The 112,485-nt window shown below is 73.2% G+C and carries 102 protein-coding genes, 2 pseudogenes and 2 riboswitches (1 of these 106 running past the window's edge); of the genes and pseudogenes, 37 read left to right on the forward strand and 67 right to left on the reverse strand.

Going from position 1 to position 112,485, the window contains the following annotated elements:
• Positions 1-384: the 3' end of a PQQ-dependent sugar dehydrogenase gene (locus tag ACIBF8_RS09170; protein WP_396781850.1), read on the forward strand. It extends 1,716 nt beyond the left edge of the window; the window shows 384 of its 2,100 coding nt (coding positions 1,717-2,100); the start codon falls outside the window, past its left edge; it ends in the stop codon at positions 382-384.
• A gap of 79 nt (positions 385-463) precedes the next feature.
• On the opposite strand, the gene ACIBF8_RS09175 is transcribed toward ACIBF8_RS09170, so the two are convergent.
• The 4 genes from ACIBF8_RS09175 to pdhA form a co-directional block, all read right to left on the reverse strand.
• Positions 464-2,143 carry a right-handed parallel beta-helix repeat-containing protein gene (locus ACIBF8_RS09175; RefSeq protein ID WP_396781851.1) on the reverse strand — a complete coding sequence of 560 codons (1,680 nt, stop codon included), beginning with the start codon at positions 2,141-2,143 and terminating at the stop codon, positions 464-466.
• A 128-nt stretch (positions 2,144-2,271) separates the two neighbouring features.
• On the reverse strand, positions 2,272-3,660 hold the full coding sequence (locus ACIBF8_RS09180) for a dihydrolipoamide acetyltransferase family protein (RefSeq protein WP_396781853.1): 1,389 nt from the start codon (positions 3,658-3,660) through the stop codon (positions 2,272-2,274).
• Positions 3,645-4,649, reverse strand: coding sequence for an alpha-ketoacid dehydrogenase subunit beta (locus tag ACIBF8_RS09185; protein WP_396782459.1), 1,005 nt, complete (start codon positions 4,647-4,649; stop codon positions 3,645-3,647). The genes ACIBF8_RS09180 and ACIBF8_RS09185 overlap by 16 nt, the downstream gene beginning before the upstream one ends.
• Positions 4,646-5,812, reverse strand: coding sequence for a pyruvate dehydrogenase (acetyl-transferring) E1 component subunit alpha (gene pdhA / locus ACIBF8_RS09190; protein ID WP_396781855.1), 1,167 nt, complete (start codon positions 5,810-5,812; stop codon positions 4,646-4,648). The genes ACIBF8_RS09185 and pdhA overlap by 4 nt, the downstream gene beginning before the upstream one ends.
• 177 nt (positions 5,813-5,989) lie before the next feature.
• On the opposite strand from pdhA, the gene ACIBF8_RS09195 reads away from it, so the two are divergent.
• Positions 5,990-6,424, forward strand: coding sequence for an Lrp/AsnC family transcriptional regulator (locus ACIBF8_RS09195; protein ID WP_396782461.1), 435 nt, complete (start codon positions 5,990-5,992; stop codon positions 6,422-6,424).
• A 10-nt stretch (positions 6,425-6,434) separates the two neighbouring features.
• Here the strand turns inward: ACIBF8_RS09195 and ACIBF8_RS09200 are convergent, their stop codons facing one another.
• The 3 genes from ACIBF8_RS09200 to ACIBF8_RS09210 all read right to left on the reverse strand — a co-directional run bounded on the left by ACIBF8_RS09200 (position 6,435) and on the right by ACIBF8_RS09210 (position 8,086).
• Positions 6,435-7,406, reverse strand: a complete 972-nt coding sequence (locus ACIBF8_RS09200; RefSeq protein ID WP_396781856.1) for a DNA polymerase domain-containing protein — start codon at positions 7,404-7,406, stop codon at positions 6,435-6,437.
• 105 nt (positions 7,407-7,511) lie between these two features.
• Positions 7,512-7,673, reverse strand: coding sequence for a hypothetical protein (locus ACIBF8_RS09205; RefSeq protein ID WP_396781858.1), 162 nt, complete (start codon positions 7,671-7,673; stop codon positions 7,512-7,514).
• 173 nt (positions 7,674-7,846) lie between these two features.
• Positions 7,847-8,086, reverse strand: a complete 240-nt coding sequence (locus ACIBF8_RS09210; RefSeq protein ID WP_396781859.1) for a hypothetical protein — start codon at positions 8,084-8,086, stop codon at positions 7,847-7,849.
• 124 nt (positions 8,087-8,210) lie between these two features.
• Here ACIBF8_RS09210 and ACIBF8_RS09215 point away from each other — a divergent pair, with 124 nt between their 5' ends.
• From ACIBF8_RS09215 to ACIBF8_RS09225, 3 genes are all read left to right on the forward strand, one after another.
• Complete coding sequence (locus tag ACIBF8_RS09215) at positions 8,211-8,942, forward strand: histidine phosphatase family protein (protein ID WP_396781860.1); 732 nt, start codon at positions 8,211-8,213, stop codon at positions 8,940-8,942.
• Positions 8,926-9,795 carry an NAD(P)H-hydrate dehydratase gene (locus ACIBF8_RS09220; RefSeq protein WP_396781861.1) on the forward strand — a complete coding sequence of 290 codons (870 nt, stop codon included), beginning with the start codon at positions 8,926-8,928 and terminating at the stop codon, positions 9,793-9,795. The genes ACIBF8_RS09215 and ACIBF8_RS09220 overlap by 17 nt, the downstream gene beginning before the upstream one ends.
• Positions 9,796-9,874: 79 nt before the next feature.
• On the forward strand, positions 9,875-10,375 hold the full coding sequence (locus tag ACIBF8_RS09225; protein ID WP_396781862.1) for a hemerythrin domain-containing protein: 501 nt from the start codon (positions 9,875-9,877) through the stop codon (positions 10,373-10,375).
• Between the two features lie 118 nt (positions 10,376-10,493).
• Here the strand turns inward: ACIBF8_RS09225 and ACIBF8_RS09230 are convergent, their stop codons facing one another.
• The gene (locus tag ACIBF8_RS09230) at positions 10,494-10,628 is read right to left on the reverse strand and encodes a hypothetical protein (RefSeq protein ID WP_396781864.1); all 135 of its coding nucleotides are present in this window, start codon (positions 10,626-10,628) and stop codon (positions 10,494-10,496) included.
• Positions 10,625-10,933, reverse strand: coding sequence for an SDR family NAD(P)-dependent oxidoreductase (locus ACIBF8_RS09235; RefSeq protein WP_396781866.1), 309 nt, complete (start codon positions 10,931-10,933; stop codon positions 10,625-10,627). The genes ACIBF8_RS09230 and ACIBF8_RS09235 overlap by 4 nt, the downstream gene beginning before the upstream one ends.
• 149 nt (positions 10,934-11,082) lie before the next feature.
• Positions 11,083-11,172: riboswitch (ZMP/ZTP riboswitch) on the forward strand.
• A 19-nt stretch (positions 11,173-11,191) separates the two neighbouring features.
• Between ACIBF8_RS09235 and ACIBF8_RS09240 the strand changes: the two genes are divergently transcribed.
• Entirely contained in the window at positions 11,192-12,628 is a 1,437-nt protein-coding gene (locus ACIBF8_RS09240; RefSeq protein ID WP_396781868.1) for a glycine hydroxymethyltransferase, read from the forward strand.
• 162 nt (positions 12,629-12,790) lie between these two features.
• Here the strand turns inward: ACIBF8_RS09240 and ACIBF8_RS09245 are convergent, their stop codons facing one another.
• From ACIBF8_RS09245 to ACIBF8_RS09270, 6 genes are all read right to left on the reverse strand, one after another.
• A complete protein-coding gene (locus ACIBF8_RS09245) occupies positions 12,791-13,051 on the reverse strand; it encodes a hypothetical protein (protein ID WP_091397680.1) in 261 nt (86 codons plus the stop codon).
• Between the two features lie 67 nt (positions 13,052-13,118).
• Complete coding sequence (locus tag ACIBF8_RS09250) at positions 13,119-14,456, reverse strand: aminotransferase class I/II-fold pyridoxal phosphate-dependent enzyme (protein ID WP_396781870.1); 1,338 nt, start codon at positions 14,454-14,456, stop codon at positions 13,119-13,121.
• Between the two features lie 3 nt (positions 14,457-14,459).
• On the reverse strand, positions 14,460-15,563 hold the full coding sequence (locus ACIBF8_RS09255) for an alpha-hydroxy acid oxidase (RefSeq protein ID WP_396781872.1): 1,104 nt from the start codon (positions 15,561-15,563) through the stop codon (positions 14,460-14,462).
• Positions 15,556-16,587 carry an alpha/beta hydrolase gene (locus ACIBF8_RS09260; RefSeq protein WP_396781874.1) on the reverse strand — a complete coding sequence of 344 codons (1,032 nt, stop codon included), beginning with the start codon at positions 16,585-16,587 and terminating at the stop codon, positions 15,556-15,558. The genes ACIBF8_RS09255 and ACIBF8_RS09260 overlap by 8 nt, the downstream gene beginning before the upstream one ends.
• Positions 16,588-16,594: 7 nt before the next feature.
• Positions 16,595-17,806, reverse strand: coding sequence for a cytochrome P450 (locus ACIBF8_RS09265; protein ID WP_396781876.1), 1,212 nt, complete (start codon positions 17,804-17,806; stop codon positions 16,595-16,597).
• Positions 17,807-17,874: 68 nt separating this feature from the next.
• Positions 17,875-19,152 carry an SGNH/GDSL hydrolase family protein gene (locus ACIBF8_RS09270; protein WP_396782463.1) on the reverse strand — a complete coding sequence of 426 codons (1,278 nt, stop codon included), beginning with the start codon at positions 19,150-19,152 and terminating at the stop codon, positions 17,875-17,877.
• Positions 19,153-19,466: 314 nt separating this feature from the next.
• Here ACIBF8_RS09270 and ACIBF8_RS09275 point away from each other — a divergent pair, with 314 nt between their 5' ends.
• Complete coding sequence (locus ACIBF8_RS09275; protein WP_396781877.1) at positions 19,467-21,023, forward strand: AMP-binding protein; 1,557 nt, start codon at positions 19,467-19,469, stop codon at positions 21,021-21,023.
• Positions 21,020-22,243 carry an MFS transporter gene (locus ACIBF8_RS09280; protein ID WP_396781878.1) on the forward strand — a complete coding sequence of 408 codons (1,224 nt, stop codon included), beginning with the start codon at positions 21,020-21,022 and terminating at the stop codon, positions 22,241-22,243. The genes ACIBF8_RS09275 and ACIBF8_RS09280 overlap by 4 nt, the downstream gene beginning before the upstream one ends.
• 73 nt (positions 22,244-22,316) lie before the next feature.
• On the opposite strand, the gene ACIBF8_RS09285 is transcribed toward ACIBF8_RS09280, so the two are convergent.
• Positions 22,317-22,826: a pyridoxamine 5'-phosphate oxidase family protein gene (locus ACIBF8_RS09285; protein ID WP_396781879.1), complete on the reverse strand. Its 510-nt coding sequence runs from the start codon at positions 22,824-22,826 to the stop codon at positions 22,317-22,319.
• A 106-nt stretch (positions 22,827-22,932) separates the two neighbouring features.
• On the opposite strand from ACIBF8_RS09285, the gene ACIBF8_RS09290 reads away from it, so the two are divergent.
• The 3 genes from ACIBF8_RS09290 (at position 22,933) to ACIBF8_RS09300 (ending at position 25,734) form a co-directional block, all read left to right on the forward strand.
• Positions 22,933-23,856: an aminoglycoside phosphotransferase family protein gene (locus ACIBF8_RS09290; RefSeq protein WP_396781881.1), complete on the forward strand. Its 924-nt coding sequence runs from the start codon at positions 22,933-22,935 to the stop codon at positions 23,854-23,856.
• 207 nt (positions 23,857-24,063) lie between these two features.
• Entirely contained in the window at positions 24,064-25,002 is a 939-nt protein-coding gene (locus tag ACIBF8_RS09295) for an exo-alpha-sialidase (RefSeq protein WP_396781882.1), read from the forward strand.
• A gap of 39 nt (positions 25,003-25,041) precedes the next feature.
• The gene (locus ACIBF8_RS09300) at positions 25,042-25,734 is read left to right on the forward strand and encodes an SGNH/GDSL hydrolase family protein (protein WP_396781883.1); all 693 of its coding nucleotides are present in this window, start codon (positions 25,042-25,044) and stop codon (positions 25,732-25,734) included.
• Positions 25,735-25,806: 72 nt separating this feature from the next.
• Here the strand turns inward: ACIBF8_RS09300 and ACIBF8_RS09305 are convergent, their stop codons facing one another.
• The 12 genes from ACIBF8_RS09305 to ACIBF8_RS09360 form a co-directional block, all read right to left on the reverse strand.
• Positions 25,807-27,168, reverse strand: a complete 1,362-nt coding sequence (locus ACIBF8_RS09305; protein ID WP_396781884.1) for a hypothetical protein — start codon at positions 27,166-27,168, stop codon at positions 25,807-25,809.
• Positions 27,165-28,133, reverse strand: a complete 969-nt coding sequence (locus ACIBF8_RS09310; RefSeq protein ID WP_396781885.1) for an alpha-ketoacid dehydrogenase subunit beta — start codon at positions 28,131-28,133, stop codon at positions 27,165-27,167. Before ACIBF8_RS09310 ends, ACIBF8_RS09305 begins: the two co-directional genes overlap by 4 nt.
• Before the next feature lie 28 nt (positions 28,134-28,161).
• On the reverse strand, positions 28,162-29,133 hold the full coding sequence (locus ACIBF8_RS09315; protein ID WP_396781887.1) for a thiamine pyrophosphate-dependent dehydrogenase E1 component subunit alpha: 972 nt from the start codon (positions 29,131-29,133) through the stop codon (positions 28,162-28,164).
• The gene (locus tag ACIBF8_RS09320) at positions 29,130-29,921 is read right to left on the reverse strand and encodes a DUF3050 domain-containing protein (RefSeq protein ID WP_396781889.1); all 792 of its coding nucleotides are present in this window, start codon (positions 29,919-29,921) and stop codon (positions 29,130-29,132) included. The genes ACIBF8_RS09315 and ACIBF8_RS09320 overlap by 4 nt, the downstream gene beginning before the upstream one ends.
• A 1-nt stretch (position 29,922) precedes the next feature.
• Positions 29,923-30,831 (reverse strand): phytanoyl-CoA dioxygenase family protein, encoded by a 909-nt coding sequence (locus ACIBF8_RS09325; protein WP_396781890.1) that lies wholly within the window; start codon positions 30,829-30,831, stop codon positions 29,923-29,925.
• On the reverse strand, positions 30,828-31,919 hold the full coding sequence (gene hppD / locus ACIBF8_RS09330) for a 4-hydroxyphenylpyruvate dioxygenase (protein WP_396781891.1): 1,092 nt from the start codon (positions 31,917-31,919) through the stop codon (positions 30,828-30,830). The genes ACIBF8_RS09325 and hppD overlap by 4 nt, the downstream gene beginning before the upstream one ends.
• Before the next feature lie 73 nt (positions 31,920-31,992).
• Entirely contained in the window at positions 31,993-33,231 is a 1,239-nt protein-coding gene (locus ACIBF8_RS09335; protein WP_396781893.1) for a beta-ketoacyl-[acyl-carrier-protein] synthase family protein, read from the reverse strand.
• A gap of 22 nt (positions 33,232-33,253) precedes the next feature.
• Positions 33,254-34,873 (reverse strand): class I adenylate-forming enzyme family protein, encoded by a 1,620-nt coding sequence (locus ACIBF8_RS09340; protein ID WP_396781895.1) that lies wholly within the window; start codon positions 34,871-34,873, stop codon positions 33,254-33,256.
• Positions 34,870-35,358, reverse strand: a complete 489-nt coding sequence (locus ACIBF8_RS09345; RefSeq protein ID WP_396781896.1) for a beta-ketoacyl synthase chain length factor — start codon at positions 35,356-35,358, stop codon at positions 34,870-34,872. Before ACIBF8_RS09345 ends, ACIBF8_RS09340 begins: the two co-directional genes overlap by 4 nt.
• A 110-nt stretch (positions 35,359-35,468) precedes the next feature.
• A complete protein-coding gene (locus ACIBF8_RS09350; RefSeq protein ID WP_396781898.1) occupies positions 35,469-36,578 on the reverse strand; it encodes a beta-ketoacyl synthase N-terminal-like domain-containing protein in 1,110 nt (369 codons plus the stop codon).
• Positions 36,571-36,816, reverse strand: coding sequence for an acyl carrier protein (locus tag ACIBF8_RS09355; RefSeq protein ID WP_396781899.1), 246 nt, complete (start codon positions 36,814-36,816; stop codon positions 36,571-36,573). The genes ACIBF8_RS09350 and ACIBF8_RS09355 overlap by 8 nt, the downstream gene beginning before the upstream one ends.
• Positions 36,816-37,082, reverse strand: a complete 267-nt coding sequence (locus ACIBF8_RS09360) for an acyl carrier protein (RefSeq protein WP_396781901.1) — start codon at positions 37,080-37,082, stop codon at positions 36,816-36,818. Before ACIBF8_RS09360 ends, ACIBF8_RS09355 begins: the two co-directional genes overlap by 1 nt.
• 30 nt (positions 37,083-37,112) lie before the next feature.
• Between ACIBF8_RS09360 and ACIBF8_RS09365 the strand changes: the two genes are divergently transcribed.
• The gene (locus ACIBF8_RS09365; protein WP_396782465.1) at positions 37,113-37,805 is read left to right on the forward strand and encodes a 4'-phosphopantetheinyl transferase family protein; all 693 of its coding nucleotides are present in this window, start codon (positions 37,113-37,115) and stop codon (positions 37,803-37,805) included.
• On the opposite strand, the gene ACIBF8_RS09370 is transcribed toward ACIBF8_RS09365, so the two are convergent.
• Both ACIBF8_RS09370 and ACIBF8_RS09375 read right to left on the reverse strand, forming a co-directional pair.
• Positions 37,700-39,049: a class I adenylate-forming enzyme family protein gene (locus tag ACIBF8_RS09370; RefSeq protein WP_396781902.1), complete on the reverse strand. Its 1,350-nt coding sequence runs from the start codon at positions 39,047-39,049 to the stop codon at positions 37,700-37,702. The genes ACIBF8_RS09365 and ACIBF8_RS09370 overlap by 106 nt on opposite strands.
• Before the next feature lie 296 nt (positions 39,050-39,345).
• Complete coding sequence (locus tag ACIBF8_RS09375) at positions 39,346-40,488, reverse strand: helix-turn-helix domain-containing protein (RefSeq protein WP_396781904.1); 1,143 nt, start codon at positions 40,486-40,488, stop codon at positions 39,346-39,348.
• Between the two features lie 334 nt (positions 40,489-40,822).
• On the opposite strand from ACIBF8_RS09375, the gene ACIBF8_RS09380 reads away from it, so the two are divergent.
• Positions 40,823-42,190: a hypothetical protein gene (locus ACIBF8_RS09380; protein WP_396781906.1), complete on the forward strand. Its 1,368-nt coding sequence runs from the start codon at positions 40,823-40,825 to the stop codon at positions 42,188-42,190.
• A gap of 42 nt (positions 42,191-42,232) precedes the next feature.
• Here ACIBF8_RS09380 and ACIBF8_RS09385 read toward each other — a convergent pair whose 3' ends face one another.
• The 10 genes from ACIBF8_RS09385 to ACIBF8_RS09430 form a co-directional block, all read right to left on the reverse strand.
• On the reverse strand, positions 42,233-43,060 hold the full coding sequence (locus tag ACIBF8_RS09385; RefSeq protein ID WP_396781908.1) for a M55 family metallopeptidase: 828 nt from the start codon (positions 43,058-43,060) through the stop codon (positions 42,233-42,235).
• Between the two features lie 261 nt (positions 43,061-43,321).
• Complete coding sequence (locus ACIBF8_RS09390) at positions 43,322-43,639, reverse strand: antibiotic biosynthesis monooxygenase family protein (RefSeq protein WP_396781909.1); 318 nt, start codon at positions 43,637-43,639, stop codon at positions 43,322-43,324.
• Positions 43,636-44,892, reverse strand: a complete 1,257-nt coding sequence (locus tag ACIBF8_RS09395) for a beta-ketoacyl synthase N-terminal-like domain-containing protein (protein ID WP_396781911.1) — start codon at positions 44,890-44,892, stop codon at positions 43,636-43,638. Before ACIBF8_RS09395 ends, ACIBF8_RS09390 begins: the two co-directional genes overlap by 4 nt.
• 76 nt (positions 44,893-44,968) lie before the next feature.
• Positions 44,969-46,243, reverse strand: coding sequence for a beta-ketoacyl-[acyl-carrier-protein] synthase family protein (locus ACIBF8_RS09400; protein ID WP_396781912.1), 1,275 nt, complete (start codon positions 46,241-46,243; stop codon positions 44,969-44,971).
• 55 nt (positions 46,244-46,298) lie between these two features.
• Complete coding sequence (locus ACIBF8_RS09405) at positions 46,299-46,703, reverse strand: cupin domain-containing protein (protein ID WP_396781913.1); 405 nt, start codon at positions 46,701-46,703, stop codon at positions 46,299-46,301.
• On the reverse strand, positions 46,696-47,451 hold the full coding sequence (locus ACIBF8_RS09410; protein WP_396781914.1) for an SRPBCC family protein: 756 nt from the start codon (positions 47,449-47,451) through the stop codon (positions 46,696-46,698). The genes ACIBF8_RS09405 and ACIBF8_RS09410 overlap by 8 nt, the downstream gene beginning before the upstream one ends.
• Complete coding sequence (locus ACIBF8_RS09415; RefSeq protein WP_396781916.1) at positions 47,448-48,878, reverse strand: acetyl/propionyl/methylcrotonyl-CoA carboxylase subunit alpha; 1,431 nt, start codon at positions 48,876-48,878, stop codon at positions 47,448-47,450. The genes ACIBF8_RS09410 and ACIBF8_RS09415 overlap by 4 nt, the downstream gene beginning before the upstream one ends.
• Positions 48,879-48,897: 19 nt before the next feature.
• Positions 48,898-49,416, reverse strand: a complete 519-nt coding sequence (gene accB, locus ACIBF8_RS09420) for an acetyl-CoA carboxylase biotin carboxyl carrier protein (protein WP_396781917.1) — start codon at positions 49,414-49,416, stop codon at positions 48,898-48,900.
• Positions 49,413-51,245, reverse strand: a complete 1,833-nt coding sequence (locus tag ACIBF8_RS09425; RefSeq protein WP_396781919.1) for an acetyl-CoA carboxylase carboxyltransferase subunit alpha — start codon at positions 51,243-51,245, stop codon at positions 49,413-49,415. Before ACIBF8_RS09425 ends, accB begins: the two co-directional genes overlap by 4 nt.
• Positions 51,242-51,580: a TcmI family type II polyketide cyclase gene (locus ACIBF8_RS09430; RefSeq protein ID WP_396781920.1), complete on the reverse strand. Its 339-nt coding sequence runs from the start codon at positions 51,578-51,580 to the stop codon at positions 51,242-51,244. The genes ACIBF8_RS09425 and ACIBF8_RS09430 overlap by 4 nt, the downstream gene beginning before the upstream one ends.
• Before the next feature lie 425 nt (positions 51,581-52,005).
• On the opposite strand from ACIBF8_RS09430, the gene ACIBF8_RS09435 reads away from it, so the two are divergent.
• The 5 genes and pseudogenes from ACIBF8_RS09435 (at position 52,006) to ACIBF8_RS09455 (ending at position 57,513) form a co-directional block, all read left to right on the forward strand.
• Positions 52,006-52,803 (forward strand): BTAD domain-containing putative transcriptional regulator, encoded by a 798-nt coding sequence (locus tag ACIBF8_RS09435; protein WP_396781921.1) that lies wholly within the window; start codon positions 52,006-52,008, stop codon positions 52,801-52,803.
• A gap of 92 nt (positions 52,804-52,895) precedes the next feature.
• Positions 52,896-53,219 (forward strand): annotated as a pseudogene (locus tag ACIBF8_RS09440) (TcmI family type II polyketide cyclase); the annotation flags it as partial.
• A gap of 142 nt (positions 53,220-53,361) precedes the next feature.
• Positions 53,362-54,711, forward strand: coding sequence for an FAD-dependent oxidoreductase (locus ACIBF8_RS09445; protein WP_396781922.1), 1,350 nt, complete (start codon positions 53,362-53,364; stop codon positions 54,709-54,711).
• A gap of 263 nt (positions 54,712-54,974) precedes the next feature.
• On the forward strand, positions 54,975-56,054 hold the full coding sequence (locus ACIBF8_RS09450) for a hypothetical protein (RefSeq protein WP_396781923.1): 1,080 nt from the start codon (positions 54,975-54,977) through the stop codon (positions 56,052-56,054).
• Positions 56,055-56,304: 250 nt separating this feature from the next.
• On the forward strand, positions 56,305-57,513 hold the full coding sequence (locus ACIBF8_RS09455) for a low temperature requirement protein A (RefSeq protein WP_396781924.1): 1,209 nt from the start codon (positions 56,305-56,307) through the stop codon (positions 57,511-57,513).
• An 8-nt stretch (positions 57,514-57,521) separates the two neighbouring features.
• Here ACIBF8_RS09455 and ACIBF8_RS09460 read toward each other — a convergent pair whose 3' ends face one another.
• Positions 57,522-58,349 (reverse strand): hypothetical protein, encoded by an 828-nt coding sequence (locus ACIBF8_RS09460; protein ID WP_396781926.1) that lies wholly within the window; start codon positions 58,347-58,349, stop codon positions 57,522-57,524.
• A 252-nt stretch (positions 58,350-58,601) separates the two neighbouring features.
• Between ACIBF8_RS09460 and ACIBF8_RS09465 the strand changes: the two genes are divergently transcribed.
• Together ACIBF8_RS09465 and ACIBF8_RS09470 are read left to right on the forward strand one after the other, a co-directional pair.
• Positions 58,602-58,808 carry a hypothetical protein gene (locus ACIBF8_RS09465; protein WP_007460667.1) on the forward strand — a complete coding sequence of 69 codons (207 nt, stop codon included), beginning with the start codon at positions 58,602-58,604 and terminating at the stop codon, positions 58,806-58,808.
• Between the two features lie 255 nt (positions 58,809-59,063).
• The gene (locus ACIBF8_RS09470) at positions 59,064-60,023 is read left to right on the forward strand and encodes a TIGR03557 family F420-dependent LLM class oxidoreductase (RefSeq protein WP_396781927.1); all 960 of its coding nucleotides are present in this window, start codon (positions 59,064-59,066) and stop codon (positions 60,021-60,023) included.
• Between the two features lie 202 nt (positions 60,024-60,225).
• Here ACIBF8_RS09470 and ACIBF8_RS09475 read toward each other — a convergent pair whose 3' ends face one another.
• The 5 genes from ACIBF8_RS09475 to ACIBF8_RS09495 form a co-directional block, all read right to left on the reverse strand.
• Positions 60,226-61,584 (reverse strand): hypothetical protein, encoded by a 1,359-nt coding sequence (locus ACIBF8_RS09475; RefSeq protein ID WP_396782467.1) that lies wholly within the window; start codon positions 61,582-61,584, stop codon positions 60,226-60,228.
• A 261-nt stretch (positions 61,585-61,845) separates the two neighbouring features.
• Positions 61,846-63,942 (reverse strand): amino acid transporter, encoded by a 2,097-nt coding sequence (locus tag ACIBF8_RS09480; RefSeq protein ID WP_396781929.1) that lies wholly within the window; start codon positions 63,940-63,942, stop codon positions 61,846-61,848.
• Between the two features lie 87 nt (positions 63,943-64,029).
• Positions 64,030-64,431, reverse strand: coding sequence for a hypothetical protein (locus tag ACIBF8_RS09485; protein ID WP_396781930.1), 402 nt, complete (start codon positions 64,429-64,431; stop codon positions 64,030-64,032).
• Positions 64,432-64,804: 373 nt separating this feature from the next.
• Positions 64,805-65,575 (reverse strand): DUF5995 family protein, encoded by a 771-nt coding sequence (locus ACIBF8_RS09490; RefSeq protein WP_396781931.1) that lies wholly within the window; start codon positions 65,573-65,575, stop codon positions 64,805-64,807.
• Positions 65,576-65,714: 139 nt separating this feature from the next.
• Positions 65,715-68,615, reverse strand: a complete 2,901-nt coding sequence (locus ACIBF8_RS09495; RefSeq protein ID WP_396781933.1) for an AAA family ATPase — start codon at positions 68,613-68,615, stop codon at positions 65,715-65,717.
• Positions 68,616-68,809: 194 nt separating this feature from the next.
• Here ACIBF8_RS09495 and ACIBF8_RS09500 point away from each other — a divergent pair, with 194 nt between their 5' ends.
• The gene (locus tag ACIBF8_RS09500) at positions 68,810-71,050 is read left to right on the forward strand and encodes an adenylate/guanylate cyclase domain-containing protein (protein ID WP_396781935.1); all 2,241 of its coding nucleotides are present in this window, start codon (positions 68,810-68,812) and stop codon (positions 71,048-71,050) included.
• 29 nt (positions 71,051-71,079) lie between these two features.
• Here ACIBF8_RS09500 and ACIBF8_RS09505 read toward each other — a convergent pair whose 3' ends face one another.
• The gene (locus ACIBF8_RS09505) at positions 71,080-71,625 is read right to left on the reverse strand and encodes a YciI family protein (protein ID WP_396781936.1); all 546 of its coding nucleotides are present in this window, start codon (positions 71,623-71,625) and stop codon (positions 71,080-71,082) included.
• Between the two features lie 292 nt (positions 71,626-71,917).
• On the opposite strand from ACIBF8_RS09505, the gene ACIBF8_RS09510 reads away from it, so the two are divergent.
• A complete protein-coding gene (locus ACIBF8_RS09510; protein WP_396781937.1) occupies positions 71,918-75,202 on the forward strand; it encodes an ATP-binding protein in 3,285 nt (1,094 codons plus the stop codon).
• 90 nt (positions 75,203-75,292) lie between these two features.
• Positions 75,293-75,985 carry a hemerythrin domain-containing protein gene (locus tag ACIBF8_RS09515; RefSeq protein WP_396781939.1) on the forward strand — a complete coding sequence of 231 codons (693 nt, stop codon included), beginning with the start codon at positions 75,293-75,295 and terminating at the stop codon, positions 75,983-75,985.
• Between the two features lie 36 nt (positions 75,986-76,021).
• Here ACIBF8_RS09515 and ACIBF8_RS09520 read toward each other — a convergent pair whose 3' ends face one another.
• The 4 genes from ACIBF8_RS09520 to ACIBF8_RS09535 form a co-directional block, all read right to left on the reverse strand.
• On the reverse strand, positions 76,022-76,588 hold the full coding sequence (locus tag ACIBF8_RS09520; RefSeq protein ID WP_396781940.1) for a dienelactone hydrolase family protein: 567 nt from the start codon (positions 76,586-76,588) through the stop codon (positions 76,022-76,024).
• Between the two features lie 55 nt (positions 76,589-76,643).
• Positions 76,644-77,750, reverse strand: coding sequence for a nucleotide disphospho-sugar-binding domain-containing protein (locus ACIBF8_RS09525; protein WP_396781941.1), 1,107 nt, complete (start codon positions 77,748-77,750; stop codon positions 76,644-76,646).
• Between the two features lie 10 nt (positions 77,751-77,760).
• A complete protein-coding gene (gene paaK, locus ACIBF8_RS09530) occupies positions 77,761-79,083 on the reverse strand; it encodes a phenylacetate--CoA ligase PaaK (protein WP_396781942.1) in 1,323 nt (440 codons plus the stop codon).
• A gap of 67 nt (positions 79,084-79,150) precedes the next feature.
• Positions 79,151-79,600, reverse strand: coding sequence for a MarR family winged helix-turn-helix transcriptional regulator (locus ACIBF8_RS09535; RefSeq protein WP_396781944.1), 450 nt, complete (start codon positions 79,598-79,600; stop codon positions 79,151-79,153).
• Between the two features lie 135 nt (positions 79,601-79,735).
• Here ACIBF8_RS09535 and ACIBF8_RS09540 point away from each other — a divergent pair, with 135 nt between their 5' ends.
• The 6 genes from ACIBF8_RS09540 (at position 79,736) to ACIBF8_RS09565 (ending at position 85,435) form a co-directional block, all read left to right on the forward strand.
• Positions 79,736-80,956, forward strand: a complete 1,221-nt coding sequence (locus ACIBF8_RS09540; protein WP_396781945.1) for an MFS transporter — start codon at positions 79,736-79,738, stop codon at positions 80,954-80,956.
• 141 nt (positions 80,957-81,097) lie between these two features.
• Positions 81,098-81,856, forward strand: a complete 759-nt coding sequence (locus tag ACIBF8_RS09545) for a class I SAM-dependent methyltransferase (protein WP_396781946.1) — start codon at positions 81,098-81,100, stop codon at positions 81,854-81,856.
• Between the two features lie 32 nt (positions 81,857-81,888).
• Positions 81,889-82,074: a hypothetical protein gene (locus tag ACIBF8_RS09550; RefSeq protein WP_396781947.1), complete on the forward strand. Its 186-nt coding sequence runs from the start codon at positions 81,889-81,891 to the stop codon at positions 82,072-82,074.
• A 9-nt stretch (positions 82,075-82,083) separates the two neighbouring features.
• A complete protein-coding gene (locus tag ACIBF8_RS09555) occupies positions 82,084-82,608 on the forward strand; it encodes a PadR family transcriptional regulator (RefSeq protein WP_396781948.1) in 525 nt (174 codons plus the stop codon).
• Positions 82,605-83,285 (forward strand): ABC transporter ATP-binding protein, encoded by a 681-nt coding sequence (locus ACIBF8_RS09560; RefSeq protein WP_396781949.1) that lies wholly within the window; start codon positions 82,605-82,607, stop codon positions 83,283-83,285. Before ACIBF8_RS09555 ends, ACIBF8_RS09560 begins: the two co-directional genes overlap by 4 nt.
• The gene (locus ACIBF8_RS09565) at positions 83,282-85,435 is read left to right on the forward strand and encodes an FtsX-like permease family protein (RefSeq protein WP_396781950.1); all 2,154 of its coding nucleotides are present in this window, start codon (positions 83,282-83,284) and stop codon (positions 85,433-85,435) included. Before ACIBF8_RS09560 ends, ACIBF8_RS09565 begins: the two co-directional genes overlap by 4 nt.
• A 3-nt stretch (positions 85,436-85,438) precedes the next feature.
• On the opposite strand, the gene cobA is transcribed toward ACIBF8_RS09565, so the two are convergent.
• From cobA to cobN, 12 genes and pseudogenes are all read right to left on the reverse strand, one after another.
• Complete coding sequence (gene cobA, locus ACIBF8_RS09570) at positions 85,439-87,175, reverse strand: uroporphyrinogen-III C-methyltransferase (RefSeq protein WP_396781951.1); 1,737 nt, start codon at positions 87,173-87,175, stop codon at positions 85,439-85,441.
• Positions 87,172-87,768 (reverse strand): precorrin-8X methylmutase, encoded by a 597-nt coding sequence (locus ACIBF8_RS09575; RefSeq protein WP_396781953.1) that lies wholly within the window; start codon positions 87,766-87,768, stop codon positions 87,172-87,174. The genes cobA and ACIBF8_RS09575 overlap by 4 nt, the downstream gene beginning before the upstream one ends.
• Positions 87,765-87,962: a DUF362 domain-containing protein gene (locus ACIBF8_RS09580; protein WP_396781954.1), complete on the reverse strand. Its 198-nt coding sequence runs from the start codon at positions 87,960-87,962 to the stop codon at positions 87,765-87,767. Before ACIBF8_RS09580 ends, ACIBF8_RS09575 begins: the two co-directional genes overlap by 4 nt.
• On the reverse strand, positions 87,950-89,707 hold the full coding sequence (gene cobJ, locus ACIBF8_RS09585; RefSeq protein WP_396781955.1) for a precorrin-3B C(17)-methyltransferase: 1,758 nt from the start codon (positions 89,705-89,707) through the stop codon (positions 87,950-87,952). Before cobJ ends, ACIBF8_RS09580 begins: the two co-directional genes overlap by 13 nt.
• Entirely contained in the window at positions 89,704-90,996 is a 1,293-nt protein-coding gene (gene cbiE, locus ACIBF8_RS09590; protein ID WP_396781957.1) for a precorrin-6y C5,15-methyltransferase (decarboxylating) subunit CbiE, read from the reverse strand. Before cbiE ends, cobJ begins: the two co-directional genes overlap by 4 nt.
• Positions 90,993-92,144 (reverse strand): cobalt-precorrin-5B (C(1))-methyltransferase, encoded by a 1,152-nt coding sequence (locus ACIBF8_RS09595; RefSeq protein ID WP_396781958.1) that lies wholly within the window; start codon positions 92,142-92,144, stop codon positions 90,993-90,995. The genes cbiE and ACIBF8_RS09595 overlap by 4 nt, the downstream gene beginning before the upstream one ends.
• Entirely contained in the window at positions 92,141-92,986 is an 846-nt protein-coding gene (gene cobM / locus ACIBF8_RS09600; protein ID WP_396781960.1) for a precorrin-4 C(11)-methyltransferase, read from the reverse strand. Before cobM ends, ACIBF8_RS09595 begins: the two co-directional genes overlap by 4 nt.
• The gene (cobI, locus tag ACIBF8_RS09605; protein WP_396781961.1) at positions 92,983-93,762 is read right to left on the reverse strand and encodes a precorrin-2 C(20)-methyltransferase; all 780 of its coding nucleotides are present in this window, start codon (positions 93,760-93,762) and stop codon (positions 92,983-92,985) included. The genes cobM and cobI overlap by 4 nt, the downstream gene beginning before the upstream one ends.
• Positions 93,759-95,114, reverse strand: coding sequence for a cobyrinate a,c-diamide synthase (locus ACIBF8_RS09610; protein WP_396781963.1), 1,356 nt, complete (start codon positions 95,112-95,114; stop codon positions 93,759-93,761). The genes cobI and ACIBF8_RS09610 overlap by 4 nt, the downstream gene beginning before the upstream one ends.
• On the reverse strand, positions 95,108-95,719 hold the full coding sequence (cobO, locus tag ACIBF8_RS09615) for a cob(I)yrinic acid a,c-diamide adenosyltransferase (protein ID WP_396781965.1): 612 nt from the start codon (positions 95,717-95,719) through the stop codon (positions 95,108-95,110). The genes ACIBF8_RS09610 and cobO overlap by 7 nt, the downstream gene beginning before the upstream one ends.
• A 76-nt stretch (positions 95,720-95,795) precedes the next feature.
• Positions 95,796-98,024, reverse strand: a pseudogene (locus ACIBF8_RS09620) (VWA domain-containing protein); the annotation flags it as partial.
• A gap of 11 nt (positions 98,025-98,035) precedes the next feature.
• Positions 98,036-101,704 (reverse strand): cobaltochelatase subunit CobN, encoded by a 3,669-nt coding sequence (cobN, locus tag ACIBF8_RS09625; RefSeq protein ID WP_396781967.1) that lies wholly within the window; start codon positions 101,702-101,704, stop codon positions 98,036-98,038.
• Between the two features lie 280 nt (positions 101,705-101,984).
• Positions 101,985-102,114, reverse strand: a riboswitch (cobalamin riboswitch).
• A gap of 341 nt (positions 102,115-102,455) precedes the next feature.
• On the opposite strand from cobN, the gene ACIBF8_RS09630 reads away from it, so the two are divergent.
• Positions 102,456-102,911, forward strand: a complete 456-nt coding sequence (locus ACIBF8_RS09630; RefSeq protein WP_396781968.1) for an MBL fold metallo-hydrolase — start codon at positions 102,456-102,458, stop codon at positions 102,909-102,911.
• Between the two features lie 49 nt (positions 102,912-102,960).
• Here ACIBF8_RS09630 and ACIBF8_RS09635 read toward each other — a convergent pair whose 3' ends face one another.
• Positions 102,961-103,296, reverse strand: coding sequence for a hypothetical protein (locus ACIBF8_RS09635; RefSeq protein ID WP_396781969.1), 336 nt, complete (start codon positions 103,294-103,296; stop codon positions 102,961-102,963).
• A gap of 245 nt (positions 103,297-103,541) precedes the next feature.
• On the opposite strand from ACIBF8_RS09635, the gene ACIBF8_RS09640 reads away from it, so the two are divergent.
• The 4 genes from ACIBF8_RS09640 (at position 103,542) to ACIBF8_RS09655 (ending at position 106,043) form a co-directional block, all read left to right on the forward strand.
• On the forward strand, positions 103,542-103,997 hold the full coding sequence (locus tag ACIBF8_RS09640; RefSeq protein WP_396781971.1) for an RNA polymerase sigma factor: 456 nt from the start codon (positions 103,542-103,544) through the stop codon (positions 103,995-103,997).
• Complete coding sequence (locus ACIBF8_RS09645) at positions 103,990-104,700, forward strand: hypothetical protein (protein WP_396781973.1); 711 nt, start codon at positions 103,990-103,992, stop codon at positions 104,698-104,700. The genes ACIBF8_RS09640 and ACIBF8_RS09645 overlap by 8 nt, the downstream gene beginning before the upstream one ends.
• 122 nt (positions 104,701-104,822) lie before the next feature.
• Positions 104,823-105,344, forward strand: a complete 522-nt coding sequence (locus ACIBF8_RS09650) for a hypothetical protein (RefSeq protein ID WP_396781974.1) — start codon at positions 104,823-104,825, stop codon at positions 105,342-105,344.
• Between the two features lie 243 nt (positions 105,345-105,587).
• A complete protein-coding gene (locus tag ACIBF8_RS09655) occupies positions 105,588-106,043 on the forward strand; it encodes a hypothetical protein (RefSeq protein ID WP_396781975.1) in 456 nt (151 codons plus the stop codon).
• 106 nt (positions 106,044-106,149) lie between these two features.
• On the opposite strand, the gene ACIBF8_RS09660 is transcribed toward ACIBF8_RS09655, so the two are convergent.
• The gene (locus ACIBF8_RS09660) at positions 106,150-107,061 is read right to left on the reverse strand and encodes an aldo/keto reductase (RefSeq protein WP_396781977.1); all 912 of its coding nucleotides are present in this window, start codon (positions 107,059-107,061) and stop codon (positions 106,150-106,152) included.
• 73 nt (positions 107,062-107,134) lie between these two features.
• Positions 107,135-108,397, reverse strand: coding sequence for an MFS transporter (locus ACIBF8_RS09665; RefSeq protein ID WP_396781979.1), 1,263 nt, complete (start codon positions 108,395-108,397; stop codon positions 107,135-107,137).
• A gap of 161 nt (positions 108,398-108,558) precedes the next feature.
• On the opposite strand from ACIBF8_RS09665, the gene ACIBF8_RS09670 reads away from it, so the two are divergent.
• Positions 108,559-109,548 carry a LacI family DNA-binding transcriptional regulator gene (locus tag ACIBF8_RS09670; protein ID WP_396781981.1) on the forward strand — a complete coding sequence of 330 codons (990 nt, stop codon included), beginning with the start codon at positions 108,559-108,561 and terminating at the stop codon, positions 109,546-109,548.
• An 89-nt stretch (positions 109,549-109,637) separates the two neighbouring features.
• Entirely contained in the window at positions 109,638-110,339 is a 702-nt protein-coding gene (locus ACIBF8_RS09675; RefSeq protein WP_396781982.1) for an alpha/beta hydrolase, read from the forward strand.
• A 143-nt stretch (positions 110,340-110,482) separates the two neighbouring features.
• Here the strand turns inward: ACIBF8_RS09675 and ACIBF8_RS09680 are convergent, their stop codons facing one another.
• Entirely contained in the window at positions 110,483-111,610 is a 1,128-nt protein-coding gene (locus ACIBF8_RS09680; protein ID WP_396781984.1) for an aromatic acid exporter family protein, read from the reverse strand.
• A 148-nt stretch (positions 111,611-111,758) separates the two neighbouring features.
• Between ACIBF8_RS09680 and ACIBF8_RS09685 the strand changes: the two genes are divergently transcribed.
• Positions 111,759-112,328, forward strand: coding sequence for an FAD-dependent monooxygenase (locus tag ACIBF8_RS09685; RefSeq protein ID WP_396781986.1), 570 nt, complete (start codon positions 111,759-111,761; stop codon positions 112,326-112,328).
• The last annotated feature ends 157 nt before the right edge of the window (positions 112,329-112,485 follow it).

Raw genomic sequence — 112,485 nt, forward strand, 5'->3', positions numbered from 1 at the left:
GCCGCGGCCTCGCTGCCGCTGGTGGTCGGGCCGACCGCACCGCTCGTCGAGTTCGTCGCTCCGGTGGCCGGGCAGCCGTTCCAGTTCGGGCAGACGGTCGCGTACGAGGTGAAGGTCACCGACGATCTGCCGGTGGACTGCTCCCGGGTGAAGGTCACCTACGTGCTCGGGCACGATGAGCACGGGCACCCGCTCTCCACGGCGACGGGTTGCTCCGGCACCATTCCCACCTTCGTGGACGGTGGGCACAGCGGCGCGGACAACCTGACCGCGGTGTTCGTGGCGGAGTACACCGACGCGCCGACCGACCCGGGCGTACCCCCGCAGTCCGGCTCGGCGACGGTCGTGCTGGACCCGACCCCGGTGGCCGGTCTGGCCGGCTGACCAGCTCAACCCCAGACAGTGGCGGCGGCCGGAGCACTCCGGCCGCCGCCGCTCGTCGTTGCGCTACCCCGGGGGGCGGTCAGCTCCAGTCGCTGTCCACGTGGTTGTCCCGCCAGCGGCCACCGACCGGCGGGGTGTCCAGTCGCATCCCCTCGACGGCGTTGCCGGCCAGGTCGTTGTCCTCGACCCGGCAGTCCACGCAACTGCCCCGTCCGGTGATCCACAGTCCGTGCGTCTGGGTCTGGTCGTCGTGGTTGTCCCAGATCCGGTTACCGCGGATGGTGGCCGAGTCGAACGGCGCGTCGATGGTGATGCCGGCCCGCCGTTGGGGTGCGGCGGCCAGCTCGTAGGCGCGTCCCGGCGACGGCACGTCCCCGCTCCAGGCGCTGAACGCGTCCGGGCGGACCGGGGCGAGGGTGAGTTCGTCGCCGGTGTTGGAGGCCACCATGGCAACGGTTCGGCCGACCCGCAGGACCTTGCCCCGGTGCCCGTCGTGCGGCCAGTTGGCCGACCGGTCCACCAGGCACCGCTCGCTGTAGCGGACGGCGTCGCCCGCGCCGCCGGCGGCCTCGCCGTACTGCCGTCCGTTGTTGCGGATCCGGTTGTTGAGCAGCACCGCGTCGGTCATCTGGTGGTCGATGCGGATCGCGTCCAGCCCGTTGCCCCAGAGCTCGTTGCTCTCGATCACCACGTCCCGGATCGCGCCCCGGTACCCGCGCCCGAGGTCGTGCGCGTGGTAGCCGTGCCGACCGTTGTCGCTGATCCGGTTGCCCCGCACGGTGTACGGGCCGGGGCTGTTGCCGATGCTGACCCCGTCGCACATGTTGCCGTCGATGACGCAGTCGGTGAGCAGCCCACCCCGACCGGCCACCGACGAGGTGCCCTGCGCCGACACGTCGAACCCGGTCTCCAGGTTGCCGGTGATCGTGCAGGCGGAGACGATCAGGCCGTCGGCGCCCCAGTCGGAAATACCGAACCGGTTGCCCTGACTGTGGCAGCCGACGATGCGGTAGCCGCGCGGTGGCGGCCAGTAGTCCTTCTGCAACTCCAGGAAGATCCCGTTGGTGCCGTTGGCCAGGGCGGTGCAGTTGGCGATGGTCAGCCGCTCCATCGCTCCCCAGCCGCCGATGCCGATCCCGATGCCGGCGCCGCCCATCTGCTCGCCGTTGTCCAGTCGGCCACAGCCGACCACCACCACGCCGTCGATCAGCGAGTCCTGCAGGAAGTCGCAGCCCAGCCCGGTGGCGGCGGTGTGGTGGATGTAGAGGTTGCGGAAGACGCCCCGCACCACGTACTGGAGGCCGAGGCCCTTGGCCAGGTAGTTGTACTCGGCCATCGCGACGCCGGAGCCGTCGATCTGGAAGTCGGCGAAGGTGCAGTCGGCGATGTGCCGGTCCCGGTCGGCGCCGTGCTGCACGGTGGTCCAGAAGGCCAGCGGGGTCGGGTCGGCCCGGTTGCCCTCGTTGCTGAGCATGAACCGGGTCGCCGCCGGGCCGGCCCCGATCAACGACACGCCGCTGCGCCACACCGTGCCCGCGTCCCGGATCGAGTAGATCCCGGGCGGGCAGTAGATGACCCGGGCCCGCCCGTCCGAGGCGTACCCGGCGCCGAGGCGGTCCACGAGGGCGGCCAGCGCCGGCTGGTCGTTGGTCGAGCCGTCACCGGTCAGCCCGTACTCCAGCGCGTCGCAGTAGAGCGGCGCGCCGGCCGAGGCGGGCCGTCGTACCCGGACGGAATTCAACAGCAGCTCGCTCGCCACGGGCCGGCTCCCTTCGACGCGGCCGGTGCGCTCCGGCGGGGCCGACTTCCCGATCACACCGCCGGGAAACCCCGGGCGTGCGTCGGCCCCGGCGCCGCGGGGGCAGCGCCGGGGCCGGGGGGTACGCGTCAGACGGCGGCGATCAGCAGCGCCGGGCGCTCCACGCAGTCGGCGACGTGCCGCAGGAAGCCGCCGGCCACCCCGCCGTCGCAGACCCGGTGGTCGAAGGTGAGGCTGAGCTGGGTCACCTTGCGGACGGCGAGCTGCCCGTCGACCACCCACGGCTTGTCCACGATCCGGCCGACCCCGAGCAGGGCCGCCTCGGGGTGGTTGATGATCGGGGTGGAGCCGTCGACGCCGAACACCCCGTAGTTGTTCAGCGTGAAGGTGCCGCCGGTCAGCCGGGCCGGCGGCAGGCTGCCGGCCCGCGCGGCGGCGGTGGTCGCCGCCAGCTCGGCGGCCAGCTCCGCGGTGGTGAGCCGCTGGGCGTCGCGCAGCACCGGGACCAGCAGACCCCGGTCGGTCTGCGCGGCGATGCCCAGGTGCACACCGGCGGACTGGACGATCCGCTGCGCCTCGGTGTCGACCCGGGCGTTGAGCTGCGGGAACCGGCGCAGTCCGCTGAGGCAGATCCGGGCCAACAGGGCCAGGATGCTCACCGGCGCGTCGGGCGTCGCCGCGTTGATCGCGGCCCGGGTCTCCAGCAGCCCGGTGGCGTCCACGTCGACCCAGATGGTCACCTCCGGGATCTCCCGCCGGCTGCGGGAGAGCTTGTCAGCGATCACCTTGCGCACACCGGTGAGCGGGACGATCACGTCGCCGTCCCCGACCGGGCTCGGCGTGACCTGCGGGTCCGGCACGGCCGCGAGCCGGGCGGCGGGCACGGTCGGCGCGCCCTCCACGTCGGCGCGGCGGATCACGCCGCCGGGCCCGGTGCCCTGCACCGTGCCGAGGTCGACGCCGCGCTCGCGGGCCAGTCGCCGCACGATCGGCGAGATGACCAGGGCGGTCGGGGTGGCCGCGCCGCCAGCCGGGCCACCGCCTGCGGTCGCGGCGGCGCCGGCGGCCACGCGAGTCGGGCCCGCGCCGGCGCGCGGAGCATCGGCCGGCTCGGGGGCCAGGGCCAGGCGCGTTCGGCGTCGACGGCGGGTGCCGCCGCCGTGCCCGGTGCCGTAGCCGATCAACACGTTGCCGGAGCCGGCCCGCTCCTCCTCGCGGTAGGTGGCGTGCCCGGCGGGCTCGTCGCCGCCGTCCAGCGGCGCGATGGTGATCAATGGCTGGCCGACCGGACGTACCTCACCGGCCGCGCCGTGCAGGGTGACCACCCGGCCGGCGTACGGGCAGGGCACGTCGACGACGGCCTTGGCGGTCTCCACCTCCACCACGCTCTGGTCGACCGTGACGATGTCGCCCACGGCGACCCGCCACTCGACGATCTCGGCCTCGCTCAGCCCCTCGCCCAGGTCGGGCAGGAGGAAGACCTGCGTCCGTTCGACGGTGGTCATGCCGCCGCCCAACGCGCGTCCGGCTGGTCATCCCACTGCAGGCGGGCCACCGCGTCGAGCACCCGGTCCACGCCGGGCAGGTGGGTGTGCTCCAGCATCGGCGCCGGGTACGGGATGTCCAGCCCGGCGACCCGCAGCACCGGAGCGTGCAGCGCGTGGAAGCAGCGCTCCTGCACCCGGGCGGCGATCTCCGCGCCGACCCCGGCGAAGCCGGGGGCCTCCTGGATCACCACGCACCGGCCGGTACGCCGGACCGAGGCGGTGATGGTGGCGTCGTCGAACGGCACGATGGTGCGCACGTCGACGACCTCCAGGTCCCACCCCTCCTCGCGGGCGGCCTCGGCGGCCTCCAGCGCGACCGGCACCGCCGGCCCGTACGCCACCAGGGTGGCGTCGCGTCCCGGCCGGCGCACGACGGCCCGGCCGAACGGCGCGGTGCGGGTGGGCAGCGACGCGTCGGCGCTGGCGAAGTAGAGCTTCTTGGGCTCCATGAAGACCACCGGGTCGGGGTCGTCAATCGCCTCCCGCAGCAGCGAGTACGCGTCGTCGACGGTCGCCGGCGTGACCACCTTCAGACCCGGGGTGTGCGCGTAGTACGCCTCGGACGAGTCGCAGTGGTGCTCGACCCCGCCGATCCCGCCGGCGTAGGGCACGCGGATGACGATCGGCACGCTCAGCGCGCCCCGGGTGCGGTTGCGCAGCTTCGCCACGTGCGAGGCGATCTGCTCGAACGCCGGGTAGGCGAACGCGTCGAACTGCATCTCGACCACCGGCCGCAGACCGGACATGGCCAGGCCGACGGCGAAGCCGACGATGCCGGCCTCGGCGAGGGGGGTGTCGAAGCAGCGGGTCTCGCCGAAGCGGGCCTGCAGGCCGTCGGTGATCCGGAAGACGCCGCCGAGCGCGCCGACGTCCTCACCGAAGACGACGACGCGGTCGTCGGCGGCGAGCGCGTCGGCCAGCGCGGTGTTGAGCGCCTTCGCCATGGTGGTGGCCATCAGGCGTCACCCTCCTCGTCGCGGGCAGCGGCCAGCTCGGCGCGGACCTGCTCGCGCTGTTCGATCAGCTGCGGGGTGGGCTCGGCGTAGACGTGGTCGAAGAGGCTCAGCGGGTCGACCGTCGGCTGCTCGTTCATCCGGGTCCGCAGGTCCGCCGCGTACGCCTCGGCCTGCTCGGCGATCTCGGCGACCGCCGCGTCGTCGAGCACTCCACGGGCCCGCAGGTAGGTCTCCAGCCGGGCGACCGGGTCCCGGTCCCGCCAGGCGTCGACCTCGGCGCCGTCGCGGTAGCGACTGGCGTCGTCGGCGTTGGTGTGCGGCTCCATCCGGTAGGTGTGCGCCTCCACCAGGAACGGCCCCTTGCCCGCACGGGCGTGCGCGACCGCGCGGGTGAGCACGGCGAGCACCGCGACCGGGTCGTTGCCGTCGACCTGCTCGCTGGGTACGCCGTAGCCGACGCCCTTGTAGGCCAGCGACGGCGCGGCGGTCTGCCGCGAGAGCGGGACGCTGATCGCGTACCGGTTGTTCTGCACGAAGTAGACCACCGGCGCCTTGAACACGGCGGCGAAGTTGATCCCCTCGTGGAAGTCGCCCTCGCTGGTGGCGCCGTCGCCGATGAAGGCCAGCGCCACGGTGTCTCGGCCCTGGTACGCCTCGCCGTGCGCCAGCCCGGCGGCGTGCACGCACTGGGTGGCGAGCGGGGTGCACTGCGGCGCGGTGCGTACCTGGTTCGGGTCGTAGCCGCAGTGCCAGTCTCCGCGCAGCAGGGTGAGCACCTCGACCGGATCGATGCCCCGGGCAACCAGCGCCGTCGACTCACGGTAGGTGGGGAAGACCCAGTCGGTGTCGCGGACCGCGAGCACCGCGCCGACCTGGCACGCCTCCTGGCCCCGCGAGGATGGGTAGACGGCGAGCCGGCCCTGCTTGGTCAGGGCGGTCGCCTGGGTGTCGAAGCGGCGGCCGAGCACCATCCGGCGGTACAGCTCGCGCAGCACCTCGACGGGGGGCTCGGGATAGTCGGTGCGGGCGGGCAGCGGCGTGCCGTTCTCGGCGAGCAGGCGGACCGGCTCGGCGTCCGGTAGCAACGAGCGCGCCGGGTCGGGCGGGGTGACCGCTCGACGGGTGCGCGGGGATGCCCTGCGGACCGCCTGGGGAGTGGTCGTCACGGCGGAACCTCCTGGGACGTGTGGTGAGCCTATGCTTCCGCTTGTGGATGATTGACTCAAGATCGACACGGAAGGCGGGACGGTTGGCATGCGGAGGGCACATCGGTGAGCCAGGAGACCGCCGACGAAGCGCACCGGGGCGCGGGATCGGGACGATCGGCCCGAGGCCTGGACGAGGTGGACCGGCGGATCCTCGACGAGCTGGTCCGCGACGGTCGGACGTCGGTGCGCACCCTCGCCGAACGCATCCACATCTCCCGCACCAACGCGTACGCGCGGGTGGAGCGACTGATCCGCGACGGGGTGATCACCGGGTTCCACGCCCAGGTGGCGCCCGAGGCTGCCGGGCTGGGCACCTCGGCGTACATCGCGCTGACCATCGAGCAGAACACCTGGCGGGAGGTGTCGGCCGAGCTGGCCCAGGTGCGCTACATCGAACACGCCGCGCTGCTCGGTGGCGACCACGACGTCCTCGCGCTGGTGCGCGCGCCGGACAACGCCGCGCTGCGCGACGTGGTGCTGGGCCGGGTGCAGAGCATTCCCGGGGTGCTGTCCACCCGCACCTGGCTGGTCTTCGAGGAGTTCGACGGGGCCGGCAGCCCCTGGGCGTGACCGCAGCGGCTCAGCGCTCCGGCGGGGCCTCCAGCCCGTCGCGATCGGCCAGCTCCAGTAGCGGTTCCAGCGAGTGCCGGTCGCCGTCCAGGCCGGCGTGCGGGTCGCCGCGCTCGGCGAAGCGGGCCGGCATGCTGAGCACGTCGAAGTCCTCCGGGCGGACCTGGTCCAGCTCCGACCAGTCCAGCGGCGCGGAGACCAGCGCGGCCGGCGTCGGCCGGATCGAGTACGCCGAGGTCACCGTGTGGTCCCGGGCCATCTGGTTGTAGTCGACGAAGACCGGCCGGTCCCGCTGCTCGCGCCACCAGGTCGTGGTGACCAGGTCCGGCAGCCGGCGCTGCATCTCCCGGCCCAGCGCGAGCACCGCCCGACGGCACTCACCGAAGCTCCACCGCGGCTCGATCGACAGGTAGACGTGCAGGCCCCGACCGCCGGTGGTCTTCGGGTAACCGGTCATGCCCAGCTCGGCGAGGAACGCCCGCACCTCGTGCGCCACCGGCACCACCTGCTCGAAACCAACGCCGGGCATCGGGTCCAGGTCGATACGCAACTGATCGGGGCGCTCCACGTCGGCGGCGGTGACCGGCCACGGGTGGAAACGCAGGGTGCCCAGGTTGGCCGCCCAGATGACGACGGCCAGCTCGCTCGGCGCGACCTCGTCGGCGGTACGGCCACTCGGGAAGGTGATGTGCGCGGTCCGTACCCACTCGGGCGCGCCGGCCGGCAGCCGCTTCTGGTAGAACGCATCACCCCGGTTGGTCTGCCGGGTCGCGATCGTGGCGCCCTCGAAGACGCCGCGCGGCCAGCGCTCCAGCATCGTCGGCCGGTCCCGCAGCGCGCGCAGGATGCCGTCGCCCACCGCGAGGAAGTAGCGGACCACGTCCAGCTTGGTCAGCCCGCGTTCCGGGAAGTACGGCTTGTCGGGGCTGGAGACGCGGACCAGCCGCTTCCCCACCTGGATCTCCTCCGCCGCGGTGGCCACGCCCCCGAGGGTACGACGCCGGCGGGCGTCTGGCGGCCACCGGCCGCAGACCAGCGGGGCGCGGCGCGCGGAGCGGGCTGGCCGGCGGTCGACGCCGTCGCCGGGTCAGGTGATCAGCAGGACGCCGGCCAGGATCAGCGAGATGCCCAGGCGGTCCGTGTAGTCGCCGCCGTCGACCGCCACCCACACCGCCGTGGCGACCGCGACCAGGACGGCGGCGATCAGGAACAGCAGCAGCGCTTCCCGCAGACCCCGGACGACCGTCATCGTCGACCCACCCCTCCGTCTCGGGGCGGCCGGCCGCCCCGGACGGACGTTGTTCACCATCGACCTGTCGCGGCGCTGTCCCGAACCGGACCGGCCGTGCGGGTTGCGGTACGCGCCGGCGGATGCCGGTCACCGACCGGCATCCGCCTCCGCCCGGGCGGGGTCCTCCGCAGTCAGCGCTTCTCCTGCTGCATCCGTGACATCAACATTTGCTTGCCCTGATCACCCGCCTTCCGGCTGCCGTCCTGGATCATGCGGAACCAGTTGGCCAGCTCACTGTCGCCACGCTGCTCGGCGTCGGCGATGTACGTGTCCATGCGGTACACGTTCTCCAGCGACATCTGCAGCGCGCGGATCAGGTCGTAGTTCTTGTCCTTCACCGGGCTGATCTGCTCCTTGGCCATGGTCGCCATGGCGCACCTCCCCTGTCGGCTCTCGACGAAGCCCGCGCTTACCCGGCTGGCCGGTGTTCACGCCCGCGCCCGCGCGCGCCGGTGCCGCGGTTACCGGCCGGCCGGGCCGGGTAGGGGGTGGCGCATGGCCGAACTGGCAACCTTGTGGATCATCCGGCATGGGGAGAGCACGGCGAACGTCGCGGCGACCGAGGCGGAGGCGTCCGGCGCCGACCTGATCGGGCTCAACCACCGTGACGCCGACGTGCCCCTCTCCCCCACCGGCGAAGAGCAGGCCCGCGCCACCGGCCGCTGGCTGGCCGGGCTTCCCGCGGACCGACGTCCCGACGTGGCGGTGGTCTCGCCGTACCTGCGGGCGGTCTCCACCGCCGAGCTGGCCCTGCACGGCACCGGGGTGCCGGTGAGCCGGGACGAGCGGCTGCGCGACCGGGAGCTGGGCATCCTCGACGGCCTCACCGGGCACGGCGTGCAGCGGCGCTTCCCGGAGGAGGCGGAGCGCCGTACCCGGCTGGGCAAGTTCTACTACCGGCCGCCGGGCGGCGAGTCCTGGACCGACGTGGCGCTGCGGCTGCGCACGCTCCTCGGCGACCTCCGCCGGGACCACCAGGGCCAGCGGGTGCTGCTGTTCGGCCACGACGCGCTGGTCCTTCTGCTGCGCTACCTGGTGGAGGGGCTGACCGAGCCGGACCTGATGGCGCTGACCCGCCACCACGTCATCGCCAACTGCTCGATCACCCACTGGTCCGCCGATGCGCAGGGCCGGCTCACGCTGGGCGGGTTCAACGAGGTCGGCCACCTGCGCCAGGAGGGCGCCAAGCCGACCAGGGAGGACGAGATCCATGCCGAGCCGGTCTGAGGTGAAGGTGATCACGCCGGGGCTGCTGCGGGACTGGGCGCTGCCGGTGCCGGTCGGCGGAAAGGAGAGCCGGGGCACCGTGTTGGTGGTCGGCGGCTCCCGCTTCACGCCGGGCGCGGTGCTGCTCGCCGGGGTGGCCGCGTTGCGCGCCGGCGCCGGGGTGCTCCAGCTCGCCGCCGCCGAGTCCACCGCCGCCGCGCTGAGCATCCAGGTGCCCGAGGCGCTGGTGGTCGGTCTGCCGGAGACCGCCGACGGCGCGGTGGCCGCCGACCGGGACGGCCAACTCGGCGACCTGGTCGGGCAGGCCGACGTGGTGGCGATCGGGCCGGGCCTGAAGGCGATCGACGAGACCAACCGTCTGCTGGGCCTGGTCCTGGAGGCGGCCCGGCCGGACACCTCGCTGGTGCTCGACGCGTACGCCCTCGGTGCGCTCAGCCACGCGCCGGACCTGCTGGTCGGCTCGGGCCGGCCCGTCGTGCTCACCCCCAACGTCACCGAGGCCGGTCACCTGCTCGGCCGGGACCCGGGCGACGACCTGGACGCCGAGGCCGCCGAGTTGGCCACCAGGTACGAGGCGGTGGTCTCGCTGTACGGGCACGTGGCCGCCCCGGACGGGCGGGGTTGGCGGGAGGAGAGCGGCGACGCCGGGCTGGGCACCTCCGGCAGCGGAGACGTGCTCGCCGGATTGCTGGCCGGGTTGCTGTCCCGGGGCGCCGACCCGGCGCAGGCCGCCTGTTGGGGTTCGTTCGCGCATTCGGTGAGCGGCCAACGGCTGGTCCCCCGCTACGGCCGGATCGGTTTTCTGGCTCGGGAGTTGCTCGACGAGATCCCCCGCACCCTGGCCATGGTCTGAGCCGGTTTCACCTGTTTCCGCATGCGGCCTCGGGGTACCGGAACCACACCAGCCGAGACTTTTCAGGGAGGTCATGCCGGTGTCGACCGATGCCATCGTCCTGCTCAAAGAGGACCACAAAGAAATGCGCCGCCTGTTCAAGGCCTTCCAGGACGCCGAGGAGGGGCCGGCGAGCCAGCGGCAGAAGCTGGTGGACCAGATCCTGGAGGCGCTGACGGTGCACACCTATCTGGAGAACGAGGTGATGTACCCGGAGGTCCGCCGGCTGTTGCCCGACCTGGAGGACGACATCCTCGAGTCGTACGAGGAACACCACGTCGCCGACGTGCTCTGCGCCGAACTGGCCAGCATGGACGCCGAGGACGAGCGCTTCAACGCCAAGACGACCGTGCTGATCGAGAACGTCACGCACCACGTCGAGGAGGAGGAGCAGGAGTGGTTCCCCAAGGTCCGCGACGCGCTGGGCCGCAAGCAGCTCCAGGAGATCGGCGAGAAGATGATCGCACTGCGCGCGGACGCGCCGCGTACCCCCACCGCGCCGAAGGCGATTAAGAAGGCGCTCGACGCAGTAACGGCCTAACCCCCGCCCCGCCCTCCCCCGCGATCTTGCACTTTCTGTTGTTGGTTAGCGATATTGCGTGACGTTCTGTCCCGACAGAAAGTGCAAGATCGCGAGGGGGTGGGGCGAGGGCGAGGGGTCAGTTTCCTGATCCGGGCTCGGCCATCCGGCGGTGCTGCTCGGACTTGAGCTGGTCCGGGATGATCTTGCCGGCGGCGGTCTGCACCTTGTTCAGCAGCGAACCGGCGGTGACCGTCTGATCACCCTTCATCATCGCGGCGAAGCCCTGGGCGGCGACCTGCGCCGGGTCGTCCTTCTTGCCGCAACCCACCCGGGTGCCCTCCATGTCGGCGCGGTCGAAGTCACGCCCTGCTCGCGGGCCAGGTCGACGCGGACCGACCAGATCTGCGGGCCGCCGTCGCGGCGCAGCTTCTGTGCCGCCAGCTCGATGCCGTCGTCCTCGGCGGCGATGACCAGGTCGAAGCCGTGCTCGAGGAACTGCGCCGCCAGCTCGTACCCGATCCCGCTGGAGGCCCCGGTCACCAGGGCGAGCGGGCGGTCGGAGGTGGGTATGGTCATGTTCTCGACTCCTTCTGTGCGAACCCTGGCCGCACCCTCGACGGAGCGGTGGTCACCTACCGTGTGCCCCGCGACGCACCGCCCAATCACGTCGGCGGGGTCGCCTCCCGGAGGGCGGCCCGAACGGCCGGTTCCGGCCCGGTAGGATCGGCCCGGGCCGTTACTGGCGCGTGGGGATGGAGAACCATCGGGGAGCGGCCTCGTCACGTGGACGTTTGCCGAGCGCCTGGGCCTTCCCGCTTGTCTGTTGGAGGTCGCATGTCCCGCAACGCCGAGTCCACCGCATTCCGGAGTGCCCTCGAGGTGATCCGGGCTGTCGAGCCGCGGGTCGCCGACGCCATCGGCGCCGAGCTGACCGACCAACGGGAGTCGCTCAAGCTGATCGCCAGTGAGAACTACGCCTCCCCGGCGACCCTGCTGGCGATGGGCAACTGGTTCAGTGACAAGTACGCCGAGGGCACCGTCGGCCGTCGCTTCTACGCCGGCTGCCAGAACGTCGACACCGTCGAGGCGCTCGCCGCCGAGCACGCCCGGGAGCTGTTCGGCGCCGCGCACGCGTACGTGCAGCCGCACTCGGGCATCGACGCCAACCTGGTGGCGTTCTGGGCGGTGCTGGCCGACCGGGTGGAGTCCCCCGCCCTGAAGAAGGCCCAGGTCCGTCAGGTCAACGACCTCACCGAGGCCGACTGGTTCGCGCTGCGGCGTGAGCTGGGCAACCAGCGGATGCTCGGCATGTCGCTGGACGCCGGTGGCCACCTCACCCACGGCTTCCGGCCGAACATCTCCGGCAAGATGTTCGACCAGCGCAGCTACGGCACCGACCCGGCGACCGGCCTGATCGACTACGACCGGGTGGCCGAGGCGGCCCGCGAGTTCAAGCCGTTGATCCTGGTGGGCGGCTACTCGGCGTACCCCCGGAAGGTGAACTTCCGGATCCTGCGCGAGATCGCCGACTCGGTCGGCGCCACCTTCATGGTCGACATGGCGCACTTCGCGGGCCTGGTGGCCGGCAAGGTGTTCACCGGCGACTTCGACCCGGTGCCGCACGCGCACATCGTCACGACCACCACGCACAAGTCGTTGCGCGGCCCGCGTGGCGGCATGGTGCTCTGCCAGCCGGAGCTGGCCGACCAGGTGGACCGGGGCTGCCCGATGGTGCTTGGCGGTCCGCTGCCGCACGTGATGGCCGCCAAGGCGGTCGCGCTCGCGGAGGCCCGCCGCCCCGACTTCGCCGACTACGCGCAGCGGATCGTGGACAACGCGCAGGCGCTCGCCGAGGGGCTGCTGCGCCGGGGCGCGAAGCTGGTCACCGGCGGCACCGACAACCACCTGGTGCTGATCGACGTGTCCGGCTACGGGCTCACCGGCCGGCAGGCCGAGCAGGCTCTCCTGGACTCGGGCATCGTCACCAACCGCAACTCGGTCCCGCAGGACCCGAACGGCGCCTGGTACACGTCCGGCATCCGGATCGGCACCCCGGCGCTGACCACCCGGGGCCTGGGCACCGCCGAGATGGACCAGACCGCGGAGCTCATCCACACCGTGCTGGCCCAGACCACCGCCGGCGCCAATGCCGACGGCACCCCGTCGAAGGCGAAGTACACCCTCGACCCCGACCTGGCCGACAAGGTCGCCCGCCAGGCCACCGACCTGTTGGCCGCCCACCCCCTCTACCCCGGCATCGACCTGAGCTGAACGCCCCACCCGCCCCACCCGCCCCGCCAGACCGCCCTCGTCGATCATGGAGTTGTGGTGCCCGATAAGGGCTGGTGCACGACTTTCGTCCACCACCACAACTCCATGATCGACCAGGCGGGGTGAGGGCCGGGCGGCAGGGGCCGGCCCAGGGCGGCGGGCTCAGGCCATGGGGCGCTTCAGGTGGTAGCGGTGGACCTCGGTGCTGCCCTGGACGTTGTTCACGTCCTCGGCGGCGGAGACCAGCTCCCACCCCTCCCGGCCGGCGCGGTTGAGGTGCGCGATGGCGGTGTCGCCGTAGGCGGTGATGTCCTTGCGGGACCCGTCCGGCGCGTACCAGACGAACGAGACGTGAAAATTGCGGCCCTGTCCCTGATAGCGGCGGACGAGCAGGGCGTACTCCCAGGCAACCATGCGGCTTATTATGACCGTCCAACCAGGACGGCGGCAGGCGGGTCGTCGCGCATTGCCATCCGATGAACGCGGTGTGTCAACCCGCCCGGCGGGCCAACTCGTCGGTGATCAGCGCCGCGAGGCGATCCAGCCCGACGTCGATCTGCTCCGGCGTCACCGCGCTGACCGACAGCCGCAACGCGCAGACCGGCGCGGTGTCGTCGTAGAAGTGCGCCATCGGCGTCCACAGCACTCCGTAGTCACGCGCCGAGCGGCCCAGCAATGCGTCGTCGACCGGGAACGGCACGGTCACCACCACGAAGAACCCGCCGGCCGGCACCGTCCAGCGCACCGGGGCCAGCCGGTCGGGCTGGTCCGGCACGGCCGGAAAGCGCCGGGTCAGACCAGCCACCAGGTGGCGCATGTTCCGGGTGTACGCGGCGCGCTCCCGGTCGTTCGTGGCCACCAGGCTGCATCCGTGCTCCAGCAGCCGGCCGCCGATCACCGCCTGCGCGATCGGCGACGTGTTCACCGTGACCATGCTCTTGATCATGGCGAGTTGGTCCGCGAGCGGGCCGACCTGACCGTCCGCACCGGCCACCCGCTGGTCGGCGACCACGTACCCGACCCGTGCGCCGGGGAGCACGGTCTTGGCGAACGAGCCGAGGTAGACCACCCGCCGCTCGGTGTCCAACGCCTTGAGGGTGGGCGGGCGCGGCCCGTCGTCGCTGTGGAACAGGCCGTACGGGTTGTCCTCCAGCAGCAGCAGATCCTCCTCGGCGGCCAATTCCAGCAGCCGTCGTCGGTGGGCGGTGTCGATGCTGACGCCGGAGGGGTTCGCGAAGTCGGGCATCAGGTAGCAGCCGCGCGGCCGTAGCCCCGCCGCCCGCGCCCGGCGCACCTGGGTCACCAGGTCGGCCAGGTCGATTCCGGCCGACCCACCGGCGACCGGCCACACCGGCAGATCCACCAGCCGGGCGGCCCCGGTCAGCCCGACGTAGGTCGGGGCCACCGTGAGCAGCACATCCGTCGGCCCGGCCCGCAACGCCCGCAGCACCAGGAACATCGCCTCCTGGCACCCGACCGTCACCACCACGGCCTCCGGGTCGACGGTGATCTGCTCGTCCACGGCCAGGTTGCGGGCGATCAGGTGGTGCACGATGCCCTTGGTCCGGCCGTATTGCAGCAGGAGCCGCCGGGCCTGCTCGGGTGAGTGCCCCAGGTCGTCGACGAGGTGCCGGTGGAAGGTGTCCAGGTGCCGGTGCACCGCCGCGAGGTCGAAGAACTCCTCGTACGGCCGGCCGGCCGCGAGGGACACCGCCGCCGGATAGCGCTCGGACACCTCGTTGAGGAAGTTCATCGAGGTCAGCGCCGGGTCCCCCAGCGCGGGGTGCAGGTCGGCGACGGTCAGGTCGACCGGTTCGGCGGCGGTCACCACTCAACCCACCCGGACCGTGCGCAGGTCGCCGGCCGCGGCCGTGTCCGCGCAGCCGGCCAGGGTGAGCGCGTCGGTCAGTTCGGCGGCGAGCAGCCCCAACGCGTCGCGGGCGGCCGGCTCGCCGCCGACGGCGAGGGCCCAGAGCAGCGGCCGGCCGACGAGCACCCCGGCCGCCCCCAATGCCAGCGCCCGCAGCACGTCGGTGCCGCCCCGGATGCCGCTGTCCAGTAGCACCTGGCACCCGTCCCCGACTGCGTCGACGACCTCCGGCAGCATGGTGACGCTCGCCGGGGAGCCGTCCAGCTGCCGTCCGCCGTGGTTGGAGACGACCACCGCGTTCGCGCCGACCCGTACCGCCTCGGCCGCGTCGCGCGGGTCCAGCAGTCCCTTGACCACCAGCGGCAGGTCGATCTGCGCACGCAGCCACGCCAGGTCCGCCCAGCGCAGCGCTGGCGCGAACGACGCGGCGGTGTGCGCGGCGATCGCGGACACCCCGGGAGCACCGGAGTGCGCCAACGCGTCGCGACCGTCGGGCAGGTTCGCGGCGACCACCTCGGCCGGCAACCGGAACGCGTTGCGCAGGTCCCGGGGCCGTCGACCGAGCACCGGAACGTCCACGGTCACCACCAACGCCCGGCACCCGGCCGCGACGACCCGGTGCAGCAGGTCGCGGACGAGACCCCGGTCGCGTAGCCAGTAGAGCTGGAACCAGACGTCCGCGCCCGCGCCGGCCACCTGCTCGATGGGGGTGCTGCCCAGCGTGCTTGCCAGGTACGGGATTCCGGCCGCACCGGCCGCTGCGGCCAGACCCCGCTCACCGTCCGGGTGCACCAGCCGCTGGTACGCCATCGGTGCCACCCCGACCGGCAGGGCGTACCGGCGGCCGAGCAGTTGGGTGCCGAGGTCGACGGTGTCCACCCCGCGCAGCACCCGGGGCAGCACCGCGATCTGGTCCAGCGCGCGGCGGTTGGCGGCGAGGGTCACCTCGGATGCGCTGCCGCCGGCCAGGTAGTCCCACACGTCCGGTGGCAGCACTGCTCGGGCCCGCTCGGCGTAGTCGGCGAGCGACACGGCCGGCGGGTCGGTCAGCACACGCTCACCCATCGCCCGCCGCCGTGCCCGTCGCGGCCGCCGGCTCGGCCGGCTCATCCACCTGGCCCGGCCGGGCGGCTTCGACAGGCTCGCCCGGCCCGGCCGGCAGCCCGAAGCGTTCCCGGAGGAACGCCGCCGCGCTCCCCTGCGCCCGCCGCCCGTCGGTGAAGGCCCCCGGCATGGCGAAGAACCCGTGGATCATGCCCGGGTAGTGCTCCAGCCGGGTGGGCACACCAGCGTCGCGCAGCCGCTCGGCGTACCGCTGCCCCTCGGCGCACAGGGGGTCCAGCTCGGCGGTGACCACCAGCGCCGGCGGCAGTCCGGACAGGTCGTCGGCGAGCAGTGGCGAGGCCAGCGGATCCCGGGCGTGCGCCGGGTCGGCCAGGTAGTGCGTCCGGTACCAGGCGACCGAGCGGCGGTTGAACAGCGCCGGGTCGTCGTCCCCGCTCGGGCCATCCGACTCGCCGCTCTGGTCGGTGTTCGGGTAGACCAGCAGCTGCGCGGTGAGTGCTGGCCCGTCCGTGCGGCAGAGCAGGGTGACCGCCGCGGCCAGGTTTCCGCCGGCACTGTCGCCACCCACCGCCAGCCGGGTCGGGTCGACGCCCAGCCGGTCGGCGTGCCGGGCGATCCACGAGGCGGCGGCGTGACAGTCGTGCACCGCGGCCGGGAAGGGGTGCTCCGGGGCGAGCCGGTAGCCGACGGTGATCACCTGGCAGGGCACGGCGTTGGCCAGCCGCCGGCAGATGCCGTCGGCGGTCTCGATGCTGCCGAGCGTCCAGCCGCCGCCGAAGAAGTACAGCAGGGTGGGCAGCGGACCCGACCCGGCCGGCCGGTACACCCGCAGCGGCAGTTCCCCGCCGGGGCCGGGGATCCGCTCGTCGCGTACCTCGGTCACCGGCTCGACCGCGCCGCTGCCGGCGCGGATCGCGGCCAGGTCCGCGGCGCGCGCCTGGCCGAGGGTCTGCGCGTACAGCGGTGGGGTGCCGGCCGCCGCACGGGCCGCCCGGTACGCCGCCACCTCCGGGTGCAGGGCCATGTCGCTCCTATCCACCAGCGCTGACCAGCAGCTTGTCGATGCCGCGCAGGAACAGGCTGCCGCTGTACGTCGGCGTCTCGGTGACCGTCAGCGCGGGGAACCGGGCAAACAGCCGGGGCAGTGCGAGGCGCCCCTCCAACCGCGACACCGCCGCGCCGAGGCAGAAGTGCAGGCCCACCCCGAAGGCCAGCGACGGAGGGCCGGGACGGGTCGGATCGAAGGCGTCCGGGGCCGGGAAGCGGGCCGGATCCCGGTTGGCCGCCCCGATCATGATCAGCACGTTGGCGTCCTTGGCGACCGGCACCCCGTCCAGCACGGTGTCGGCCGGCGCGGCGCGGGCCAGGAAGTGCACCGGGCTCGCCAGGCGCAGCACCTCGTCGACGCAACCCTGGGCCAGTGTCGCGTCGGTGGGCAGCGCCGCGACCGTCTGCGGGTGGGCCAGCAGCAGCGGCAGCCCGTTGCTGAACATGTAGACGGTGGTGACGAAGCTGGCGTTGAACAGCACGATCAGGTTGCTGATCAACTCCTCCTCGGTCAGCTCCACCTCCCCGGAGTCGAGCGCCTCGACCAATCCGCTGAGCAGGTCGTCGCCGGGCGCCCGGCGGCGGTGCCCCAGCAGCTCCCGGTAGAAGACCCGCAACTCCTGCGCGGCGGTGTTGGCCGCGGCGAGCCGCTGTGGGGTCTTCCCGGCCACGTCCAGGAACTCGTCGATCCGTTCCACGCACTCGCGGTACCACTGCAGGTCTTCGGCCGGAATGCCGATGAACTCGGCCATCACCAGGGCGGGAATCGGGTACGCGAAGTCGGCCACGAAGTCGACCACGCCGGCCCCGGCGTCGGCCATCCGGTCCAGCAACTCGTCGACCACCCGCAGGATCACCGGTTCCAGCGAGTTGAGGCGGCGCGGCGTGAAGGTGCGGGAGAAGACGTGCCGCATCCGGGTGTGATCGGGCGGGTTGACGAACATCATCGAGGTCTGGAAGGTCCGCAGGATCTCCTGCTCCTCCCACCCCGGCGGCGGCTGCTTCGTCCACTCCGGATCGCGCAGCAAGCCGTCGATGAGGTCGTAGCCGACCGCGACCGCGGCCACCGTCCGGTGCTCGGGGCGCGCCGGCATCGCGCTGATCGGGCCGAGCCGGTGCAGCTCGGCGTACCACGGGTACGGGTCCTGCCTGCCCTGTTCGCTGTACAGGCCGGTGAGTATCTCCTCCACGTCCACGGTCAACTCCTCCCCGCCGATGTCGGTGGCCGGGGACGACGGGGATCACCCGTCGCCCCCGACCGATGTCACAGGTCGAGCAGCCGCAGCGGCACCGCGTTGGCCAGTGCCTGGTTGCCGGCGTCGTTCGGGTGGATGTGGTCCCCCGAGTCGTACGCGGGCAGCAGTTGGCTGGGCCGGGCCGGGTCGCGCAGCACCCGGTCGAAGTCGAGCAGCCCGTCGAACTCCCGGCTGCCGCGCAGGTACGCGTTCACCGACTGGCGGGTGGCCTCCTTCTGCGGCGTCCACACGCCCGGCGCGCCATGGCCCTCGTACGGCGTCAGCGTGGCCACGAGGCTGGTCAGCCCACGCTGCTGGAGTTGCTGGTTGATCTGCCGCAGGGTGGCGATGATCGCGTCGGGTGAGTCGTTCGACATCCAGATGTCGTTGATGCCCAGGTGGGTGACGACGGTGCGCACCCCCGTCTGGCCGAACACGTCCTCGTTGAGCCGGGCCGCCGCGTTCGGGCCGAGCTGGTAGTAGCCGGGGTAGTTGCCGTCGCCCGGCTCGGTGCCCTCGTGGTTGAGCCGGTTGCCGGCCAGGCTCAGGTTGAGCACGCCCGGGGTGCGCTTGTCCGGCCGGTCGGCGAGCAACCGGTCGGAGAGCAGGTCGGGCCAGCGCCGGTTGGCGTTGACGGTGCTGCCGTTGCCGTCCCCGATGGAGTCGCTGAGCACGACCAGCGCGCCGGGGCTGCCCTTGCGCTGCACGTCGACGCCGGAGAGGAAGAACCAGCAGCAGGTGGGACGGGTGGTGAACCCGGTGCCCTCGGCCGCCCCGGTGAGATCCCCCGCGCCGATGAAGTTGGCCTGCTGGGACTGCCCGTGGAAGGTGGTCGGGCCGGTCGGCGTCGGGAAGTGCAGGGTGACCACCAGGTCACTGTCGTCCGCGACCGGGAAGGCCAACGCGTCGCTGAGAAGTTCCGCACCCCGGTTCATGGTCGCCGAGGCGGCTCCGGTGAAGGTCAACGGGCGCACCGACGTCGCGTCGATGTCGGAGAGGTCGTCGGGGGTGGCGGTGTTCGGCCGGGCGACGGTGGCGCGGCCGACCGTGACCGCCTGCTCGCCGTACAGGTTGCTCAGACGTACCCGCAACGCCGGGCCGCCCACCGAGACGTGCACGATCATCCGGACGCTCTGGTTGTTGAGGCCGGTGTTGGTCAACCCGACCGAGTTGCCCCGGGTGACCGCGGTGGCCCAACTGCCCGCCCACTCGGTGCGGTCCGGCCGACCGGCGGTGGTCCCGGACGGACCGGCGCTGGCGACGACGGCGGGTGCGCCGACGACCAACAGCGCGGCCGCGGCGGCGATGACATGCCATCTCTTCGGGGTTGCCGTTGCCATGGAACCTCCATCGTGTGGCAGCCCAGGGCCGTCCGCTGACGGCGCCCGCCTGGACGATGGTCCAGAAACCTAGCCGCCGCCACTGATGGGCGTCAATCAACCTGATCGACGCGATCAAATGTCCGGCGGGCCGCTCGGATCGCCCGTCCGGCACGGTTCCTACCAGCCGTTTCCGGCCTAGGCTTCCAGTCGGCGGCGGTGCGGTCGCCCGAGCGCGCCACCCGTCGCGTCGTTCCCGGGAGGTGCCCGGGGACTGCCGCTTCTCGGATGGGGGCTGCCGGATGACTGACGGACCCGGGCACACGACCTACGTGGACAGGGTGTTGGACCTCTTCGCCGAATTCGGCGACCGGGAGGCGTTGGTCGGTGCCGGTCGCCGACTCAGCTACACCGAGGCCGCCGCTCTGGTCCGGGCGATGGCCGCGACGCTGACCCGGCACGGCGTACGGCCCGGGTCGGCGGTGCTGGTGACCGTCGCGAACGCGGTGGAGGGCCCGCTGCTCCAGCTCGCCCTGCATCTGCTCGGCTGCCGGACGATGTGGGTGGCCCCGGTCACCGCACGCCGGGAGGTCGACGAGTTCATCCGGTTGGCCCGCCCCGACGCCCTCGTCTACGACGCCCGCGACCCGGCCAGCCTGGGTCCGGAGTTGGCCGCCGCGCTGCCCGGCACCCCGGTGTGCTGCCTGGGCGCGGGGGGCGCCGGCCCCGACCTCACCGCCGCCGCCCCGGCGACGCAACTGCCGCCGCTCGTGCCGGCGCCCGAGTCGTTCCTGCAGACCAGCGGCACCACCGGCAGCCCCAAGCTGGTGCACCACCGGGAGAGTTTCTACGCCCAGGTCCTCACCCTGGCCGCCGACTTCCGCGCCGCCGGGTTCCCGCTGCTGCGGCACCTGTCGCATTCACCGATGTGGTTGGCCAGCGGTCAGATCACCACCCTGTTCAACCTGTTCACCGGCGGGGTGCTGTTCCTGCGCGACGACTGGGACCCGGTGGCCTTCGTGGACACCGTGCAGCGGGAGCGGATCAACTCGACCTTCGTCACGCCGCCGATGCTCTACGAGGTGTTGGACCACCCGGCGCTGGTCGGCGCGGACTTCTCCGCCATGTTCATGTTCAACGTGGGCGCCGGGCCCGCCGCGCCCGCCCGGCTGCGCCAGGCCATCGCGCGGTTCGGTCCGGTGCTGCGCATCGTGTACGGCCTCAGCGAGGCGGTCGTGATCACCGCGCTGCCCGGCTTGACCGACGACCCGGAGCACCCGGAGCGGCTGCGCTCCTGCGGGCGGCCCTACGGCGACGTCCGCATCGAGATCCGCGACGACGACGGCGTGGTGTTGCCGACGGGCCGCGACGGCGAGGTGTGGGTGCACACCCGACTGAGCTTCGCCGGCTACCACGGTCAGCCGGAGCTGACCGCGCAGACCCTCGTCGACGGTTGGGTGCGGACCCGCGACATCGGCCACCTCGACGACGACGGCTACCTCTACCTGGTCGACCGGGCACACGACATGATCGTCACGCACCGGCGGAACTGGGCGATCTTCTGCCGGCCCGTCGAGGACGTGCTGATCGGGCACCCCCAGGTACGCGCCGCCGCCGTGATCGGCGTACCGGACGAGACGGTCGGCGAGGTGCCGTACGCGTACGTGGTGCCGGCCCCGGGCGCGACCGTCACCGGGGCGGAGCTGATCGACCTGGTGACCGCCGACCTCAACGAGATGTGGGCGCCCGCCGGGGTGGAGTTTGTCGACCGGCTTCCGGTGAACCGGTCGATGAAGGTGGACAAGCGGGCACTGCGCGAGCGGTACGCGGCCCGTCGGGCGGCGGCGGTCGGGGCGTGACCCCCCGCCGGCAACTGGTTGTCCTGGTCAGCGCCGACCTGATCTCCAACCTGGGCACCCGCATCTCGGTGGTGACCATTCCGTGGCTGGTGCTGGTCACCACCGGCAGCCCCACCAAGATGGGCCTGGTGGCGTTCGCCGAGACCCTGCCGTACCTGTTGTCCAGCGCGTTGGGCACGCCCTGGGCGGACCGGATCGGCCTGCGCCGGACGTCGATCCTCTGCGACGGCGGCAGCGCGGTGGCGATGGTCGTCGTCGCGCTGACCCCGTGGCTGGGTTTCGGGGCGCTGGTGGCGCTGGTCGCGCTGGCGGGCGCGCTGCGGGGCATCGGGGACCGGGTGAAGCACGTGATGTTCCGACCGGTCGCGGAGGCCGCCGGAGTGCCGCTGATCCGGCTGACCTCCGCGTACGACGGGTTGAGCCGGGTGGTGACCCTGTTCGGCGCCGCCGTGGGCGGCGTGTTGATCGCCGCGTTCGGGGTGACCGAGGCGATCCTCATCGACGCGGCCAGCTTCGGCGTCTGCGCGCTGCTGATCGGCGTCCTGGTCCGCCCGCCGGCCGCCCCCACGCAACCCGCCCAGCCGGAGAGCTACCTGCGCGCGCTGCGCGGCGGGTTCAGCTACCTGGGTGGGGACCGTCCGCTGCTCGGCATGCTGGTCGTCATCTCGGCGCTGAACATGGTGGCCAACGCCAGCGTGGCCGTCTACATCCCGGTCTGGGTCGCCCGGGAACTGCCCGGCCCGAGTGGGCTGGGTCTGGTGCTCGCGGCGTTCTCGGCGGGCGCGCTGCTGGGCAACCTGGTGTTCACCGCGCTCGGACCCCGGCTGCCCCGACGGTTGACGTTCCTGCTCGGCGCGCTGGTCGCCGGTACGCCCCGGCTGGTGGCGCTGGCGATCAGCGACGAACTGCCGGTGGTGCTGGTGGTGACGTTCCTGTCCGGAATCGGCATCGCGGCGGTCAACCCGCTGCTCGGGGTGGCGCTCTACGAGCGGGTGCCGCCGGAGTTGCAGACCCGGGTGATCGGCATCGCCGGTTCGTTGGCCTTCGTCGGGTTGCCGGTCGGCGCACTGCTCGGCGGCTGGTCGGTGGACGCGCTGGGGCTCACCCCGGCCCTGCTGACCATGGCGGCGGCGTGCCTGCTGGTCACCGCGTACCCGCTGGTGGCCAGGACGTCCGCCCCGACGACGCCGGCGAACGCCACTCCCGTCACCACACCCTGACCCCGCAGCCTGACTCGCGGGTTCCGTCCGCGACGCCGCCCGGCGGGTCCGGCACTCGGGGTCGTCAGCGTCCTCAGCGACGCCAGAACTGCCGTGGCGCGAACCCGTCCCGTCGTAGCCAGTGCTCGGTGTAGACAATCCGCTCCGCCTCAACGACCACGAGTGTGTCTCCAGGCGGCTCGGACAGCGGTCGCCCGCGCTCGGCGTGCTCGTTCTCCCATCGGACCGCCGCCCAGTAGTGCGCACGGTCCGGATGCTCCGGGTCAAGCACCTTGGCCGTTCCGAACAGTTGGGCACCACGGCTGCTGGCCAGACCGACCAACGGTGCGAAGATGCCGACCGACACGCGCGGGTCGGCGGCGATGTTGCGCATCTTCGGCGAACGTGGCGCGGCGGTGAAGAGCACCGCGAAGCCGAGCGGGTAGTAGCGCACCGGGGTGGCCAGCGGTCCGTCCGGACCCGTGGTCGCGAGCACACACATGTTCTGCGACGACAGGAGGTTGAGCAGGCGCTCTTCGAGCCGTTCACGATCGAGCCGCTTCGTCGGCGTGGGCCCGGTCAACCACGGATTCGTCAACGGCACCTGGTGTCCTCGATCATGGCGAGCACCCTACCCGCTGGGCCGACCCAGCCGCTGTGCCCGGACAAACCGGTTGCGCTGCGAGCCCGGCTGCCACAGGCTCGGACCGATGAACGCGCAGCCGCCACCCGGCGTACCGGTGGCCAACGACGACGTGGCCGACCGGATCGATGCGGCCCTGGTCCGCCGCCTGGTGGCCGAACAGTTCCCGCAGTGGGCGCACCTGCCGGTCCGCCCGGTCGAGGTCGACGGCTGGGACAACCGCACCTTCCACCTGGGCGCGGAGATGACCGCACGGCTGCCCAGCGGCACGGGGTACGCCCTCCAGGTCGCCAAGGAGCAACGCTGGCTGCCGATGCTCGGGCGACAACTGCCGGTGCCGATCCCCGCGCCGCTGGGGCACGGCCGGCCCGGCGCCGGTTACCCGTACCCGTGGTCGGTCTACCGGTGGATCGACGGGCAGACCGCCCGAGCCGAGCGGATCGACGACCTGACCCGGTTCGCCACCGACCTCGCCGGCTTCCTGCGCGCCCTGCGCGGCATCGACGCCACCAATGGCCCGGCTGCCGGCCCGCACAGCGCCTGGCGGGGCGGCCCGCTGTCCACGTACGACGCGGAGACCCGGGCGGCGATCGAGACGCACCGCGACCGGCTCCCCGCTGACGTGGTCACCGGCATCTGGCAGGCCGCCCTCGACGCCACCTGGGCCGGGCCGACGGTCTGGTTCCACGGCGACGTCGCGGAGAGCAACCTGCTGGTCCGCGACGGCCGGCTGGCCGCCGTCATCGACTTCGGCTGCTGCGGCGTGGGCGACCCCGCCTGCGACACCGTCATCGCCTGGACCCTGCTGTACGGCCCCAGCCGGGCCGCCTTCCGCTCGGCACTCGGTCTGGACGACGCCACCTGGGCACGAGGACGGGGCTGGGCGCTGTGGAAGGCACTGATCACCCTGGACGATCGGGACCCGGCCAAGGCCGGCCAGGCCCGGCACGTGCTCGGTGAAATCCTCGCCGAGCACAGCGTGGCCCACTGAACCCGTACCGGCTGAGGCCGGTCAGCGGCCGGCCGGAGCCGGAGTGACAAGTTCGGCACGGCAGCGCGGGCAGCGCAGCCATCGTGCCGAGACGCCAACCCGACAGCGCCCGCGCGGTGTTCGTCGGACGTTCGACTGCTGGCCGCGTGGGCGTCGGCGGGGGCGTCTAGCGTCGGCCGTCGTCACCGCACCTGGAGGTCGCCGCGTATGACGTCGTCACCCGCCCGTCACCTCACCGCCGAGCTCACCGCCGTGCGCCGGATCGGCGACAGCGCGCCGCACAGCGCGTTCACCGACCTCATCCGGCACGCCGGGCAGTGGTTCTGTGCCTTCCGGGAGGCCCGGACCCACCTCAGCGACGACGGCGTGCTCCGGGTGCTGACGTCGACCGACGGCCGGTCGTGGACCCCGGCTGCCGTTCTCCGGCAGGCCGGCGTCGACCTGCGCGACCCGCGTTTCGTCGCGCGACCCGACGGGCGACTGCAACTGCTCGCCGCGGCCGCCGTCGGCGAGGCCACCAAGACGTTCCAGACGGTGACCTGGCTCTCCACCGACGGGCACGCCTGGGGCGATCCGACCCCGGTCGGTGAGGCGGGCGTCTGGGTGTGGCGGGCGGCCTGGCACGACGGCGCGATGTACGGCGTCGGCTACGCCACCCGGGAGCCGAGGTTCGCCCGGCTCTACCGCAGCACCGACGGGATCGACCTTCAGCCGTGGGTGCCCGCGTTGTTCGAGGACGGGTACCCCAACGAGTCCGGGTTGGTCTTCGACCCGGACGGCACCGCCCGCTGCCTGCTGCGGCGCGACACGGCCACCGCGAGCGCGCAACTCGGCACGGCCCTGCCGCCGTACCGGGAGTGGACCTGGACCGACCTGGGTGTCCAGGTGGGCGGGCCGACGCTGCTCCGGTTGCCCGACGGGCGGCTGCTGGCCGGGGTGCGCCTGCACGACGGCGCGGTCCGCACCGCGATCTGCGTCGTCGACCCGGACCGGGGCGAGGTGACCGAGCTGGTGGCGCTGCCCTCCGGCGGCGACACCAGCTACCCCGGCCTGGTCTGGCACGACGACCTGCTGTGGGTGAGCTACTACTCGTCACACGAGGGACAGACCTGTGTCTACCTGGCCGAGGTCAGCCTGACCGGCTGAGCGTGGCCGGGCAGCCCGCCGGTCGGTTAGCGTGCCGGGATGCCATCGACGCTCACCGAATCGACGGACCCGTACTGTCTGCGCCCCGGGGAGGCCGCCGAACTGCTGCGCGAGCACCCGTGGCGGCGGTTCGTGGCACTCGGCGACAGTGTCGTGGAGGGCATGTGCGAGCCGACACCGGGCTACCCCGACGTGCAGTGGGCCGACCGGATCGCCGCCGAGCTGACCGCCGTCCGCCCCGAGCTGGCGTACTCGAATCTGGGTCGGCGTGGGCTGCGTGCGCACCAGGTGCGGGCCACCCAGCTCGCGCCGGCGCTGGCCTTCGAGCCGGAGCTGGCGCTGGTGGTCTGCGGCGGCAACGACGCCTTCCACCCGGCGTACGACGCGGACGCGGTGGACGCCGAGCTGACCGCGATGATCACGGCGCTGCGCGACGCGGGCGCCGACGTCATCACCGTGGGCATGTTCGACGTCTCGCACAGCCCGGCCGTCCCCGAGGCGCTGCGCCCCGGCCTCGGCGAGCGCATGCGCCGCCTCTCCGCCCACACGGCAACCCTGGCCGAACGCCTGAACACGATCCACGTGCACCTGACCGACCATCCCCTAACGGCCGACCCCACCCTGTACAGCACCGACGGCCGCCACGGCAGCGCCCGCAGCGACGCCATCGCAACGGCGGAAACCCTCCGCGCCCTCGCCCCCCGGACCCACCTCCCTCCTCCACCCCGGTGATCAAGAGGTTTGCGTCATCAGGCCCGGCGTGTCGTGACCGAAACCTCTTGATCACCGCGGCAGGGCGGGGGGTCAGTCGTGCAGGAGGATTCCGGTTAGGAGGACTCCGTGGGCCAGGTTGAGGATTCCGTCGCAGCCCGGGTAGCCGACCCTCGCCAGGCCACCGGAGGCGTGGCGGCCGAACAGGTACGGGGCCAGGGAGTACGGGACGTCGGCCGTCACCGTCTCACCGGTCTCGATCTGGACGAAGTCCATCGACACCCGGTCGGTCGGCAGGTACTCCTGCAGGATCGCGCCGCCCTGCTCGACGGCGGCCCGCAGACCGTCGGCCCAGTCCGCCGCGCTCAACTCCGGGCCGAGCATCACGCCGTGCCCGGCCGAACCGTCGGCCGGCTTCGCCACCAGCGTGGCCTGCTCGGCGAGGGCCCGGTCGAGCACCGCGGCGGTCAACGGCACCGTGTACGGCACGTGCCGGCGGATCAGCGCCTGGTCGTCGGCGGCGAGACCGTCCACGTCCTCCCACAGCCAGGCGAACGTGGTCTTGTTGCCGAGCAGCCACGCCGCCGCCGACACGAACATCGGCAGGGTGCCGGCCGCGAGGGCCAGGGCCACCGCGTCCAGGCCGGCGGTCGGGGTGACCCGGTTGGGCACGAAGAGCCGGAACAGCGCGTCCACCGGCGCACCGGCGACGACCAGGCGGTTGTCGGCGTCCAGGGTGGCGGTGGACACCGGGGCGATGACCAGGTCGATGCCGAAGTCCCGGGCCCGTACGGCGAGGGGGTCGAGGATCCGGATGAACGTCTGCGGGTCGTCGAGGCCCGGGTAGTCGGCGTCGAAGTCCATCAGCAGCGCCACCCGGGCCCCCTCGGGTAGCCGCAGCTCCTCGCGGATCGCCACGAACCGTTGGTCGAGCAGGGACGGCGCGGCCCGCACCGGCAGGGCGTCGAGGATGCCCTGCTCCTGGTAGAGGCGCGCGAACCGTTGGATGACGGTGTCGGCGTCGAACCCGCCGCCGAGGCTGCTGTCGATGTTGTACTCGACGAACTTCGGCACCCCCTCCGAGAAGATCACATCGGGCCGGTACGCGGCGGCCAGCAGCGCCTCGGTCAGCGGCTCCGACTCGTCCAGCAGGCGGGTCTCCCCCGCCGGTACGTCGAGCAGCCGGCGCAGCTCACCGGCGGTACCGGCCCGACGACGGCAGGCGTCGAGGATGAGTTGGGCGAGCCGGTCGCAGACCTCGTTGAGCTCCCGCCAGGCGTCGGCGGTGAGCACCGGGGGTCGGGCCAGTCGCCACTGCTTGTTGTAGGTGGCTCGACCGTGGAAGACCTGCTCCCAGGCCGCCGCCCCACTGGCCACCAGGGCCGAACGGGCCGGCTCCGGCAGGTCGGCCCAGGCCCGGTCGGCCGCCGGCCACGGATAGTTCGGGTCGATCATGATGAGTCCTTCATGGTCAGGTGGATGGCGGTGGCGAGCTGGTCCCGGCCGGGCTGGACGGCCCGGTCCAGTGCCGGGGCGAACGGCAGCACCGCCCCGTCCGGTCGGGTGACCCGGCGCGGCGGGGCGAGCAGCCGCACCCGTTCCACCACCGAGGCGATGATCTCGGCGGCCATTCCGCAGGAGCGGTTGGCGTCGTCGAGCACCACGAGGCGTCCCGTGCGGGCCACCGACTCGGTGAGACCGTCGATGTCGAACGGGTACAGTGTGCGCGGGTCGAACACCTCGACCGAGACCTGGTCGGCCAGCTCCTCGGCGACCGCGAGCGCGTCGTGCACCAGGTGCCCGATCGCCACCACTGTCACGTCGTCGCCGAAACGGCGTATCCGGCCCCGGCCCAACGGCACCGGCACCAGGTCGTCGACGTCGTCGCGCACGTCCATCGCAGCGGCCGGGGCGAACACCACCACCGGGTCGTCGTGCCGGATCGCGGTGACCAGCAGCCCGTACGCGTCGGCCGGGGTGGCCGGCACGACGGTGACCACGCCGACGTGGGCGAAGAGGCTGTACGGGTGGTCGGAGTGCTGTCCGGCCCAGCCGGTCCGCGAGCCGGAGCCCGGCACCAGGTAGGTGACGGGAACGCTGCACTGGCCGCCGGTCATCAGCGGGAACTTGTGCGCGTGGTTGACGATCTGCTCGAAGACCAGGAACAGCAGCGACGGGATCTGGAACTCGATCACCGGCCGCAGCCCGGCCAACGCCGCGCCGGTGGCGAAGCTGGTGAACGCCTGCTCCGACAGCGGGGTGTCCCGGACCCGTTCGGTCCCGAACCGCTTGGCCAGCCCGGTGGTCACCAGCGACGCCCCGACCTGGATGTCCTCGCCGAGCAGGAACACCGCCTCGTCGCGGGCCAACTCGTCGGCGAGGGCCCGGGTCAGCGCGCGGCGGTACGACAGTCGGGGCACCTCAGCCACCTCCGGTGGGCACGGTCATTCAGCCACCTCCGGTGCGGGCGGTCAGACCGCTGGCGTACAGGTAGGTCAACGCGTCGGCGGGGTCGGGTTCCGGGCTGTCCAGGGCGAACCGCACCGCCGCGTCGAGGGTCGCCTCGACCTCGGCGTCCACGGCGGAGCGGTCGGCGGCGGACAGGCGCTCGCCCTGGATCCGGACCGGGTCCCGGGCCCGGGCCCGGGTCACCTCGTCGGGTGGTCGGTAGTCGAGGCGTACCGCGTGTTCGAAGGTGTGGTGGGCGTCGAAGCGGTAGGTCCGGGCCTCGATCAGCTCGGGGCCGCCGCCGGCGCGCATCCGGTCGACGGCGGTGGCCGCGGCGACGCGTACCGCCTCGGCGTCCTGGCCGTCGACTCCGACGGCCGGGATGTCGAACGCGGCGGCCCGGCCGGCGACGCTGCCGGCCACCGCGCCGGCGACCGGCATGGTGGTGGCGTAGCCGTTGTTCTCGCAGACGAACAGCACCGGCACCCGCCAGAGCGCGGCCAGGTTGAACGCCTCCAGCAGCATCCCCTCGTTGACCGCGCCGTCACCGAAGAAGCTCACCCCGACGGTGTCGCGGCCCCGGCGGCGGTGGGCCCAGACCGCCCCGGTGATGATCGCCCCGGAGGCGCCGACGATCGCGTTGGCGCCGAGCACGCCGAGGCTCAGGTCGGCGGCGTGCATCGAGCCGCCCCGGCCGGCGTTGAGGCCGGTGACCCGGCCGCACAGCTCGGCGAGCATCCGGGCCGGGTCGGCCCCGCGGGCCAGCACGTGCCCGTGGCCACGGTGGGTGCCGGCGAGCACGTCGTCGGGACCCAGTGCCGCGCAGACGCCGGCGGCGATCCCCTCCTGACCGAGGTACGGGTGAATGCCGCCGACGATCTGCCCACCGTGGACCAGCTCCACCGCCCGTTCTTCGAACCGGCGGATCAGCCGGACCGTGCGGTAGAGCCGGACCGGGTCGGCGTCGCTCATGCGGGGCCCTTGATGGCGGCGAGGATGTCGTCCCAGAGCCGGCCCCGAGCGGCGAGGGCGGTGTTGACCGTGTCGGCGCACTCCTGCCACTTGGTGTCGTCGTCGCCGCACAGGTCGGCGAGCATCTGCATGGCCATCGGGGTGTGTTGTTCGCCGTCGACCTCGATGTGCCGCTCCAGGTAGTCGACGAAGGTGTGCAGCCGGTTGCTGTGCTCGTTGACCGCGACGACCTGGGTGAACATGTCCGGGATCAGGTCCTCCCGGCCGAACGCGAAGGCCGCCGCCTGACAGTGCACCGGGGTCGACTCGATGATCTGCCAGGTGGTTGCGGCGAACGCGGCGGACGGCGCCGGCACCCCCGCCTCGGCGAGGGCGTCGCGCACCGGTCGGCCGGTGCGCAGCAGGTCGATGAGGGCGTTCACCGCCGTGGTGTCCGCGCCGGCCTCGCCCATGCCCCGCACGTACAGCTCGAAGTGACTGATGTAGCCGCCGCCCAGCTCGTCGCTCTCCTCCACCATGACGATGTCGTTGATGAGGCGGCGGCTGCCGGTCGGACCGGTCGGGATCCACGGCACGGTGACGCAGGTCAGCTGCCGCTGCAACGACTTCAACAGGGACATGAAGTCCCAGACCGCGAAGACGTGGTGCTCCATGAAGGTGACAAGCGCCTCGTGGCTGTCCAGGTTGGCGTAGAGCGGGTGCTTGACCACGGCGTCGCGCCGCTCGGTCACCGCCTCTTCCAGCCGCTCGATGCCCGGGTGCGTCTTACCCCAGTCGTACCGTGACATGTCAGCCTCCCTGCTGGGCGCGGTGGCGCCAGATGACCGGGCAGTAGTCGGGGTCCGCGTAGTCCGGCCGCCCGTCGTGGGTGCGGCGGACCAGCACGTCGTGGTTGTACGCGGCGAGCGTCCCGTCGGAGAGCGGGTACTCCCGCCAGGCGTTGTCGCCGTCCTGCAGGTGCAGGGAGATCGCCTGTCGGGGCCGACCGCTGACGTTGGGGCCACTGCCGTGGTAGGTGCGGCAGTGGTGGAAACTCACGTGTCCCTTCGGGATCACCATCGGGATCTTGCGGATCTCCGCGCCGTTGTACGCGGCGTTCTCGGCCAGCATCTCCTCCAGCTGGCTGCGGTCCCGGTCGGCGAAGTGCCGCACCACGGTGTCGTCCGCGCCGATCTCCTTCCACCGGTGCGAGCCGTCGACCATGGTGATGGTGCCCATCTCCTCCCCGCAGTCGTGGAAGGGGATGAACGCGGTGAGCATCTTCTCCGACGACGAGGACGCCCAGTAGTGCTTGTCGAAGTGCCAGGGCACGATGTTGCTCGGCTCGCCGGAGATCGGCGGCTTGTAGATCAGCGTGGACTGGAAGACCCGGATCTCGTCGGCCTGGGCCAGCCGGGCGGCGACCGCGCCGATCAGCGGTTTGCGCAGGATCGCGCCGAGCCCGTCATGTTCGTGGTGGACGTAGTCGTTGTGCCGCTGCACCGGCCCCTTCGACGGGTCCCAGTAGGCCAGCTTCGGTGGTCGCACCGGCAGCCGACGGTCCCGCTCCCCGTCGTAGTAGCGCTGCGCGGCGGCGGCGAGGGCGTCCACCTCGTCGTCAGTGAACACCTTCTTGGACAGGTACCAGCCGTGCTCGGCGTAGTGCCGCACGTCGTCGTCGGACGGCAGCAGCGCCTGCTCCGCAACCGTCAAGCTCACGCCCCCACCCCCTGTGGGGTGGCCGCCACGGCGGCCAGTTCCCGCTCCTTGGCCTCGTAGAGCGCCTTGATGTTGCCGCTGCCGAAACCCCGCGCCCCGCGCCGCTCGATCAGCTCCAGGAAGAGCGTGCGGCGCACGTGCATCGACTCGGCGAAGATCTGCAACAGCTGACCGTCGTGGTCGGAGTCGACCAGCACACCCAGCTCGCGCAGCCGGTCCAGCGGGGCGTCCACCCGACCGACCCGCGCCTCCAGGGCGTCGTAGTAACTGGCGGGGGTGCCGGCGAAGCGCACCCCACGCCGGCCCAACGCCTCCACGGCGGCCACGATGTCGTCGGTGCGCAGCCCCAGGTGCTGCACACCCCCACCGGCGTGCTGGTCGAGGAACGCGTCGATCTGCCCCGGCCGCCGGGTGTGATCCGGTTCCAACAGCACCACGGTGACCCGCCCGGACGGGCTCTGCACCACCTTGGAGTTCATCCCCTGCCCGTCGACCTCGATGTGCTCCTCGAAGATCTGCGCGAAGTCGAACAGGGCCTCGAAATGCCGGACCGTCTCGTCGAGCTGACCGGGCGGTACGCAGACCGCCAGGTGGTCGATCTCGGCGAGCACCGGCCGATGGTCGTCCTGGGTGGATGCCGCCGGGGTGATGGCGCCGGGCAGGAACTCGCCCCGGTCACCCCGGCGCTGCACCAGCCGGTGCCGCACGTCGGCGAAGCCGTCCACCTCGGCGAACACCACCTCGGCGTCCGCGCCGGTGCGGGTGGTCGGCGGCGTCACGCCGGTCGCGCCCCGGCCCACCAGCTCGGCGTACGCGGCCGACACGTCGTCGACCTCGACCGCGACGACCGCGATGCCGTCACCGTGGCGCTGCACGTACCGCGCGGCCGGATGCTCGGCGCTCAACCCGGAGGTGAGCAGCAACCGGATGTCGCCGTGGCACAGCAACAACGAGCGCTGCCCCGCCAGCCCGGTCTCCGGGCCGCCCTGGCCACAGACCTCGAAACCGACGGCGGTACTGAAATAGAAGGCCGCCTGTCGGGCGTCCCCCACGTAGAGTTCGATGTGGTCGATACCACGGATGTCCATGTCCCCTGAAACCCTTCCCACCCGGTTCCCCCCGTAATGCCGTCCGGACACCCCGTCCGGATTGCCGCGTCGATCACCTCCTCGACTCGGCGACGCGCGCCAGCAGCAAGCTCACGTTCTGGCCGCCGAATCCGAACGAGTTGGTCACCGCGTACTCCGGGTCGGCCGTGCGGGGCGTGCCACGGATGTGGTCCGCCGGGCAGGCCGGATCCGGATCGTCGAGGTGGTACGTCGGCGGCAGCAGCCCCCGACCGAGCGCCAACGCGGTGGCCGCCGCCTCCAGCACCCCGGAGGCGCCGAGCAGGTGACCGGTGAGCGCCTTGGTGGAGCTGACCGGCACCCCTCCGACGCCGAAGACGTCCGCGAGGGCGGTGGTCTCCGCGATGTCACCGAGCTTCGTGGCGGTGCCGTGCGCGTTGACGTAGCCGACCGCCGCCGCCGGCACACCGGCGCTGCGCAGGGCACGGCGGATGCAGGCCGCCGCGCCGGCGCCGTCCGGGCGGGGCGCGGTCGGATGGTACGCGTCGGTCGTCACCCCGTGGCCGGCCACTTCGGCGTACCCGACGACGCCGCGTGCCGCGGCGTGCTCGGCGCGTTCGAGCACCAGCAGCGCGGCGCCCTCGGACAGCACGAACCCGCTGCGGGAGGTGTCGAACGGCCGGCTCGCCCGCCCGGGGTCGGTACCGGCACGGGCCAACGCCCGCGCGTTGCCGAAGGTGTCGGCGAAGGTCGGGAAGAGCGGCGCCTCGCTGGCCCCGCAGAGCACCACGTCGGCCTCCCCGGTCGCGATGAGCCGGACCCCGTCGGCGATCGCCTGGGCCCCGGAGGCGCAGGCGGTGCCGACCGCCGAGCTGTAGCCCCGGATGCCGTGCGCGATGGCGATGCGCGCCGCCGGCATGTTCGGCAGGATCCCGGTGAGCAGGTACGGGCTGACCGCCGCCCGGCCCCGGGCCGCCCGTGCCAGCACCTGTGACTCCAGGGTGGCCATCCCTCCGACACCCCCGACGATCACGCCGATCCGGTCGGGTGCGACATCGCGGCCCACCTCGATGCCGGCGTCGGCGAGCGCGTCGGCGGCGGCGAGCAGCGCCAGCACGACGATCCGGTCCAGCACCCGGGTCTCCGGGCCGGACGCGACGGTCCGCGGGTCGATGTCGGGCAGCAGCCCGGCGGCGTCCAGCGACTCCCGCGCCGGGTGCCCCTCGGGTGGGCTGGTCAGCCCGGACCGGCCGGTGGTCAGCGCGTCGAAGGTTTCCTCGACGCCCCGCCCGACCGGAGTGAACAGACCCATCCCGGTGATCAGGGCGGTCATGACGGCGCTCCGCTTCGCTGCCTCACGACGACGCCTCGCTGAGGTGGCGCTCGCGCAGGACCACCTTGCGGACCTTGCCGGTCACGGTGACCGGGATGTCGGCGGAGCGCACCGGCACGACCCGGCGCAGCGTGGCGCCGACGTCCGGGCCGAGCGCGGCCCGGACCCGCTCGGTGCGGTCCTCGGCCTCGTCGGCGCCGGCGGTCAACTCCAGCAGCACGTCGGTGACCACCGCGTCGGCCTCGGCGACGATCACCACCGTGCAGTCGGTGACGTCCGGGCACGCGGCGAGGATCCGCTCCTCGGACAGCGCCGTGTAGAAGCGCCGCCCGTCACCGGCGTCGACCGAGTCCACCGCCCGGTCCAGGTGGTAGTAGCGGCCGTCGGCGTCGGCGCGGACCAGGTCGCCGGTGAGGTACCAGCCACGCTGGCGGAAACGGTAGGTGGTGACCGAGTCGTTCCAGTAGCCCCGGAACAGCGATGGCGAGTCGATGCCCAGGAAACCCACCTCGCCGACCGGCACCGGCTCGCCGTCGGCGTCGAGTACCGCGACCTTGGTGAACCGGTACGGGCGGCCGATGCAACGGCCGTACCGGTCGGTGTCGGCGCGATGGGTGATGTGAAACATCGAGTGCCCCATCTCGCTGGAACCCAACCCGTCGATGAAGACCGAGCCGGGCACCTTCGCCACCCCGTCCCGGGTGACGGTGTCGTGCCAACCCACCGCGACGAGGCGACGGATGTGTGGCTCGTGCGAGGCGTCGCCGGTGTTGAACCACAACCGCACCGAGTCCAGGTCGTACCCGGACAGGTCGAAGCGGGCCAGCTCCGCCCAGGTGACCGAGAAACCGAACACACCATCGGGGCGCCAGCGTTGGATCGCGTCCAGCACCCGCTCGCCGCCCTGCTCGGACAGCAGGAGCATCTGCGCGCGGTTGCCCAGCGCCTGGTTGACCATCAGCACGGTGGCGGTGTGCGGGGCGGGCAGCGCGTTGAGGATCCGGCTGGTGCCCTGCGCCTGCGGCATGGTGAGCAGGTGCCGGGTGGCGGCGAAGAGGCTGGCGTGTGAGTGCAGCACCGCCTTGGGCACCCCGGTCGTCCCGGAGGTGTGGGTGATCACGATTGGGTCATCCGGGTGGTGCCGGTAGTGCGCCGGGGCCGCGGTCGGATCGCCCGTGCCGGCCTGCACGGGGGTGCCGAGCAGCGGTACGCCCAGCTCGTGGTCCGCCAGCAACGCGGTGTGCTCGTCGTCGGCGAGCACACCGACGCCCCGCAGACGGCGGATGTACTCGGCGGCGATCTCCGGGCGGAGTTTGCCGTTCATCAGCGCCGGGATCGCCCCGAGCCGCACCAGCGCCAGGAAGCTGAGCACCATGTCGGCGGCGGCGGTGGCCCAGACGGCAACCGGGTCGCGGGGGCGTACCCCGCGCTCGCGCAGCCAGGCGGCGCGGGCGGCGACCCGCTCGTCGAGCCGCCCCAGCGTCAGTGGCGTCTCGGCGGGGTGCCCGTCGACGGTGGTATCGAAGGTCAACCCGGGCCCGTCCGGGTCGGCGCCGTGCGCCAACACCCGGGCCAGCACGTTTCCCGCACCCAGCTCGGTGTCGGCGGCCAGGGCGCCGCGCCATCCCTTTGTCGTCCTCATGGTCGTGCTCCTCCCCCCAGCAGCACCGCGACCGCCTCGGTCGGCCCGTCGGGTGCCTGTTCGATCAGGATCAGCAACACCTCGTCGGCGTCGCCGTCGTCGCGCAGCAGGTCGGCCTCGGCAACGCCGTCGGCGTACGGGTCGCCGGTCGGGCTGAGGCAGACCACCGGTCCGCGCAGCCCCCAGCGGGCCGCCACGTACCCGGCGACGCTGTTGGGCACGGACTGGAAGAAGAACAGCGGGCCGATCCGCCCGCCGGCCTCCACGGTCGCCCGTACGTGCTGGGCGCTGGCGAGATCACCACTGGCACTGACCAGCACGATTCCCGTCCGCGCGCCGGCGGGCACGCCCACCGACCCGTACCCCCGCCGCAGACACCGGTCGGCGACGGCAACCACCACCGGCGCAAAGTCCGAGTGCACGAACCCGGCCACCCCCGCCGCCGCGCCGCCCGCGTCCCCACCCTCAGGCCACACAGCCCTCACCCTCTCCGTTGCCCTCTCCCCCGGCGATCTTGCAGTTTCGGTCGTCGTTTCGGGTGCTTGGTCGGATTCGTCGGGACAGAAGGTGCAAGATCGCGGGGGGTTGAGGGCGGTCATTCGACGCCGACCAGGAGAGCGGTGTTGGCACCGCCGAAGGCGGCGTTGAGGGTCAGGGCGTGGGTCGCTGTCGTCCTTTGGGGACGGTTGATCACCACGTTCAGTGGGCAGGTCTCGTCCTGGGCCAGCCAGCCGGCGTTGACCGGCAGCTCGCCGTGGCGCAGCGCGAGCGCGGTGATCACCAGTTCGAGCAGACCGGACGCCTCCAGCGCGTGCCCGTGCACGGATTTCGTGGAGCTGACCGGGACCCGGGTGGCGTGCGGGCCGAGGGCACGGCCCAGGGCGGCGGCCTCGGCGGCGTCGCTCTGCGCGGTGCCGGTGGCGTTGGCGTTGACGTAGCCGACGGCCTGTGGTGGCAGCCCGGCCCGGCGCAGCGCGGCGTCGACGGCGCGGGCCAGCCCGGTGCCGCCGGGTTCCGGCTGGCAGGGATGGAACGCGTCGCCGGCCCGTCCCCACCCGGCCACGGTGGCCACCGGATCGGCGCCGCCCCGTCGGCCGGTGCTCGATTCCAGCACCACCGCGGCCACGCCGTCGCCCAGCAGCAACCCCCGGCGGCCGGCGCTGAACGGGCGGACCGCCCCGTCGACCGCGAGGGCGCGACCGGCGTCGAAGAGCGCGAACTGGTCCGGCTCCACCAGGTACCCGGCCGCGACCACCACCCGCTCGACCTCACCGCGGATGATCCGAGCCGCGGCGTCGGCCACCGCCGTGCTCGCCGACACGCAGGCGCTGGTGTAGACCCGGGTGTGACCCGACAGTCCACATCGGGCGGCGAGCTGACCGGCGAGCGCGGCCGGGGCCGGGCCCGCACCGGGGGCCGGGCCGCCGTGCACGGCGAGCAGCAGCGCGCACTCCGCGCGCCGCGCGCGGTCCAGGCCAGCCGCCCGGCAGGCCGCGTCGATCGCGTCGGTCAGCTCGTCGGTGAGCGTGCCGACGTCGGGCAGGGTGGCCGCCACGGTGACCCGGCGGGCGGCGGTGTCGAACCGGCCTACCGGGCCGAACGCCGGCACACCGGCCAGCACGCCGGATAGCTGCGCGTCGGCACCCCGCCCCAGGGCGCTGACGGCATGCACGCCGGTGAGCTGGGCAACGCGCGCCTCAACCATCTGCGGAGGCGGTCAGCGACGCCCGGAACACCAGCAGAGCGTCGTCGACGGTACGGATGCGTGCCAGTTCGTCGTCGGTGAGGTCGAGCCGGCGCTCGTAGCGCTGCTCGACGAGATGCACCAGCCAGGCCAGCTCCATCGAGCCGATCCGGTCGGGCACCTCGGCTGCCGGTTTCGCGGTGAGTTCGGCGAGCATGGTCAGCAGGTCAGCTCGCCCCAGATCGGGCTGACCGCTCATCAGGACTTGTCGCTTGTCGCCTCGGCGACGCGGTTGGCGACCATGGTGGTGAACTCGCCGACCGTCATCAGGGCCAGCTGCTCCGACTCGTCGTCGGCGAACGTCAGACCGTAGCGGTCCTCGACCCGGACGGACAGGTCGGCCAGGGCCAGCGACTCCAGGTCGACGCCGGAGGGGCCCAGCGTGGTGTCGTCGTCAAGCCCCTCGACGTCGTAGTTCATGTCGGCGAGCTGCTCGACGACGAAGGCGCGGACCTCGGCTCTCATGGATACCCTCTCTGCGTGGGTCAGCTGACGGTGTCCGGTCGGGACACCGTCTACGTGTGGGTCGGCCGGGACACCGGCGGTCAGCCGGATGCGGCCGGGGGGCTGCTGCGCCGGGCGGGCGCGCTGCTGCTCGGGCGCGCGGAGACCGAGCTGGTGCTGACGCACGACCGCGACGGACGGCCGACCGTCCGGGTCGACGAGGTCGAGGTGGCGGTCAGCGTCAGCCGCACCGCCGGGCTGGTGGCGGTCGCCGCCCGTCGGGCCGGCGCGGTCGGGGTGGACGTGGAACGCATCCGAGCCCTGCCGGCGCTCGCGCTGGCCCGCCGCTGGTTCCCACCCGCCGAGCTGGCCTGGTTGGCCGATCGGCCCGAGGCGGCCCGGGTGGTGGACTTCCTGCGGCTGTGGACCGCGAAGGAGTCGGTCGGCAAGGCGCTCGGGCTGGGGCTGCGCGGCGGCGGGCTGCGCCGGCCGATGCCCCCGCCGGGGCTGCCGGTGCGACCGGTGCCCGGTGCCGAGACCCTGCGGGTCGGCCACCCACCGCTGGGCGGCGACCTCGTTCTGGCGGTCGCCGCGCAGGCCAGCGCCCAGGTCGACGTCGCGGTGGTGCAGTGGCCCGGTCACGAGGCGACCGCCGAGCGCAGCGCGTCGGTCGAGCGGACCAGCTTGCCGGTGGTGGTGCGGGGCAACTGGTCGAGCAGGTGCAGCACCCGGGGCCGTTTGTAGCCGGCCAGCCGCTCGGCGAGGAGCTTGTCCAGCGTCTCCTCCGACAGCGGGCCGTCGGGTTGGACGTACGCGGTGATGCCGTCGTCCCAGACCACCACCGCCGCGGCCACCCCGGTCAGGTCGGCGACGGTGGCCTCGACCTCGGTCAGGTCGACCTTCATCCCGCCCACGGAGACCTGCGAGTCGAGTCGACCGCGCACCGTGACCAGGCCGGTGTCCTCGTCGACGGTGCCGGCGTCGCGGGTGTGCAACCAGCCGTCCGACCAGCGGGTCGGGTCGCTCAGTCCGACGTACGGCGACGCCGGGCAGGACACCCACAGCTCACCGCCGGACTCGCGGACCTCGATGCCGGGTGCCGGGGCGATCGACGGTCGGTGGGCCCCGTGCAGGTCGGTGCCGATCACCCCGACCTCGGTCATCCCGTACATGTTGCCCAGCGGCACCCCGTACCGGTCGGTGAACGCTCGGGCGACGGCGGCCGGCACGAGTTCGCCACCGGTGGTCATCCGCCGCAGTTGGGGCAACGGACCGGCCGGACGGGTGGAGGCGAGCAGTCCGATGTGGAACGGCACACCCAGCACGGTGGCCGGCGTGGTGTCGGCGCTGATCGCGGCCAGTACGGCGTCGCCGCTGAGCCGCTGCGGGGGGACCAGCTCCACCCCGGCGTGCAGCCCGTAGAGCAGACCACCGACCAGGCCGAGCACGTGCACCATCGAGGGCAGCAGGATGATCCGCTCGCCGGGCAGCGCCACCCCGTCGATCCGGGTGTAGCGGTGCACCTCGGCCACCAGGTCGACGGCCGTGCGGCCGATCACCTTGGACGGGCCGGTGGAGCCGGAACTGAGCTGGATCACGGCGTGACCGCTGACCGCCGGGCGGTCGGCGTACCGGGTGACGCCCTCGGTGACGTCGACGAAGACCTTCAACGCGCCGCCACCGGTACGCATCGGCGCGACGACCACCTGCGGGGTCAACCGGAGCAGCGCCCGGTCCACCTCGTGGTCGGTGAGCCGGTGGTCGAGCAGGATCGCCTGCGCCCCGGCACGCCAGGTGGCCAACAGGTTCACCACGTACGCCAGCGACGGCGGCAGCCGCAGCGCGACGGCCCCACCGGGGCGCAGTCCGGCGGCGGTGAGGCGGTCCTGCGCGGCGGTGACCAGCCGGTGCAGGGTGGCCCGGTCGATGGGCTCCGGCAGACGGAGACAAACGTCGGTCGGGCGGCCCGCGAACAGGACGTCGTCCACCCATCCGGGGTCTGTCGCCGTAGGATCTTCTGCCGCCACTGCCGTTCACCGCCCAGCATCAAAGAGGGCGAATCCGCCCATCACGTACGCTTGTCGGGGTGCTGCGGGGAACCATACGACCCCCGACGACGCCATTGCTACATGCGAATGGATGGATCAGAAGCAGCGGCCAGCCGGATTGCCGACAGCCCGTTCGGCGGGCAGGATCGGGCGCGCGATTCGGCGGAGCGTCACGGAGGCATGACGCCTCGTACAACCGTCGCGCGGCCCCAGCCGGACGGCCGATGGCGTCGCGGTCACCGGGTAAGCCCGACGAGGGTGGCCAGTCGCGCCACGCTGGCGGCTGCCCGGCCGCTGTGGGCGATCTCGGCGATGAGGGTACGGGCGGCAGGCCGGTGACGGACCTCGGCGGGCGCGACGGCGTCGGCGTCGGCCAGGGCGCGCCCGGCTGCGACGACATCGCCGGTCTGGAGGTAGGCGCGGGCGGCGTCGATGAGGTGGGCGGCGCGATGCTCGGCGGATAGTCGATGCCAGTCGTCGCCACGAATGGCTTTCTCGTGGCGGTACACGGCCTGGGCGGAGTCGCCGAGGTGCAGGGCGCTGACAAAGCGGGCCAGCCGCACGGTGGCAGGGCCGAACGCGGTGTGGTGCGGGTCGTCGGTGCCCGGACGCCGGTAGACCAGTGCGGCAGCGTGGTCGATCAGGTCATCGGCGCGGCGGCCGTCGCCACAGCCGGCGGCGGCCATGGCGGCCTGGAGCAGCAGGGTTCCGCGTACCCCATCGTCGGCGGCCGTGCCCACGGCGGCGACGGACGCGGTGAGGGCAAGGCGGTCGCGGCCCAGGGCGCGCAGCGCCTGCACGACGGCGATGGTGGCGTCGCCGGTGCGGATGGGGTCGCCGATGGCGGCGGCAACCGCCCGGTCGGCGGCCAGCCAGGCGAGGTCGGGCTCGCCGAGCTTGACGAGCACCGAGGCGGTGATCCGGTACGCGGGCACCAGCAGGCCCGCCGTGCTGTGGGCGGCGTCGAGCAGGCCGGGCAACGCCCGCAGAAGTGGGGCGTAGTGGGCGTGCTGGTAGCTGAGCCAGGCGTGCGCGAGGTGCCGCTCCACCTCGTCGGCGGGCACCACTCGGGTAGGGCGTTGGTGGTAGTGGGCCAGGGCGGCACGGATCGCGTCGACGCCGTCCAGGGCGGGGGCCGCCGTCGATGCTGGTCTGCGGGGGTCGAGCAGCACCGCCGGGTCGACGCGTAGCACCTCGGCGATTTCCTGGACCACGGAGTAACGGTCCAGGTTGCGAACGCCGCGCTCGACCTTGTCGACCCAACTCTTCGACTTGCCGAGCCGGTCGGCGAGCATCTGCTGGGTCATCCGGCGACGCACCCGCCACCGGGCCACCCGCCGCCCAACCGGCTCGTCCCGCTCGACGCCGGGCCGAGTCACCGGTCGTGTCCCTGCGGCAACGCCTGCGTGGGCTGCCCGCAGTGGGGACACCACCTCGACTTCACCCGGAACGCCAACAACCCGAGCAGAAACCCCGGCACCAATCCGCCAAAGACCAACGCAACCACTTCGGAGACCACGAGCACCTTCACTTTCCCAGCACGCCATCGTGACTCGACCCGCTCGTCTGACGTGTCCAGTGGACTCCGTGCACAGGGCCGCGAAGGCAGGTGCGCTCGGTGCCTATCAGTGCCTCCGAGCGCCACAGCCACCCGCTGTCGGACCGAATCGCTACTGTTCGTGTGGTGGTCGCTACACATGAGGAGGCTGAAGGGTGGCACCCGGGGGAGAGGCGTTGACGCGGTTGTTGGCCGAGGTGGGCTGGCAGCCGGAGCAGTTCGCTCGACGTCTCAACGAGTGCGCCGAGCGGCACGGGCGGGCTGAGCGGCTGCACCTCAAGACGCCGTACAAGTGGAAAAAGGGCGATGTTCCCCGTGCGCCGTGGCCGTCGTTGACCACGGCGCTGCTGTCCGAGCAGTTGCAGCGGACGGTTGATCTCGACGAGCTGGGTTGGCCGAGCGACGGGTTCGAGGCCGCTCCCGCTTCGGCCGGTCTTGACCTCCCCTGGTCCGCGAGCGGGGCCTTGCGGGCGGGCGAGGTGGTGAACGAACCTGAGGGGATGACGCACCGACGGATGTTCCTCACTCTGCTCGGTTCCGCACTGACATCACCGGCGCACGAGTGGCTAATCGCCCAACCACCGCAGGACATCGCATCAACCGCCGGCCGGCCCGTGTCCGGCGACGTCGTGGACCACCTCGACGCGGTGACCGCCAGCCTGCGGCGGATGGACGACCACCTCGGCAGCGGTCAGACTCTGGGCCTGGTCCGGAAGCACCTGAGCACAGTGGTGGACGTGCTGCGCGAACGCAGCTATACCGACACGGTCGGCCGGCGGCTGCACGGCACCGCCGGTGAACTGCTGCGCCTCGCCGGTTGGCTCTCCTTCGATGACGGCCACCACACCCAGGCGCAACGATTCTGGATCGCCGGCCTCTATCAGGCCAACGCGGCCGGTGATCGCGGCCTCGGCGCGAACATCCTCGGCTTCATGTCCTGCCAGGCCAAGGATCTCGGTCAGCTCCGCCAGGCCGTGACTCTCGCGGAGACCGCGCGAGCCAGCTATCCGGCTACGAGCCCCAAGGTGGGGACGATCCTCGATCTGCGGGCCGCCGAGGCGTATGCCAACAACCGGTCGGTGACCGACACCCGCCGTGCGCTCGACACCGCATTCGACAGGTTCACCGACAGTCGGCCCGAGCACGGCGACCCCGACTGGTCCTACTGGATCAACGAGGCGCAGGCCCACGCGCAGGCTGGCTACTGCTTCGTGAAGCTCGAAGACTGGCCGCGCGCTCGTGACCACCTGCGGGCAGCCCTGCGTCTTCAAAGCAACGAGTACACCCGCGAGGGAGCATTGCGAAACGCGTTGCTCGCGACCACGTACGTTCAGCAGGAACACCCCGAATTGGACAAGGCGCTCGCACTCGGAGACCAGGCCGTACAGACGTTGACCGGGCAGGTCAACTCCACCAGGTGCATCAAGCACGTCCGCAACCTGGTGGGCGCGCTGACCCCGTACCGGCGCACCTCCTCCGTCCGCCGATTCTGTCAGGACGCCTGGGACCTCATTGCCTCCTGATCCGTGCGGGACAGGCTCGGGGCATTGAGCGGTTCGCCCGCGCTAGCTCGGTCTGATGCTGGCGAGTTGGACGAGCAGCTGAACCAGCCGATACGCCTCGGCGAAGTCGGCGGCGTGGAAGGCGACCGTCCGGCCGCCACCGACGCGGCTCACACCCGGCACCAGAGTTGCGAGGTCGACCGTGTACGGGCCGTACAGGTCTACCTCGACGTCCAACGGCCCGGCCATCTTCGCCGGGGATATCAAGGCGCGCCGGGCGATGGCCTCGGCGGCGGCGTGGCCCAGCCGCTCCCGTGCCTCCTGCGGGTGTAGCGCCACCGCGGCGGCCTGCCCCAGGGTCTGCTTGACGGCGACGGTGACTGCCGAGGGCACCAGTTCACTGAATTCCGTGCAGGCGGTGTCGTCGCCGCTGAGTAGAACGACCGGCGCGTCGAGGTGTCCCGCCATGGCGACGTTGAGGCCGATCTCGCCCACCGATCGTCCGGCCACCCGCACGTCGCGGATGGCATCACTGATCGTGTGGGCCAGGACGGCGGGTCCGGCACCGGCCCGAGCGTGATAGCCGACGAACAGAACGGCGTCCGTGTGCTCGTCCAGCCCCGCGAGCATGCCCAGCGGGCGGGGTTTGCCTCGCACCAGGTGAGCGCGCCGGTCAAGGTCCTCCGGCAGGATGTTGCGGAACGTCCCGTGCGCGTCGGCGACCCACACCACCGCCTCGGGTTCGGCATCGAGAACCCCGGCGATCACCGCGTTCGCCTCGGCCGTCATCAACGCCCGGCCGCGCTCGTAGTCGTACCGATCGGGATTCGTCTCGGTGGGATGCACGATTCCCGAGATGCCTTCGAGGTCCACAGAGAGCAGCACCTTCATGGCTACAGGACCCTACGCACACCTGCCCCAATGTCGACCCCGTGCGGCGCAGCCAAGGCATCGGCCCGCCCCGCCGCGCCGATCTTGCACTTTCGGTCGTCGAGACGCGTTAAATGCTCCCTATGTCGCGACAGTAAGCGCAAGATCGCGGCTGAGTTCGGTCGATCATGGAGTTGTGGTGCCTGGTTTACGACCATTCGGGCACTTTGTTGCCCACCACAACTCCATGATCGACGGGGGCAGCGCGGGGGTGCGGACGCGTCAGGCGAGGGCTGGGGTCTGGGCGTGGATGTGGAAGCGCAGCGAACGGGCGTCGGTGAAGCACTCCCGCATCGGGCGCACCAGGTCCCGGTGTTCGGGAGTGCGTTCCCAGGTCTCGAAGTCGGCCAGGCTCGCCCACTCACTGGTGATCAACCACTGCTCCGGGTCGGTCGACGACCGGCACACCTGGTCGACCAGGTGCCCCGGCACCCCGTCGGCGACCAGATGCCGCACCTCCTCGTACGCGGCGAGGAACTGCTCGGTGCGCGGCACCGGCACCCGTACCAGAAAGACCACCCGGGCCCGTTGCTCGCTCATGACGTCTCTCCCCTCATCGGCGCGGCCCCACGCAGGACCAGCGCGCTGTTGAACCCGTCGAAGCCCCGCGCGCAGACCAGGGCGAGCCGGCTGCGCGGTCGGCGGTGCTCGCGTAGGAAGTCCAGCTCGCAGCCCTCGGCCACCTCGTCCGGCCCGGCCGACGCGGGCAGCGTGTCGTGGGCGAAGGCGAGCAGCGCGGTGGCCACGTCCAACGCCGACCCGCCCTGGTAGGCCCGGCCGGTCAGCGGTTTCTGCGTGGTCACCGGGGGCGGCCGGTCGGCGAACACGGCCCGCAGCGCCTCGGCCTCGCTGCGGTCGTAGCGGGGCACACCGAGCGCGTCGGGCAGCACCACGTCGATCCCGGCCGCCGCGACGCCCGCCCGGTCCAGGGCCAGGCGCATGGCCCGCGCGTACTGGGCCGGGTCACCGGCACTGTCGGCCGTGGTGTGGGCGGCGTCGTGGGTGGACCCCCACCCGCTCACCTCACCGTAGACCCGGGCGCCCCGGGACAGGGCGTGCCCCAGCTCCTCCACCACAAACACCGCTCCCCCCTCGGCCGGCAGGTAGCCGCTGGCCGAGGCGTCGAACGGCCGGTACGCCCGCTCCGGGTCGGCGACGTCACTGAGCAGCCCCGAGCGCAGCTGGCAGGCCAGCGCGTACGGGCTCAACGGACACTCCGTGGCCCCGGCGATCACCACCGGGGTGCCCCGGCGCACCGCGCGGGCGGCGTGCGCCAGGCTGTCCAGCCCGCCGGCCGACTCCGCGACCAGCACCCCGCTCGGGCCCTTGAACTGGTGGTGAATGGAGAGCTGACCGACGCTGGCCGCGTAGAACCAGGCGATCGACTGGTACGCCCCGACCGTCCGCGACGAGCCACCCCACAGGCGTTGCAGCTCCCGCTGACCGAACAGGTTGCCCCCGGACGAGCTGGCCAGGGTCACCGCGTAGCCGTACGGGTCGGGGGCCCGGTCGGGCAGGCCGGCATCGGCCAACGCCAGCCGGGTGGCCGCGAAGCCGAGGTGCGTCCACCGGTCGGTCTGCACCAACTGTCGACTGTCGGCGTAGGAGTCGGCGGTGAAGCCGGGCACCTCCCCGCCGAATCGGGTCGGATAGTTAGACGGGTCGAACAACGTGATCGGCCCGGTCCGGCGGGTGCCGGCGAGCACCGTGCGCCAGTGCGCGTCCGCCCCGATGCCGCTCGGTGCGACCACCCCGATGCCGGTCACCACGGCACGAGCGACCTCGGCGCTCACGCCAGCACTCCGCTTCGCTCCGCGCCGGCGCGAGACGCCACGCTGCTGTGCCTGATGGTTCGCTCGCTACGCTCGCTCACGCCGGCACCGCCCCGAGCATCCGACGGAAGACCATCGCCGACTGGAAACCGCCGAACCCGCTGCCCACCGAGAGGGCCACGTCCACCGGGACCTCCCGCGCCTCGTTGGGTACGTAGTCCAGATCGCACTCCGGGTCCCGGGTGCTCCAGTTCGCCGTTGGCGGCACCACACCGAACTCGATGGCGAGGGCGCACGCGGCCATCTCGATCGACCCGATCGCTCCGAGCGAGTGCCCGACCATCGATTTGATCGAGCTGATCGGCACCCGGTAGGCGGCCTGGCCCAGCGCCCGCTTGAACGCGGCCGTCTCGTGTCGGTCGTTCTGTCGGGTGCCCGAGCCGTGCGCGCTGATGTAGGAGACCTGCTCGGGCAGGATCCTGCCCTGTCGGAGCGCGTCGGTGACGGCGAGGCTCATCTCCAGCCCGTCCGGGCGCAGCCCGGTCATGTGGTAGCCGTTGCTGCGGCTGGCGTAGCCGGCCACCTCGCAGTAGATGTGCGCCCCCCGCCGGCGGGCGTGCCCGGCTTCCTCCAGCACCAGCACCGCCCCGCCCTCGGCCAGCACGAACCCGTGCCGGTCGGCGTCGAACGGGCGGGAGGCGTGGGCCGGGTCGTCATTGTCCGGGCTGGTCGCCTTGATCGCGTCGAACGAGGCGACCGTGACCGGCGAGATCGGCGAGTCGGACGCACCGGCCAGCATCACGTCCGCCTCACCGTCCACGATCATCTGATGGGCGTACCCGATGGCGTCGATGCCGGAGGTGCAACCGGTGGAGACCACCTGCGCCGGGCCGTGCCACCCGTGCCGGCAGGCCACGTCCGCCGCGAGGCTGCTGGGCACCAGCGCCTGATAGAGGTACGGGCCACCGCGCGCGCCGTCGACCAGCCAGCGCCGGCCGTGCTCGCTCACGGTGACGTACTCCTGCTCCAACGCCATCGTGCCGCCCACCGCCGTGCCCAGCACCACCCCGGCCCGGTCCCGCTCCGCGTCGGTGAGCACCAGCTGGGCGTCGGCAACCGCCTCGGCGGAGCAGGCCAGCGCGAACTGCACGTACCGGTCGGCCCGCCGCAGTTCGGCCTCGCTGAGCCCCGCCGCGACCGGGTCGAAGTCGCACTCCGCCGCGATCTGCGACCGGAACGCCGACGGGTCGAAGAAACTGATCCGCCGGGTGGCGGTCCTGCCCTCGGTGATGGTCTTCCAGAAGCGGTCCCGGCTGGCGCCGCCCGGGGCGACCACCCCAATCCCGGTCACCACCGTGCGGCGCCCCGTCATCGCGCCACCTCTGTTCGCGACCGCGGGGCTCGCAAACCCGGCTCACTCCTCGCGCTCACGACGTTCCCCGCTGTTCGACCAGCTCGGTGTCGACGTGCCCCAGCTCCGGGCGGGGGGCGAGCGGGCCCAGGTGAAAGACCACCTCGGCCGGTTCGACGCCGGTGTTACGCAGTCGGTGCCGCACGTTCACCGGTACGAACAGCCCCTCGCCGGCGGCCAGGAGCGTCGGCTGGTCGTCCAGATCGACGGTGATCGCGCCCCGCACCAGGTACAGGAACTCCTCGCTGTACGGGTGATAGTGCTCGGCGATCCGCTCCCCCGGTGCGAGCGCGGCCACCCCGAGGAAGCCCGAGGTGCTGCCGACGGTGCGTGGGCCGAGCAGCACCCGCAGCTCGCCGCCGCGACGGCGGTCGGCGGGTACGTCCCGGGCGGCGATCGGGCGGGTGCTCAGGTCACTCATCGCCGGCCTCCGTCGGCTCGTCGCCGGCGGCCGCGCCGCCCTGGTCGGCGCGCTGCCAGGCGATCCGCTCCACCCGGTCCTTGATCACCGCGAGTTGGATCACGCTGTTGGTGTTGATCCGCTCGGTCATCGCGGCGTTGTCGACCGGCGCGGTCGGCTTCATCGCGAAGTCCTGCGTCCAGGTCATCCGGGTCCCACCGGCCTCCTCGGCGTAACGCCAGTGGATCCGCATGTACTCGAACGGCCCGGTCTCCACCCGGTGCGCCCGGACCTGCCGGCTCACCGGGTCGGCGGTGCGCTCGCTGACCCAGCTCCAGGACACCCCGTTCTCGTCGGGGTACATGGTGAGCCGGAACCGCACCGTGTGCCCCTCGCGGTGCAGGATCTCCACCACGGCGTACTCGGTGAACAGCTCGGTCCAGTTCGCCACGTCGTTGGTGACCTCCCAGACCAGCCCCAGCGGCGCGTCGATGACCACGCTGTTCTCGGTGTGCCCGGGCGGGTCGGCGCGGCGGGCGACCAGGTCGGCCACCGCCGGGATGCTCAACTGCCCGGCCTGCTCGGGGATGCTCACCTGCCAGCGGTCGGCGACGACCGCGGAGAGCTCCAGCAGGGCGAGCGAGTCCATGCCCAACTCCTCCAGCGACGCGGCGGGCGCGCGGGCCGCGGCATCGGCGTCCAGACCGCAGTGCGCCACCAGGATGTCGGTGATCTCGGCGGTCATCGGGCGACCATGGGTGACGGTCATCGGGTCCTCCTGTGGGTTGCGTCGGGCTCTGCGGCGGTCGCGGTGCGCGGTGCGGGGGCGGGCGTCGACGGCCGCGCGGGCGCGGCGAGCAGACGGTCGACCAGGCCGGTGGTGTAGCGGCCCTTGCGGAATGCGGCGTCGTCGAGCACCCGCCGGACGAACGGGATGGTGGTCTGCACGCCGGGCCCGGCGACGTCGAACTCGTCCAGGGCACGTTCCAGCCGGTTGAGGGCCAGTTCCCGGTCAGGCGCCCAGACGATCACCTTGGCCAGCAGCGAGTCGTACCAGGGGCCGACCAGGTAACCGGCGCTGGCGTGGGTGTCCACCCGGGTGAACGGACCGCCGGGCGGGGTGAAACGGTCCAACCGGCCGGGGGTGGGCACGAAGCCCCGCTCGGGATCCTCGGTGTTTACCCGGCACTCCACCGCGACGCCGTGCAGCCGAATCTCCTCCTGCCGCCAGCGCAGCGGCACCCCGGCGGCGATGTGCAGTTGCTCGTGCACCAGGTCGATCCCGGTGACCATCTCGGTGACCGGATGCTCCACCTGGATCCGGCAGTTGATCTCCAGGAAGTGGAACTTCTCCTCGGCGTCGACCAGGAACTCCAACGTGCCGGCGCCGACGAAACCGACCTGGAGGGCACCCCGCAGGGCGGTCTCGGCGATGGTGTCGAGCACGGCGGCGGGCAGCGCCGGGGCGGGCGCCTCCTCGACCAGTTTCTGGTGCCGGCGTTGCACCGAGCAGTCCCGGGTGCCCAGGTGCACCCCGTTGCCGTGGGCGTCGCAGAGCACCTGCACCTCGACGTGCCGCGCCTCGGTGAGGTACCGCTCGACGTACACCCGGTCGTCGCCGAAGGCGGCCTGCGCGGCGGCCCGGGTGCGGGTGTACGCCCGGCGCAGCTCGCCCGGGGTGTGCACCACGGTCATCCCCCGGCCCCCGCCCCCAGCGGCGGCCTTCACGATCACCGGGTAGCCGACGGCCTCGGCCACCTCGGCCGCCGCGGCGGCGGTCGGCACCGGCGCGACGCTGCCCGGCGACAGCGGCAGGCCGGCGCGACTCATCAGTGCCCGTGCCGAGGACTTGTCGGCCAGTGCGGCCATCACGGCCGGCGGCGGTCCGATGAACGTCAGCCCGTTGTCGGCGCAGATCTCGGCGAAGTCGGCGTCCTCGGAAAGAAAGCCGTAGCCGGGGTGCACGGCCTGCGCGCCCACCTGCCGGGCCGCCTCCATGATGGCGGCGGCGTTGAGGTAGCTGCGCCGACTCGACGCGGGCCCGATCCGGACGGCCTGGTCGGCGAGGCGGACCGCCGCAGAGTCGGCGTCCGCGGCGGAGTAGACGACCGCCGTTCGCACGCCAAGCTCCTTGCAGGCGCGCAGCACCCGCAACGCGATCTCGCCCCGATTGGCGATCAACACGGTCTCGAACATGGTCAACCACCCCGCGCCGTCACGCCGGGTCCAGTTCGACGAGCGGCTGGTCGTACTCGACCGGCTGGCCGTCGTCGACGAGGATCGCGGCCACCCGCCCGGCCCGGTCGGCGGTCACCTCGTTCATCAGCTTCATCGCCTCGACGATGGCGACCGGCTGGCCCGGGCGGACCAGGTCACCCACCGCGACGAACGGCCGCGCGCCGGGTTCCGACGCCCGGTAGAAGGTGCCGACGATCGGTGCCCGCACCGCGGCGCGCCCCGGCACCGGCGGCCGGCTCACCGCCGGCGGGGCGGCCGGCGTCGGCGCTGCCTGGGCCGGTACCGCGGGTACGTCCGTGCGGGTCGCGTCGTCGGGGTGCCACTCGACCTCCAGCACCGCCGGGCCGCTGCGCAGCCGGATCCGACGGACCGGCCCGGCCAGCTCGGCGATCAGGTGCTGCGCCTGCCGGCGCAGTCCGGCCAGCGCCTCCTCACCGCCCACCCCGACGTCGTCGGACGCCTCGACGGTCGACACGGCCGCGTCCCCGGCGGTCATCGCCGGCCCGCCGGGACGCCGGCGCGGGTCGCACCGAACCGCCGGAAGCGTTGCCGGCGCAGGCGGACCAGCATGGCGGGCGGCACGTCCAGCAGCGGCAGGAGGTTGGCCAGCAGAGCGGCGCGCAACCGGTGGGCGGTCTCGGCCGGGTCGTCGTGCGCGGCGGTCGACGGCTCCGACACGACCTCGTCGACCACCCCGAGCCGGCACAGGTCCGGTGCGGTCAGTCGCAAGGCGCGGGCGGCCTGCGGCGCCGCGGACCGGTCCGGCCAGAGGATCGCCGCACACCCTTCGGGGCTGATCACCGAGTAGACGGCGTTCTCCAGCATCAGCACCCGGTCGGCAACCGCCAGTGCCAGCGCTCCGCCGCTGCCACCCTCCCCGGTGATCACCGCGAGCACGGGGGTGGGCAGCACGGTGAGGGCGAGGATGTTCTCGGCGATCGCCGCCGCCTGGCCCTGCTCCTCGGCGCTCACCCCGGGATCGGCGCCGGGCGTGTCGACGAGGGTGACCACGGGCAGCCCGAGCCGGGCGGCGAGGCGCATCAGCCGCAGCGCCTTTCGGTGCCCGGCCGGGCTGGCCATGCCGAAGTTACGGGCGACCAACTCCGCGGTGGTGTGCCCCTTCTGGTGGCCGATGACCATCACGTGCCGGCCGGCCAGCTGCGCCACCCCACCCACGATGGCCGGGCAGTCCGCGCCGAGCCGATCGCCGTGCAGCTCCACGAACCCCTCGAAGACAGAGTCGAGGTAGTCCAGTGTGGTGGGTCGTCCGGGGTGCCGCGCCATCCGGACGGTGTCCCACGCGTCGCGTACCGCCGGGGTGTCACCCGCGCCCGCGGCGGCCGCCGGGTCCGCCGTCCGCGGCAGAGCCGCCGAGTCCGCCGTCCGCGGCAGAGCCGCCGAGTCCGCCGTCCGCGGCAGAGCCGCCGAGTCCGCCGTCCGCGGCGGAGCCGCCTCGTCGTCGGCGAGGCGTTCGCGGCGCGGCGCCGGCTCCTGCCGGGGTACGGGCGGACGCGCCGGCCGGGCGGCGCAGGTCGCAGCGAGCAGCGCCGCCAGCCGGGCACGCAACGAGCGGCGCTGCACCACCATGTCGACCTGTCCGTGTCGGAGCAGGAAGTCGGCGGTCTGGAAGCCCTCCGGCAGCGCCCGGCCGGTGATCTGGCGGATCACCCGGGGGCCGGCGAAGCCCATCCGCGCGCCGCTCTCGGCGAGCACCAGGTCGGTGTTGGTGGCGAACGAGGCGGCCACCCCGCCGTAGGTCGGGTCGGTGAGGACGCTCACGGTGAGCAGCCCCGCCTCGCGCAGCGCGGCGATGGCCTGGCTGACGGTGGCCATCTGCATCAACGACAGCGCCCCCTCCTGCATCCGCGCTCCGCCGGAGGCGGTGATCAGGATGAGTGGGGTGCGATCGTCCAGCGCCCGTTCGGCCGCCCGGGTGATCAGTTCGCCCACCGCGCAGCCCAGGCTGCCGCCGAGGAAGCGGAAGTCCATCACCGCCAACGCGACCGGGTGGCCCCCGATGGTGGCCGTGGCGCAGACGACCGCCTCGGCCAGGCCGGTGCTGGCCCGCGCGCCGGTGAGCCGGTGCGGGTACGGCAGCACGTCGACGAAGTCGATCGGGTCCGCCTCCGGCAGCCGGTCGGCCAGCGGGCGCAACGAATTCGGGTCGACCAGTTGGCGCAGGCGTTCCGGCGCGCCAAGTCGGGCATGCTCCCCGCACTCCGGGCAGACATCGAGGTTACGGCGCAACCGTTTGCGGTAGAGCAGGCTGGCGCAGCCCGCGCAGCGGGACCAGAGCTGCTCCTCGCGCGGCGCGGTGGCCGTCACGGCCGCCGCCCGGTGTCCGGGGCGTCGAACCGGTAGAAGCACCGGGCCATGGCGTCGCGCGGCGAGCGCCAGGTCGGCAGGTACGGCGAGACGTACGGGCGCAGGCGGTCGCTGACCCGGATGAACTCGGGGTGGCCACGGGCAGCCTCCACCGCGCCCTCCGCCGGCTGCGACGTCTCCAGCAGGTGCACATAGAGGTCGTGCAGTCGGTACAGCGAGCGGTGCCGGACACCGACCAGGCGCGGCAGCTCCGTCGCGTCCGACTCGGCGAAGATCTCGGCGACCCGCTCCTCGGCGGTCGGATCGACCTTCGCGACGATCAGCGATCGGTCCATACTGGGCCTCCCCCCACGGCGTCCGGCCGGCGACGGGTGGCCCCCGGACGCACTGGACGACTGCCGACACGATGCGCCGACCCTCGTCACGGCGGCGTCACCGTGTCGGACCGGTCAACGATGCCTGGCGGTGACGCTGCGTTGACGCAACCTGTGTATCAGCTATGCGTCCGGTGTGCGCCACCCGATAACGTTTCAGCAGTTCGGAACCGATCTCAGGTTGACTGTCGGCAATAGAAGGTGCACGCTGGCGTTGACTGAAAGTGACCGTGATTGATAATCTTCAGCATGGTCCACCCAGCGGCCTCAGGGGGCAGGGCCGCGCCCGGCCGCGCCGCGATCGGTGGGGTCGACAGTGGCGTCACGGGCAACCGATCCGGGACACAGCAGACAGTCGGGACGAGCGTTCCGCAGGGGGTGCCGCCGTGGCCGCTGATCCGTCCGTGCCGACCGCCGGAGATCCGCCCGAGGAGGGCGTCTCGCTGCACCTGCTCGGTGGATTCCGACTGCTGCGCGAGGCTGTGCCGGTCGTGGTGCCGCGCGGGCTGCAGCGTGTGATCGCGCTGATCGGGCTGCGCCCCGGCGCGACCCGCAGCCAGCTCGCCGGGCTGCTCTGGCCCGACGCCTCGGAGGAGCGGGCGTTGTCCTCACTGCGCACCGCCCTGTGGCGGCTCCGCCAGGACCCGTGCTGCCCGATGACCGTGGCCAGCGACACCGTACGCCTCAGCCCGACGGTCCGGCTCGACGTGGACGACCTGGTCGGCACCGCGGCCCGGGTGCGCGACGGCGACGACCCCCGTACGGCGGCCGGGGCACTGGCCGCCGGGCGGCACGACCTCCTCCCCGGCTGGTACGACGACTGGGTGCTGCTCGACCGGGAGCGTCTGCGCCAACTCCGCCTGCACATGCTGGAACAGGTAGCCGGGCACCACCTGGCCGCGGGTCGGCACGGCGAGGCCCTCGAAGCCGCGCTGGAGGCGATGGCCGCCGAGCCGTTGCGGGAGACGCCACACCGGTTGGTGGTCCGCATCCACCTGGCCGAGGGCAACGCCTTCGAAGCCGTGCACGCCTTCTACGTCTACCGGGACCTGCTGCGCCGCGAACTTCGGCTGGAGCCGAGCCCGGCCATGAGCGCCCTGCTCGACGACACGCTCGCCCCGATCCGCCACGCCAGCCGCGACGCCAACACCGATCGCCCGTCACCGGCCGGTCGGCGTACGTGACGGTGATGTGACAGGCCCTGCGGCACGGTGAGCGCACAGAGCACGTGGCACCGACCCGGGGGGTCGGGCACGGCACCGGCGGAAGGGGCCCCATGAGTCGTCTACTGATCGTCAGCCGGATCATCCCGGGAGCGGAGGGGCGGGTCGCGCAGATCTTCGCCGAATCCGACGCCACCGAGCTTCCCGGCCTGACCGGCGTCACGCACCGATCCCTGTACTGCCTGCACGACCTGTGCGTACACCTGATGGAAACCTCGGACGTCGACCCGGACGCGCTCGCGGCGGCCCGCAACCACCCGCTCTTCCAGCAGGTCAACGAGCGGCTCTCCGCGCATACGTCGCCGTACCTGCCAACCTGGCGCTCGCCCCGGGACGCGATCGCGGGCTGCTTCTACCGGTGGGACGCCACCGACGCGCCCACGGCGCGCCCGGCCAGCACCGACGCGCCCACGGCGCGCCCAGCCAGCACCGACGCGCCCACGGCGCGCCCAGCCAGCACCGACGCGCCCGCACCACGCCCGGCCAGCACCGAGGCCGCCGCGCACCCGGCGGGCTGACATGTCCGCCGCGGCACCGCACGTCCTGATCATCGGCGCCGGCACGGGTGGACTGTGCCTGGCACACGGCCTACGCCGCGCCGGGATCAGCGTCGCCGTCTATGAACGGCACCGCGACCGCGCCGAGGGGCTGCTCGGCTACCGGGTGGGCATCGGCCCGACCGGTAGCCGGGCGCTGCGGGAGTGCCTGCCTCCGGAGTTGTTCGCCACCTTCCTGGCCACCTGTGCCCGGCCGCCGCACTACTTCAACGTGGTCACCCAGGGGCTCCGGCAGACCGCGTCGTTCGCGCTCCGACCGACCGCCGACCCGGTGCGCACGGAGCATTCGGTGGCCCGGATGGTGCTGCGTCAGGTGCTGCTGACCGGCCTGGAGGACGTGGTGCGCTTCGACAGCACCTTCACCCGGTACGAGCAGCGCGACGACGGCACCGTCACCGCGTACTTCGCCGACGGCACCAGCGCCACCGGCGACCTGTTGGTGGCCGCGGACGGCACCCACTCCGCCGTACGACGCCAGTATCTGCCGCACGCCGTCACCCGCGACGCCGGGACGATCAACATCGCCACCCGCATCCCGTTGACCCCGCACACCCGGGGCCTCATCCCGGAGCGGGTCCAGCAGGGCATCTCGCTGATCTTCGGTGTCGGCGGGATGATGGGTGTGCTGCACGTAATGGAGTTCAAGTGGGACGCCGAGCGGGCGATCAAGCCCGGCGTCAGCGCCACCGACGCCGCGCTCCTACGGGACTGGCCCGGCCTGGCCCACGCCACCACCACCGACAACATCAACCTGATCATCTGGAGCGCGGCCCGCCGGTTTCCGGCCGACATCATGGAGCGCCGCGGCGAGGACCTGGTGCAGGTCGCCCTGGACCTCACCCCGAACTGGCACCCCCATCTACGGGAACTGTTCACCCACGCGGACCCGGCCAGCGCGCTACCGATCAAAGTGTCCACGTCCGAGCCGGTGCCACCCTGGAAGAGCAGCACCGTCACCATGCTCGGCGACGCCATCCACACCATGACCCCGGGGCGCGGCGTGGGCGCGAACACCGCGCTGCGTGACGCCCGGCTGCTCTGCGAGCAGCTCACCCGCGCCGCCGCCGGCGACAAGACGCTGCTTCAGGCGGTCGCCGACTACGAGGCTGTGATGGCACCGTACGGCTTCGCCCGGGTTGCCGAATCGTTGAACCGCAGCGGCACCAACGGCGAGGACCGGATGTACCGGCCGGTGGTGGGCCGCCTCGCGTTGCTCGGCGCTCGCGGCTACTTCGGAGTGACCAGCCGGGTACCACGGCTGCGTCGCCGCTTCGTCGACGACTTCCACACCTACGAGGGCGACCGGGACTGAACCGGGCTTCGACCCGACCCGGGCTCGGCGATCCGCGCCGAGCCCGGGTCTCGTCGCGCCGGGGTTTCGGGGGAAATCGCGCGACGCTGTGTCACCCGGCAGGCACCGGCTGAGGTGGCTGGACCACCCGCACCGCCGTCGGCGGATCCTCTCTGTCGTCGGCAATACGCGTGTGCAAAGCTGCGGCGAGTTTTTCTCGTGACTTTTCCAACGAGCTGAGAGGGAGGTTCGCCGTGGCGTGGTCTATCGGACACTCGCTGATAGTGGTACTGGCACTGGTGCTGGGCCTGGCCGCCGGGTGGCTGCTACGCGGCCGGCGGGGGGTACCGGGCAACTCGACAGTGGATGGTGACCCCGTCGCCGGCCTGGCCGTGATCTCCACGCCGACGCCGGCTGCCACCACCGACGAGGCCCGGCCCGCGGCCGCGATCGACCCGGCATCCACCGCCGTCGCCGACGAGCCGGTACCGGTCGACACGGTCAGCGCGCCGGCCGCGCTGAGCGACCCGGACGGCCCCACCCCGGTGCCCGTGCCGGCGGACGACGCCCCGAGCCCCGTCGACCCGGCGGACATGGCACTGACCGAGGACCCGCCGCGCGCACCGGCCGCCGAGCAGTCCGACCCTGCCGAGCTGCGGTCGGAGCCCGCCGCGGGATCGGCCTCCGAGCCGGTCGTCGTCGACGAGCAGCCCGCCCCGGCGGCCGTGGTCGCACCCCGCCAGCCCGCGGACGACCTGCCGTTCACCGACGCGTCCGACGCGACGACGGCCGACGCCACGGCCGATGATGAGCCGGTCGCGACCACCTCGGCCGAGACCGCGCCCATCGACACCACGCCGGCCGACACCACGCCGGTCGATGCCACGCCGGTCGACGGCAGCCCGGCGGACGACGCGGAGACCACGGCGACGACCGCGCTCGACCCGACGTCGACGCAGGAGCCGGTGACCGCCGAGCCAGTGGACGCCGCGGCTGCCACCGCGGAGACCGAACGGCCGGCGACCGCTACGCCTCCGGTGCGGCCGAGCACCGCCGCGACCCCTCCGGTCCGTTCGGCTGCCGACCCGGCGGTCGGCGGCGTCGACGCCGACCTGACGGGACCGGCGGACGACTTCCGCCGGATCCAGGGGATCGGGCCGAAGATGGCGGCCGCGTTGCAGGACGCTGGCGTCCGCACGTACGGTCAGCTCGGCGAGTTGGACGAGCCGGCGCTGCGGGACCTGATCCGGGCCGCCGGCCTGCGCGCCGCACCCGGGCTGGCCAGTTGGCCGCAGCAGGCGCGCGTGCTCGCCGGGGCCGGCGACGAGATGGCCGTCGTGCTGCCGAACGGCAACCAGGTCTGAGGACCGCTGTCGAGCCCCCGGCGGCCGTCCATCGCGACGGCGGGCCGGGGGCTCGGCCGTAGCCGCTCGCCTTTCCGGAAAACCGGGTGTCCACCCCTCCCGGACACCCCGACCTTACGAACCTGAGTCGATCACCTCGGTTGGGGGACGACCGGGGCGAACACCGGGTGCCGCAGCCGACCGATCGTTACCGTCCGTGGAGGTGGACCGGACAGGTCCGACGAGTCGAGCGGTTTCGCAGGAGTTTCCCGTGCACCTCGCCGCGCCGGAGCCCGGGTCTCCCCGAGCCAGCCGCCCGCCGGTGCGGGACCCGGAGGCCCCGCGCCGGGTCACCCTCCTCGAACTGTTCTTCGACCTGGTGTACGTGGTCGCGCTGGCGCTCATCTCGCGGGGCATGGTCGAGCAACTGGACTGGCATCGGGCCGCCGAGGCACTGATCATGTTGGCGGCCGTCTGGTGGACCTGGGCCATCACCACGCTGGTCACCGACATGTACAACCCGGAACGCACCGAGATCAAGCTTCTGATCAGCGCCGTGATGTTCGGCGCGCTGCTGATGACCACGGCGATCCCGGAGGCGTTCAACGACCGGGGGCTCGTCTTCGCCGGCGCGTACGTGGCGATCCACCTCGGGCGTGGCTTGTTCCTGATGCCAGCGGTACGCCGCGAGCCGCAGACCCAACGTCGGGCGGTCCGCATCTTCGTCTGGTTCATGGTGTCGGCGATCCCGTGGCTCATCGGTGCGTTCGTCAGCGGGGACGCCCGGATCGCGTGCTGGGCCATCGCGCTCGTCATCGACTACATCGGCTTTCGGCTCGCGTACCCGGTCCCGGGTCTCGGGGTGGTGCCCGAGCAGCAGCGCAACGTCACGGCGGAGCATCTCTCCGAGCGCTACCAGCAGTTCTTCATCATCGCGCTCGGCGACGCCATCCTGACGATCGGCACCATGTTCAGCGTGGAGCACAACGAGGCCGAGAACATCGGCGCGTTCGCGGTGGCCTTCCTGACCACACTGCTGCTCTGGCGCATCTACGTGCACAAGTCCGGCGAGCTGCTGCCGACCGCCATCAAGGCGGCCGAGTCACCCAGCAAGTTCCTGTTCAGCGCGCCGTACACCCATCTGTTGATGATTGCCGGCGTGGTCACCACGGCGTCCGGTTTCCACCTGGTGCTGCACGAGCCGATGGGGCGGACCCCGCCGGCGTGGCTGGCAGTGATCTTCGGCGGTCCGGCGCTGTTCCTGGCCGGTCGGGCCTCCTTCGAGTACGAGGTGTTCAGTCGGGTGTCGTGGTCCCGGCCCGGCGGTGTGCTGGCGTTGCTGACCATCGCGCCCGGCGCGCTGTACCTGCCGCCGCTGTACGCCTCCCTCGGTGCACTGCTGGTGCTGGCCGGCGTCGCCTACGCGGACTTCCGGCGCAGCCGCGGCAAGCCACCGGAGACCCCCTCCCCGCCGCACTGAACCCACGCTCACACCAGCGCGCCGGCGTACCCCCGGACCCGCAGTCGGTGCCGGGCGCTGCCGGCCAGGCGCACCTGAAGGCCCAGCGGCGCGGCGGCGCGGCGGACGTCGTCCAGGTGCAGCGATCCGTGCCGGTCCACGGTGAGCACCGGTGGTTCTTCGAGGTCACCCTCCGGTGCGTGGAACGAGAGCAGGGTGACCGAGGTGGTGAGATAGCCCGGGTACGCGGCGCGGGCCGCGGCCTCGTCCCGGTGGACGAGCACCACCAGGTCGTCGAGGTGGGCGAAGTCGGCGGCGAGGGCATCCGCCTTCCAGTGCGCCGGTTCCTCCGCTGCACCGGTGAGATGCCGAGACCGGTTCGCCGAGGTGATGTAGAGGTGGTCCGAGCCGGTCTCGGCGAGCGCCCGCTCGAAGAAGGCGTTGGACGGGCAGGTCAGGCCCGGCGCGATCACCTGGGTGGTCCGCAGTCCCTGGTCGACCTGGGTGAGGTGCTCGGGGAGTCGATCCGCCGCCGGCCCGCGGAAGCCGAACGGCCCGGCCCCGTAGAGGGCGTCCATCAGCGCCCGCACCCGACCGACCGGCAACCGCGGCGAGATCCGCGTCCAGTCGAACATGCCCGGGATCCGGCCGATCGCGGTGGTGATGCTGCCGACCTGGTGGACCGGTCGGCCCTTGGCCAGGTTGACCCGGCGTACGGTGGCCGCGTCGGGGCTCGTGACGATGACGTAGAAGTTGGCGAACGCCGCCGCGACGATCGCGCCGCCCGCCAGCGCGCGGGCCGCGACCGCGACGTCCTCGGGGCGGTCGATGTACAGGGGCGGTGTCGGGGCGTCCATGAGTCCTCCTCGGCGGGGCCGTGAGGCAGTTCTACGTCCACTGACCCGTGCCACGGCGAGGTCGGTCGTCGATCCGATAGCCGACCCGCGCTACCCGGTGCGGGCGGCGGATGCCCGGGCGGTACGCAACGGCGGACCGCATCGGCCGGACGGTGGATCCAGAGGGGGCCCTAGCACGCCACCGTTAGCCGCGCGACCCGATTGGGTACAACGCCTGCACCTCAGATCCACCACATACCCCAGGAGGCAGCGATGCGCGGCACCTCGATTCTCGGAGTCATCGTCGTGATCTGGTTGGTGATCGGCGCCATCGCCGGTGGCCAACGCGGTTACTACAGCGGCGACGACACCAACTGCGCCGAGGCCGGCACCATCCTGGTCACCATCGTGGCCGGGCCGCTCAACTACATCGGCGCCAACCCGAAGGTCGACTGCAAGCTGCCCGAGCCTTCCAAGTAGGACCACAGACGCCGACCGGCCCGTGCCCCCTCGTCGGGGCACGGGCCGGCGCGGTTCGGCGGGCCGCTCAGCACCTTCTCGGTGATCCCCGGAAGCAGCCGATGGTCCGCGGGTGGAAGGCATCTCCGGCGTCGCCCACCGCACACCCCGTAGGGCGTCCTAGGAGGCTGGTTTGCGGGGTGTGGCGGCGTTTGTCGCTGCCGAGGCCGGGAACCGACCCGGCGTCAGCCGGCGGACGGACATCGGGGAGCGCGCATGCAGATCGGCTACAAGCTGGCCTCGGAGGGGTACGGCCCGCAGGAGATCATCCGGCAGGCCGTCAACGCCGAGCAGGCCGGCTTCGACTTCGTCGAGATGAGCGACCACTTCCACCCCTGGCTGGACGCCCAGGGCCACTCGTCCTTCACCTGGAGCGTGCTCGGCGCCATCGCGGCCAAGACCACCACCCTGCGCCTGGCCACCGGCGTCACCTGCCCGACCGTCCGGTACCACCCGGCGATCATCGCGCAGGCCGCGGCGACCATGGCACTGATCTCCGACGGCCGGTTCACCCTCGGAGTGGGCGCCGGCGAACGACTCAACGAGCACGTCGTCGGGCAGGGCTTTCCCAGCGTGCGGGGCCGCCACGAGCGACTACGCGAGGCGCTGGAGATCATCCGGCTGCTCTGGCAGGGCGGCTACCAGTCGTACGAGGGTCGGCACCTGCAACTGGAGGACGCGCGCGTCTTCGACCTGCCGGACACCCCACCCGTGATCGCGGTGGCGGCCAGCGGTGAGGCGTCCGCCCGGCTCGCCGCCGAGTTGGGCGACGGCCTGTTCGCCACCGATCCGGACGCGTCGATCGTCGAGCACTATCGACGGGCGAAGGGTGCGGGTCCGCGTTACGCCGAGGTGCCGCTGGCCTGGGCCACCGACGAGCACCAGGCGGTGCAGGCCGTGTTGCAGACGAGCCGGTGGATGGTCACCGGCTGGAAGGTGATGAGCGAGTTGCCGAACCCGGTCAACTTCGACGCGGCCAGCGCGTACGTCGAGGAGAAGCACATCCGGCAACTCTTCGCCGTCGGCCCCGACCCGGAGCCGCACGTGGCCAAGGTCCGGTCGTACGTCGAGGCCGGCTTCGACCACATCGTCCTGCAGAACGCCGGCCCCGACCCGGACGGCTTCCTCGACTTCTTCGCCAGCGACCTCGCCGACCGCCTCCGCGCGGTGGGCTGATGGCGCATCATCCGCTCGCCGACGGGCAGGCCAGGAGGCTGGGTTGGAGCATTCGCCGTCGCGCCATCACCCGCATGGCCGTCAGCTACACCCAGGGATACAGCCGGAGCACCCGGCCCACCGGCGATCGGTTGATCGCTCCTGCGGGTCGGGTGCGTCCCGGAACGGCGCCGGCCACCTGGCGGGCCACCTTACTGACGGGTCAGCGGAAACAGTTGGGAACCGGTGCAGTGCTGTCCAGGCAGTTGCTGGGCTCGTTGCCGCTGATATCGGTCTCGTCATCGACCTTGGCTTGGGCCTTGTCCACGAAGAGGCCGCCCGGTCGCACATTGGAGACATTGTCGGCCACCCGGCTCTTGAACAGCGAGATCTGGCCCATGGTGACGAAGATGCCGCCCGCCTTCCTGTCGGCGTCGTTGCGGCTGACTTCGCTACGGCGCACCAGCAGGTTGGACTTCTCGGAGTAGATCCCACCACCGTCGCCTTCGGACGTGTTGTGCGTGATGGTGCTCTCGTCGAGCGGAAGCAGACCCTGGAAGGTGGAGATGCCGCCGCCCTTGACCGTGGCGGTGTTGTCGCGAATCGTCATGCCCCGCAGGTAGAGCACCGCGTCCGAGTTGGCGATACCCCCGCCGACCTCGGCGGTGTTGCCGATCACCCGGACGTCCGAGACCTTGCTGCGCGCCGAGAAGCTGGCGAGGCCCCCGCCCTGCGCCGCCTTGTTGTCGGCGAACGTGCTTCGGCGGACCTCGGCCGCCCCCCGGTAGTTGCCGAGCCCACCGCCGTAGCTGGCGGCGGTGTTCTCGAAGAACTTCGACTTGTCCAGGGTGAGCACGCCACCGTTGAGCAGGCCCCCGCCCTTGCCCTCCTTGCCGATGGCCCGGTTGCCGACGAAGGTGCTGTCGCTGATCACCATGTTGCCGTCGTTGAAGATACCGCCACCGCCACCCTCGGCGGAGCGGGAGGTGCTTCCGATGATCGTCGTGCGCCGCACGGCGGCGGCGGCGCCATGGACCACGTGGATGCTGCCCCCCTCGGCTGCGGAGCGCCCGTTCTTGAGGACGACGTCACTCAGGTCCAGCTCACCACCGTCGCGGACGGTGAAGAACCGGAACTCGTCGGCGTTCGGGGCGCGCCTGATGGTGGCGCCCTCCCCGCGGATGGTGATGGGGTGGTAGATGACGGGCAGGCCCGCTTTGTCGTCCTTCGGATCGCGCGGGGGCGTTTCGGCGTCCCCGGGGTTCTCGGCGGTGTCGGCAGCCTCGCGGGCGTCCCGGATGCCGCCGTCGTAATCGTCGGGTTGCTGAAAGGCCTCGGTGAGGGTGTAGGTGCACTTGCGCGCGAGGCGAAGCTCGCCGCCACCCTCGGCGTTGGCACGGACGAGCGCCGCGATGAGTCGGTCCGAGTCGCAGGGCACCGTCACCCGGTCGGATGCCACGGCCGCCACGCCGGTCAGACCCGTCGTCGCCACCATGCCACCAGCCAGCAGACCACTGGTTAAGAACCACCGGCACCGCCGCCTGGGCCGCGCTGGGCGCCGACTCGCTCGGTACGTGAACATAGAACTCCCCTGCCCCTCGTGCATCTGAACACGGCCGCGCCGAAACAGGCGCGGGGTGGCTAACGTCCCTAGCGCCACCGAAAATGACGATACGGCGGTCAAATGCGACAAGGCAGGCGAACGTGAATAACTTTGCCATTCTGCGTGGGCACCCCATCCGCCGCCGACCGGCGCAGCAGGATCGAATGCCTACGAAACACCGACTCGAAGCCGCTCCAGTGCCAGGGGCCGGCCCCAAGGCGGCCACGTCGGGCGCCGGGCTCACCCGCCGACGTGGATGCCGGGCCGACGCAGCGGGTCCGGTTCGGTCCGGCGGATGATCTCCCGCACCACCGGTGGGGTGTCTCCCCGACCCAGGATGAGGTAGCGCGCCAGGTGCGCGATCGGGCTCCCCTCCGACCACTCGAAATGCGCGTGCGGCCGGACCCCGGTGGCGTCCCGCAGGGCCAGCAGGATCGCGGCGATCGCGTTGGGCGCGGCCGGACTGTTGGCCCGCAGCACCCGGAAGCCGCCGACCTCGATCCCGTGTACGCGCAACACCTGACTGAACTCCGACGGGTCGATTACATCGATCTCCAGGAACAGCACGTCCGCGGCACCAGGCACCGGGTTCATGCCGCGCTGCGCCCGCTCCTTGATCGTGTACTCCTTCACCGAACCCTTCTGCCGCTTGTTCGCGATCAGGTGCAGCTGCCCGTCGTGCGCCAGCGACTCGGTGATGAACCGACGGGCCGGCTCGTCGAACTCGATCCGCTCGGCGCGCAACTCGGTGGTCCGGGTGACCCGGGAGACCAACGAGACCACGATGATGCCGAGAATGAACAAGGCGGAGATCGTGATCCCGTCCGGCTGTTCGATGACGTTCTCCACCAGCGCGTACAGCAGCACCAGCGTCAGCACGGTGAAGCCGATCGCCGAGGCACGCCGGTGGCGACGGATCGCGGAGATCGTCACCGCCACCGCACCGGAGGCCATCATCGCCAGGATCCCGGTGGCGTACGCCCCGGCCTGGGCGTTGACGTCGGCCCGGAAGGCGATCGTGATGGCGACGCTGACGACGGTGTAGACGATCACCACCGGGCGCACCGCCCGCGCCCACTCCGGCGCCATCCCGTACGAGGGCAGGTAGCGCGGCACGATGTTGATCAGCCCGGCCATCGCCGAGGCACCGGCGAACCAGAGGATGAACACACTGCTCACGTCGTAGACGGTGCCGAACACCTCACCCAGGTAGGTGTGCGCCAAGAACGCCAGCGCGCGCCCGTTCGCGGCGCCGCCCGGCCGGAACTCCTCGGCAGGGATGAGCGCCGTCGTCACGAAGGTCGTCGAGATCAGGTACACCGACATGATCAACGCGGCGGTGGTGAGCAGCCGACGAGTGTTGCGGATCCGGGCGGCGAGCCGGGCCTGCTGGTCCGGACCGTCGGCCGCGACCAGGGGCATCATGCTGACGCCGGTCTCGAAACCGGACAGGCCCAGCACCAGCAACGGGAACGCCAGCACGGCGGTGAACAGCACATGGCCCGGTCCGCCGCCGGCCGTGGTCAGCGCGGCCGTCCAGTCCGACACGATGCCGGGGTCGCCGGCGATCCGGGCGATCGCGACCACCACGATCACCGCGTTGAGCACCAGGAAGACCGCGACCAGCGGGATGGCGACCACCACCGCCTCGCGGAAGCCCAACAGGAACACCCCGCCGAGGACGAGCAGCAGCACCACCGTGACCACGACCGGCACCAGGGGCCCGTGCAGGGTGTCCGGCAGGTACGGGTTCTCCAACAGGTGCACGGTGGCGTCGGCCGAGGAGAGCGTGATCGTGATGATCCAGGAGGTGGCCACGAAGCCGAGCAGCACGAGAACGAAGATCTTGCCCCGCCAGAACGGCAGCAGCCGCTCCAGCATCGCCACCGAACCCTGACCGTGCGGGCTCTCGTGGGCCACCCGCCGGTACATCGGCAGCATGCCGAACAGGGTGAGCACGACGATCAACAGCGTCGCCAGCGGCGAGAGCGCACCGGCCGCCACCGCCGCGATGCCCGGCAGGTACGACAGCGTGGAGAAGTAGTCCACGCCGGTCAGGCACATCACCTGCCACCAGGCGTGCCGACGGTTCTGCCCCTCGGTCGCCTCGGGACCGGGTGGCTGCACCTGGTGTTGGAACAGCCACCGGCGCAGCGGGCTGGTGGGCGGCGCCGACTGGCCCGCGGTGGCCACCCGTTCGGGCACCACCACGCCCTGCCGGCCGCCCCGGTGCGGGCGGGCCGGATCGCGGGCGGCCCGCAGCGCCGGGTCCGGCCCGGTCGGCGCGTGGCGGCGTCCGTTCCAGCGTCGTGGTTTCGCCCGGTGCTCGTCACCCATCGCCAGTCCCACCCTCACAGGTCCTGATCCGACGGTAGGCGGTCCCCCGGCACCCGGTCGGGCGAACCGGGCACCTGATCGGCCTGGTCAGGACAGGTCCGGGACGGCGAGCAGTCGGGCCAGCGCGGGTGGGTCGGCGACGGTCACCGTGGCCGCCGGGTGCCGCGGCCGCCCCCCGGGCACCAGTGCCGGCACCGGTACCCGGAAGCGAAGGCAGATCCCGCCGGCCGCGCTGCTGCCGAAGGTCGCACCACCATCGGCCATCGACAGGTGCGGCCCGATCGCCCGCCACCAGCGGTACGGCCCGCTCAGCTCGACGGCGGAGACGTTGTCCCGGTCGGTCCGCAACCGCCACGGCCCGTACCGGATCATCAGATCCCGTTCGGTGACGGCGACCCAGGCCGTCGCCGGGCGGACTCCCAGCAGCGCCAGCAACGGGCGGAACACCGGATCGAAGCGGAACGGAAATCGCGTGGCGAGGCCGGTCATCGGGCACCCGGCCGGGCGGTGGGCCGTGACACCGGGCCACCCGGCCGCAACGGGCCGGGCCGCGCGGGCCGGGGGCGGGCGGCGGGCCGGCGCCGAGCCAGGACGGTCATGGCGCGGGCGTACCCGATCCGAGCCCGCCGACACCTCCGGATCCGCACACCGTCGACGCGGCCGGGCCGAACGCTCCCCCACCGCCGGCCGGCACCCCCCGGGCCGGCCGACGGTGGCAGACGGTCGACACCCCCCGGGCCGACCGGCTGTCCGCCGCGCGGCCGACCGAACCTCGGGCGGGCACGCGGGGTGGGGCTGGTGGAACGCGCCCCCGCGCTCCGCCGCCCCCCACGGGGCGGAGCGCGGGGACCCCCCGTCCCGACTACTGCAGGAACGCCCCGAGGGGCGAGAGCAGCAGCCGGCCGAGCGCAGCGGCGTTGTCGTCCAACCGCGTGCGCTCACACTCACGGGCGTCCGGGTCGTGCCGGCACCGCCAGATCTTCTGCGCGTTGCGCCAGGCGACATCGCGGGTGTACTCGACCAGTTCCCCCTGGTACCAGTCGTCGATGTCACCGTTGAGCATGTCGATGAGCAGCTGCCACCGCTCCAGATAGCCGCGGCGCAGGCCGGGGATCTTGTCCGCGAAGATGTTGTTGATCTCGAGGTAGTCGTGGTGCTGGTCGCTGCCGTCGACCGGCTCGGACTCCAGGTGGTCGAACGTGGTCACCAGGGCGAACGGCAGGTCGAAGTTGATGTGCGCGTTGACCCCGGCCGCCGCCGAGGGCAGCGGGCGGGCGTCCGGTCCGCGCATCCGCTCGAAGAGGCACGACCACGCCTTCGGGGTGCCCGGGCTGGAGTCGGTCCACAGACGCATGGCGTCGAAATACCGGGCGGCGAACTCGACGTCGAGCCGGGAGAGGAAGACCGGGTCGATGAAGCGGTCGTCGTACAGCCCGTCCAGCACGCTGCTGGTGATGGTCAGGTAGAGCTTGTTGAAGTCGGCAAGCGGGCAACTCGCCTCCAACGGAGGCAGCCGAACCAGCATGTCCTGGAGTTTGGTCAGGTGATCGACCACGGCCGGCACGTCCGCAGGATGGTCGGCGAGCAGGTCGACGATGTCCCGCTGCACGGGCCCCCAGACGGGTTCGGTCATCTCTCCTCCATGGTGGTCGGCGGCATCCCCGTGCCGTCGTCGACGCGGCCCAGCCTCTCAGCCGACACCCGCCCGCCGGATCAGTAGAACGACGTATCCCGGCGCGCACACGAGCGCCGGGATACGTCGGAGTGGTCAGTCAGCCCCGTTGGTTGCGCAACTGGATGGCGCTGGCCTGCACGCGGGTCCGGACCTGGAGCTTGTCGAAGATGTGCGACACGTGCACACCGATGGTCCGCTCGCTGATGAACAGCCGTTGCCCGATCTCCTTGTTGGTCAACCCCTCCGCGACCAGCGCAAGGACTTCCCGCTCCCGTGCGGTGAGCGCGGCCAACTCGTCGTCGGACGCCTCGGCGGGTACGCCCCGAGTGCCGCCGGTGGTGGTGCCGTGATCGTCCAGCGACACCCGGGCTCGCCCGGCCAACTCGCGGATCTCCGAGGTCAACGGCACCGCGCCCAACCCCTGCGCCACCCGGTACGCCTCCCGCAACAGCTTGCCGGCGGTGGCCACCCGGCTGCGGCGAGCCAGCAGCGCCTCGGCCTGCCGCAGGCGCGAGTAGGCCGCGGGGTAGGGGTGATGGCGGCGATCCCACTCGGCGACCGACACCGCCCACAGCTCCGGGTCGCTGCCGTCGAGGCGGCTCACCTCGGCCGCGCACAGGGCCAGGAAGCCCTCCACCACCGAGCGCACCGGCCGGGCAGCCCCGGCACTCTTGCGCGCCACCCGTTCGGCCACGTCGCGCAGCCGGCGTACCGCCGTCGGGTCCACCTCGATGGTGCGGCTGGCGTGCGCCTCCGCCTCGGCGCGCAGACCGTGCCAGACCAACGCGGACAGGATCATCACGTCGTCGGAGCGGCTCTCGGTGAGGCCGCGCTGCACCGCCAGCCGCGCCACGTCGTGCCGGCCCTCCCACATGGCCAGCCCGGAGCGCAGGGTGAGCAGCGGAATGACGTGACGCGCCCCGCCACCGGCGAGCAGGGTCGCCACCGCGTCGAGGTCGCGACTGGCGGCCTCGATGTCGCCGTAGCCCACCGACAGCCGGCACCGGGCGAGCAGCAGCTCCACGGCGTCCGCACCGGACGGTCGGTGCCGCAGGGCCGCCGCCACCACCTTTTCCGCCTCGGCCCACTGGCCCACCCGGAACAACCCGTTGATGGCGATGGCCAGCAGTCGGGTGCCCCAGGTGCGACCCAGCCCCAGCTCGGCCACCCGCTCGGCGCCGCGGCGGGCCACCACCACGCCCTCTTCGAGGATGTTCAGTGGTCCGGTCAGCAGCTCCGCCAGGTGCAGGTACGCGCACGCCACGTCCTCGGGCTGGCCGGCGCGCTCGGCGGTGTCGAGGGCGTCGCGCATGACCGCCAGACCGGCGTCCGGGTCCTCCAGACAGGCGTCGCTGAAGCCCAGCGCCGAGCTGGCCAGCACGACCTCGGTGACCGAGCCCTCCACGTTCTCGGCCAGCGCCAACGCCTCTCGGGCCCGCTCGCCGGCGTCGGCGTAGCGGCCCAGGTGCAGCAGCAGCTCGGCCAGGCGGGCGGCGGCGGTCGCCCGGTCCCGTGCGGAGCAGTCCTCAGCCTTCAGCGCCCGCTGGTACTCCTCCTCGGCCAGTGCGGAGCGACCGGCGGCGGCCAGGTAACGGGCGCGGCGGATGTGCAGCGCGCAGCTCGGCTCACCACCACGCAGCGCGGCGATCTCCTCCAGCAGGGCCAGCGCCCGGGCGTGCTCCCCACAGTGGTGCGCCGCCTCGGCGGCGTTCTCGAGCAACTCGACCCGGTCCACCGTCAGCGGGCCCGGGTCGGCGGCCAACTGCAGCGCCGCCGACCAGTGCCGGTGCGCCTCGGCGTAGCCGTGCAGCCGTTCGGCCTCCTGGGCGGCGGCCACCGCCGCCGGCAGGGCACGCGCCGGCTCGCCGGCCAGCCGCCAGTGGTGGGCCAGCCGGGCCTGGTGCAGCTCACCCGGCACCGCGGTCAACGCCTCGGCGTAGCGGCGGTGCAGCCCGGAGCGTTCAGCCGGCAGCAGCTCGTGCGCCAGCACCTCGGCGACGAGGCGGTGCCGCAGCCGGTAGCCGTCGTCGGCGCCGACCAGCAGCCGGTGCGCCACCGCGGCCCGGGCCGCAGCGATCAGCTCGTCCTCCGGCATGCGCAACACCTGGGCCAGCAGCCAGTGCTGCACCGGCTCGACGCCGGCGGCAACCGCGTGCACCACGGCGTGCGCGTGCTGGGGCAGCGCGTCGACCCGGTCGAGGAAGATCTCCCGCAGCGTCTCGGACAGCCCGTCGCGGCCGTCGCGCACGTCCCGGGCCAGCTCCTCGATGACGAACGGGTTGCCACCGCTGCGCTGCCACACCTGCTCGGCCGCGTCGGCGGTCAGCGTCCGGCCGACCACCGCGGCGGCGAGCTTCTCGGTGGCGGCCCGATCCAGTGGCGCCAGGTCGAGCACCCGCACGGTGCGTAGCCGACGCAGCTCGGTGAGCACCCGGCGCAGCGGGTGTGCGCCCTGCAACGACTCGGCACGTACCGCGGCCAGCACCGACAGTTGCAGGTCACCCAGGCCGGCGAGCAGGTAGAGCAACAGCTGCCGGGTGCTGCGGTCGACCCACTGGAGGTCGTCGAGGATCAGCACCAACGGGCGGCCCTCGGCGATCAGGTGCAGGCCACGCGAGACCCGCTCCAGCAGCGCGCCCGCGCCGTCCGGGCCGGCGGTCTCGTCGGCGAACATCTGCAACAGCCCCCGCACCGCCGAGGAGGTGCGGGCGTGCGTGGTCGACACCTCGGTGTCGAACCGGCGCAGCGCCTGCAACAGCGGGTGCAGCGGAGAAGCGTCGCCGATGTCGAGGCAGCTGCCGGTGAGCACCACGGCACCCTGCTCCCGCAGGCGGTCGCCGATCTCGCCCAACAGCCGGGTCTTTCCCACACCGCTCTCACCGGTCAGGAAGACCGCTGCGGTCTGCCCGTGCGCGGCGTCACCGAGCAACGCGGACCGAACCGTCTGCACCAGCTCGGCCCGGCCCACGAGCGGTGCGGTGTCCACATCGCTGGCCATGCCCCGCAGCCTAATCACAGGGCCCCACACCGTTCTACGGCCGCCTGCCGCTTGTGGTACTCCTCGCGTCGACTTTGCGACTAAAGGTTGCAGGTGGCCGACATACGTCGTTCTGCAGATCCCCCGTCGGCCCAGGAATGCCAATCTCCGGAGGTGATCAGGCAACAGCGGGAAGAAAGGCCGGTGCGACACCCATGACAACCAGCATCGTCGACGCGCAGCGGACCGTTACCCCGCTCTGGCCGGTACCGCAGGAGCGGCGTGTCGTCACCGTCCTCTTCGCAGACATCGTCGGATCCACGGCCCTGGTGGACCAGCTCGACCCCGAAGAGGTCCGGGCGTTGCAGCGGGCCTACTTCGACACCGTCGCCGGTGTGCTGCACCGCTGGCAGGGGGTGGTGGAGAAGTACATCGGCGACGCCGTGATGGCGCTCTTCGGCGCCCGGCACTCCGACGGCTTCGACGCGTACCGCGCGGTGCGCGCCGGGCTGGAGATCCAGGCCGCACTGGACCGCCGGCCGATGGTCGCCGACATCAGGCTGCGCGTGCGGGTCGGTGTCGCCACCGGCGAGGTCGTGGTCGACCTGGCCGACGCCGTCACCGGCGGGCACGGCGTGGCCAGCGGCGCGGTGATCACCACCGCGGCCCGCCTGCAGGAGTACGCCACACCCGGCGCCGTCGCACTCTGCGCGGCCACCGCCCGCGCCACCGCCGGCCTGATCACCCAACGTCAGCTGACGCCGGTGCCGGTCGCCGGCCGGGTGCCGCCGGTGCCGGTCTGGCACGCCGTCGGCCCGGTACGCCCGGGCGCCGACCGGCACGACGGCCCGTTGATCGGTCGACGCCGCGAGCTGGCCACCATCCGTGACCAGCTGAGCTGGGCCATCCGGGAGCGGCAACCGCGCTGGATCTCCCTGGTCGGCCCCACCGGCAGTGGCCGCAGTCGATTGCTGCACGAGTTGACCGGTGGACTGACCGCGGTGGACGGCATGCCGGTGCGCTGGTGTGTGGCGGCCTGCCAGCCGTACCCCGATCAGGTGTTGGCGCCGGTCGCGGAGCTGCTCCGCGGCCTCACCGGGATCCGGCACAGCGACGGCCCGACGGCGGCCCACGACCGACTCGTCGCCGCCCTGACGCCACTGTTCCCGCCGACCCGGGTGGCCACCGCGGTCCCGGCGCTGCAGCGGATGTTGACCGACCCCGACGACTCGGCGGCGGCCGTCGCCGGCGCGGCGATCTGCCGCGAGGTCCTGCTGCGGCTCGCCGCCGACCGGCCGCTGATCGTGGCCGTCGACGACCTGGACCGGGCCGCGCCCGCGGTGAGCCGCTTCCTGCACGCGCTGTTCGGCGCGGCGACAGAGCGTGGGCTGCCGCTGGCCGTGCTCACCGTGCACCAGCCGCAGTGGGCCGATACCCGGCCCGGTCCGGCCCGCCAGATGACCATCGGACCACTGGCCACGGTGCAGTCCGGTCGGCTGCTGCGACACCTGCTCACCCGGGCCGGGCAGCCGGTGGCCCTGGTCGACCGGTTGCTGCCGCTGGTGGGAGGCCGCCCCGGGCACGCGGCGGCGTACGTCACGTCGCTGGTGGACGGTGCCGATCCGGCGGCGCTCCCGCTGCCCGAGGCGGTACGCCGGGCCGTCGGCGCGGAGCTGGACCACCTCGACGGTGAACGGCGGGCGGTGCTGATGGCCGCCGGCACCCTCGGCGGCCTGATCTCCGGGGCGGCCGTGGACCGGGCACTCGGCTGGTCGCCCGGCCGGTCCGCACCCGCACTCCGCAAGCTGGTCACCGCCGGGCTGCTGCTCCCCCACCACGTCGACGGGTACGCGTTCGCCGCTCCGGCACTGCGCCAGGTCGCCGCCGAGCGGTTGCCCCGCGCCCTGCGGGCCGTCTTCCAACGCCGGGCCGCCGGCGTGCCGCACCTCGACACCGTGCACCGGGACGCACCCCCGCCCGCTGGTGCGGTCAACGGCTCAGCGGCGAGGAGTGCGGAGATCGTGCGCCTTGACACCGTCGGCGCTCGGACCGGCCGCCTCGACGCCGTCTTCGCGGCGCTGGCCTCGGCAGGGCCGGGCGGCGCCACCGGCCCGACCGCGCTGAGGCGAGGCAGCCCCACCCCGACGATGGCCACCCGTCCCGCCGCGTCGGGTCCCAGCGCCAACCGTACGGCGGGTCCACGCCGGCTCCGAGCCGTCGCCTCGGCGGGCGACGTACCGCCGACGCCGGCCACAGCGGCGTCCCGACCTGCGCGCAGTGCGGGCGGTCACCCATCCCGGGACATCGGACGGCCCGCAGCGTCGATCGGCCCCAAGCCGGCGAGTTCGGCTGGGCACTGGACACCCGCCGACGCCGGCACTGCGACGGGCGTGGTGCGGGCGGTACCCCGCCCACCGTTGATCCGCCCACTGGACGACCTGCCTGCCTCCGCCTGACTCTGGGCATCGGGCCGGTTCGGGGCAGGTCAGGACGGTCGCCCGCCGAACTGCCAGTCGTGCACCTCGATGTCGGCGTACCGGTCGACCGTCAGGATGGCGCGCGCCGCGTCCGGGTTCGGCGCCCGAAGCAGCGCGGCGGTGCCGAGCCAGGTGACGCCGTCGTCGGCCAGCAGAGGCCCGTACGCGATCAGCTCGTCCGGGTCGGGCGGCACGGCCAGGTCGGCGGCCTGCCCGGCACCGAGGCCGAGCACCAGATAACGGTTGCCGCCGGTCCGGCCGCCCGGGAAGTCCCACATGGTGCGGCCCAGCGTGTTGCGCCACCGGCGCAGCAGCACGTCCCGGTACACGCCGGCCTGGTAGTTCGGTTCCGCGAACGCGAACGCCCGCGCGGCGGCCGGGTCGGGCACGTCGACGATGTGCACGCTGCCGGTGGGCGTGTCGCCGACGAAGGTCGGGCCACGGGCGATCATTCCCGCCGCGTACCGGTCCATGTAGGACCAGTGCTCGGGCAACAACTCGTCGCGCAACGCCGCCGAGCCGGGCCGGTCACTGTGGTAACAGAGAAACTCCACGCCGCATTCTCGCCGGGTGCTCCGCATCGAAGGCGGGCCGGGTGCCGCCCGGGCCGCTACGGTACGGACGCCGAGGCCGGCCTAACGCGATCGCTCGTACTCGTCAAAGGCCGTGATCGTCATCGCCACGCCCCGTCGAGGATCTTGGTGATGGCGCCACGATATCGAACGCCGTGCGTCCGGCGGCGCCCCGCGCGGTGGCGGGCCGCCGCCCGCACCTGCGGTGAGCTGGCCGCCCGATGTCCAGCGGAAGCGGGTGAGCCGCCACCGGGCGACTAGGATTGGTGGCGTCATGCTGCTACGGGTGCTCGGGCCGCTTGAGGTCGAGGTCGACACAGGCGGACCGGTCGACCTCGGCGGCCCCCGCCAACGCGCCGTGCTCGCGCTCCTGCTCGCGGCCCGCGGCGAGGTCGTCTCCGTCGGTCGGATGATCGAGGATCTGTGGCGGGGTGACCCGCCACCTCGGGCGATCGCCTCCCTCCAGGCGTACGTCTCGCACCTGCGCCGCCTGGTGGAGCCGGCCCGCGAGCCCCGTACGCCGGCCCGGGTGCTGGTCACCGCACCACCGGGCTACGCGCTGCGGGTGCCCCACGATGCCGTCGACGCCGGCCGGTTCGAGACGCTGCTCGCCGAGGCGCGCGCGGTCGCCGCCGCCGACCCGGCTCGGGCACGTCAGCTGCTCGGCAGCGGGCTCGATCTGTGGCGCGGTCGGGCGTACGCCGAGTTCGCCGGGGAGCCGTGGGCCCAGCCGGAGGTGCTGCGGCTGGAGGAGCTGCGGCTCGCCGCCCGGGAGCTGTTGCTCGACGTGATGGTGCGCGGTGACGACGCGGCCGAGGCGGTGCCGGAGGCGGAGCTGCTGACCCGGCAGGCGCCGCTGCGGGAGGAGAGTTGGCGGCTGCTGGCGCTGGCGTTGTGGCGTACCGGTCGGCAGGGCGACGCGCTCGCGGCGCTGCGCCGAGCGCGGGCGACCCTGGCGGATGAACTCGGCCTGGACCCGGGCCCGGCGCTGGTCGCGGTGGAGTCCGCGATCCTGGGCCAGCGGCTGGACCTGCTGCCACCCGTGACAGCGCCAGCGGTACGCGCCGAGCGACAGGCGTCGGAGGACGTCTTCGTCGGACGGGAGGTCGAGCTGGCGGCTCTCCGGCAGGCAGCGACCGAGGCGGTGGCGAGCGGGCCGCGCGTCGCGCTGCTCAGCGGTGAGGCTGGGGCCGGCAAGACGAGCCTGCTCACCCGTTTCCGGGAGGAGCTCACCGCACGCGGCTGGCTGGTCACCGTCGGTCGCTGCCCCGAGGTCGAGGGCGCTCCGCCGGCCTGGGCCTGGGTCGAGGCGCTGCGGCGACTCGCCGAGCAGGCGCCGCCGGGCCACCTCGCGGCGGCGCTCGCCCCGCTGCTCGGTGGGAGCGACGGTGCGCCCGGTGGCGACGTCACCGCCGGCCGGTTCCGGCTGCACCGCGCAGTCGGCGCCTGGTTGAACGCCGCCGCGGCCGAGAGACCGGTCGCCGTCATCCTCGACGACCTGCACGCCGCCGACGCCGAGACGCAGCTGCTGTTGCAGAGCGTCACCGAGATGACCGCCGGCGCCATCCTGTTCGTGGTGGCTTTGCGGCCCGCCGACAACGCCGAGCGGCTCGCCGACACGATGGCCGTCCTGGCCCGCCGATCACCGCACCGGATCGCGCTCGGCGGTCTGACCACGCCCGAGGTCGAACGGCTGCTCGGCGCGCTGGCCCGGACCGCCGTCGACCCGGACACGGTCGCCGCGCTGGCCGAACGGACCGGAGGCAACCCGTTCTACGTCCGGGAGTCGGCCCGGTTGCTCGCCGCCGAGGGCACGCTCGTCGCCACCTCCGACGTGCCGGAGGGCGTACGTGATGTGCTGCGCCGACGGCTCTCCCGCCTGCCGTCGGCGACCGTCTCGGTGCTACGCCTGGCCGCCGCCGTCGGGCGGGAGGCTGAGGTGCGAACGCTCGTCGACGCCGCCGGCACCGACGAGGGCACCGTCCTCCAGGCGCTGGAAGCCGGGCTGGCCGCCGGACTGCTCACCGAACCGGCGCCGGGGCGGGTGCGGTTCGTGCACGGCCTGGTCTGCGACACCATCTACACCGACGTGCCGCAGCTGCGCCGCACCCGCCTGCACGCGCGGATCGCCGCCGCCACCCGCCGGCTGACGCCCGACGACTACCCGGCCCTGGCCCACCAGTACGCCCGTGCGGCGTCACCCGACACCGCGCCGCTCGCCGTCGACTACGCCATCCGGGCCGCCGAGCTGGCCGAGCGGCGGTACGCGTACGACGCCGCGATCGAGCTGCTCAGCAACGCCGTCGACGCCGCCGAGACGGCCACCGGGGACCGCGACGCGCTGCGGATCGACCTGCTCGGCCGGTTGTTGCGTGCCCAGGCCCGGGCCGGGGCGGTGGCCGCCGCCCGGCAGACCCGCGCCCGGGCGGTCGACATCGCCGCCGCGGCCGGCCGGGACGACCTGCTGGTCGCGGCGTTCACCGCGTGGACCGTCCCCACCCCGTGGCTGACCCACGAGTACGGCGTGGTGGACCATCGCGTGGTCGAGTTGCTCACCCGGCTGCTGCGCGCCGACGACCTGGACCCGGTCGCCCGCTGCCGGCTACTGGAGGCGCTGGCCACGGAGTTGGACGGCGAATCCGATCCCCGGGGTGTCGCGGCCGGACGGGAGGCGCTGGCCCTCTCGCGACGGCTGGACGATCCCGAGCTGCGCGCTCTCGGGCTGGCCGCGCGGGTGCGCACGATGAGCTACGAGCGGGAGGCGCCGCAGCGGCGGGAGTTGGCCCTGAAGCTGCGCGACCTCGCCGACGAGCACGGGCTGGTGACCTACCGCTCGGTCGCCGAGCAGGTGCTCGGCCACAGCGCCGCCGCGCTCAACGAGCCGGACGAGCTGCGCCTCAGCGTCGCCCGGCACGGATGGTTGGCCGAGACGTACCAGCTGCACGAGGCGCAGACGATCCACCTGTGCTCGCTGGGCACCCTCGCGCACGTCGCCGGTGACTTCGTTGCCGCGCGGCGGCACTACGACGAGGCCGCCGTGCAGATGCGACGACAGGGTTCGTTGCACGCCGACGCCTTCCACTTCTTCTCGCTGGGGACCCTGCTGATCAGCCAGGGACGGTTCGGTGAGCACCTGGAGGCGACCCGGCGGATCCGGGGGTCGTTGGGCCCGATCGTGGACGACCTGCTGGCGCTGGCGCTGATCAAGAGCGGACGCGTGGACGAGGCGCGGGCCATGCCGATCGGGCGGCACACGTACCGCCCGGACTACTTCGAGTCGGCGCTGCTCAGCGTACGCGGGATGGTCGTCGTGGCGCTGGGGCGACGGGACCTGGCCCAGCCCGTGATCGACGCGCTGCTCCCGGTCCGCGACCAACTGGCCGGTTTCTCCACCACCGCGGCCGTGGTGCGACCGGTGGCGCTGACGCTCGGGGAGCTGTTCCGGCTCCTGGGCCGCACCGAGGAGGCGACCCGGCACTTCACCCTCGCCGCGCGGGTGGCCCGCCGGTGGGAGTCGCCGCACTGGCTGGCCGAGGCGACGGCGGCCCTGGCCGACTGACCGTCGCCGCTGGTGGATTCCAAGCCGGTTCCAAGTGACACCGAGCATGATCAACATATCTGTGCCAGTTGATCCCTCGGAAAGGTCACCGTGAACCAGAACCACCGCGAAGCCATGGCCGACGTGCGCGACATGTACATGGCGCACTCGGCGCTCCGTCGCGAGTTCAGCCTGCTGCCGCAGCTCGTCCGCGACGTCACACCGGGCGACGCCACGCGCGCGGAGGTCGTCGGCGCCCACGCCGAGATGCTCTGCCACATCCTGCACATGCACCACGAGGGCGAGGACCTGCTGCTGTGGCCGCTGCTGCTGGAGCGCGGAGGCGCGGAGGCCACGGCCATCGTCCCCACCATGGAGGCGCAGCACCACGCCATCGAGGAGGCCCACGCGGCGGTGGTCGCGCTGCTTCCCCAGTGGCGCCGCACCGGGCGCGGCGGTGACCAGCTCGCGGACGCCCTGGAGCAGCTGCGCACCGCCCTGATCGAGCACATGGCCCTGGAGGAGCGCGAGATCCTGCCGCTGGCGCAACGACACGTGACCGCCCGGGAGTGGATGCGGCTCGGCGAGCACGGAATGAGCAAGTCCCCGAAGAAGCTGCTGCCGCTGGCCTTCGGCCTGGCCATGTACGAGGGCGACCCGGCGGTGGTCAAGGCGGTGCTGGCGCACGCACCGCTGCCGGCCCGGCTGCTCATGCCGATCATCGCGCCCCGGCTGTTCGCCAGCCACGCCAAGCGGGTGCACGGCACCGCCACGCCCCCGCGCATCGGCGCCAGCGCCAACTAGGGCGGAAGGGGCTCACGGCGGTGCCACCCCGGGCGCTCAGCGGGCGGCCAGGAAGGCCAGCACCCGCGGCCACGCCGCCTCGCTGGCGTCCGGGGAGTACTCGGCCACCTCCGGATCGGTGAACAGGTGCCCCACCCCGGGGTAGCGGAAGACCGCCAGGTCCGCGCCGGCGTCGGTCATCGCCTGTTGCCACTCGTCGACCTCGTCCGGCGCGTCGTACGGGTCGGGGTCGGCGAGGTGCAGCTGCACCGGCAACCCGGATCGGACCGCGTCCGGTGCGCCACCGGTGCCGTGCAGCAGGAGCAGACCGGCGGCGGCGGGGCGCTCGGCCAGCAGCGCCCCGGCCACTCCGGCACCCATCGAGAAGCCGGCGAGCACCGTCTCCGGTGGCAGGTCACGCAGCGCGGCCCGGGCCCGGTCGAGCACCACGTCGTGGCCGATCTTGTCGAGCAGCGCGAAGCCCTCCTCGACCGTGTCGGCGGCCGGAACGCCGTACAGGTCGGGTGCGCTGACCTGGTGCCCGGCGGCGCGCAACCGGTCGGCGGCGGCGCGCACGGCGGGCCGCAGTCCGTACACGGAGTGGAACAGCACGACGTGTCGCATCCGGTCATCCTGCCGCAACCGACGGTCCGTCCGGTGTGGCCACGCCCGGCTGACGTCAGACCAGTGCCGCCAGTCGCGCCACGAGGTCGGTCGGCGGCGGCATCGCGGCCATCTCGCGGCTGACCTGCACGGCGGCGGTGCGCAGGCCGCCGTCGGTGAGCAGTTGGGTCAGTGCCGACGCGGTGATGTCCGAGGGGCGCAGCGCCAGGCCGGCACCGCGGCGGGCCACCAGCTCGGCGTTGTGCCGCCGGTCCCCCGGCCCCGTCGTGGCCAGCTGGGGTAGGCCGGCGGCGAGGGCGCCGAAGGCGCTACCCGCCCCGCCGTGGTGCACCAGCGCCGCGCTCGCCGGCAACGCCTCGTCGAGCGGAATCCAGTCGACCACCCGCACGTTGCCGGGCAACGAACGGGCCGACCGCTCGTCCGGGCGGACCAGCACGATCTCGGCGTCCACCTGGGCGGCGGCGGCCACCACGGCGGGCATCGGCCCCCGGTCGCCGGGGCCGGTCAGGGTGCTGCGGGTGACCAGGATCCGGGGTCGCTCCCCCGGCTCGCGCAGCCAGGCCGGCAGCTCACCGCCGCCCACGTAGGAGGTGTAGCGCATCGGCCAGCCATCCTGAGCCGCCACGCTGGGCGGGGCCACGGCGAGGGCGGCGGCCGGTGCCGGCAGCTCGGTGAGGCCGTGCCGGCGCAGCGCGGCGCCGAGTCGGGCGACGACGGCGCGGACCAGCTCCCGGCCGTCGAAGAGGGCGTTCTCCTGGCGTACGGCCGGCACGCCGAGCCACGCGGCGGCCACCGCGCCGGCCACCGCGAACGGCTCGTACAGCACCAGATCCGGCCGGCACCCGGTGGCCAGCGCGACCACCGGGTCGGTGAGCCGATCGTTGAGCGCGCCGAACAGCAGGCCGGCGCCCCGGGTGCCGGCGGTACCGGCCAACTCGGCGCGGGCGATCAGCGGGTGGCGGGGAAAAACCCGCAGCGCGATCCGTCCGAAGTCGAAGCCGGGCGCGATGTCGTGCACCGGCAGACCGGCATCGGCGGCGGCCAGCCCTCCGCCGCCCGTGGCCACCAGCACGTCGTGGCCGGCGTCGCGCAACGCCACCGCGAGCGGCACCAGCGGGAAGACGTGCCCGACGAGGGGGGCGGAGACCACCAGCACACGCATGGGCGGGATCCTATGTCGACGACGCCATCGAGGCGGGCCGCTGGTCGACGATCCGGCGCATCTTGCCCATCGACCGTTCCACCGTGTCCGGCGCGAGGACGTCGACGGCGACGCTCACGCCGATGGTGTTCTTCACCAACTGCACCAGCGTGGCACCGGCCCGCTCGGCCGCGTCGACGGTGACGTCGGCCCGGCGTTCCACCCGCACCGTCAGGGTGTCCAACCGGCCCTTTCGATCGAGGACGCACTGGAAGTGCGGCGACAACTGCGGGGTCCGCAGGATCAGCTCCTCGATCTGGGTGGGGAAGATGTTCACCCCACGCAGGATCATCATGTCGTCGGTCCGACCGGTGATCTTCTCGATCCGGCGCATCGGCCGGGCGGTGCCGGGCAGCAGCCGGGTCAGGTCGCGGGTGCGGTAGCGCACGACCGGCATCGCCTCCTTGGTCAGGGAGGTCAGCACCAGCTCGCCCCGCTCGCCGTCGGGCAGCACCGCCCCGGTGACCGGGTCGATGATCTCCGGATAGAAGTGGTCCTCCCAGAGGTGCAGCCCGTCCTTGGTCTCGACGCACTCGGTCGCCACGCCGGGACCCATCACCTCGGAGAGCCCGTAGATGTCGACGGCGTGGATGTCCAGCTGCTGCTCGATCTCCCGGCGCATGTCCTCGGTCCACGGCTCCGCACCGAAGATGCCCACCTGCAACGAGGTGGCGCGAGGGTCGATGCCCTGGCGGCGCATCTCGTCGACGATGGCCAGCAGGTAGCTGGGCGTCACCATGATGACCTCAGGCTCGAAGTCGCGGATCAGCATCACCTGCCGCTCGGTCATGCCCCCGGAGACCGGGATGACCGTGCACCCGAGCTCCTCGGCCCCGTAGTGCGCGCCCAGGCCGCCGGTGAAGAGCCCATAGCCGTACGCGACGTGCACCCGGTCGCCGGGACGGCCACCGGAGGCGCGGATCGAGCGGGCCATCAGGCGTGCCCAGGTGCGCAGGTCGTCACGGGTGTAGCCGACCACCGTCGGGCGGCCGGTGGTGCCGGACGAGGCGTGCAGACGCGCCACCCGCTCCCGGGGTACGGCGAACATCCCGAACGGGTAGTTCTCCCGCAGCTCGGCCTTGCCGGTGAACGGGAAGCGGGCCAGGTCGTCGAGATCCCGGCAGTCGTCGGGGTGCACCCCGGCCGCGTCGAACGCCCGGCGGTAGTGCGGCACGTTGTCGTACGCGTGCCGCAGCGACCAGCGCAGTCGGTCGCGTTGCAGGGCGCGCAGCTCGTCGATGCCGGCCCGCTCGATGGGCTCCAGCTCCTCCCGACGAGGGGTGCGGTCCTGCATCGGCTGCCTCCTTGGCGCGGCGGTCCCGGTAGGGCTGCCGGTACGGTACGCCCGCGCCGGTAGGCGGTCAGCGGCCGGCCGGCAGCCGGTGCAGGGCGTCGACCAGCGGGGCCAGCTCGGGGGTGGCCTCCGCCGCCGCGAGCGCGTCGGTGAGCACCCGGTCGTGGGTGGGGCGGGCTTGGGCGAGCAGCGCGTCGCCGGCCGAGGTCAGCTCGGTGTAGATGCCGCGCCGGTCGTCGGCGCAGAGGATGCGGGTGAGCAGCCCGCGCTGCTCGAGTCGGGTGACCAGGCGGGTAGTGGCGCTGCCGGACAGCGCCGCGGCGCGGGCGAGCTGGCTCATCCGCATGTGCCAGCCATCCTGCCGGGAGAGCGCGTCGAGCACCGTGTACTCGACGACGGACAGGTCGTGGCCGGTCTGCAACGCCCGTTCCAGGGACGTCTCGATCAGCCCGTGCAGGGCGGCGAGGGTGCGCCAGCCCTGCGCGCGGATCTCGACGGCGTCGTCGGCGATGCCCATGCCGGCCTCCGGGGTGTGATCTGGATGGCCCCACGCTATCACGCTTGCGCCGATATAAAGCGTGTGCAAGTATTTCGTTGCTGACGCCTGTAGTTGCATGCGCCGCATATCTGACCCCTCCCGGATGGGAAGACCATGTCCGTACGCCAAAAGTCCCTGCCGCCCGGCCTGATCGCGCTGGCCATCGGCGCCTTCGGCATCGGGCTCACCGAATTCGTGATCATGGGGCTGCTGCCCGAGGTGGCCGCCGACTTCGCGGTCACCGAGCCGGTCGCCGGCTGGTTGATCTCCGGCTACGCGCTCAGCGTGGCCGTCGGCGGGGTCGTCCTCACCGCGGCGGTCACCCGACTGCCGCGCAAACCGGTGCTGCTCGGCCTGATGGTTCTCTTCATCATCGGCAACCTGCTCTCCGCCGTCGCCGGCGACTACGCCGTGATGATGGCCGGCCGGATCGTCGCGGCGCTGTGCCACGGCGCGTTCTTCGGCATCGGCGCCGTGGTGGCCGCCGGCCTGGTCGCGCCGGCTCGCCGGGCGGGCGCCATCGCCATGATGTTCGCCGGCCTGACCATCGCGAACGTGCTCGGTGTGCCCTTCGGCACCTTCCTCGGGCAGCACTTCGGCTGGCGGTCGACGTTCTGGGCGATCACCGCCATCGGGGTGGTGGCTCTGATCGGGCTGGCCCTGCTCATCCCGGGTCGCGCCACCGCCACCGCCGACCGCCCGGCCGGCGGGCTGCGCGGCGAGCTGGGGGCCTTCACCCACGCGCAGGTCTGGCTCTCCCTGGTGATCACCGTCTTGGGCTTCGGCGGGATGTTCGGCGCGTTCACCTACATCGCCTACACGCTCACCGAGGTCAGCGGCTTCGCCAGCAGCACCGTGCCGTGGCTGCTCGTCCTCTTCGGCGTGGGGCTCTTCGCCGGCAACCTGCTCGGCGGCCGGGCGGCGGACCGGTCCCTGTCGCGCACCCTGGTCACCGTGCTGGCGGTGCTCACCGTGGTGCTCGTCGGCTTCGCGCTGACCGCCACGAACCCGGTGCTGACCATCGTCGCGCTGGTGTTGATGGGTGGGTTCGGCTTCGCCACCGTGCCGCCACTGCAAATGCGGATCATGCGGTACGCCCACGAGGCGCCGACCCTGGCGTCCGGGGCGAACATCGCGGCGTTCAACCTCGGCAACGCGCTGGGCGCCTGGATCGGCGGTGTGACCATCGCCGCCGGTTTCGGCTACACCTCGCCGATCTGGGCCGGCGCCGCGCTCACCCTGGCCGGCCTGGGCGTCCTGCTCGCCGCATTGCGACTGGCCCGCCGCGACGAGCCGGCGGCGGCCGATAACGCCCTGGTGGACACGACGGTCTGACCCACCGGAGGGACAACGCCGGGCCGGGCGGACACCCGGCCCGGCGTCGCTCTGATCATCGCCCTGCCATCATCTCGCAGTTGCAAAAGATGTGCAACAAGGTCTGGACAACGCGCTCGTGCCGTAACTAGCCTGATCGCTATGAGTCCTTACATTGTGGATCCCTGGGCCTGGCAGGAGAGCTGGGACCGCCAGCAGGAGGCGTACCTACCGGACCGGGAGCACCGGTTCACGGCGATGCTCGACACCGTCGACGCGGTCCTCGACGGTCGCCCGCCACGTGTGCTCGACCTGGCCGGCGGCACCGGCACCATCTCGCTGCGCACGCTGGCGCGCTTCCCCGCCGCCCAGGCGACCCTGGTCGACCTCGATCCGGCGCTGCTCGCCATCGCTGGCGCCTCGCTGGCGGACCGGGCCACCATCGTCTCGGCCGACCTCGGCAGCCCCGAGTGGCGCGCCACGCTCCCCCACCGCGACTACGACGCCGTGCTCACCGCCACCGCACTGCACTGGCTGCCGGCCGACCGCCTCAGCCAGCTCTACGCCGAGCTGCGCGACGTGCTGCGCCCCGGCGGCGTCTTCGTCAACGCCGACCACATGCCGGACGACGCCCTGCCGGGGCTGACCAAGCGGCTGATGGACCGGGCCCGGGACCGGCGCAACGCCCGGTACGCTGCCGGCTCGATGCTGTCCTGGTCGGACTGGTGGGAGCGGGCCGGCGCCGATCCCGCGCTCGCGCCGCTGGTCGCCGAGCGGCGGACCATCTACCCGACCGGCCACAGCCCCGAGTGGAACCCGCCGGTCTCCTGGCACCTGGCCGCCCTCACCGCGGCCGGCTTCAGCGAGGTCGGCACGGTGTGGCGAGGCGGCCCGGACGCCGCCGTCGCGGCCGTACGCTGACGCCACTGTCGCCGGCACCGCGCTGACGAGTCGTGCCAGAGAAGTTCGAGCCGCGTACCGACCCCGAGGCCGGGTCGCTGCTGCTCGGCGTCCACACCGGGTGGCCGGCCGGCCCGGCGGTCAGCGCGTTGCTCGGCACCGGCGTCATCGACACCGCCGACTGGATCAGGCAGTCGAACACACCGAGTGTATATACGCGAGGTATACCCTCGGTGTAGTCTCCTCGCATGAGCGTGCCACTGACTCTTCTCGGCCTCCTCGAACGGGAGCCCAGCCACGGTTACGACCTGAAGCGCGACTACGACGCCTTCTTCGGCCGGGGCAAGCCACTGCCGTTCGGCCAGGTCTACTCCACCCTCAGCCGACTGGCCCGCGACGGCAAGGTGGTGATCAGCGACGTCGCCCCCGGCTCCGGCCCCGACCGCAAGCGCTACATCATCACCGACGTCGGCGCGACCGAGGTCGAGCAGTGGCTGACCCAGCCGGTCGACCCGGAACCGCACCTGCAGACGGTGCTGTTCGCCAAGGTCGTGCTCGCGCTGATGCTGGACCGACCGGCCGCGGACTACCTCGACACCCAGCGCAGCGCGCACCTGCGACGGATGCGTGAGCTGACCGAGATCAAGCGCGCCGGCAGCCTGGTCGACGCGCTGCTCGCCGACCACGGCCTGTACCACCTGGAGGCGGACCTCCGGTGGATCGAGATGACCGGCGCCCGACTGGACGCCCTGCGGAAAGAGGTGCGGCCGTGAGCGTCGTGATCGAAGCGCATGACGTGAAGTTCTCCTTCGGCCAGACCCCCGCCCTGCGCGGCGCCAGCGTCGCCGTGGAGGCGGGCGAGGTCCTCGCCGTCATGGGCCCCAGCGGCTCGGGCAAGTCCACCCTGCTGCACTGCCTGGCCGGCATCCTGGTGCCCGACTCCGGCGAGATCCTCTTCGACGGGGCCCCGGTGCACGCCATGGCTGAGACCGAGCGCAGCAGCCTGCGCCGGGACCGGTTCGGTTTCGTGTTCCAGTTCGGTCAACTCGTCCCCGAGCTCACCGCGGTGGAGAACGTCGCCCTGCCGCTGCTGCTCAGCGGGGTGGGCCGGAAGCAGGCGCTGCCGAAGGCGCGGGCCTGGTTCGCGCGCCTCGGCCTGGACGGCCTGGAGCAGCGGCGGTCCGGTGAGCTGTCCGGCGGGCAGGCGCAACGCGTCGCCCTGGCCCGCGGCCTGGTCGCCGAACCGCAGGTCCTCTTCGCCGACGAGCCGACCGGCGCGCTCGACTCGCTCACCGGCGAGCAGGTGATGGACCTGCTGGTCGGCGCCGCCCGCGAGCAGGGCACCACGGTCATCCTGGTCACCCACGAGCCGCGGATCGCGGCGTACGCCGACCGTGAGGTCATGGTCCGCGACGGGCGCGTGAACGCGCCGGACCGGATCGCCTCATGATCCGCTTCGGGCTCCGCCTCGCCGTGGCCGGCGGCCGTGAGGCGCTCACCCGGCTGATCGTCATCGCCGCCGCCGTCGCGATCGGCAGCGGGCTGCTGCTGACCACCCTCGCCGGGGTCAACGCCGTCAACGCCCAGCTCACCCGGTACGCCTCGATGTATCCGAACGCCTCCGCCAGCGAGGCCGACCCGCTGTGGTGGTCGAACCGGCAGGACTACTTCCACGGTAAGCAGATCATTCGGATCGACGTCGCCGCGACCGGCTCGACCGCGCCCACCCCGGTTGGTGTCCCGACCATCCCCGGCCCCGACGAGTACTACGCCTCGCCCGCGTTCCGCGACCTGCTGGCCGCCCACCCAGCCGATCAACTGGGCGACCGCTACCCGGGGCGTGACCTCGGCACCGTTGCTCCGGCCGCGCTGACCTCGCCGGACACCCTGCTCGTCATCGCCGGCGGCACCCCCGAGCAGGTCGCCAAGCTGCCCAACGCGCAGCAGGTCACCCACGTCGGCGACGCCCCCGCCCTCCCCGAGGCCACGGTGAACCTCATCCTGGGCGTGACCGCCGGCGGGTTGCTGTTCCCGGTGTTGATCTTCATCGGCACCGCCACCCGGCTCAGCGCCGCCCGGCGGGAACAGCGCTTCGCCGCGATGCGCCTGGTCGGCGCGACACCCCGGCAGATCTCCCTGGTCGCCGCGGTGGAGGCGGCCGCCGCCGCCGTCGCCGGCACCGCCGTCGGCTTCGCGCTGTTCTACGCCTTCCGCGCCCCGCTCGCGGGCATCCCGTTCACCGGCATGCCGTTCTTCCCCAGTGACATGTCCCTCGGCCTGCTGGACGTCCTGCTGGTGGCGCTCGGCGTCCCGGCCGGGGCGGCGCTGGCGGCCCAGGTCTCGCTGCGCCGCGTACGCATCTCGCCGCTGGGCGTCACCCGCCGGGTCACCCCCCGCGCGCCGCGCGCGTACCGGCTGATCCCGATGGTGCTCGGCGTGGCCGTGCTGGTCTTCGCCATCGGCTTCCGGCCCGAGACGTCCGACGGCCAGGCCGCGGTGTTCCTGCCCGGCCTGCTGCTCATCATGGCCGGCCTGGTCTTCGCCGGTCCGTGGTTGACGATGGTCGGTGCCCGGGTGCTGGCCCGCTACGCCAACCGCCCGGCCACCCTCATCGCCGCGCGTCGCCTCGCCGACAACCCGAAGGCCGGCTTCCGGGCGATCAGCGGCATCATGCTCGCGCTCTTCGTGACGAGCGTGGCCGTCGGCGTGATCACCACGATCGTCGGCAATCGCGGCCCGGCCCCCACCGGCTCGACCGACGCGGGCACGGTGACCACCGTCTTCGACGAGAAGGTGCCGTCGGTGCCCGACACGCTCGTCGCCGAACTGCGGGCGATCAGCGGGGTGCGGTCCGCGACCGCCATCCGGGAGAACCCGGTGATGACCGACTCCGGCGAGGTGGGCGTGATCGCGTGCACCGACCTCCCGAGCGCGTACGGGCGGTGCGCCGGCGGCGCGAGCGTCATCGAGGTGCCGTTGGGCCTCAGCCGCTGGCGGGAGTCGGCGTCGCCCGCGACGGTCTGGCCCGCCGCGTCGCTCACCCTCGACGCACTCCAGCGGCTACCGGTCGGGGCGATGGTCGTCGGTACCGACGGGTCCTCCGCCGCCATCGAGCGCGTCCGCACCGTACTGGAGATCGCCTATCCGACGTTCTGGGTGGGGCCGAACGTGCCCGGCGACTTCGAGTCGGACTTCGCCGACACGCTGCGCGGCTGGGAACAGCTGGCCAACGTCGTCATCGTGGCCAGCCTCGCGCTCGGCGGGTGCAGCCTCGCGGTCAGCGTGATCGGCGGTCTCACCGAACGCCGACGCCCGTTCAGCCTGCTGCGCCTCAGCGGCGCGCCGGTGCGGGTCCTGCGTCGGGTGGTGGCGCTGGAGAGCGCCGTACCGATGCTCGCCGTCGCCGCCGTCGCCATCGGCATGGGCCTGCTCGCCGCCCACCTGTTCCTGCGGGCGCAGATGGACTACACGCTCGTCGCGCCGGAACCGCGCTTCTACGCGATCGTCGTCGTCGGGTTGGCAGCCTGCCTCGGGGTCATCGCCTCCACCCTGCCGCTGCTGGAACGCATCACCGGGCCGGAGACCGCCCGCAGCGAGTAGTCGTCAGACCGCCGGCCCGGTGGTGGTGAGTGCCACCACCGGGCCGAGGACGAAGACGGCGGGCGGGCCGATGCCCTCCCGGGCGGCGACCGCGCCGATCTCGTCCAGCCGGGCGGGCACGGACCGCTGGTCGGGCAGCCCGGCGTCCTGCACGGCCAGCACCGGGGTCTCCGGGGCGCGACCGTGCTCGATCAGCACGGTCGCGATCTTGGCGATGGTGTCGACGGCCATCAGCAGCACGACGGTGCCCCGGGCCCGGGCCAGCGCGGCCCAGTCGACCAGCGAGTCGGGGTGCCCGGGCGGCAGGTGCCCGGACACGACGGTGACGTCGTGCGCCACGCCGCGGTGCGTCACCGGCACGCCGGCGAGGGCCGGTGCGGCGAGGGCGCTGCTCACCCCGGGGACCACCGTCACCGGCACGCCGGCCGCCGCGCAGGCCTGCACCTCCTCGTGGCCGCGCCCGAAGACGTACGGGTCACCACCCTTGAGCCGGACCACCCGGCGACCGGCGCGGGCGTGCGAGACGAGGGCCTCGTTGATCGCGTCCTGCGCCATCGACGGGCCACGGGGCACCTTCGCGGCGTCGACCACCAGCACGTCGGGGCGCAGCTTGGCGAGCAACCCCTGCGGGGCGAGTCGGTCGACCACCACGACGTCCGCCGCGTCGAGCAGCGCCTTGCCGCGTACCGTGATCAGGTCGTCGGGTCCGGGTCCGCCGCCGACCACCGCGACCGAACCGTGGCCGTGCTCGTGGTCGGCGTGGTGATGGTCGTGCCCGTGGTGATGGTGGTGGTGGCCACCGACCGGGTCGTCGGGGTGGTCGTGCGGGCGCTGCGGACGACCTACCTTGTCCGCGAAGCCGGGCATCAGCACCCGGTACGCGCAGGTGTCGCAGTTCATCCGGATGTCCCCGCCCAGCGCTTCGGCGTACCGCTCCAGGACGAGGTCGGCGAGGGCGTCACAGTCGCCGATCACCTCGGCGACGCGGACGTCCAGGTCGGGGTGGGCGGCGGCGAACTCCGCCGACTGGGCCACGATCCGGTCGGGCAGCACTCCGGCGAACAGGAAGTACGGCGCCACCACGATCCGCCGCGCGCCGAGGCGACGCAGCCGCTCCAGCACGGCCGGCACCGACGGTTGCGCCAGGGAGATGAACCCCGGCTCCACGCCCGCGTAGCCGCGCCCCTCCCAGAGCAGCCGGGCGACCTTGGCGACCTCGGCGTTGGCGTCCGGGTCGGTGGACCCCCGCCCGATCAACGCCACCCATGTGCCAGCCCGGTCGGCACCCGCCAGCTCCGTGCCAGCCCGGTCGGCACCCGCCAGCTCCGTGCCAGCCCGGTCGGCACCCGCCAGCTCCGTGCCAGCCCGGTCGGCACCGGCCAGTGCCGCGTCGATGCGCTGTTCGAGGGCTTCGTGCAGCAGCGGGTGGGGGCCGAGCGGACGGCCGTAGCGGTAGGTGAGCCCAGGGTGGCGCTGCTGCTCGCGGGCCATCGCGGCGGGGATGTCGCCCTTGCCGTGGCCGGCGCCGGTGAGCACCAGCGGCAGCGCGACGAGGGCCCGGTGCCCGCGGGCGACGAGCGCGCCGACCGCGTCGGTCAGCGGTGGGCGGGACAGCTCGATGAAGCCGCCCTCGACGTCGCCGATGTCCCCGCGAGCGCGGACCCGCCGCACGAGGGCGGTGAACTGGTCGACCCCGGCCGCGCTGCGCGTACCGTGCCCGACGATGACCAACCCGGTCATGACTTCTCCTCGACGTAGAGCAGGGCGTTGAGGGCGGCGGCGGCGACCGCCGAGCCACCCTTCTCCCCCACGTTGGACACGGCGGGCAGGCCGCTGGCCCGCAGCGCCGCCTTCGACTCGGCGGCACCCACGAAGCCGACCGGCAGGCCGACGACCAGCGCCGGCGCGGCGTTCAGGGTGAGCAGTTCGACGAGCGCGGTGGGTGCGCAGCCGACCACCCAGACCGCCCCGGGGCCGACCCGTCGCAGGGCGATCCGCACGGCCGCCGCCGAGCGGGTGATGCCGGCCGAGCGGCCCAGGTCGGCGGCGGCCGGCTCGGCGACCGGGCAGACCAGTTCCAGGCCGGCCCGGGTGATGCCGGCGGCGACCATCGCCACATCGGTGACCACGGGCGCCCCGGCGCGCAGCGCGGCCAGGCCGGCCCTAAGGGCGGCCTCGTCGCAGACCAGGTCGTCGACGTACGCGAGGTCGGCGCTGGCGTGCACCACCCGCTCGGTCACCGCGCGGGTCAGCGGCGGCAGGTGCGACAGGTCGACCCGCTCGCGCAGGATGCGGTACGACTCGGCCTCGATCGGGTGCACGGCCCGGCTCATCGGGCACCTCCGGTTTCCATGGGGTCGAGCACGCGGATCGCGTCGACCGGGCAGACCTCCAGGCACTCCAGGCAGCCGGTGCACCGGTCGGCGCGGACGGTGAGGCCACCGGCGACCGGGCGGATCGCGTGCGTGGGGCAGGTGAGCAGGCAGGCGCCGCAGCCCTGGCAGGCGTCGATGGTCACGATCGCCACCGGTACCCCCGGGGTGTCACCATCCGGCCGGCGACCAGCCTCGTGTCGCTGCTGCCGACCACCACGACGCTGTACATGTCGACTACGGCCGGGTCGAGCGTGGCCAGGGTCGCCAGGTGTACCCGTTCGCCGGGGCGGCTGGCGTTGCGCACCACACCCACCGGCGTGTCCGGTGGCCGGTGCGCGGCGAGGATGCCGAGCGCCTTGCCGAGCTGCCAGTCGCGCGCCCGGCTGCGCGGGTTGTAGAACAGCGTCACGAAGTCACCCTCGGCGGCGGCGGTCACCCGCCGCTCGATGACCTCCCACGGAGTGTGCAGATCGGACAGGCTCAGGTAGGCGTGGTCGTGGCCGAGCGGCGCGCCGAGTAGCGCGCCGGCCGCCAGCGCGGCGGTGACGCCGGGCACGCCCACCACGTCGATGCGCTCGTCGGCGTACTCGAGGGCGGGGCTGGCCATCGCGTACACCCCGGCGTCGCCGGAGCCGATCAGCGCGACCGCCCGGCCGGCGGCGGCCTCGGCCACCGCGGCGCGGGCCCGTGCCTCCTCCGCCCCGAGCCCGCTGGACAGCACCCGGGTCCCCGGGCGGAGCACGTCGCGGACCTGGTCGAGATACTGGTCCAGGCCGACCACCACGGCGGCGCGCCGCAGCTCGGCGACCGCGCGGGGGGTGCGCAAATCGGCGGCGCCCGGTCCGAGACCGACCACGGCCAGCCGGCCGCGCGGCGCGTGCCGGGCCACCGCCACCGTGGCCATCGCGGTCGCGGTCTTCCCCACCAGCAGCGTCGCGTCGTCCGGACGGCCGTCCGGGCCGAGCAGGGCGGCGGCTTCCGCCACGCTCGGCGTGCCGACCGCGGCGCGGACCACCTCGCTGGGGTGCGGCACGTCGACCGCCGCCAGCCGCGTCGCCGGCCAGGTCACCAGGGGTACGCCGAGCGCGTCGGCGGTGCTGCGGATGCCCGCCTCGTCGGCCTTGACGTCGGCGCTGGCCAGGCAGCGCAGGCTCGCCGGGTCGAGACCGGCCTCGGCCAGCACCCGGTGCAGCAGCTCCGCCACCTCGGCGGCGGGTACGCCCCGACTGGCGCCCACGCCCGCGACCAGCGACGGTGGCCGCAGCACGGCGGTCCGCTCGTCGAGCGACACCACCCGGTCGGTGACCAGCAGCCGATACCCGTCGTCCGGCGTGTCCTCGTCGGCCGCGCTGCCGGCGGTGTTGTCGGCATCGGCCGCCCGAACGTTCGGGGGCAGGGCGGGCAACGGCCAGTCGGCGTCGGCGATCAGCCGAACCGGCTCGCCGTCCAGGATGGCCCGGGACACCGCGGCGACCGCGCCCTGCACGGGCCAGCCGAGGGTGTCCAGCCCCGGCAGGCCGACCGCGTCGGTGGCGGTGGTGATCACCGGTTGGGCGTCCAGCAGCGCGGCGACCCGCTCGGCGAGCGCGTTGCCGCCGCCGGCGTGCCCGCCGAGCAGTGCGACGGCATGTTGGGCCGCCTCGTCGACGACCACCACCGCCGGGTCGGTGCGCTTGTCGTCGAGCAGCGGCGCGAGGACCCGTACCACCGCCCCGGTGGCGAGGAACGCGATCACCGCGTCCGAGTCGGCCCAGGCGGCACGCAGCGCGTCGGCGACGGTCTCGCCCCGGACCAGCCGGGCGTGCGACCAGGCGGCGGCCAGGGTGTCGGCGTGCCGGCGGCCGGCGGCGGTGGCCGCCACCAGGCCGATCCGGGCTGGCGGGTTCTGGTCGGTCACGGGCGCTCCCCGGTGAGGACGACCACCGGGTTGGTGGCCGCGAGGCGGATCGACCCGCCGGGCAGGTCGGCGAGACGGGCGGCGGAGAGCTGGCTGCCCTCGACCGTGTAGCCGGCGGCGCGCAGGAGGCCCACGGCCGGCGCGACCCGGTCCAGTGCGGCCAGGGTGAGCACCACCCGCTCGGGTTGGCGGGCCAGCACGGCGGCGAGGACGTCGGCGCCGCCACCGCCGACGAAGACCGCGTCGGGCTCGGGCAGGTCGGCCAGCGCCGCCGGGGCACGTCCGGGAACGAGCCGCAGGCTCACCGCGTGCGCGGTGGCGTTGGCCTGGATGGTCGCGCCGGCCTCGGGGTCCCGCTCGACGGCGAGCACGGCCGCGCCGAGCAGCGCGCACTCGATGCCGACCGAGCCGCTGCCCGCACCGACGTCCCAGATCAGCCGGCCCAGTCGGGGGCGCAGCCGGGCGACGACGAGCGCGCGCACCTCCGACTTCGTGATCATGGAGTCGCGGTGGGCGTACCGGGTCTCCGGCAACGCCCAGCCGCCAGCCGGCGCGGCGGCCGGCTGGTTGTCGGCACGCATCTCGCCGGCCGCGCCCCGATCGGCCGCGGCGTCGGCGGACCAGGGGGACCCGGTGTCTGCGGGCGCGGCCGGGGGCGGTGCAGCGTCGGCGAGGCTGAGCAGGACGTGCGGGTCGGCCCAGGTCTCGGCGGCGGCCTGCTCGGGGGTCACCGCGCGGATCCGCTCGGCACCGGTGCCCAGGTGCTCGGCGACCAGCAGGCGGCGGGACCAGCCGACCAGGCCGGCGCCCAGCTCGGCCGCGCCGGCGCCGGGCGCGGTGAGCACCGCGACCAGTGGCAGCGCCCGGCAGGCGTTCAGGGCGGCTCGGGGGTCGCGCCCGTGCGCGGTGACCACGGCCGCGCCGTCCCAGGGCAGCCCGGCGCGGGCGAACGCGGCGGCCACACTGGACACCGCCGGCACCACCCGCAGCGGCAGCCCGGCCGTGCGCAGCCGCCGGACGATGCCGAACAGGCCCGGATCGCCGCTGGCCAGCACCACGGCGGGCACCCCGGCGGCGACGGCCTCGGCCAGCCGACGCAGGGCGGGGGCGAGCGGCCCGAGGGCGATGGTGTCCGCGCCGACCGGTACGGGCACCGCGGCCAGGTGTCGGGCGGCCCCGACCACCAGCCCGGCGGTGGCCAGCACCGGTGCGAGCGCGGGATGCGGCGGGGCGCCCGCGGCGTCCAGCCCGACCACGGTCACCCCGGTCACCGGGGCCGTCGGTGTCATCGGGGCCACCGGCCGGACGACGCGACCACGTGCGCTCCGGCGAAGTCGACCATCGCCACGTCCACGGTGACCGTCGGCCCGGCGAAGCGCCGCAGCACGTCGCGGACCCGTTGACAGAGCAGGTCACCGGCCGGGCCGAGGAGCCCGGCGGCCTCCCACAGCTCGTACGCGTGCCGCCCGGTGTTCGCCTCGGTCACGGCGGCGACCAGCGCCGGGTCACCACCGGCGTCGGCGGTCACCGCGCCGAGCAGGGAGAGGTCCACCTTGGAGCGGGTGTAGTGGGTCATCAGGATGCCGGCCGCGAGTTTGGCGAGCTTGCCGGCCATGCCGACGAAGACCACCGAGGTCATCGCGTCGCCCACCGCGGCGGTCACCGCGGCCCCGGTGAAGTCGCCGACCTCGACGAAGCAGACCTCGGGCAGGTCGGGCAGGAGCGCGCGGGCGGCCCGCTCGGTACGCCCGCCGGTGCAGAGCACCACCGTGCGTTCGCCCTGGGCGGCCATCACGTGCACGGCCTGCACGACGCTGGCCCGCCAGGACGCGGTGGAGAAGGGGCGGACGATCCCGGTGGTGCCGAGAATCGAGATGCCGCCCAGGATGCCGAGCCGACGATTGGTGGTCTTGCGGGCCATGATCTCGCCCCGGGGCACGCTGATCACCACGCGGACACCGACCTCGCTCAGGTCGACCACCTCGGCCACCGCCTCGCCGATCATCCGCCGGGGGGTGTCGTTGATCGCCGGACCGCCGACCTCGAGGCCGAGGCCGGGCTTGGTGACCGTGCCGACGCCGGCGCCACCGGCGAGTCGCAGGCCGGGAACGTCGGTCCAGTTCACGGTGGCGGTCAGCTCGGCCCCGTGGGTGACGTCCGGGTCGTCGCCGGCGTCCTTGACCACGACCGCTTCGGCGCGCGCCGGTGGGGTGCCGGTCAGCTCACAGCGTTCGACCGGGAAACGCACCCGGCGTCCGGCCGGCAGGCCGATCTCCACCTCCTGCTGGCTGGTGCCGGTGACCAGCGCGGTGACCGCGGCCTTGGCCGCCGCCGTCGCGCACGCGCCGGTGGTCCAGCCGGTGCGCAGTGCGGTGGGCCGGACCTTCGCGGTACGCGGCAGGTCCGGCTCGCGCAGCGGCGGCTCGGCGTACGTCATGGTGTGTGCCCCGGTGTGGCGGTCCCCCCGGTACGGGCGCCGGCCTGGCGGCGCAGCTCGGCACGGGCGGCCGGCTCGGCCCGGCGGAAGGTGTGGAAGTGCCCGGGGTGGTACAGGTGCGAGCGGGTGCCCTCGGCGGCGAGCGCCGGCCCGACCAGGAACAGCGTGTGCTTCCACAGCTTGTGCTGCTTGACCGTCGCTTCGAGGGTGCCGACCGTGCAGCGCACCACCAGTTCGTCGGGCCAGGTCGCCTGGTACGCCACCACGGCCGGGGTGTCCTCGGGGTAGCCGCCGGCCAGCAGTTCGGCCTGTACCTGGCCGGAGCGGGCGGCGGAGAGGAACAGCGCCATCGTGGTGCCGTGCCGGGCGAAGTCGCGAACCCGCTCACCGGGCGGCATCGGGGTCTTGCCGCCTTCGAGGCGAGTGAGGATGACCGACTGGGCCACCTCGGGCACGGTCAGCTCCCGCCCGACGATCGCCGCGACGGCGGTGAACGAGGAGACCCCGGGCACGATCTCGACGGCCAGTTCGAGCGCCCGGCACAGGTCCAGCTGCTCCTGCACCGCACCCCAGAGCGCCGGGTCGCCGGAGTGGATCCGGGCCACGGTCAGCCCCCGGGTGGCGGCCCGCTGGTAGAGCGGCAACACACCCTCGATGGGCAACTGCGACGAGTCGACGATCTCCGCGTCGGTGCGGGCGTGCTCGAGCACGTCGGCGTGCACCAGGCTGGCCGCCCAGATCACGATGTCCGCCTCGGCGATCACCCGGGCGGCCCGCAGGGTCAGCAGGTCCGCCGCCCCGGGGCCGGCGCCGACGAACCACACCTTGCCGTCGCTGGTCACAGCTTTCCTCCTCGGTGTTCGCGGCGGGCCGGAACCAGCAGCGTCGACAGGTACGGCAGGTCGTGCTCGGTGTCGTCGACCGGCCCGATCCGTTCACCGGGCAGCCCCAGGCTGCGTCCGAGCACCGCGTCGGCGAGGCGGCCCTGCCGGCGCAGTTCGGCGAGCAGTGCCGGGTGCCGCCGCCAGCCCTTGTAGGCGACCACGGTGCCCGGCCCGGCGAGGGCGTCGGCGAAGAGCGCCAGGCCCGCAGTGGCCGGCAGCAGGGTGAGCGGTTCGCGTCCCTCACAGAGCGGAGTGCCGCTGCGTGCCGCCAACTCCTGCATGGCGGTGACGCCGGGCACGGTCGCCACCCGCACCGCCGGGCGCAGCGCGCGGACGCTCTGCGCCAGGTACCCGAAGGTGGAGTAGACGTTGGGGTCGCCGATGGTGGCGAAGGCCAGGGAGTGCGCGCCCGCGTCGATCGCCTCGACCACCACCCGGGCCGCGTCGTCCCAGGCCGCGACCCGGCGGGCGGTCACCCCACCCCGGTCGTCGAGGGCGAACGGCAGCCGGCGCAGCCGGTCCGCCGCGACGTGCGACCGCACGGTCACCTCGGCCCGCCCGGCGCCCGCACCCGGCGGTGTCGGACCGGTGGTCGCGGTGGGTTCGACCCGGTCCGCCATCACGGGTACGAAGACCAGGTCGGCCTCGCGCAGCAGCCGCACCGCCTTGAGGGTGAGCAGTTCCGGGTCTCCGGGGCCGACGCCGATCCCGGTGAGCGTGGCGCCGGCGCTCATCGGCACGCCTCGACCAGGCGGCGCGCCGCGGCGGGGTGCCCGGCCCAGTGGGTGTGCAGGTAGGACGCGTGCACGCCGCCGGCGACGAAGCCGTGCGGCGCGTCGTTCCAGCGCCAGGCCGGTGTCGCGCCGTGCCCCGGGTCGGTGCTGGTGCGGTGGAACTCGTGACCACGTACCGGCTCGCCGGCGCGGGCCACCGGCGAGTCGGTGGCGGCCAGAGCCTCGCGGTAGCCAAGGGTGAGCCGGCCGGTCATCCGGGCGGTCAGGTCCAGCCGGCCGCACATGGGTACGCCATCGAGGGACCGCCCGAGGTAGAGCAGCCCGGCGCACTCCGCCACGATCGGCCCGTCGAAGTCGGCCAGCTCGGCGCGGAGCGCGGTGTTGTCGGCCAGCGCCTCGGCGTACGCCTCGGGGAAACCGCCGCCGATCACCACCGCGCGGGTGCCGGTGGGCAGCGCCGGGTCGCGCAGCGGGTCGACGGTGACGACGTCCGCGCCGGCCGCGGCGAGCAGTTCGGTGGTCTCCGCGTACGAGAAGGTGAAGGCCGGACCACCGGCGAGCGCGACCCGGGGTCGCTCGACACCGACCGGCCCGCCGACGGCGGCGACCGGATCCCACGCCGGGGTGGTCAGCGGCGGGGCGGTCCGGGCCAGGGCGAGCACGGCGTCGAGGTCCACGGTGGCCTCGACCAGCTCGGCGAGCGCGGTGACGATCGCGACGGATTCGGGTGCCCGCTCGGCGACCGGCACCAGCCCGAGGTGCCGGGCCGGCGCGGCCACCTCGGCGGCGCGGGTGACCGCCCCGAGCACCGGTACGCCCACCTCGGCGAGCGCGTCGCGCAGCAGCGTCTCGTGCCGGGGCGAGCCGACCCGGTTGAGGATCACCCCGCCGATGCGTACCGCCGGGTCGAACGCGGCCATGCCGAGGGTGAGCGCGGCGGCCGAGCGGCCCTGCGCGGTGGTGTCCAGCACCAGCAACACGGGTGCGTCGAGGAGCCGGGCGACGTGCGCGGTGGAGGCGAAGTCGCGGCGGCCCACCGCGCCATCGTGCAGGCCCATGACGCCCTCGATGACGGCGATGTCGGCGGGCGTGGGGACGCTCGCGCCGCGTCGCAGCAGCGGGGCGATCCGGTCGGCCCCGACCAGGAACGGGTCGAGGTTGCGCCCGGCCCGCCCGGCGGCGAGGGCGTGGTAGCCGGGGTCGATGTAGTCCGGGCCGACCTTGTGCGGGCTGACCGTCAGGCCACGTCGGCGCAGCGCGGCGAGCAGCCCGGTGGCCACCGTCGTCTTGCCGTGCCCGCTGGCCGGCGCGGCGACCACCACCCGGGGCAGCGGCCAGGGCGTGCTCACCACTCGATGCCCTTCTGGCCCTTCTGGCCGGCGTCCATCGGGTGCTTGACCTTGGTCAGCTCGGCCACCAGGTCGGCGGCGGCGACCAGACGCGGGTCGGCGTCCCGACCGGTGATCACGACGTGTTGGAAGCCGGGCCGGTCGGCCAGTGTGGCGACCACCTCGTCGACGTCCACCCAGCCCCACTTCATCGGGTAGGTGAACTCGTCCAGCACGTACAGCCCGTAGCGCTCGGCGGCCAGGTCCCGCTGGATCTGCCGCCAGCCCTCCAGGGCGTCGGCGGCGTGGTCGGCCTCCCCGCCGCGCTGGATCCACGACCAGCCCTCGCCCATCTTGTGCCAGGCCACCGGCGCGCCCTGACCGGTGCGCTCGTGCACGTCGCCGAGCGCCCGGAAGGCGGTCTCCTCCCCCACCCGCCACTTGGCGCTCTTGACGAACTGGAACACCCCGACCGGTAGACCGGCCGTCCAGGCCCGCAACGCCAACCCGAAGGCCGCCGTCGACTTCCCCTTCATCTGTCCGGTGTGGACCATCAGCAGTGGCCGGTGCCGCCGCTGCCGGGTCGTCAACCCGTCGGCAGGCACCATGCTCGGTTGTCCCTGCGGCATCAGCCCATCCCCCATCCCGCGTCCGTGTGTCCCGCGATCTTGCAGTTTCTGCTGGTCATATACGCACTTCGCCCCGTTATGCCGCGACAGGAAGTGCAAGATCGCGGCGGTGGGGGTGGGGGTGGGTTAGGGACTCTAGGGGGGTTCTTGGGGCACCTAGTTGGGTTGCCAGGCGGGTGGCTAGGTGGAGGCGGACGGGGCCGGTCTCGCAGTCGACGACGACGCAGGGGGCGCCGGTGGCCGCCAGGACGGCTGCCGCTGCCGCGGCCCGGTCCAGCGGGCGGGTGCCGGCGGTGGCGCGGCCGTCGGTCACGATGAGGACCAGCGGGCGGCGCTTCGGGTCACGCAGGCGCTCCACCCGCAGCAGGTCGGCGGCCGCGAGCAGCCCCTCGGCCAGCGGCGTACGCCCACCGGTCGGCAGCTCGGCCAGCCGGGTCGAGGCGGCCAGCACCGACGAGGTCGCCGGCAGCAGGGTCCGGGCGCCGGCACCCCGGAACGCGATCACCGCGACCTTGTCGCGCCGCTGGTACGCGTCGGTGAGCAGGGCGAGCACCGCGTCCTTCACGGTGGCCATCCGCTGCCGGGCGCCCATCGAGCCGCTGGCGTCCACCACGAACAGCACCAGGTTGCCCTCGCGCCCCTCGCGAACCGCCTCGCGGACGTCGTCGCGGCGCAGCCGGAGCGGGCCGGTGAGCCGCCCCCGGGCCGCCTGGTGTGGCGCGGCGGCACGGATGGTGGCCGGCAGGTGCAGCGCGCCGACCCGGCCCGCCGGCATCCGGGCGCCGGTGGTGCGGCCCCGCCCGGTGCGGGCCCGCGACCGTCGGCCCGGCACCCCGTCACCCACGCCGGGCGCGGTGAGCATCCGTGCCGTCAACCCACCCCGGGGTACGGCCACCGGCTGATCGCCGGCCCGGCCCTGGGCATCGCCGGCAGCTCTGCCGTTCGGTCCGCCACCCTCGGCCCGCTGGCGGCGCCCGCCCCGGCTGTCGTCCTCCGGCCAGCCGCCGGGCTCGTCCGCGCCGGCGTTGGCGGTTGGCTCCCCGCCGGAGCCCCCGTCCGCGGCAGCGGTGGCACGCGCGTCCCGAGCGCCGTCGGAGCCGCGCCGGTCCCGGCCACGACCACGACCGTCCCCGTCGCCCGGGCCGCCGCCGTCGCTGTCGTCGAGGTCCCGCGCGTCCGGCCCGTCCCCGTCGAGGCCGTGCCCACCGGAGCCACCGCTCGGGCCGCCGCCGTCGGGGCCTGGCCCGCCGGGACCACCGTCGGGTGGACCGTCGTCGTCCGGGTCGTCGGGGTGGGCGTCCTGGGCGCGTTGCAACGCCTCGTCGAGGTGCTTCTCGTCCAACCCCGGGGTGTCGAACGGGTCGCGCCGGCGGCGGTGCGGCAGGGCCAGCCGGGCGGCCACCCGGACGTCGTCGATGGTGACCCGGTCCCGGCCGTGCCAGGCGGCGTGGGCGAGGGCGGTACGGGCGGTCACGATGTCGGCGCGCATCCCGTCCACGTCGAACGCCGCACACACCTCGGCGATCTGCCGCAACGCGGCGTCCGGTAGTCGTACTCCGGGAAGCCGGCGGCGGGCGGCGGCCACCTGCGCGGCGATCTGCGCGTCGGCGTCGGCCCAGCGGGCGGCGAAGCCGATCGGGTCGGCGTCGGCGGCGAGCCGGCGGCGGACCACCTCGACCCGGACCTCCGGGTCCCGGCTGGCGCCCACCTCCACGGTGAGCCCGAACCGGTCGAGTAGCTGCGGGCGCAGCTCACCCTCCTCCGGGTTCATCGTGCCGACCAGCAGGAACCGGGCCGCGTGGCTGACCGAGACACCCTCCCGCTCGACGTGGCTGCGGCCCATCGCCGCCGCGTCCAGCAGCAGGTCGACGAGGTGGTCGTGCAGCAGGTTGACCTCGTCGACGTAGAGCACCCCCCGGTGCGCGGCGGCGAGCAGGCCCGGCTCGAAGGCGCGGACCCCCTCGCCGATCGCCTTCTCCAGGTCCAGTGCGCCGACCACCCGGTCCTCGGCGGCGCCGACTGGCAGCTCGACGAGGCGGGCCGGGCGGGTCTCGGCGGCGACGTCGGCCGGGTGCGGGCCGTCCGGGCAGGCCGGGTCGGGCTCGGCCGGGTCACAGCCGAAGCGGCAGCCGGCCACCCGGCGCACCGGGGGCAGCAGCGCGGCGAGGGCCCGGACGGCGGTGGACTTGGCGGTGCCCTTCTCGCCCCGGACCAGCACCCCGCCGATCGCCGGGGAGACCGCGTTGAGCAGCAGCGCCAACCGCATGTCGGCCATGCCGAGCACGGCACTGAACGGATACGTGGCGACGGTCTCGGTCATGCCCGGTCCTCCAGGTCACCCTCGCTGGCCAGGTACGTGTCGCGCAGCCGGTCCAGGGTGGCCGGCTCGGGTTTGGCCCACAGCCCTCGGTCGGCGGCCTCCAGCAGCCGCTCGGTGATGCCGCGCAACGCCCACGGGTTGGACCGCTCCAGGAACTCCCGGGTGGTCTCGTCGAAGAGGTACGCGGCGGCCAGGTGCTCGTACATCCAGTCGTCGACCACGCCGGCGGTGGCGTCGTAACCGAACAGGTAGTCCACGGTGGCGGCCAACTCGAACGCGCCCTTGTAGCCGTGCCGACGCATCGCGGCGATCCACTTCGGGTTGACCACCCGGGCCCGGAACACCCGCCGGGTCTCCTCGCCCAGCGTGCGGGTCCGCACGTCGTGCGGCATCGCCGAGTCACCCACGTACGCCTGCGGTGACGTGCCGGTGAGGTGGCGGACCATCGCCACCATCCCGCCGTGATACTGGAAGTAGTCGTCGGAGTCGACGATGTCGTGTTCGCGGGTGTCCTGGTTCTTCACCGCCACCGCGATCCGGGCGAACGAGCGTTCCATGTCGGCGCGTGCCTCCCGCCCGTCCAGCCCTCGGCCGTACGCGTAGCCGCCCCACACCGCGTACACCTCGGCCAGGTCGGCGTCGCTGCGCCAGGTCCGGGCGTCGATCAGGGGCAGCAGTCCCGCGCCGTACGCCCCGGGCTTGGAGCCGAAGATCCGGGCGGTGGCCCGCCGCTCGTCACCGTGCTCGGCGAGGTCGGCGGCGACGTGCGCCCGCAGGTAGTTCTCCTCGGCCGGCTCGTCCAGGGCGGCGACCTGCCGGACGGCGTCGTCGAGCAGGGCCACGACGTGCGGGAACGCGTCGCGGAAGAAGCCGGAGATGCGCACGGTGACGTCGACGCGGGGGCGGCCCAGCTCGGCGGTCGGCACCACCTCGATGCCGGTGACGCGCCGGGAGCGGTCGTCCCAGACCGGCCGGCAGCCCAGCAGCGCGAGCACCTCGGCGATGTCGTCGCCCTGGGTGCGCATGGCGCTGGTGCCCCACACGGTCAACCCCACCGAGCGGGGGTACGCGCCGGTGTCGGCGAGGTGCCGGGCCAGCAGCGAGTCGGCGAGGGCCACCCCGACGTCCCAGGCGTTGCGGCTGGGGATGGCCTTCGGGTCGACGGAGTAGAAGTTGCGGCCGGTGGGCAGCACGTTGACCAGGCCCCGGGTGGGTGACCCGGAGGGGCCGGGCGGCACGAACCTCCCGTCGAGCGCCCGGAGGGTGTGGGTCAGCTCGTCGGTGGTCCGGTCCAGTCGGGGCACCAGCTCGGTGGCGGCGAAGCGCAGGACCGCCGCGACGTCCGGGAGCGGCTGACCGGTCACCTCGGCGACCACGTCGTCGACCGTGTCCACAGCCCAGTCCAGGGTCTCCATGCCGACGACCAGCCGCCGGGCGAGGGCCTCGATGAGGTCGATCGCGTCGGCGGCGGTGCCGGCCGGCCCGTCCACCACGTCGGTGAGCGCTGGGGGCAGCGCCAGTCGTTGTCCCGGTGCCGCGAGCAGCTCCTGCTCGTCGAGGGAGTACGCGACGGCGAGGGCCTGCCGCAGGCCGGGCAGGGCACGGGCGCCACCCCAGATCTGCGGGGCGCGCAGCACCGCGAGGACCAGGTTGACCCGTGGCTCGCCGGTGGGCGCGTCGGCGAGGATGTGCAGCCCGTCGCGGATCTGTACGTCCTTGACCTCGCAGAGGTACCCGTCGAGGTGCAGCACGAAGTCGTCGAAGTCGTCCGCGTCGGGCATCGCCTCGGCGTGCAGGTCGTGGTGCAGTTCGGCGGCGCGTACCAGGTCCCAGATCTGGGCCCGTACGGTCGGCACCTTGGCCGGGTCGAGGGCCTGCACGGTGGCGTACTCGTCCAGCAGTTGCTCCAGTTTGGCCAGGTCGCCGTAGGTCTCGGCGCGGGCCATCGGCGGCACGAGGTGGTCGATGACCACGGCGTGCGCCCGCCGCTTGGCCTGGGTGCCCTCGCCGGGGTCGTTGACGATGAACGGGTAGACCAGCGGCAGGTCACCGAGGACCGCGTCGGGCGCGCAGTCGGCGGCCAGGCCGAGGCCCTTGCCGGGCAGCCACTCCAGGGTGCCGTGCTTGCCCAGGTGCACCACGGCGTCCGCGCCGAAGCCGCCGTCGGCGACGGGCGCGGCCAACCAGCGGTACGCGGCCAGGTAGTGGTGGCTGGGTGGCAGGTCCGGGTCGTGGTAGATGGCGATCGGGTTCTCGCCGAAGCCGCGCGGCGGCTGGATCAGCAGCACCACGTTGCCGAAGCGCAGCCCGGCGAGCACGATGTCGCCGCCCTCGGTGTACAGCTCGCCGGGCGGCTCACCCCAGTGCTCCCGCATCCGCTGGCGCAGTTCGGTCGGGACCTGGTCGAACCAGCGCCGGTAGGTCTGCCCCGGTATCCGGGCCTCGGCGGCGGCCAACTGCTCCGGGGTGAGCCACTCCACGTCGTGACCACCGGCGGCGATCAGCGCGTGGATCAACGCGTCCCCGTCGGTGGGCGGCGGCGCGTCGCCCAGGTCGTAGCCGTCCTCGGCCAGCGCGGCGAACAACCGGACCGCCGACACCGGGGTGTCCAACCCGACGGCGTTGCCGACGCGGGAGTGCTTGGTGGGGTACGAGCTGAGGACCACGGCGATCCGCTTGTCGGGGTTGGGCAGGTACCGCAGCCGGGCGTGGCCTACCGCGATACCGGCGACCCGGGCGGCCCGCTCGGGGTCGGCGGCGTAGACCGAGAGGCCGTCGGAGTCGATCTGCTTGAACGAGAACGGCACGGTGATGATCCGGCCGTCGAACTCGGGGATGGCCACCTGCATGGCGGCGTCCAACGGGGACAGCCCGGCGTCGCTGCCGGCCCACTGCGCTCGGGTGCTGGTGAGGCAGAGCGCCTGGATGATCGGCACCTCCAGGGCGGCCAGGGCGCCGACGTCCCAGGCGTCCTCGTCGCCGCCACCGGAGGCGTCCGCGGCGACCGCACCGCCGGCCGCGAGCACCGTGACCAGCAACGCGTCGCAGCGGGCGAAGAGTTCGAACGGACCGGCGCCCGCGGCGAGCCCGCGCAGCGAGCCGCAGAAGATCGGCAGCGGGTTGCCGCCGGCCGTCCGCACCGCCTCGGCCAACACGTCGACGAACCCGGTGTTGCCAGCGAGGGCGTGCGCCCGGTAGAAGACGATCCCCACGGTGGGCTGCTCCGGATTGGTGGGGTACTCGCGGTGCACGCCGTATGCCGGGGTGGGCGCGGGCGGGGCGAACCCCTCGCCGGTGAGCAGCACCGTGTCGGAAAGAAACCGGGCCAGCTGCTCCAGGTTGTCCGGGCCGCCCTCGACCAGATACGCCAGTGCCTGGGTGACGACCCCGGACGGCACGGTGGAGATGGCCATCAGCTCCGCGTCGGGGAGCGCCTCGCCGCCGAGCACGACTGTCGGCACACCGGTGGCGAGCACCGCGGCGAGGCCGTCGGGCCACGCCTGCCGACCGCCGAGCAGGCGTACGACGACGAGGGCGACCCCGTCGAGGAGGGCAGGCACCTCGTCGGCGGTGACTCGTGCGGGGTTGGCCAACCGGTAGTCGGCGCCGCTGGCGCGGGCGGCCAGCAGGTCGGTGTCGGCGGTGGACAGCAGCAGGATGCGCACGGCAGGCTCCGGAAAGTGACGCCCTAGGCCCCAATGGAGGCGACCGGGACGATGCGGGTGGGTACGGCCTCAGCCGGTACGACGGCCCGGGTGGACGGCACACCGACGCACGCGTCGGGGCCGGTCAGCGCCGGGCGGTCAGCTCAGCGGTGCCGGTGGCCGGTGTCCTTGGAGCGCACTGCCTGGAGCGCAATACGACGATGATCGTCGATTAATGAGACGCCGTGCGTCATCGGGTCCTCCTCGGGTGTCCACGCCCTGGGGTACGTCCCGACGGCCGAAGTATCCTGGCTTCCGGATCGACGCTCTCCCCCGGCCTTCCAACCGCAGACACACGGCCGTGACTCACGAGGGGGGATCGCTCCCCGGTGACAGTGGCGGGACCGCGTCGGATTCGCACCGACTTCCTTCACTGCCGTCAGGCCGCGAATGCTGCCACACCGCCGCGCCGCCGGTCAACGCAGGCCCAACCCCGCCGGGCGGGTGCCGTTCATCGAGTTTTGCCGATCGTTGCGACCTCCGACCGGCACGTCGCAATGCCCCGAATCAATGCGAGCCCTCCTTTGCTCTGCTTACCTGTAGGCGCCAGTGACGCTCCGTGCCTGGTGCACACAGGTAAGCAGAGCAAAGGACGGCCGAACGAACTCTGACCTGCGCCGATCATCCGGCAGCGCGATGCCGGTCGACACCCTCACATAGGATCAGCGATCGCCACACCAGTGTCCGTGATCAATCTCGGAGGTCGATCACCTTGGTCGCCCCGCAGTTCCACCACCTGGCCGGCCGGGTCTGGCTCTGTCCGGGCGATCCGGACCCGGAGGCGGTCCAGGCCGGCGTCGCAGTCGTCGCCGACGAACGCGGCAGTGTGATCATCGACGCCGGGCAGAGCCCCGCGCACGCCGGTGACATCCAGGCCGCGCTGGCCGCCGCCGGGCTACCGGAGCCGCGCTGGCTGGTCTACACCCACCATCACTGGGACCACGTGTGGGGCGCCTGCGCCTGGCCCGGGGTGGAGATCGTCGGGCACGAGACGGCCGTGTCGCTGCTGCGCGCCGAGGCCGCCCGACCGTCATGCTGCTGGGCGACTGCTTCTACCCGCCGCCGGCACACCTGCGGCGACCCGAGGACGGCCTCGACCTCGACCTGGTCCGGCGACTGCTCGACGACGCCTACGACTGGTACGTCTCCAGCCACGCCGAGCCGATGACGCTCGAGCAGGCCCGCTCAGCCGTCGCCGCCGCCTGAGCAGACGAGCCTCAGCGGGCGTGGCGCTCCGGGTGGGACCGGTTCCACGCCCGCATCCGCTCCGGGTAGCCGGTGCGCGCCGCCTCGTACAGCGGCACGGCGTGCTTGCGGGCGATGGCCCCCGCCGCGCGAGGCGTTCCGGTACGGCGACGGATCCACTCGCCGTCGTGGGCGATCGCCACCACGGTGGTGTCCGTCGCGGTCGTCTCCGGCTCCAGGTAGAACTCCACCCCCCGCCGAGTGGCCACGAACGCCTCCAGCGCCGCGAGGTCGTCGCGGGTCGCCTCCCGGTCCAGCTTCGTCGGGGTCGCCTCGGCACCCCGTGACCGACGATTGAACCAGCTCATGCCCCGCTCCTCTCCTCGACGCCCTCCAGTGCAGCACCGATTCCTGGCAATACGCTGCACGCCGGATGGGAGCAAGCTGACCCGCGCCGGGTGGAACCCGCGGCGGGTGGGCGGTGTCATGAGTGTGATCCGGACGGAGGTCTCCCCTGGACGACGAGACGCTCGTCACCCGCGCTCGCTCCGGTGACCTGGAGGCGTACAACCTCCTGGTCGCCCGGCACACCGCGTCCGCGTACCGGACGGCGGTGCTGCTCGGCGCGGGCTCGGACGCCGAGGACGTCATCCAGGAGGCGTTCGTGAAGGCGTACCGGAAGCTGTCCCGTTACCGGGGTGACGCGTCCTTCCGGTCATGGCTGCTCGCGATCGTCGCCAACGAGACCCGCAACCTGCACCGTTCCCGGGGCCGGCGGGACGGGCTCGTGCTGCGGGCGGCGGCCGCGGATCCGGCGTCCGAGGTCGCCGAGGACGACGCGGTCGGCGCGGTCCTCGCCGGGGAGCGCCGGGCGTCGCTGGTGCAGGCACTGCGGCAACTGCCGGTACGGGACCGTGAGGTGATCGTCTGCCGGTTCTTCCTCGATCTCACCGAGGAGGAGACGGTGGCGGCTCTGGGCTGGCCCCGGGGCACGGTGAAGTCGCGTACGTCCCGGGCGCTGGCGAAACTTCGCGGCCTGCTCGACCGGGAGGAGGTCCGGCATGGGTGACCTCGAACGGGAACTGCGTGACCTGTCGGCTTGGCTGGAGACGCCCGAGCCACCGGACGTGACGGCCCGTGTCCGCGTACGGCTCGACAGGCCCGCGCGCCGGTGGCGCCCGCTCGTCGCGGCGGCGCTGGTTGCCCTGCTCGTGGCGGTGTTGCCGCCGACCCGTGCCGCCATTGCCGACGCCGTTGGCGGCCTGCTGCGCTTCGCCGGGGTCAGCATCGCCACCTCGCCCGCGCCGACGCGGCCCAGCGGCGTCGCGTCGCCCTTGCCTGGGCAACGGCCCGCCGGCCTGACCGAGGCACAACGGGCGGTACGGTTCCCGATCCGCCTACCGGCGAAGCTGGGTCCGCCCGAACGGGTGCTGGTCGCCGACCCCGACCCCACCGGCACGTGCCGGGTGGTGACGCTGCTCTACGACGGCGGCGCGCTGCGCATCGACGCGTTCGATGGCCGCCTCAACCTGTCCTTCCACAAGGAGGTCACCCCGCCGGGAGCGGACTGGGTCGAGGTCAACGGCGACTTCGCCGTGTGGGTCGACGGCCCGCACGTCGTGTCCTACGTGGACCGTGCGGGGGAAGTCCGCAACGAGAGCGCCCGGCTGGCCGCCTCGACCCTGATCTGGCAGGACGCCGACGTGAGCTACCGGCTCGAGGGCGCCCTCACCCAGACCGAGGCGATCGAGATCGCCCGCTCGCTGCGCTAGGGAACCTGACGGGAACGGCCGGTGTCCTGAAGATACGACGAGTCGCCGTCACCTCGGTCTATTCCAGCCCGACGTGGCGGCCGGGGCACCGGAGGGTGGAGATGGGTTCACGGGGCAGGTTGATGCTGGCGTCAGCGACGGTCCTGTTGGCGGGGTGCACCACCACGACCAGCGGCGGGTCGGCCGCACCGACCGCCACAACGGCCACGGCGGCCACCACCATCGCCACCACGGCGAGCGCTGCGAACGCCGCGACGGGCTGCGATTCGCGGGTCGAGACGGGGTCCCTGCCCGACTGGGCGGACGCCGGATTCCACGGGGACGCCCGCATCGCGCACGTGTTCGGTGCGAAGGGTGACATCGTCGCGGTGCTGTTCGCCAACCCGCTGCGGCACGTCCGGAAGGACGGGTCGAACAACAAGATCCTCTGGGTGGCCCGCGCGTCCACGACCTCGCCCGACCCGGCGGCACCGACGACCCTGGTGATCACCGCGACGTTGGACGGCACCGACACCCGGGTGACCCGGGAGGTCGCCGGCGGCCCGGGCCCGTCGACCATCGACATGCCGCAGGCCGGTTGCTGGCACCTCGACCTGCGCTGGTCCGGGCACACCGACACGATAGACCTGGTCTACGCCCCGTAAGCCGGCGCCGGCCCGCCTAGGCTGCCGGTCATGCGGGAGGACGAGCGGGTGGCGGCGGCCCGCGACAACACCGAGTGGTGCGACATCGTCTGCGGCAGCCACGGGCTCACCGGCCGTACCGACGCTGACGCCTGATCGGTCCCCCGCCGCTCGCCACCGTGGTATCCCGACGCGGTCACCCTGCGGCCGGGCGTCGACGCCGCGACCCTGCTGGGCCGGATCGACGCGAGTCCTGGCGCGTCGGTGAAGGACAGCTTCGCCGACCTCGACCTGTCCGGCTACGGGTTCCGGGTGCTCGTCGACGCCCCGTGGATCCACCGGCCTCGGGCGGCCGCGCCGCCCGTCCCGCCGCTCAGCCCGGTCACCACACCCGACGAGCTGGCGGCCTGGGCGGCGGCTCACGGAGGTGGCGAGCTGTTCCGCCCGACGCTCCTGACCGACCCACGGGTACGGGTCCTCGCCCGCCGCGACGACCACGGCGCGATCACCGGCGGTGCGGTGCTCAGCGGCGGCGACGACAGGTACGGCGTCTCCAACCTGTTCTCCCACACCGACAACCCTCGCGATGTCTGGCTGGCAGTCTGCGCCACCCACCCCGCCGCATCCCTGGTCGGCTACGAGTCCCTACCCGATCTCCCCCCAGCCCTGGAAGCAGGCTTCCGCACCACCGGCCCCCTCCGAATCTGGCTCCGCGACTAACCCCCAACCCCGTCGATCATGAAGTTAGCGGCGCGACACGCCGACACCGGTGGCGATAACTCCATGATCGACGGGTCACGGGGTCAGGGGTCAGGGGGTCAGCGGGTCAGGGGGTTGAAGGGGCGGACAGGTCGGCCAGGTTTTGGGGGGTCAGGGTTAGGGCTGCGGCCGCGATGTTCTGGGCCAGGTGGTGCGGGTTGGCGGTGCCGGGGATGGCCAACACGTGGGGGCCCTGGTGCAGGGTCCAGGCGAGGCGTACCTGCTGGGCGGTGACGCCGTGCGCGCGGGCCACCGCCTCGACGGCCTCGTTCCGCGCGGCGCTCGCGCCCGCCTCCCGCCCGCTGCCGGCCAGCGCGAAGAACGGCACGTAGGCGATGCCCCGCTCACCGCAGAGCCGGACGAAGCCGTCCTGCTCCCGGTAGGCGTCCACCCCGTAGTTGTTCTGCACACAGACCACCGGCGCGATGTCCGCCACCTCGTCCAGCTGCTCGGGCCGCACGTTGGAGAGCCCGAGGTGCCGGATCAGACCGGCGGCCCGCAATTCGGCGAGCGCACCGAACCGATCGGCCAGCGGCACCGCGCCCGGTCCCCGGCCGAGGCGCAGGTTCACCACGTCGAGCTGGTCGCGGCCGAGCCGACGAAGGTTCTCCTCCACCTGAGCCCGCAACTGTGCTGGGGTGAACGCCTCGGTGAAGCCCGCCTCCGGGTCGTACCCGAAACCGACCTTGGTGGCGATGACCAGATCCTTCGGGTACGGGGCGAGCGCCGCGCGGATCAGCTCGGTGGCGTAGCGGGCCGGGCCGGTGCCGACGCGCAGGGTGCCGCCGGGCGAGACGTAGAACGCGGCCGTGTCGATGTGGTTGACGCCCAGCTCCACGGCCCGGCGGAGCAGGGCGACGGCCCGGTCACGGTCGGGGTTCGCGGTGATCCGCATGGAGCCGAAGCCCATCCGGTGCACGGTGCGGTCGCCCAGGGTCCAAGTGCCCGCCGCGGCGGCGGTGATCTCGTCGGTTGGCATCAGGCGACCGTAGTCAGCGCGGGTGCGCGGCGCAGTCGGCCACGCACCCGATACCGCCGGGCGGCGAGGTGGGCTAGTTTTGATCTACCGAGGAAGCCGTTTCGGCGGCGTGCGGCGGGCGCAGCACCGGCACCAGCAGCAGGGTCGGCAACAGCAGCAGCGGCACCGCCAGCAGCGCGCGCAGGGTGCCGACCTGGTCGCCGATCAGCCCCAGCAGCGGCGGGCCACCGAGGAACGCGGTGTAACCGATCACCGCGACCACGCTCACCCGCACCGCCGCGTGCGCCTCGTCGTCGGCCGCCGCGCTCATCCCGACCGGGAAGCCCAGCGACGCTCCGAGACCCCACAGCGCGACGCCGATGATGGCCACCGGCCCGGAGCCCGCCAGCACGGCCAGGCCGGCGCCGACCACGGCGAGCCCGATGGTGCCGCTGAGCACCGGCACGCGACCCCACCGGTCCAGCGCGATGGTGCCGGCGGTGCGCCCGACGGTCATGCCCACCACGAAGACCGCGAACACCGCCGCGCCGGCGGCCTCGCTCAGCTCCCGTCCGTCGATGAACGCCACGGCCAGCCAGTCGTTGGCGGCACCCTCGGTGAACGCCGCCACCAGCACGAACAGCCCGATCAGCAGGGTGCGCGGCTCCCGCCAGGCGGCGAGTTGCGCCCGGCGGCGGGCCGCCGGGGTGGCGTCCGCCGGGTCGCCGGTGTGATCGCTGCCCACCGGCAGGAACGTCCGGGCGGCGAGCGCGGTGCCGGTCAACACGACCACCGCCACCGCGACCAGGTGCGCGCCGACCGACACGTCGAAGCGGGCCGCCCCGGCGCCGAGCGCCGCGCCGGCCACCGAACCGAGGCTCCACCCCGCGTGGAAACGGGGCATGATCGTTCGGCCGAGTCGCCGTTCGACCGCCGCGCCCTCGACGTTCATCGCCACGTCACAGGCGCCGGAGCCGTAGCCGAGGGCGATCAACCCCACGGCGACGACGGCGAACGCCCCGGTCATCGTGGCGCCCAGCCCCGCCACGCTCAGGCCGACCGCGACCAGCACGGTGGCCATCGTGACGGTGCGGGCCGCGCCGAATCGCTGGGCGAGCAGGCCGGAGGTGGGCATGGCGAGCAGCGCGCCGACACTCATCGCCAGCAGCAGCAGCCCGAGTCGGCCGGCGGAGAGGTCCAACGCCTCGCGGACCGCCGGGACGCGGGAGAACCAGCTACCGACGGCGAGCCCGTTGAGGGTGAAGGTGACAGCGACGCCGTTGCGGGCGAGCCGCACCGCCCGCAGGGACGGCGGTGCGATGTCCGGGGCCAACGGTCGGCTGGTGGGGGCGCTCACGAGGGCAGTTCCTCTTTCTCGGGGTGATCTCCTGGCACGATCGCACACCTGAGAGCGCTACCACCACAACCGGGAACCGCCCCTTACCGCTGGTGGTCCGGCCGGGGCATGATGTGAGCAGGCGTTTGTCCGACCGGACGGGCCGCCGCAGGAGGCGAACGATGACGGCAGCCGCACACCGACCGGCCACCCTCGAGGACGTGGCGCGGGTCGCCGGGGTGTCCCGGTCCACGGCGTCGCGGGTGATCGCCGGCACGGGGTTCGCCTCGCCGGCCGCCCGGGAACAGGTCACGGCAGCCGTCGACCAGCTCCGCTACGTCCCCAACCCCGCCGCCCGCGCCCTGGTGCGCGGCGGCGGCGTACGCCTGGTCGTGGCCGTCCTGGGTACCAGCGCGGCGGTGCTCGACGACCCGTACGTGCACCAGGTGGTCGGCTCGGCCGCCCGGCTGTGCTCGCCCGCCGGTGTCGGGGTGGCGCTGCACTGGCTGCCGATCGGCGGCCCGCGCGGCCTCGACCAACTCGAGGGTGACCGCAGCGTCTGCGGCGTGATCCTGGTCAACACCACCGAGGACCTGCTGGAGGCGGTGCCCCGGTCGCTGCGCGGCCGGGTGGTCTCGATCGGCGTCGGCTCGGCGACCGTGCCGTCGTTCGACGTCGACAACGCCGCCGGTTCCGAAGCGGTGCTGCGTCACCTGTACGCCACGGGTCGCCGCCGGATCGCCATGGTGACCGGCCCCCGATGGCTGCCCTGCGCGCAACGCCCCGTGCAGACGTACCGCCGACTCATGGCCGAGGCGGGCCTGCCGCAGCGGGTGCTCCCCGGGGACTTCACGGCGGCACGCGGCCGGGCGGCGGCCGGTGAGGCGCTGCGCCGCTGGCCGGACCTCGACGCGATCTACGCGATCAGCGACGACACCGCGCTCGGGGTGATCGCGGGCCTGCGGGACGCCGGCGCGGAGGTGCCCGGCGACGTCGCGGTGGCCGGGTTCGACGACATTCCGGTGGCCGGGCTGACCACCCCGGCACTGACCACGGCGAGTCACCCGGTCGGGCGGATCGCCGTCGCCGCGGCCACCGCCCTGCTGGACGGGCGCCCGGTCGCACCGGTGACCCTCTTCCCGTCCGCCCTGGTCACCCGGGCCAGCGCCTGAGTCGGCGCTCAGCACAACGCTGACGGTTAACCTCGCACGGGCCGGGTAACCGCGTCGGACCTTTCGTCCACCGCGAGGAGTGCCGACCCGTGTCCGACTCCGCGCCGTCGCACTGGGACTCGGCGCAGGGCGCCCGGAACGGCCGGTTGACCGCACGCCGGCACCCACCGGTGGCGCCGGCGCCCACCGGGCTCGTGCCGATGACCGGCCCGGATGGTGACCGGCTGGCCCTGGTGTACGCCCCGGAGCCGGTGACCGACGCGTCGGCGTACCGGTTGGTGCTGCTCCTGCACGGCGCCGGTGGCTCGGGGCGACAGGGGCTGGACCTGCTGTTCTCCGTCGCGGACGCGCACCACCTGCTGCTGGTCGCCCCGGAGTCGTCGGCGGCCAGTTGGGACCTGATCGCCGGCGGATTCGGGGCGGACGTGGGGCGCATCGACGCGCTGTTGGCGACCATCTTCGATGGCTACCCGGTGCGGGACGTGACGTTCGGCGGCTTCTCCGACGGCGCGTCGTACGCGTTGTCGCTCGGCCTGGCGAACGGGGATCTGGTCGACGCGGTGCTGGCGTTCTCCCCCGGTTTCGCCGCGCCCCCGGTCACCCACGGCCAGCCACGAATCTTCATCTCGCACGGTGTCGACGACCGGGTGCTGCCCATCGACGTGTGCAGCCGTCGCCTGGTCCCCCACCTACGCGACCGAGGCTACGACGTCACGTACGAGGAGTTCCCCGGCGGGCACGACATCCCCACCCCGATCCGCGACTCAGCCACCACCTGGCTAACTTCCTAACCCACCCCGCCCTCCCCACCCCCACCCCGCCCTCCCACCCCCACTTGGTCGATCATGGAGTTGTGGTGGGCGATTGACGCCGAAAAGTGGCTTACGGGGGCCACCACAAGTCCTTGATCGACCAGGAGCTTCGTCGGGCGCAATCAGACCGGCGGGAGGCCGAGGGCGTCGTCGACGCGGGCCAGGACGGTGGCGTCGTCCTCGGGGTTGACGCCCCGCAGCAGGTCGATGGCCGTGGCCCGGACCTGACCGATGATCATCGCCAGTGGGAGGGTCTGGGTGGCGCCGAAGAGCCGCCCGGCGGCGTGCACGGCGGCCAACGCGGACTCGTCGGCCCGGGTGGCATGCCGGTCGGCGGTCTCGTCCTGCCCGTCCAGGTCGGCGGCGAGAGCGGCACCGGCCTCGCGGACGGCCTCGGCCAGGGATCGCAGGGCGGCGCCCAGCTCGGGTGGCACCGGGGCGTGCAGCCGACTGAGGGTCACGCCCGCGCGGGCCAGCACCCGGACGTTGCGGACCGCGTAGTCGATCTGCCGGATCGACTCGTCCACCGAGCGCAGCCGACCGATGTGCTGGCGACGACGGACGTTGAGCCGCAGCGCCTCACCGGCGGCCAGCACGCCGTCGCGCAGCCCGTCCACCCGGGCGTCCATCCCCCGGGCCTGGGTCAGCGCGGCGACCGCGGCCGGCTCGTCGCGGTGATCCAGCGCGTCGGCGATCCCGCCGAGCAGCCCAGCCAACTCGTCGAATGTCCGCCGCACCTCGGCGATCAGCGGGGCCAGCGGGTGCCGGGCGTCGACCAGCAGGCTGGCCGCGAGCGCGACCGCGCCGCCGATCAGCGCGTCGACGAACCGGAACGGCACCAACGACCCGTCCGGCGGGGCGACCACCACCAGGTAGAGGGCGGAGACCGCGGCCTGCACCAGCGTCACGCCGGTGGCGCCGAAGGCCACCGCGAGCAGGACGGTGAGCAGGATGACGGTGAAGACCGTCCAGGTGCTGCCCGGGCCGAGCGCCTGCACCACCAGGTCCGCGACGAGCACCCCGGCGGCGACCCCGAGGACCACCTCCACGGCGCGGCGAATCCGCTGCCCCCGGGTCTGACCGAGAACGATCAGCGCGGCGGCCGGGGCGAAGAAGGGCTGCGGGTGCCCGAGCAACCGGGTGGCCAGCAGCCAGGCCACGGTCGCCGCGACGGTCGCCTCCAGCACCGGCCGCCAGCCCTGCCGCAGCCGCCCACTGGCCGTCCGCAGGCCGCCGAACCGCACCATCATTGCCCTCCCTCCCGCACCGCGCTGGCCGGCCTGCCGCGCCCGTCTCGCCGGCCCACGGCGCCGGAGGGCGATCGTCTCCCATCGAACAACGCACCAGCTCACCGGGGCTGCCCCGCAGCCCGGCGGCGGGCGGCTCGATCAACTCCCGGTGAGGGCACGCAGCAGCGTACGGACGGCGGCGAGCGCCTGGCGGGTCCGCAGGTACGCGGAGGTGGTGCCGGGCGGCATCCCGGCACGGACGTGCACCACGGCACTCGGCGTGCACCGGGCCACGCTGCACCGCACCCTGCGGGAGGCGCTGCCCGCCTCGCCCCTGCACACCGACGCCGAGGTGGAGCACGTCGAGTCCGGCCCGAACCGCGCCGAGGTGCGCTATCGGAGGCCCGACGGCCCGCACACCATCGGTGACGCGGCCCACGCGACGACACCCAACCTCGGGCAGGGCGCCGCGCAGGCCACCGAGGACGCGGTGGTGCTCGGCGCGGTCTGCGCGGGCGGCGCCGAGGGGCTGCCGGCCGCCCTGGCCGCGTACGACGAGCAGCGTCGGCCGCGCAGCCAGGCCGTCGCCCGGGCCTCCGTCACCGCCGGCCGGTTCGGACAGCAGCTGCACAACCCGGTCGCCGTCGCGGTACGGGACACCGCGTTGCGGCTCACCCCGGGTCGGGTCGCCCTGCGCAGCGTGGCCCGCTACGCCGACTGGCGACCACCGGTGGGCTGAGCCGACTCGGCGGCCGCCGGAAACCACCGTCGCCCCAAAGCTCCAGAATAGTCATTCGGGCCGCCGTCCGGGCTAATCAAAGGCGACAGTGCGCCCGTACAATCGGCGACTTCGTTGTGACCGATCGCTGACTGCTGATGGTGAAATCGATCACACA

Origin of the sequence: Micromonospora sp. NPDC050276 (assembly GCF_044459545.1) — a bacterium.
Lineage (GTDB): Bacteria > Actinomycetota > Actinomycetes > Mycobacteriales > Micromonosporaceae > Micromonospora.

What these genes read in the sequence shown, in the direction of transcription:
- ACIBF8_RS09575 (WP_396781953.1), bottom strand. Translation starts at nt 87,768, where the DNA reads ATGAGCCGGGCCGTGCACCCGATCGAGGCCGAGTCGTACCGCATCCTG.
- ACIBF8_RS09390 (WP_396781909.1), bottom strand. Translation starts at nt 43,639, where the DNA reads ATGAGCGAGCAACGGGCCCGGGTGGTCTTTCTGGTACGGGTGCCGGTG.
- paaK (WP_396781942.1), bottom strand. Translation starts at nt 79,083, where the DNA reads ATGCAGGACCGCACCCCTCGTCGGGAGGAGCTGGAGCCCATCGAGCGG.
- ACIBF8_RS09290 (WP_396781881.1), top strand. Translation starts at nt 22,933, where the DNA reads ATGAACGCGCAGCCGCCACCCGGCGTACCGGTGGCCAACGACGACGTG.
- ACIBF8_RS09205 (WP_396781858.1), bottom strand. Translation starts at nt 7,673, where the DNA reads ATGACGGTCGTCCGGGGTCTGCGGGAAGCGCTGCTGCTGTTCCTGATC.
- ACIBF8_RS09255 (WP_396781872.1), bottom strand. Translation starts at nt 15,563, where the DNA reads ATGGGTGAGCGTGTGCTGACCGACCCGCCGGCCGTGTCGCTCGCCGAC.
- ACIBF8_RS09480 (WP_396781929.1), bottom strand. Translation starts at nt 63,942, where the DNA reads ATGGGTGACGAGCACCGGGCGAAACCACGACGCTGGAACGGACGCCGC.
- ACIBF8_RS09260 (WP_396781874.1), bottom strand. Translation starts at nt 16,587, where the DNA reads ATGGCCCTGCACCCGGAGGTGGCGGCGTACCGGGCGGCCCGTGCGGCG.
- ACIBF8_RS09275 (WP_396781877.1), top strand. Translation starts at nt 19,467, where the DNA reads ATGACTGACGGACCCGGGCACACGACCTACGTGGACAGGGTGTTGGAC.
- ACIBF8_RS09670 (WP_396781981.1), top strand. Translation starts at nt 108,559, where the DNA reads ATGACGGCAGCCGCACACCGACCGGCCACCCTCGAGGACGTGGCGCGG.
- ACIBF8_RS09385 (WP_396781908.1), bottom strand. Translation starts at nt 43,060, where the DNA reads ATGAAGGTGCTGCTCTCTGTGGACCTCGAAGGCATCTCGGGAATCGTG.
- ACIBF8_RS09465 (WP_007460667.1), top strand. Translation starts at nt 58,602, where the DNA reads ATGCGCGGCACCTCGATTCTCGGAGTCATCGTCGTGATCTGGTTGGTG.
- ACIBF8_RS09460 (WP_396781926.1), bottom strand. Translation starts at nt 58,349, where the DNA reads ATGGACGCCCCGACACCGCCCCTGTACATCGACCGCCCCGAGGACGTC.
- accB (WP_396781917.1), bottom strand. Translation starts at nt 49,416, where the DNA reads ATGACCGCCGGGGACGCGGCCGTGTCGACCGTCGAGGCGTCCGACGAC.
- ACIBF8_RS09645 (WP_396781973.1), top strand. Translation starts at nt 103,990, where the DNA reads ATGGGTGACCTCGAACGGGAACTGCGTGACCTGTCGGCTTGGCTGGAG.
- ACIBF8_RS09525 (WP_396781941.1), bottom strand. Translation starts at nt 77,750, where the DNA reads ATGCGTGTGCTGGTGGTCTCCGCCCCCCTCGTCGGGCACGTCTTCCCG.
- ACIBF8_RS09520 (WP_396781940.1), bottom strand. Translation starts at nt 76,588, where the DNA reads ATGCGACACGTCGTGCTGTTCCACTCCGTGTACGGACTGCGGCCCGCC.
- ACIBF8_RS09320 (WP_396781889.1), bottom strand. Translation starts at nt 29,921, where the DNA reads ATGTCACGGTACGACTGGGGTAAGACGCACCCGGGCATCGAGCGGCTG.
- ACIBF8_RS09210 (WP_396781859.1), bottom strand. Translation starts at nt 8,086, where the DNA reads ATGGCGACCATGGCCAAGGAGCAGATCAGCCCGGTGAAGGACAAGAAC.
- ACIBF8_RS09540 (WP_396781945.1), top strand. Translation starts at nt 79,736, where the DNA reads ATGTCCGTACGCCAAAAGTCCCTGCCGCCCGGCCTGATCGCGCTGGCC.
- ACIBF8_RS09300 (WP_396781883.1), top strand. Translation starts at nt 25,042, where the DNA reads ATGCCATCGACGCTCACCGAATCGACGGACCCGTACTGTCTGCGCCCC.
- ACIBF8_RS09680 (WP_396781984.1), bottom strand. Translation starts at nt 111,610, where the DNA reads ATGATGGTGCGGTTCGGCGGCCTGCGGACGGCCAGTGGGCGGCTGCGG.
- ACIBF8_RS09490 (WP_396781931.1), bottom strand. Translation starts at nt 65,575, where the DNA reads ATGACCGAACCCGTCTGGGGGCCCGTGCAGCGGGACATCGTCGACCTG.
- ACIBF8_RS09240 (WP_396781868.1), top strand. Translation starts at nt 11,192, where the DNA reads ATGTCCCGCAACGCCGAGTCCACCGCATTCCGGAGTGCCCTCGAGGTG.
- ACIBF8_RS09305 (WP_396781884.1), bottom strand. Translation starts at nt 27,168, where the DNA reads ATGATCGACCCGAACTATCCGTGGCCGGCGGCCGACCGGGCCTGGGCC.
- ACIBF8_RS09335 (WP_396781893.1), bottom strand. Translation starts at nt 33,231, where the DNA reads ATGACCGCCCTGATCACCGGGATGGGTCTGTTCACTCCGGTCGGGCGG.
- ACIBF8_RS09230 (WP_396781864.1), bottom strand. Translation starts at nt 10,628, where the DNA reads ATGATGAAGGGTGATCAGACGGTCACCGCCGGTTCGCTGCTGAACAAG.
- ACIBF8_RS09475 (WP_396782467.1), bottom strand. Translation starts at nt 61,584, where the DNA reads ATGTTCACGTACCGAGCGAGTCGGCGCCCAGCGCGGCCCAGGCGGCGG.
- ACIBF8_RS09545 (WP_396781946.1), top strand. Translation starts at nt 81,098, where the DNA reads ATGAGTCCTTACATTGTGGATCCCTGGGCCTGGCAGGAGAGCTGGGAC.
- ACIBF8_RS09495 (WP_396781933.1), bottom strand. Translation starts at nt 68,615, where the DNA reads ATGGCCAGCGATGTGGACACCGCACCGCTCGTGGGCCGGGCCGAGCTG.
- ACIBF8_RS09470 (WP_396781927.1), top strand. Translation starts at nt 59,064, where the DNA reads ATGCAGATCGGCTACAAGCTGGCCTCGGAGGGGTACGGCCCGCAGGAG.
- ACIBF8_RS09500 (WP_396781935.1), top strand. Translation starts at nt 68,810, where the DNA reads ATGACAACCAGCATCGTCGACGCGCAGCGGACCGTTACCCCGCTCTGG.
- ACIBF8_RS09510 (WP_396781937.1), top strand. Translation starts at nt 71,918, where the DNA reads ATGCTGCTACGGGTGCTCGGGCCGCTTGAGGTCGAGGTCGACACAGGC.
- hppD (WP_396781891.1), bottom strand. Translation starts at nt 31,919, where the DNA reads ATGGACATCCGTGGTATCGACCACATCGAACTCTACGTGGGGGACGCC.
- ACIBF8_RS09315 (WP_396781887.1), bottom strand. Translation starts at nt 29,133, where the DNA reads ATGAGCGACGCCGACCCGGTCCGGCTCTACCGCACGGTCCGGCTGATC.
- ACIBF8_RS09650 (WP_396781974.1), top strand. Translation starts at nt 104,823, where the DNA reads ATGCTGGCGTCAGCGACGGTCCTGTTGGCGGGGTGCACCACCACGACC.
- ACIBF8_RS09635 (WP_396781969.1), bottom strand. Translation starts at nt 103,296, where the DNA reads ATGAGCTGGTTCAATCGTCGGTCACGGGGTGCCGAGGCGACCCCGACG.
- ACIBF8_RS09220 (WP_396781861.1), top strand. Translation starts at nt 8,926, where the DNA reads ATGCCGAGCCGGTCTGAGGTGAAGGTGATCACGCCGGGGCTGCTGCGG.
- ACIBF8_RS09430 (WP_396781920.1), bottom strand. Translation starts at nt 51,580, where the DNA reads ATGGACCGATCGCTGATCGTCGCGAAGGTCGATCCGACCGCCGAGGAG.
- ACIBF8_RS09360 (WP_396781901.1), bottom strand. Translation starts at nt 37,082, where the DNA reads ATGAGAGCCGAGGTCCGCGCCTTCGTCGTCGAGCAGCTCGCCGACATG.
- ACIBF8_RS09295 (WP_396781882.1), top strand. Translation starts at nt 24,064, where the DNA reads ATGACGTCGTCACCCGCCCGTCACCTCACCGCCGAGCTCACCGCCGTG.
- ACIBF8_RS09660 (WP_396781977.1), bottom strand. Translation starts at nt 107,061, where the DNA reads ATGCCAACCGACGAGATCACCGCCGCCGCGGCGGGCACTTGGACCCTG.
- cobO (WP_396781965.1), bottom strand. Translation starts at nt 95,719, where the DNA reads ATGCCGCAGGGACAACCGAGCATGGTGCCTGCCGACGGGTTGACGACC.
- ACIBF8_RS09565 (WP_396781950.1), top strand. Translation starts at nt 83,282, where the DNA reads ATGATCCGCTTCGGGCTCCGCCTCGCCGTGGCCGGCGGCCGTGAGGCG.
- ACIBF8_RS09595 (WP_396781958.1), bottom strand. Translation starts at nt 92,144, where the DNA reads ATGACGTACGCCGAGCCGCCGCTGCGCGAGCCGGACCTGCCGCGTACC.
- ACIBF8_RS09535 (WP_396781944.1), bottom strand. Translation starts at nt 79,600, where the DNA reads ATGGGCATCGCCGACGACGCCGTCGAGATCCGCGCGCAGGGCTGGCGC.
- ACIBF8_RS09415 (WP_396781916.1), bottom strand. Translation starts at nt 48,878, where the DNA reads ATGTTCGAGACCGTGTTGATCGCCAATCGGGGCGAGATCGCGTTGCGG.
- ACIBF8_RS09555 (WP_396781948.1), top strand. Translation starts at nt 82,084, where the DNA reads ATGAGCGTGCCACTGACTCTTCTCGGCCTCCTCGAACGGGAGCCCAGC.
- ACIBF8_RS09340 (WP_396781895.1), bottom strand. Translation starts at nt 34,873, where the DNA reads ATGAGGACGACAAAGGGATGGCGCGGCGCCCTGGCCGCCGACACCGAG.
- ACIBF8_RS09445 (WP_396781922.1), top strand. Translation starts at nt 53,362, where the DNA reads ATGTCCGCCGCGGCACCGCACGTCCTGATCATCGGCGCCGGCACGGGT.
- ACIBF8_RS09485 (WP_396781930.1), bottom strand. Translation starts at nt 64,431, where the DNA reads ATGACCGGCCTCGCCACGCGATTTCCGTTCCGCTTCGATCCGGTGTTC.
- cobI (WP_396781961.1), bottom strand. Translation starts at nt 93,762, where the DNA reads ATGAGCGCCGGCGCCACGCTCACCGGGATCGGCGTCGGCCCCGGAGAC.
- cbiE (WP_396781957.1), bottom strand. Translation starts at nt 90,996, where the DNA reads ATGACACCGACGGCCCCGGTGACCGGGGTGACCGTGGTCGGGCTGGAC.
- ACIBF8_RS09410 (WP_396781914.1), bottom strand. Translation starts at nt 47,451, where the DNA reads ATGACCGTCACCCATGGTCGCCCGATGACCGCCGAGATCACCGACATC.
- cobA (WP_396781951.1), bottom strand. Translation starts at nt 87,175, where the DNA reads ATGACCGGGTTGGTCATCGTCGGGCACGGTACGCGCAGCGCGGCCGGG.
- ACIBF8_RS09235 (WP_396781866.1), bottom strand. Translation starts at nt 10,933, where the DNA reads ATGACCATACCCACCTCCGACCGCCCGCTCGCCCTGGTGACCGGGGCC.
- ACIBF8_RS09355 (WP_396781899.1), bottom strand. Translation starts at nt 36,816, where the DNA reads ATGAGCGGTCAGCCCGATCTGGGGCGAGCTGACCTGCTGACCATGCTC.
- ACIBF8_RS09400 (WP_396781912.1), bottom strand. Translation starts at nt 46,243, where the DNA reads ATGACGGGGCGCCGCACGGTGGTGACCGGGATTGGGGTGGTCGCCCCG.
- ACIBF8_RS09350 (WP_396781898.1), bottom strand. Translation starts at nt 36,578, where the DNA reads ATGGTTGAGGCGCGCGTTGCCCAGCTCACCGGCGTGCATGCCGTCAGC.
- ACIBF8_RS09215 (WP_396781860.1), top strand. Translation starts at nt 8,211, where the DNA reads ATGGCCGAACTGGCAACCTTGTGGATCATCCGGCATGGGGAGAGCACG.
- ACIBF8_RS09405 (WP_396781913.1), bottom strand. Translation starts at nt 46,703, where the DNA reads ATGAGTGACCTGAGCACCCGCCCGATCGCCGCCCGGGACGTACCCGCC.